The 112,705-nt window shown below is 66.0% G+C and carries 106 protein-coding genes (2 of these 106 only partly in view); 54 read left to right on the top strand and 52 right to left on the bottom strand.

Features of this window, described 5'->3' with window-relative positions; translation table 11 throughout:
• Positions 1–383: the 5' portion of a hypothetical protein gene (locus Herbaro_RS11355; protein ID WP_275013931.1), read on the bottom strand. 112 nt of this gene lie to the left of the window's left edge; the window shows 383 of its 495 coding nt (coding positions 1–383); its start codon is at positions 381–383; its stop codon lies off the left edge, out of view.
• A 313-nt stretch (positions 384–696) separates the two neighbouring features.
• Between Herbaro_RS11355 and Herbaro_RS11350 the strand changes: the two genes are divergently transcribed.
• A complete protein-coding gene (locus Herbaro_RS11350; RefSeq protein ID WP_275013930.1) occupies positions 697–1,359 on the top strand; it encodes a flavin reductase family protein in 663 nt (220 codons plus the stop codon).
• A gap of 27 nt (positions 1,360–1,386) precedes the next feature.
• On the opposite strand, the gene Herbaro_RS11345 is transcribed toward Herbaro_RS11350, so the two are convergent.
• A complete protein-coding gene (locus Herbaro_RS11345) occupies positions 1,387–1,908 on the bottom strand; it encodes a LysE family transporter (protein WP_275013929.1) in 522 nt (173 codons plus the stop codon).
• 225 nt (positions 1,909–2,133) lie between these two features.
• Between Herbaro_RS11345 and Herbaro_RS11340 the strand changes: the two genes are divergently transcribed.
• The 3 genes from Herbaro_RS11340 (at position 2,134) to Herbaro_RS11330 (ending at position 4,049) form a co-directional block, all read left to right on the top strand.
• Positions 2,134–2,517 (top strand): hypothetical protein, encoded by a 384-nt coding sequence (locus Herbaro_RS11340; RefSeq protein WP_275013928.1) that lies wholly within the window; start codon positions 2,134–2,136, stop codon positions 2,515–2,517.
• A gap of 460 nt (positions 2,518–2,977) precedes the next feature.
• Positions 2,978–3,274: a hypothetical protein gene (locus Herbaro_RS11335; RefSeq protein WP_275013927.1), complete on the top strand. Its 297-nt coding sequence runs from the start codon at positions 2,978–2,980 to the stop codon at positions 3,272–3,274.
• A gap of 49 nt (positions 3,275–3,323) precedes the next feature.
• Positions 3,324–4,049, top strand: a complete 726-nt coding sequence (locus Herbaro_RS11330) for a hypothetical protein (RefSeq protein WP_275013926.1) — start codon at positions 3,324–3,326, stop codon at positions 4,047–4,049.
• Between the two features lie 159 nt (positions 4,050–4,208).
• Here Herbaro_RS11330 and Herbaro_RS11325 read toward each other — a convergent pair whose 3' ends face one another.
• From Herbaro_RS11325 to frmR, 5 genes are all read right to left on the bottom strand, one after another.
• Positions 4,209–4,376, bottom strand: a complete 168-nt coding sequence (locus tag Herbaro_RS11325) for a hypothetical protein (RefSeq protein ID WP_275013925.1) — start codon at positions 4,374–4,376, stop codon at positions 4,209–4,211.
• A 199-nt stretch (positions 4,377–4,575) separates the two neighbouring features.
• Complete coding sequence (locus Herbaro_RS11320) at positions 4,576–5,619, bottom strand: ABC transporter substrate-binding protein (RefSeq protein WP_275013924.1); 1,044 nt, start codon at positions 5,617–5,619, stop codon at positions 4,576–4,578.
• Between the two features lie 175 nt (positions 5,620–5,794).
• Positions 5,795–7,162, bottom strand: a complete 1,368-nt coding sequence (yjjJ, locus tag Herbaro_RS11315; RefSeq protein ID WP_275013923.1) for a type II toxin-antitoxin system HipA family toxin YjjJ — start codon at positions 7,160–7,162, stop codon at positions 5,795–5,797.
• 219 nt (positions 7,163–7,381) lie between these two features.
• The gene (locus Herbaro_RS11310) at positions 7,382–8,491 is read right to left on the bottom strand and encodes an S-(hydroxymethyl)glutathione dehydrogenase/class III alcohol dehydrogenase (RefSeq protein WP_275013922.1); all 1,110 of its coding nucleotides are present in this window, start codon (positions 8,489–8,491) and stop codon (positions 7,382–7,384) included.
• A 65-nt stretch (positions 8,492–8,556) separates the two neighbouring features.
• Positions 8,557–8,829, bottom strand: coding sequence for a formaldehyde-responsive transcriptional repressor FrmR (frmR, locus tag Herbaro_RS11305; RefSeq protein WP_275013921.1), 273 nt, complete (start codon positions 8,827–8,829; stop codon positions 8,557–8,559).
• Between the two features lie 236 nt (positions 8,830–9,065).
• On the opposite strand from frmR, the gene Herbaro_RS11300 reads away from it, so the two are divergent.
• The 8 genes from Herbaro_RS11300 to Herbaro_RS11265 all read left to right on the top strand — a co-directional run bounded on the left by Herbaro_RS11300 (position 9,066) and on the right by Herbaro_RS11265 (position 19,699).
• Positions 9,066–9,677, top strand: a complete 612-nt coding sequence (locus Herbaro_RS11300; RefSeq protein ID WP_275013920.1) for a TetR/AcrR family transcriptional regulator — start codon at positions 9,066–9,068, stop codon at positions 9,675–9,677.
• A gap of 34 nt (positions 9,678–9,711) precedes the next feature.
• Positions 9,712–10,182: a hypothetical protein gene (locus Herbaro_RS11295; RefSeq protein ID WP_275013919.1), complete on the top strand. Its 471-nt coding sequence runs from the start codon at positions 9,712–9,714 to the stop codon at positions 10,180–10,182.
• Positions 10,183–11,328: 1,146 nt separating this feature from the next.
• Positions 11,329–13,374 (top strand): autotransporter domain-containing protein, encoded by a 2,046-nt coding sequence (locus Herbaro_RS11290; protein WP_275013918.1) that lies wholly within the window; start codon positions 11,329–11,331, stop codon positions 13,372–13,374.
• A 111-nt stretch (positions 13,375–13,485) separates the two neighbouring features.
• Entirely contained in the window at positions 13,486–15,618 is a 2,133-nt protein-coding gene (locus tag Herbaro_RS11285) for an autotransporter domain-containing protein (RefSeq protein ID WP_275013917.1), read from the top strand.
• A 95-nt stretch (positions 15,619–15,713) separates the two neighbouring features.
• Positions 15,714–17,315, top strand: coding sequence for an EAL domain-containing protein (locus Herbaro_RS11280; protein WP_275013916.1), 1,602 nt, complete (start codon positions 15,714–15,716; stop codon positions 17,313–17,315).
• Between the two features lie 128 nt (positions 17,316–17,443).
• Entirely contained in the window at positions 17,444–17,824 is a 381-nt protein-coding gene (locus tag Herbaro_RS11275; protein WP_275013915.1) for a hypothetical protein, read from the top strand.
• Between the two features lie 134 nt (positions 17,825–17,958).
• Positions 17,959–19,014, top strand: coding sequence for a hypothetical protein (locus tag Herbaro_RS11270; protein WP_275013914.1), 1,056 nt, complete (start codon positions 17,959–17,961; stop codon positions 19,012–19,014).
• A gap of 187 nt (positions 19,015–19,201) precedes the next feature.
• Positions 19,202–19,699 carry a hypothetical protein gene (locus Herbaro_RS11265; RefSeq protein WP_275013913.1) on the top strand — a complete coding sequence of 166 codons (498 nt, stop codon included), beginning with the start codon at positions 19,202–19,204 and terminating at the stop codon, positions 19,697–19,699.
• A gap of 154 nt (positions 19,700–19,853) precedes the next feature.
• Here Herbaro_RS11265 and Herbaro_RS11260 read toward each other — a convergent pair whose 3' ends face one another.
• From Herbaro_RS11260 to Herbaro_RS11245, 4 genes are all read right to left on the bottom strand, one after another.
• Positions 19,854–20,204: a hypothetical protein gene (locus Herbaro_RS11260; protein ID WP_275013912.1), complete on the bottom strand. Its 351-nt coding sequence runs from the start codon at positions 20,202–20,204 to the stop codon at positions 19,854–19,856.
• Positions 20,205–20,375: 171 nt separating this feature from the next.
• A complete protein-coding gene (locus Herbaro_RS11255) occupies positions 20,376–20,600 on the bottom strand; it encodes a hypothetical protein (RefSeq protein WP_275013911.1) in 225 nt (74 codons plus the stop codon).
• A gap of 271 nt (positions 20,601–20,871) precedes the next feature.
• Positions 20,872–21,960 carry a branched-chain amino acid aminotransferase gene (locus Herbaro_RS11250; protein ID WP_275013910.1) on the bottom strand — a complete coding sequence of 363 codons (1,089 nt, stop codon included), beginning with the start codon at positions 21,958–21,960 and terminating at the stop codon, positions 20,872–20,874.
• A 169-nt stretch (positions 21,961–22,129) separates the two neighbouring features.
• Positions 22,130–23,059, bottom strand: coding sequence for a LysR family transcriptional regulator (locus tag Herbaro_RS11245; protein WP_275013909.1), 930 nt, complete (start codon positions 23,057–23,059; stop codon positions 22,130–22,132).
• Positions 23,060–23,160: 101 nt separating this feature from the next.
• Here Herbaro_RS11245 and Herbaro_RS11240 point away from each other — a divergent pair, with 101 nt between their 5' ends.
• The 5 genes from Herbaro_RS11240 to Herbaro_RS11220 all read left to right on the top strand — a co-directional run bounded on the left by Herbaro_RS11240 (position 23,161) and on the right by Herbaro_RS11220 (position 27,135).
• Positions 23,161–24,174 (top strand): aldo/keto reductase, encoded by a 1,014-nt coding sequence (locus Herbaro_RS11240; RefSeq protein WP_275013908.1) that lies wholly within the window; start codon positions 23,161–23,163, stop codon positions 24,172–24,174.
• 16 nt (positions 24,175–24,190) lie between these two features.
• Complete coding sequence (locus Herbaro_RS11235) at positions 24,191–24,616, top strand: SRPBCC family protein (RefSeq protein WP_275013907.1); 426 nt, start codon at positions 24,191–24,193, stop codon at positions 24,614–24,616.
• Positions 24,617–24,650: 34 nt separating this feature from the next.
• A complete protein-coding gene (locus Herbaro_RS11230) occupies positions 24,651–25,055 on the top strand; it encodes a VOC family protein (RefSeq protein WP_275013906.1) in 405 nt (134 codons plus the stop codon).
• A 67-nt stretch (positions 25,056–25,122) separates the two neighbouring features.
• Positions 25,123–26,220: an alkene reductase gene (locus Herbaro_RS11225; protein ID WP_275013905.1), complete on the top strand. Its 1,098-nt coding sequence runs from the start codon at positions 25,123–25,125 to the stop codon at positions 26,218–26,220.
• 171 nt (positions 26,221–26,391) lie between these two features.
• On the top strand, positions 26,392–27,135 hold the full coding sequence (locus tag Herbaro_RS11220; RefSeq protein ID WP_275013904.1) for an SDR family NAD(P)-dependent oxidoreductase: 744 nt from the start codon (positions 26,392–26,394) through the stop codon (positions 27,133–27,135).
• A gap of 32 nt (positions 27,136–27,167) precedes the next feature.
• On the opposite strand, the gene Herbaro_RS11215 is transcribed toward Herbaro_RS11220, so the two are convergent.
• The 5 genes from Herbaro_RS11215 to paoA are packed head-to-tail and all read right to left on the bottom strand — an operon-like array spanning position 27,168 to position 32,584.
• Positions 27,168–28,169, bottom strand: coding sequence for an XdhC family protein (locus Herbaro_RS11215; RefSeq protein WP_275013903.1), 1,002 nt, complete (start codon positions 28,167–28,169; stop codon positions 27,168–27,170).
• Positions 28,156–28,779, bottom strand: coding sequence for a nucleotidyltransferase family protein (locus Herbaro_RS11210; protein ID WP_275013902.1), 624 nt, complete (start codon positions 28,777–28,779; stop codon positions 28,156–28,158). Before Herbaro_RS11210 ends, Herbaro_RS11215 begins: the two co-directional genes overlap by 14 nt.
• Positions 28,769–30,967: an aldehyde oxidoreductase molybdenum-binding subunit PaoC gene (gene paoC, locus Herbaro_RS11205; RefSeq protein ID WP_275013901.1), complete on the bottom strand. Its 2,199-nt coding sequence runs from the start codon at positions 30,965–30,967 to the stop codon at positions 28,769–28,771. The genes Herbaro_RS11210 and paoC overlap by 11 nt, the downstream gene beginning before the upstream one ends.
• Before the next feature lie 4 nt (positions 30,968–30,971).
• The gene (locus tag Herbaro_RS11200) at positions 30,972–31,925 is read right to left on the bottom strand and encodes an FAD binding domain-containing protein (protein ID WP_275013900.1); all 954 of its coding nucleotides are present in this window, start codon (positions 31,923–31,925) and stop codon (positions 30,972–30,974) included.
• On the bottom strand, positions 31,922–32,584 hold the full coding sequence (paoA, locus tag Herbaro_RS11195) for an aldehyde dehydrogenase iron-sulfur subunit PaoA (protein ID WP_275013899.1): 663 nt from the start codon (positions 32,582–32,584) through the stop codon (positions 31,922–31,924). Before paoA ends, Herbaro_RS11200 begins: the two co-directional genes overlap by 4 nt.
• A gap of 317 nt (positions 32,585–32,901) precedes the next feature.
• Here paoA and Herbaro_RS11190 point away from each other — a divergent pair, with 317 nt between their 5' ends.
• Genes Herbaro_RS11190 through arsH form a run of 4 tightly spaced genes read left to right on the top strand, consistent with a single transcriptional unit; the run spans position 32,902 to position 35,689 of the window.
• Complete coding sequence (locus tag Herbaro_RS11190) at positions 32,902–33,237, top strand: ArsR/SmtB family transcription factor (RefSeq protein WP_275013898.1); 336 nt, start codon at positions 32,902–32,904, stop codon at positions 33,235–33,237.
• 13 nt (positions 33,238–33,250) lie between these two features.
• The gene (locus Herbaro_RS11185; RefSeq protein WP_275013897.1) at positions 33,251–34,531 is read left to right on the top strand and encodes an arsenic transporter; all 1,281 of its coding nucleotides are present in this window, start codon (positions 33,251–33,253) and stop codon (positions 34,529–34,531) included.
• 26 nt (positions 34,532–34,557) lie between these two features.
• The gene (gene arsC, locus Herbaro_RS11180) at positions 34,558–34,986 is read left to right on the top strand and encodes an arsenate reductase (glutaredoxin) (RefSeq protein ID WP_275013896.1); all 429 of its coding nucleotides are present in this window, start codon (positions 34,558–34,560) and stop codon (positions 34,984–34,986) included.
• Entirely contained in the window at positions 34,967–35,689 is a 723-nt protein-coding gene (gene arsH, locus Herbaro_RS11175; RefSeq protein WP_275013895.1) for an arsenical resistance protein ArsH, read from the top strand. The genes arsC and arsH overlap by 20 nt, the downstream gene beginning before the upstream one ends.
• A 158-nt stretch (positions 35,690–35,847) precedes the next feature.
• Here arsH and Herbaro_RS11170 read toward each other — a convergent pair whose 3' ends face one another.
• Positions 35,848–37,929, bottom strand: a complete 2,082-nt coding sequence (locus tag Herbaro_RS11170; RefSeq protein WP_446719321.1) for a response regulator — start codon at positions 37,927–37,929, stop codon at positions 35,848–35,850.
• A gap of 155 nt (positions 37,930–38,084) precedes the next feature.
• On the opposite strand from Herbaro_RS11170, the gene Herbaro_RS11165 reads away from it, so the two are divergent.
• A complete protein-coding gene (locus Herbaro_RS11165) occupies positions 38,085–38,891 on the top strand; it encodes a VOC family protein (RefSeq protein ID WP_275013894.1) in 807 nt (268 codons plus the stop codon).
• 120 nt (positions 38,892–39,011) lie between these two features.
• Here Herbaro_RS11165 and Herbaro_RS11160 read toward each other — a convergent pair whose 3' ends face one another.
• The 11 genes from Herbaro_RS11160 to Herbaro_RS11110 form a co-directional block, all read right to left on the bottom strand.
• Positions 39,012–39,188 (bottom strand): hypothetical protein, encoded by a 177-nt coding sequence (locus Herbaro_RS11160; protein ID WP_275013893.1) that lies wholly within the window; start codon positions 39,186–39,188, stop codon positions 39,012–39,014.
• 73 nt (positions 39,189–39,261) lie between these two features.
• Positions 39,262–39,387 (bottom strand): hypothetical protein, encoded by a 126-nt coding sequence (locus tag Herbaro_RS11155; protein ID WP_275013892.1) that lies wholly within the window; start codon positions 39,385–39,387, stop codon positions 39,262–39,264.
• Positions 39,388–39,881: 494 nt separating this feature from the next.
• Positions 39,882–41,066 carry a Na+/H+ antiporter NhaA gene (gene nhaA, locus Herbaro_RS11150; RefSeq protein ID WP_275013891.1) on the bottom strand — a complete coding sequence of 395 codons (1,185 nt, stop codon included), beginning with the start codon at positions 41,064–41,066 and terminating at the stop codon, positions 39,882–39,884.
• A 186-nt stretch (positions 41,067–41,252) separates the two neighbouring features.
• Positions 41,253–41,690, bottom strand: coding sequence for a universal stress protein (locus tag Herbaro_RS11145; protein ID WP_275013890.1), 438 nt, complete (start codon positions 41,688–41,690; stop codon positions 41,253–41,255).
• 205 nt (positions 41,691–41,895) lie between these two features.
• Positions 41,896–42,696: an N-formylglutamate deformylase gene (gene hutG / locus Herbaro_RS11140; protein WP_275013889.1), complete on the bottom strand. Its 801-nt coding sequence runs from the start codon at positions 42,694–42,696 to the stop codon at positions 41,896–41,898.
• 9 nt (positions 42,697–42,705) lie between these two features.
• Positions 42,706–44,136 carry a formimidoylglutamate deiminase gene (locus Herbaro_RS11135; protein ID WP_275013888.1) on the bottom strand — a complete coding sequence of 477 codons (1,431 nt, stop codon included), beginning with the start codon at positions 44,134–44,136 and terminating at the stop codon, positions 42,706–42,708.
• Between the two features lie 78 nt (positions 44,137–44,214).
• Positions 44,215–44,847, bottom strand: a complete 633-nt coding sequence (locus tag Herbaro_RS11130; protein WP_275013887.1) for a HutD/Ves family protein — start codon at positions 44,845–44,847, stop codon at positions 44,215–44,217.
• Positions 44,837–45,610, bottom strand: a complete 774-nt coding sequence (locus Herbaro_RS11125; RefSeq protein WP_275013886.1) for an amino acid ABC transporter ATP-binding protein — start codon at positions 45,608–45,610, stop codon at positions 44,837–44,839. Before Herbaro_RS11125 ends, Herbaro_RS11130 begins: the two co-directional genes overlap by 11 nt.
• Positions 45,610–46,275 carry an amino acid ABC transporter permease gene (locus Herbaro_RS11120; protein ID WP_275013885.1) on the bottom strand — a complete coding sequence of 222 codons (666 nt, stop codon included), beginning with the start codon at positions 46,273–46,275 and terminating at the stop codon, positions 45,610–45,612. Before Herbaro_RS11120 ends, Herbaro_RS11125 begins: the two co-directional genes overlap by 1 nt.
• A gap of 135 nt (positions 46,276–46,410) precedes the next feature.
• Complete coding sequence (locus tag Herbaro_RS11115; RefSeq protein ID WP_275013884.1) at positions 46,411–47,163, bottom strand: glutamine ABC transporter substrate-binding protein; 753 nt, start codon at positions 47,161–47,163, stop codon at positions 46,411–46,413.
• A gap of 127 nt (positions 47,164–47,290) precedes the next feature.
• A complete protein-coding gene (locus Herbaro_RS11110) occupies positions 47,291–48,028 on the bottom strand; it encodes an IclR family transcriptional regulator (protein ID WP_275013883.1) in 738 nt (245 codons plus the stop codon).
• A gap of 251 nt (positions 48,029–48,279) precedes the next feature.
• Here Herbaro_RS11110 and Herbaro_RS11105 point away from each other — a divergent pair, with 251 nt between their 5' ends.
• The 3 genes from Herbaro_RS11105 to prpF all read left to right on the top strand — a co-directional run bounded on the left by Herbaro_RS11105 (position 48,280) and on the right by prpF (position 53,005).
• Entirely contained in the window at positions 48,280–48,999 is a 720-nt protein-coding gene (locus tag Herbaro_RS11105) for a GntR family transcriptional regulator (protein ID WP_275013882.1), read from the top strand.
• A 60-nt stretch (positions 49,000–49,059) separates the two neighbouring features.
• Positions 49,060–51,675 carry a Fe/S-dependent 2-methylisocitrate dehydratase AcnD gene (acnD, locus tag Herbaro_RS11100; protein ID WP_275013881.1) on the top strand — a complete coding sequence of 872 codons (2,616 nt, stop codon included), beginning with the start codon at positions 49,060–49,062 and terminating at the stop codon, positions 51,673–51,675.
• A gap of 139 nt (positions 51,676–51,814) precedes the next feature.
• Entirely contained in the window at positions 51,815–53,005 is a 1,191-nt protein-coding gene (gene prpF / locus Herbaro_RS11095; RefSeq protein ID WP_275013880.1) for a 2-methylaconitate cis-trans isomerase PrpF, read from the top strand.
• A gap of 79 nt (positions 53,006–53,084) precedes the next feature.
• On the opposite strand, the gene Herbaro_RS11090 is transcribed toward prpF, so the two are convergent.
• The 3 genes from Herbaro_RS11090 to Herbaro_RS11080 all read right to left on the bottom strand — a co-directional run bounded on the left by Herbaro_RS11090 (position 53,085) and on the right by Herbaro_RS11080 (position 55,592).
• Entirely contained in the window at positions 53,085–53,291 is a 207-nt protein-coding gene (locus tag Herbaro_RS11090; protein ID WP_275013879.1) for a hypothetical protein, read from the bottom strand.
• Between the two features lie 113 nt (positions 53,292–53,404).
• Positions 53,405–54,151 carry a transporter gene (locus tag Herbaro_RS11085; RefSeq protein ID WP_275013878.1) on the bottom strand — a complete coding sequence of 249 codons (747 nt, stop codon included), beginning with the start codon at positions 54,149–54,151 and terminating at the stop codon, positions 53,405–53,407.
• Positions 54,152–54,659: 508 nt separating this feature from the next.
• Entirely contained in the window at positions 54,660–55,592 is a 933-nt protein-coding gene (locus Herbaro_RS11080) for an HDOD domain-containing protein (RefSeq protein ID WP_275013877.1), read from the bottom strand.
• Between the two features lie 244 nt (positions 55,593–55,836).
• Between Herbaro_RS11080 and Herbaro_RS11075 the strand changes: the two genes are divergently transcribed.
• From Herbaro_RS11075 to Herbaro_RS11055, 5 genes are all read left to right on the top strand, one after another.
• Positions 55,837–56,886, top strand: a complete 1,050-nt coding sequence (locus Herbaro_RS11075) for a ligase-associated DNA damage response exonuclease (protein ID WP_275013876.1) — start codon at positions 55,837–55,839, stop codon at positions 56,884–56,886.
• On the top strand, positions 56,879–58,546 hold the full coding sequence (locus Herbaro_RS11070) for an ATP-dependent DNA ligase (protein WP_275013875.1): 1,668 nt from the start codon (positions 56,879–56,881) through the stop codon (positions 58,544–58,546). The genes Herbaro_RS11075 and Herbaro_RS11070 overlap by 8 nt, the downstream gene beginning before the upstream one ends.
• Positions 58,536–61,058: a ligase-associated DNA damage response DEXH box helicase gene (locus Herbaro_RS11065; protein WP_275013874.1), complete on the top strand. Its 2,523-nt coding sequence runs from the start codon at positions 58,536–58,538 to the stop codon at positions 61,056–61,058. Before Herbaro_RS11070 ends, Herbaro_RS11065 begins: the two co-directional genes overlap by 11 nt.
• A complete protein-coding gene (gene pdeM, locus Herbaro_RS11060; RefSeq protein WP_275013873.1) occupies positions 61,055–61,711 on the top strand; it encodes a ligase-associated DNA damage response endonuclease PdeM in 657 nt (218 codons plus the stop codon). The genes Herbaro_RS11065 and pdeM overlap by 4 nt, the downstream gene beginning before the upstream one ends.
• Before the next feature lie 145 nt (positions 61,712–61,856).
• On the top strand, positions 61,857–62,654 hold the full coding sequence (locus Herbaro_RS11055) for a transporter substrate-binding domain-containing protein (RefSeq protein WP_275013872.1): 798 nt from the start codon (positions 61,857–61,859) through the stop codon (positions 62,652–62,654).
• A gap of 91 nt (positions 62,655–62,745) precedes the next feature.
• Here the strand turns inward: Herbaro_RS11055 and Herbaro_RS11050 are convergent, their stop codons facing one another.
• From Herbaro_RS11050 to ku, 4 genes are all read right to left on the bottom strand, one after another.
• Entirely contained in the window at positions 62,746–64,089 is a 1,344-nt protein-coding gene (locus Herbaro_RS11050) for a hypothetical protein (RefSeq protein WP_275013871.1), read from the bottom strand.
• Between the two features lie 261 nt (positions 64,090–64,350).
• Positions 64,351–65,454: a nucleotide excision repair endonuclease gene (locus Herbaro_RS11045; RefSeq protein WP_275013870.1), complete on the bottom strand. Its 1,104-nt coding sequence runs from the start codon at positions 65,452–65,454 to the stop codon at positions 64,351–64,353.
• 201 nt (positions 65,455–65,655) lie between these two features.
• Positions 65,656–68,229 (bottom strand): DNA ligase D, encoded by a 2,574-nt coding sequence (ligD, locus tag Herbaro_RS11040; RefSeq protein ID WP_275013869.1) that lies wholly within the window; start codon positions 68,227–68,229, stop codon positions 65,656–65,658.
• On the bottom strand, positions 68,226–69,185 hold the full coding sequence (ku, locus tag Herbaro_RS11035) for a non-homologous end joining protein Ku (protein WP_275013868.1): 960 nt from the start codon (positions 69,183–69,185) through the stop codon (positions 68,226–68,228). The genes ligD and ku overlap by 4 nt, the downstream gene beginning before the upstream one ends.
• 236 nt (positions 69,186–69,421) lie before the next feature.
• On the opposite strand from ku, the gene Herbaro_RS11030 reads away from it, so the two are divergent.
• The 4 genes from Herbaro_RS11030 to Herbaro_RS11015 all read left to right on the top strand — a co-directional run bounded on the left by Herbaro_RS11030 (position 69,422) and on the right by Herbaro_RS11015 (position 72,554).
• Positions 69,422–71,116, top strand: a complete 1,695-nt coding sequence (locus tag Herbaro_RS11030; RefSeq protein WP_275013867.1) for a thiamine pyrophosphate-binding protein — start codon at positions 69,422–69,424, stop codon at positions 71,114–71,116.
• Position 71,117: 1 nt separating this feature from the next.
• Entirely contained in the window at positions 71,118–71,405 is a 288-nt protein-coding gene (locus Herbaro_RS11025) for a hypothetical protein (protein WP_275013866.1), read from the top strand.
• 121 nt (positions 71,406–71,526) lie between these two features.
• Positions 71,527–71,736 (top strand): hypothetical protein, encoded by a 210-nt coding sequence (locus tag Herbaro_RS11020; protein WP_275013865.1) that lies wholly within the window; start codon positions 71,527–71,529, stop codon positions 71,734–71,736.
• Between the two features lie 92 nt (positions 71,737–71,828).
• Positions 71,829–72,554, top strand: a complete 726-nt coding sequence (locus tag Herbaro_RS11015; RefSeq protein WP_446719320.1) for a type 1 glutamine amidotransferase domain-containing protein — start codon at positions 71,829–71,831, stop codon at positions 72,552–72,554.
• An 85-nt stretch (positions 72,555–72,639) separates the two neighbouring features.
• Here the strand turns inward: Herbaro_RS11015 and Herbaro_RS11010 are convergent, their stop codons facing one another.
• From Herbaro_RS11010 to Herbaro_RS11000, 3 genes are all read right to left on the bottom strand, one after another.
• Positions 72,640–72,879, bottom strand: a complete 240-nt coding sequence (locus tag Herbaro_RS11010; protein ID WP_275013864.1) for a hypothetical protein — start codon at positions 72,877–72,879, stop codon at positions 72,640–72,642.
• A gap of 174 nt (positions 72,880–73,053) precedes the next feature.
• Entirely contained in the window at positions 73,054–73,635 is a 582-nt protein-coding gene (locus tag Herbaro_RS11005; RefSeq protein ID WP_275013863.1) for a DUF4142 domain-containing protein, read from the bottom strand.
• A gap of 142 nt (positions 73,636–73,777) precedes the next feature.
• A complete protein-coding gene (locus Herbaro_RS11000; protein WP_275013862.1) occupies positions 73,778–74,068 on the bottom strand; it encodes an SWEET family sugar transporter in 291 nt (96 codons plus the stop codon).
• A 233-nt stretch (positions 74,069–74,301) separates the two neighbouring features.
• On the opposite strand from Herbaro_RS11000, the gene Herbaro_RS10995 reads away from it, so the two are divergent.
• Entirely contained in the window at positions 74,302–74,859 is a 558-nt protein-coding gene (locus Herbaro_RS10995; protein ID WP_275013861.1) for a CBS domain-containing protein, read from the top strand.
• Positions 74,860–75,193: 334 nt separating this feature from the next.
• Here the strand turns inward: Herbaro_RS10995 and Herbaro_RS10990 are convergent, their stop codons facing one another.
• Positions 75,194–75,460: a hypothetical protein gene (locus Herbaro_RS10990; protein ID WP_275013860.1), complete on the bottom strand. Its 267-nt coding sequence runs from the start codon at positions 75,458–75,460 to the stop codon at positions 75,194–75,196.
• 181 nt (positions 75,461–75,641) lie between these two features.
• Here Herbaro_RS10990 and Herbaro_RS10985 point away from each other — a divergent pair, with 181 nt between their 5' ends.
• On the top strand, positions 75,642–76,397 hold the full coding sequence (locus Herbaro_RS10985) for a YoaK family protein (protein WP_275013859.1): 756 nt from the start codon (positions 75,642–75,644) through the stop codon (positions 76,395–76,397).
• A gap of 145 nt (positions 76,398–76,542) precedes the next feature.
• Here Herbaro_RS10985 and Herbaro_RS10980 read toward each other — a convergent pair whose 3' ends face one another.
• Positions 76,543–76,875 (bottom strand): KGG domain-containing protein, encoded by a 333-nt coding sequence (locus Herbaro_RS10980; RefSeq protein WP_275013858.1) that lies wholly within the window; start codon positions 76,873–76,875, stop codon positions 76,543–76,545.
• Positions 76,876–77,503: 628 nt separating this feature from the next.
• Between Herbaro_RS10980 and imuA the strand changes: the two genes are divergently transcribed.
• The 3 genes from imuA to Herbaro_RS10965 are packed head-to-tail and all read left to right on the top strand — an operon-like array spanning position 77,504 to position 82,916.
• Positions 77,504–78,238 (top strand): translesion DNA synthesis-associated protein ImuA, encoded by a 735-nt coding sequence (gene imuA / locus Herbaro_RS10975; protein WP_275013857.1) that lies wholly within the window; start codon positions 77,504–77,506, stop codon positions 78,236–78,238.
• Positions 78,168–79,649 (top strand): Y-family DNA polymerase, encoded by a 1,482-nt coding sequence (locus tag Herbaro_RS10970; protein WP_275013856.1) that lies wholly within the window; start codon positions 78,168–78,170, stop codon positions 79,647–79,649. The genes imuA and Herbaro_RS10970 overlap by 71 nt, the downstream gene beginning before the upstream one ends.
• Before the next feature lie 9 nt (positions 79,650–79,658).
• Positions 79,659–82,916, top strand: coding sequence for an error-prone DNA polymerase (locus Herbaro_RS10965; protein WP_275013855.1), 3,258 nt, complete (start codon positions 79,659–79,661; stop codon positions 82,914–82,916).
• An 18-nt stretch (positions 82,917–82,934) separates the two neighbouring features.
• On the opposite strand, the gene Herbaro_RS10960 is transcribed toward Herbaro_RS10965, so the two are convergent.
• Positions 82,935–84,119, bottom strand: coding sequence for a GGDEF domain-containing protein (locus Herbaro_RS10960; RefSeq protein WP_275013854.1), 1,185 nt, complete (start codon positions 84,117–84,119; stop codon positions 82,935–82,937).
• A 583-nt stretch (positions 84,120–84,702) separates the two neighbouring features.
• Between Herbaro_RS10960 and Herbaro_RS10955 the strand changes: the two genes are divergently transcribed.
• The gene (locus tag Herbaro_RS10955) at positions 84,703–85,128 is read left to right on the top strand and encodes a hypothetical protein (RefSeq protein ID WP_275013853.1); all 426 of its coding nucleotides are present in this window, start codon (positions 84,703–84,705) and stop codon (positions 85,126–85,128) included.
• 89 nt (positions 85,129–85,217) lie between these two features.
• On the opposite strand, the gene Herbaro_RS10950 is transcribed toward Herbaro_RS10955, so the two are convergent.
• Positions 85,218–86,159, bottom strand: coding sequence for a LysR substrate-binding domain-containing protein (locus Herbaro_RS10950; protein ID WP_275013852.1), 942 nt, complete (start codon positions 86,157–86,159; stop codon positions 85,218–85,220).
• A 52-nt stretch (positions 86,160–86,211) separates the two neighbouring features.
• A complete protein-coding gene (locus tag Herbaro_RS10945) occupies positions 86,212–87,066 on the bottom strand; it encodes a FadR/GntR family transcriptional regulator (RefSeq protein ID WP_275013851.1) in 855 nt (284 codons plus the stop codon).
• Here Herbaro_RS10945 and Herbaro_RS10940 point away from each other — a divergent pair.
• From Herbaro_RS10940 to Herbaro_RS10925, 4 genes are all read left to right on the top strand, one after another.
• Positions 87,065–87,232, top strand: coding sequence for a hypothetical protein (locus Herbaro_RS10940; protein ID WP_275013850.1), 168 nt, complete (start codon positions 87,065–87,067; stop codon positions 87,230–87,232). The two genes, Herbaro_RS10945 and Herbaro_RS10940, sit on opposite strands and share 2 nt — an antisense overlap.
• 216 nt (positions 87,233–87,448) lie before the next feature.
• Positions 87,449–88,882, top strand: coding sequence for an aldehyde dehydrogenase family protein (locus Herbaro_RS10935; protein ID WP_275013849.1), 1,434 nt, complete (start codon positions 87,449–87,451; stop codon positions 88,880–88,882).
• 44 nt (positions 88,883–88,926) lie between these two features.
• On the top strand, positions 88,927–89,685 hold the full coding sequence (locus Herbaro_RS10930; RefSeq protein ID WP_275013848.1) for an SDR family oxidoreductase: 759 nt from the start codon (positions 88,927–88,929) through the stop codon (positions 89,683–89,685).
• A 180-nt stretch (positions 89,686–89,865) separates the two neighbouring features.
• On the top strand, positions 89,866–91,179 hold the full coding sequence (locus Herbaro_RS10925) for an MFS transporter (RefSeq protein WP_275013847.1): 1,314 nt from the start codon (positions 89,866–89,868) through the stop codon (positions 91,177–91,179).
• 61 nt (positions 91,180–91,240) lie between these two features.
• On the opposite strand, the gene Herbaro_RS10920 is transcribed toward Herbaro_RS10925, so the two are convergent.
• The 5 genes from Herbaro_RS10920 to Herbaro_RS10900 form a co-directional block, all read right to left on the bottom strand.
• Positions 91,241–91,558, bottom strand: coding sequence for a hypothetical protein (locus Herbaro_RS10920; protein WP_275013846.1), 318 nt, complete (start codon positions 91,556–91,558; stop codon positions 91,241–91,243).
• 63 nt (positions 91,559–91,621) lie between these two features.
• Positions 91,622–92,338, bottom strand: a complete 717-nt coding sequence (locus tag Herbaro_RS10915; RefSeq protein ID WP_275013845.1) for an ABC transporter ATP-binding protein — start codon at positions 92,336–92,338, stop codon at positions 91,622–91,624.
• Positions 92,331–93,089, bottom strand: coding sequence for an ABC transporter ATP-binding protein (locus tag Herbaro_RS10910; RefSeq protein ID WP_275013844.1), 759 nt, complete (start codon positions 93,087–93,089; stop codon positions 92,331–92,333). The genes Herbaro_RS10915 and Herbaro_RS10910 overlap by 8 nt, the downstream gene beginning before the upstream one ends.
• Positions 93,086–94,378 carry a branched-chain amino acid ABC transporter permease gene (locus tag Herbaro_RS10905; RefSeq protein ID WP_275013843.1) on the bottom strand — a complete coding sequence of 431 codons (1,293 nt, stop codon included), beginning with the start codon at positions 94,376–94,378 and terminating at the stop codon, positions 93,086–93,088. The genes Herbaro_RS10910 and Herbaro_RS10905 overlap by 4 nt, the downstream gene beginning before the upstream one ends.
• A gap of 4 nt (positions 94,379–94,382) precedes the next feature.
• Positions 94,383–95,330 (bottom strand): branched-chain amino acid ABC transporter permease, encoded by a 948-nt coding sequence (locus Herbaro_RS10900; protein WP_275013842.1) that lies wholly within the window; start codon positions 95,328–95,330, stop codon positions 94,383–94,385.
• Positions 95,331–95,489: 159 nt separating this feature from the next.
• Between Herbaro_RS10900 and Herbaro_RS10895 the strand changes: the two genes are divergently transcribed.
• From Herbaro_RS10895 to Herbaro_RS10870, 6 genes are all read left to right on the top strand, one after another.
• On the top strand, positions 95,490–97,001 hold the full coding sequence (locus Herbaro_RS10895) for a protein adenylyltransferase SelO (RefSeq protein WP_275013841.1): 1,512 nt from the start codon (positions 95,490–95,492) through the stop codon (positions 96,999–97,001).
• Between the two features lie 82 nt (positions 97,002–97,083).
• Complete coding sequence (msrB, locus tag Herbaro_RS10890; RefSeq protein ID WP_275013840.1) at positions 97,084–97,479, top strand: peptide-methionine (R)-S-oxide reductase MsrB; 396 nt, start codon at positions 97,084–97,086, stop codon at positions 97,477–97,479.
• A gap of 73 nt (positions 97,480–97,552) precedes the next feature.
• Positions 97,553–98,173: a septation protein A gene (locus Herbaro_RS10885; protein WP_275013839.1), complete on the top strand. Its 621-nt coding sequence runs from the start codon at positions 97,553–97,555 to the stop codon at positions 98,171–98,173.
• Positions 98,170–98,454: a BolA family protein gene (locus Herbaro_RS10880; protein WP_275013838.1), complete on the top strand. Its 285-nt coding sequence runs from the start codon at positions 98,170–98,172 to the stop codon at positions 98,452–98,454. Before Herbaro_RS10885 ends, Herbaro_RS10880 begins: the two co-directional genes overlap by 4 nt.
• Before the next feature lie 84 nt (positions 98,455–98,538).
• A complete protein-coding gene (locus Herbaro_RS10875) occupies positions 98,539–99,315 on the top strand; it encodes a peptidylprolyl isomerase (RefSeq protein WP_275013837.1) in 777 nt (258 codons plus the stop codon).
• A 450-nt stretch (positions 99,316–99,765) separates the two neighbouring features.
• The gene (locus Herbaro_RS10870) at positions 99,766–100,872 is read left to right on the top strand and encodes a porin (RefSeq protein ID WP_275013836.1); all 1,107 of its coding nucleotides are present in this window, start codon (positions 99,766–99,768) and stop codon (positions 100,870–100,872) included.
• 146 nt (positions 100,873–101,018) lie between these two features.
• Here the strand turns inward: Herbaro_RS10870 and purL are convergent, their stop codons facing one another.
• Positions 101,019–105,044 (bottom strand): phosphoribosylformylglycinamidine synthase, encoded by a 4,026-nt coding sequence (purL, locus tag Herbaro_RS10865; RefSeq protein WP_275013835.1) that lies wholly within the window; start codon positions 105,042–105,044, stop codon positions 101,019–101,021.
• A gap of 493 nt (positions 105,045–105,537) precedes the next feature.
• Here purL and Herbaro_RS10860 point away from each other — a divergent pair, with 493 nt between their 5' ends.
• The 3 genes from Herbaro_RS10860 to Herbaro_RS10850 all read left to right on the top strand — a co-directional run bounded on the left by Herbaro_RS10860 (position 105,538) and on the right by Herbaro_RS10850 (position 109,464).
• Positions 105,538–106,812 (top strand): FAD-dependent oxidoreductase, encoded by a 1,275-nt coding sequence (locus tag Herbaro_RS10860; RefSeq protein ID WP_275013834.1) that lies wholly within the window; start codon positions 105,538–105,540, stop codon positions 106,810–106,812.
• A 176-nt stretch (positions 106,813–106,988) separates the two neighbouring features.
• The gene (locus Herbaro_RS10855) at positions 106,989–108,560 is read left to right on the top strand and encodes an NAD(P)H-hydrate dehydratase (RefSeq protein WP_275013833.1); all 1,572 of its coding nucleotides are present in this window, start codon (positions 106,989–106,991) and stop codon (positions 108,558–108,560) included.
• On the top strand, positions 108,511–109,464 hold the full coding sequence (locus tag Herbaro_RS10850) for a DMT family transporter (protein WP_275013832.1): 954 nt from the start codon (positions 108,511–108,513) through the stop codon (positions 109,462–109,464). Before Herbaro_RS10855 ends, Herbaro_RS10850 begins: the two co-directional genes overlap by 50 nt.
• Positions 109,465–109,471: 7 nt before the next feature.
• Here Herbaro_RS10850 and Herbaro_RS10845 read toward each other — a convergent pair whose 3' ends face one another.
• Positions 109,472–110,206 carry an ABC transporter ATP-binding protein gene (locus tag Herbaro_RS10845; RefSeq protein WP_275013831.1) on the bottom strand — a complete coding sequence of 245 codons (735 nt, stop codon included), beginning with the start codon at positions 110,204–110,206 and terminating at the stop codon, positions 109,472–109,474.
• Between Herbaro_RS10845 and Herbaro_RS10840 the strand changes: the two genes are divergently transcribed.
• Entirely contained in the window at positions 110,205–110,873 is a 669-nt protein-coding gene (locus Herbaro_RS10840) for an arylesterase (protein WP_275013830.1), read from the top strand. The two genes, Herbaro_RS10845 and Herbaro_RS10840, sit on opposite strands and share 2 nt — an antisense overlap.
• Positions 110,874–110,943: 70 nt before the next feature.
• On the opposite strand, the gene Herbaro_RS10835 is transcribed toward Herbaro_RS10840, so the two are convergent.
• Positions 110,944–111,663, bottom strand: coding sequence for a glutamine amidotransferase (locus Herbaro_RS10835; RefSeq protein ID WP_275013829.1), 720 nt, complete (start codon positions 111,661–111,663; stop codon positions 110,944–110,946).
• Between the two features lie 461 nt (positions 111,664–112,124).
• Positions 112,125–112,705 carry the end of a SurA N-terminal domain-containing protein gene (locus tag Herbaro_RS10830; protein ID WP_275013828.1) on the bottom strand. It continues 1,339 nt past the right edge of the window, so only the last 581 of its 1,920 coding nucleotides appear in the window; its start codon lies off the right edge, out of view — the gene reads right to left on this strand; its stop codon occupies positions 112,125–112,127.

Here is a 112,705-nt window from a genome sequence, read left to right as displayed (position 1 = left end):
GCAGGATCCTCGGCATACATGACTCTGTCATTGGAATGGTTATTAATCGTAACCCATCCATTGCCCACGTGATTCAATCCCATCAGATACTCCACATGCGCTGCTTGGAATACTGTTAATTTAATTCCCGCGTCATCGCCAAAGTGGGCCACCAAATTAGTTTTCTGATGCTGTAAGAACAGTCCGGAGAAATTGTCACCTCCTGGCACAGGGGCAACCAGCCAGGTGTTGTCGCCCTGATCATTCGTCGGATCAAACTCAGTTATCTTGCACGTTCCAGACTTCTTGTCAGCTGCGATTTCTGCACCAAGGCAGTACCAGCGCCCTATAACTGATGCGTCTGCATCGTGTCGCACAATAATGATGTATGTCCCAGCGTACATTGTGATCCCCTCACGTAATTTTCACGATTGCTCATAAAGCTATTAGTGCAATATGCGCATCCCCAACGTTTCAAATCAATCCACCCACCGCTGCCAGATTTCTTTGACTAACTCAACAGACTATTCCTCGGATCCTTTTGGCCCCTTAAAAATAATAGTTGAACTTTGCCAACCGGCTTGACCGCGTGTCTCACTTCTTGATTTATTTTTCAGACGTAGCGGGCTTCCGTGCGAATTGACGAGCAAGAAGCGGAGTGCCCCGGGCGTGAGCGGATCGCATACTGCGCTCATTCACTCACGGAGCAAGGAACCCATGAATATCCCCCACGTCGTCGCAGAACCCAGCATCCTGTATCTCGGAACCCCCGTCGCCCTGGTCGGCACCGTCAACGAAGATGGCACGCATAACCTCGCGCCGATATCGTCGGTGTTCTGGCTTGGCTGGAGAGGCGTGCTGGGCATCGCCTCCGCGTCGCAGACTGCGCGCAACTTGCTGCGCACCGGCGAATGCGTGCTCAATCTCCCGTCCGTCAACGAGGTGAGCGCGGTCGACCGCATCGCGCGCACTACCGGTACGTATCCCGTTTCTGAATTCAGGAAGGCGATGGGCTACGTCCATGAGCCCGACAAGTTCGGCCGCGCCGGAATGACAAGGGTGAGCTCCGAGACGGTCGGGGCGGCGCGCGCGCTCGAATGCCCGATCCAGCTCGAAGCGGTCCTGGCGGCGGCGCACGGCATCGCCGACGACAATGAGGCGCTGCGCGGCGCCATCAGCCTGATCGAAGTGCGCATCCAGCGCGTCCACGTCCATCCCGACCTGCTCATGGCCGGTCACGCCAATCGCATCGATCCGGACAAGTGGTCGCCGCTGATCATGAGTTTCCAGAAGTTCTATGGGCTGAGCGGCCAAGTGCATCCGTCCAGGCTGGCCGACATACCGGAAGAGGCGTATCGGGTTCTCGCCGAAATCTCTTGAAAAGCTGGGGCCAGCCGGAGAGGGGAATCAGCGTCCCAGCAGCACCCGCCCGCCCATTGCGATCAGAAAGACGCCCATGGCAGTTTCCACGAACGCCTTCAGCCTGCCATAGACCGAACCCGCCAGCCGGTGTGAAAACAGCAGCGCCAGGCCGCAATACCAGAGGGCCGAAATGAACAGCGCCAGCAGGACGATGGCGGCGTCGAACCAGAGCGGCGCGTCGAGCGGCACCATCACGGAGAAAATGCTGCCGTAGAAGCTGATGGATTTGGGATTGGTCATGCTGACGACAAAGGCCTTCCCGAAAGCCGATGCGCCGCTCGGATGAACGGCCGCAGCCCCGTTTCCAATCGGCCGGCGCGCCGTCGCGATCATCTTCAGGCCAAGCCACAGCAGATAGGCGCCGCCGGCCACTCTCACCACGGTGTGCACGGCCGGCGCATGGCTGATCAGCACGTTGACGCCGCCGATGGCCAGCAGCGCCCATGTCGCCGACGCCAGCGAGAACCCCAGCCCGGTGAGGAGGCCGGCGCGCCTGGAGACGCTCATTGCGGTCGATTGCGTATTTCAGTGGTCTTGGACACCCAGTTCGGCGACGTGGACGCTTGTAGTTCGGACGACTTGGACAGCCCAAAAACCAAAAGGCTACACAACGAAAATGACCTATCGGATCGAGGCAGTTTTTGAGGCCAGGTTTTACACGGTAAGATGTCTGCTACCGGTCGAGGCTGTGTAAAAACAGAGCCTCGGCCCCAAGCGGACACTGGAGGATTCATGAATTTTTCCAATTGTGAGAGACCAACGGATTTGCCAAATTGCAACAATGTCTATGGTCTAGTCGTAATGGATGGACCACTTGCGGAGTTGGGCAATCGCCTGAGTTCTTTCCGTGATGGTATGGAGATTTCTCACAAGAAATCACAGTTTGATGGTGCCGAAAGTTTTCGCATGGGCAACGTCGACTGCGAATTCACATGCTCTCTTTATAGAGGGAACGAGTATCTGCTGAACGGCGGAGTGGCAGGCGACAATGACTATGTGTCATTGTTTGCCAAGCACCTCCAAGAACAGCTTACTCAATGGGGATACGCAAGTACGTTCGATGTGCTCGACACGCATAGAAAGCGGATTGCCTGGTTCGGAAAACCTTTAGATTAGAGCTGACATTGGCCAAGAGCAGACCTCCGACGCTTTGTTCTGTCCAACTGGCCGTCACGCTATCCAGTTGTTTCCGAATTGGGCATCCAGCTCAAACCGAGCTGGGTGTCCACGAGCGTCCGAAATACGCAGTCGATGTCACCAGGGCGAAATTCGGGCCGGGGCTGGCCACGCTGAGCAGGAGCACGCCGGCGATCAGGGACAGTTGGAGGAAGTCGGACATGAGGCGGGGGATGAACGTAAATGAAGCCCTCAATGTATCAGAGCGCGGCATGCATGTTCAGCAGGTCGCTGTTGGCCCATGAAACGATCTTGCATCTTGCGCATGCAAAGAAACCGGGGAAAGTTGCCAATCCAAACATTTCAATCCAGCAAGCTATCTCGTATAACTATGTCCCGTACACGCAGTCGCAGTTAGCCAGGCAGGGACAGCGGCCAGAAAAATAAATTACTTATTTTCATGAAGACAAGTTTGTTATTGATTCATCCCACACTCCCTGAACGCAAGCTTCGCCATGGTTTCAACTGGGGGGCGCTGTTATTGAGCACCTTGTGGGCTTTCTCGGAAGGGCTGATCCCGCAAGCCGGCCGGCTGTTTGCATTGGATATGGGCATCAAGCTGCTTTGCACATTTGATTCGCAGCTCACGTGGGCCCTGGCTTTTCTGTTGACGCTGGGGAAGGCGATCTACTGCGGCAGACGCGGCAATGGATGGCTCTCGAAGAAATGGATGTCGCAGGGATATCATCCGGGCTAACGGGCATTGCACTGGCATGCGCCATCTTCAGCCAACCAGGCATGGATAAATGATCGTCAGCAAGAAAATAATAAATGCAGCATTGGCCCTTTCGCTCACGGCCTTGCTTTGCGGCTGCGGCCGTTATGAGCAGCTTGCGCTCTATCAGCCCAGCATATCGGCGCAGGAGCGTACGGGCCTTGGCAACTACCGTGCGGAAAACCGCTATATGAGCGTGGAGCCCGCGCCCGGTGTTCATATGCAGTTTGCCGCCGAGGGTGGGGTAACCCAGGCGCCCAGATTGCAACTGACGATATACCTGGATCAGGGATCATCATTGCGTTGGACCTCGGACCAAGCCTCGATCTCGGATCTTCAGGGTGAGCGCCGCTACAACGTGGATCTCGGAAAGTGGAGATTCTTCAATGTTTGCGACTTGGTTCCCCAGCGCACCTGTTCGTTCCCCGACGCCGGACTGGTGGATGGCCCCGTCGAGACGGCAACTTTCGAGTCCGACGGAGACGGAAAACGACGAACAGTGCGGATCCGGTTATTGGCGGAGCCGACCATTCGCATTCGCGGCGCCCGTCGTATGGACACCACCGGAATCACTTTCGGGAAGGAGCGCTGGCTGTCCGTGAATGTGCCGCTCACCATCAGCGAGCCTCACGAGGAGCTAAGGGAAAGCATCCTGACGCTCCCGCCGCTAGAAATCAACCAGCAGGCTGTGGCGATCCCCTCCATTTTCATACGGCAAGAGCGGCAGTCGGTCTATTCGCCGCTGCTGTTCTTCTGAAGTTGAAGATTCCGCGCCGACGACGCCCTGAATGAAAAAGCCCGCATCGGCGGGCTTTTTGCATGTCCTTGTGGCAATCCTCATTTTTGTCGGCGGCGGCAAATCCGCTCGCGGCCGGAGAACCTGGTGCTGCCGATATCGATGCCGGCGCCGTAACGTTCAGAGCGTCTCCTCGCTGCGCTGCCTGGCTTCTTCCCGCGCATCCTCCATCAGGCGCCGGGTATCCACTTTCTCCCGGAGATATGCCGCGTGCGCCTTGGCGCTGAGGGGGGCGGTGGTCATCAAGTCCTTCAGGTCTGCCGTGTTTTCGTCATGTCGCTGGTGCATAACTACTCCTGATTCGAAAGGGGTATCGCTTTGTACCACGGATCAGCCTGCGGGGTGGTGATTCGTTCCGGCCAAGGCCAGGCCGGGAGGCGCTGTTGGCAAGATGTCATCGCCGGCCGGCGTCGCGCGGCGCGATGAAAAACAGCCCGGTGATCCGGGCTGTTTTCGATCCTGCATGCCGGCATCACGGTCGCCGCAATCAGCTGCCGCCGCCGGCATGCGCCTCTTCAAAGAAGTAATCCTTCCACGAAGCGGGGCGGTGCTTGATCGCGCCCACGTCGGCCAGGAAGGAGGCCAGCTTGAAGGTGTTCTGCGGCTGCAGCGTGTATTGCACGTCCGGCAGCGAGATGATCTCCTGCACGAAGGCCACCGGCAGCTTGGAGTTCTCCAGCCTCACGTAGGCCGCCGCGGCTTCGGCCTTGTGGCCCTGCACGTAGCTCAGCGCCTCGGCCAGCGCGCGGCGCAGGGCGGTGAAGGTCTTGGGGTTTTCCTTCTGCCAGCGCTCCGGCGCCCACAGGATGTTGAGCGTGGCCGGACCGCCCAGGATCTCGTAGGACGTGGTGATCTTGCGGATAGCAGGATCCTTCAGCTCCTGGAACTGGAACGGCGGGCTGGCGAAGTGCGAGTTCACTTCGGTCTTGCCGGAGAGCAGGGCGGCCGCAGCCTCGCTGTGCGGCAGGCTCACGGTCAGCTCGTCGAAGTGGGTGAACTTGTCGCGGCCGTACTTGGCCGCCGCCGCGATCTGCAACAGGCGGGCGTGCAGCGAGATGGTGGTGGCGGGCAGGGCGATGCGGTCGCCCGGGCCGAAGTCGGCCAGCGTCTTCACCGCCGGGTTGCGGGTGAGCAGGTAGGTCGGCAGCGAGCCCAGCGCGGCGATGGCCTTGATGTTCTGCTTGCCGTAGGTGCGGTCCCACACGGTGAGCAGCGGGGGCAGGCCGGTCGAGGCCACGTCCAGCGTGTTGGAGAGGATGGCGTCGTTGATCGCCGCGCCGCCCGAGAGCTGCTTCCATTCCACGTTGGCCTGCACGCCTTCCTGGGCGGCGTATTTCTCGATCAGCTTCTGGTCGCGCACCACGTGCAGCAGGATGTCGCCCACGTCGTATTGGTAGGCGATGCGCAGCTGCCCCTCGGCATGGGCCACGCCGCTGACCAGCAGTGCGGCAGCCGCGGCCAGGCCGGCGAGCCTGGCGGTCCAGCCTCGGGATTTCTTTTTCTGATGATGGAACCGGACTTTCGCCTGCATGGATGAACCCTCCCGTATTGAAATGAGGGGCTATCGTAGGTGGCCGGGGAGGGAATACCAAAGAATGATTTCACACTTGCTTAGTCGGTTTGGACGTAACGACGCGACCGGCGGTGCCTTGTGGCGGAAAGCCGCTGCCGCTCCCCGACAAACGCCCACGCATGCGGGCGTTTTTTCACGCGCCAATTCCGTCGGCCAGGCGCGCGATGCGTTCGCCGGCCGTTGCCACGCGCGCCGACAGGATCTCCAGGCAAGCGGCAAAACCGGCGCTCAGCGCGGCGCAGCGCCGCATCCTGTCGATGAAATCCTGCGCCATCGGCAAGGCTTGCCGCCAGGCGGCGGCCGATACCTCGTTGCCGATGGTCAGGGGCAGCTCGCGCAGCGGCAGGTCGCCTCCGGAGGTGGGCGCGAAAGCCATGCAGGTCATGTCATAGGCCGGGGCGACCTGGCACGGCAGGCCGTGTTCCGCGATGAACGACAGGTTGCCGCCGTGCATGTCGGTGTTGGCGATCAGCGTGCCGAAGGCCCACAACAGCTCCATCTGCGCCACCGCCTGGCGTTCGACCACGCCTTCGCGGGCCAGCGCGCGCACCACCTGGGGCCAGTTGCCGGCATTGCCGGCGAACTCGGCATCCAGCGCGTGCAGCGAGAACAGGGCGCGGCGCCCCAGCGCGCCTTCGCGGTCGAAGCGCGACACCTCCAGGAACCGCTGGGCGCCGTGGTCCAGCACGGAGGAACGGGCCGCGGCCACTCCGTGCGCATGCAGCACCTCCAGGGCCAGGTGCTCGGCCATCAGCAGATCGCGCCAGCGCTGGCTGACGGAACTGTCGTTGAATGCCGTGAACTTGACGATGACGTGGCGCGCTCCGGCTTCGCCTTGCGCATAGGCCGTGAACTTGGGTTGCTCGCCGCCGGCCGAGGAGCCGTGATGCTCACCGCGGGCCGCCGCGGCCGCCAGCGCCGCATACGACTGGGCCCGGCCGTCGCGGGCAATGGCCCGCGGGGACGGGGCGTTGACGAAGCGGTCCCTGGCGGCGTCGCCCAGCAGCAGATTGCCGGGCAAGTCCTCACCCTGCAGCAGCAGCGCGCGCAGCACATGGCTGTCGCTCCAGTCGTCCAGCCGCGCGGGCAGGCCCAGGCCTGCGCCGTATTGCAGGTTGTAGGCGCGGCCGAGGTAGCCTTGCGGCCGCATGTCGAACAGCCACCAGGGCAGGCCGTCGCTATGCAGGCGCGCGCCATCCGTGCGCGCCAACACGAAGCCCTCCGGATGCACCGGGACGAGCGAACCCAGCGGTTCCAGCCGGCCTGCGGCCGAGACCCGGTATACCGTCGCCTGCAACTCCTGGCGACGGGCATCGCGCAGGGCATATTGAATAGATCTTGCGGCGCCGATGGCCAGCAGGTCGGCGCCGAGCGTGCGCAGCGCGCGCGACAGGGTCGGCTGGCTCACCTCCAGCTCCACCATGAGTTCGCGCGCGGTGGTTACCCCCCGTCTCAGGCAGGTTCGGGCGCGTTCTCCAAGTTCGGCGGCGGCGGTTGCCATGATTGATGGATTAAAAATGAATAGATAATTGAATGAATAATTTCATCCTATCACATCCGGATACGGCGCTCCGGGAAGGCTCCGGGTCGCCGGCTTGCCGGGGCGAACCAGCCTTTCCCGTATTCCCTGCGCCAGGATGCTGAATGCAAAAACGCTGCCGCGCGGCCATCCCGGCCGGCGCGGCAGCGCCCGTGCAAAGCTGCGGAACCTGCCCGGTGCTTAGTAGTGGATCACGGTCCGGATCGACTTGCCCTCGTGCATCAGGTCGAAGGCCTCGTTGATCGCATCCAGGTCGCGGGTGTGGGTGACGAAGGGCTTGAGCTTGATGTCGCCCTTCATCGCGTCTTCCACCATGCCCGGCAGCTGCGAGCGACCCTTCACCCCGCCGAAGGCGGTGCCCAGCCAGCGGCGGCCGGTGACCAGCTGGAACGGGCGGGTCGATATCTCCTGGCCGGCGCCGGCCACGCCGATGATCACCGACTGGCCCCAGCCGCGGTGGGCCGATTCCAGCGCCGCGCGCATCACGTTGACGTTGCCGATGCACTCGAAGGAGTGATCCACGCCCCAGCCGGTCATCTCGACGATGACTTGCTGGATCGGCTTCTCATGATCCTTGGGGTTGATGCAGTCGGTGGCGCCGAACTCGCGCGCCAGGTCGAACTTGGAGGGGTTGGTGTCCACCGCGATGATGCGGCCGGCCTTGGCCTGGCGCGCGCCCTGGATCACTGCCAGGCCGATGCCGCCCAAGCCGAACACGGCGACCGAGTCGCCTTCCTGCACCTTGGCCGTGTTGTGCACGGCGCCGATGCCGGTGGTCACGCCGCAGCCCAGCAGGCAGACGTGCTCATGGTTGGCCTCGGGATTGATCTTGGCCAGCGAGACCTCCGCCACCACGGTGTACTCGCTGAAGGTGGAACAGCCCATGTAGTGGTAGATCGGCTGGCCGTTGTAAGAAAAGCGGGTGGTGCCGTCCGGCATCACGCCTTTGCCCTGGGTGGCGCGCACCGAGGTGCACAGGTTGGTCTTGCCGGATTTGCAGAACAGGCATTCGCCGCACTCGGCGGTGTAGAGCGGGATCACGTGGTCGCCCGGCGCCACGCTGGTCACGCCTTCGCCCACTTCCACCACCACGCCGGCGCCTTCATGGCCCAGCACCACCGGGAACAGGCCTTCCGGATCGTCGCCCGAGAGGGTGAAGGCATCGGTATGGCACACGCCCGTATGGGTGATCTTGACCAGCACTTCGCCCTTCTTGGGCGGGGCGACGTCGATCTCGACGATCTGGAGGGGTTGGCCGGCGGCGAAGGCTACGGCTGCGCGAGATTTCATGGGGACTCCTTGAGGTGAAGGGGGAAGCGCCGCCGCCATGGCGGGGCGGCGCGGTGCAGTTGGTCTTATTTCAGGTACGAGCGCACCAGGCCCAGCAGGTCCTGGACGCGCGCGTCGTGTTCGTCGGCGTTGGCGGGCTGGCTGAAGTCTTCGCGGATGTGCGACTCCAGCACCTCCGACATCAGCCCGTTGATCGCCCCGCGGATGGCCGCGATCTGCTGCAGCACCGGGCCGCAGTCGGCGCCGGCCTCCAGCGCGCGCTCCAGCGCATCGCACTGGCCGCGCACCCGGCGCACCCGCGCCAGCACACGCTTCTTTTCTTCCGGTGAATGCGGCATAGCCGGGCTCCTTGCGTTCGAGGCCAGGCGCCGGGCTGGTGCCGGGCGCGAATTTCTGAAACCGATAATATACTAGGGTGGAGTATCTGGGTAAAGCCCTGGCTCGCTTCTGAAAACCAATAGAACATCACAATTCATTGTTTAAAAATCATAGTCTGACGCTATTTTGCAACGCAAATAAATGGAGGTAACGCATTTATTTGACAGCATTACCCTCAAATGAGAGTATCACTCTCATGAAATTGACTGGCAATCCCGGCGATGCCCATGGCCTGCGCGATAAACACAAGTCCCGTACTCGTGAAAACATCCTGCAGGCCGTAGCAAGCCGCCTGGAGAGCAGCGGTTTGGCGCAGTTGAGCTTCGCCGAGATCGCTCGCGAAGCCGATATCGGCGAAAGCACGATCTACCGCTATTTCGCCAACAAGGAAGCGCTGTTGGAGGCATTCTGGGCTTGGGCGCCCACTGCCATCAAGCGCGACCGTTTCCCTGAAAGCTTTGCCGAGCTGGCCGGCCGGCTGGTCGACGACTTCAAGTCCTTCGACAGCCGCGAACCGCTCATCCGCGGCATGCTTGCCTCGCCCGTCGGGCGAACTTCACGTATCAATGCCAGCGCCGAACGCCAGGGGGCCTTCCGCGCGCTGGTCACGCACGAAGTAGGGGAACTGCCCGAAGCCGAGTTGCTGCGCCTTGCAGCAGTGATCCAGCAACTGTACTCGGCGACCACCTGGGCCAATTTCAAAGACTACTGGGATATGGATGGTGAAGCCGCCGCGCGTGCAGCCATTGCGTCCATCGGTGCGCTCCTTGAGGAGGCGCGCCGAAAATCAAGCCCGCGCGGCACGTAGCCATCGCAGCCATGTCGGGCTGCAGGAGCAGCACATGATTTTCCACGCATCAATCCCGGCGCGCGACCCGCGCCATGTGGCCAGGGTTCTGGCCGAACTCTGGGGCGGTTTCGCCGCTCCCTTCCCATCGTTTCCCGGCGCATGGATGGCCGTTTCCGGCGACGACCGCGGCACCATCATCGAATGCTATCCGGGCGATCGCGTCATCGCTCCCGGCTTTGGCCAGGGCGCGTTCGACCTGATCGACGCCGATCACGCGCAATACAGCGGCTTCCACCTCGCCGTGGGCAGCTCGCTCGACGCCGAGCAGGTGCTGGCCCTCGGCCATCGCGAAGGCTGGCGCGCCGTGCGCGGCACCCGCGGGCAAAACTTCTTCGACGTCATCGAAGTGTGGATCGAAAACACCACGCTCATCGAGGTGCTGACGCAAGACATGCAGGCCCAATACCGGAGCTTCGCCACACCCGCGAACTTCCGGGCCTTGGGCGCCGCCGCCGCGGGCTGAGGATCCTTTTCCTTTTTCCGCCATCGCCGTTTTCAACTGCATCAACTCGTTTCACGCCCGCCGATGGCCCTGACCGGCCATCGCTCCCACCCGGAGCGCTCATGCCGTCCCCACACGGCCAGCGGCGGCGCGCGCGGCACCCCCACCGCGCCCAATCCGCTGCACAGGCCGTTGTTGGCCCAATAGCGCGTCGCTGCCCAGGCTGTTCTCGCCTGGCCCGGAGACCGATCCCGGTTGCTCCCACGCGACGCGCTCCGATGCCGCCCAGGCATCTTGTCCAGGCGTTTGCTCCACCACGGAAGAACGTCGCAGCGGGCAAGCCGAGCAACCCGGCGAAGCACTTGCTACCGGTAACGCAGCATGTCGTATCCCTCACGGGAGGACGGATATCGTCCACCGGCGCCGGGAGATTGCTTCTGCCGTCGCGCTGGCTCATCACGCGTACGACTTGCTGACTTTCTTGCGGCGCGGCGGTCTTCGTCGCCGTCGCACTGCCATGCGCGGCTTTCCGCTCACCGCTGGCAGCTTGCCGCCGTTCGCAACCCAAGATCCGGCCGCCACGGGTGCTGTCGCCAATGCGATTGCGCAGGGCGTTGTTCGTCCCGTCGCTTGAGGAGCGCTTCGAAGTCGGGGAGGGAAAGCTCGACATATCGCCAGCTCTCATCCCTTTTTCTGCCTTTGCAGGCACTCGGTAAGGTTCGTCGTACTACGTTTCGCCCCGCCATGTATTGCAGTGCACACAACCAGCACTGCCGGCTGCAGGAAATCACTTCAGCAGTTCTCAACGCGACGCGCAGATCGCAGTCGCTGTCATCTCCCACGACGACGCAATCACATGGCCACCCCGCATATCCGCGTGGATCCGTGCCCAAGGCAAGCCGCTTTTTCATCAATCATTTTCAGGAATCGACCAAGTTCACCATGAATGCTTCCGCACTCACTCCCATGCCTTCTCCTTTGAAGGAGGCAGCCGCCACCGGCCCGCGCGCCGGGGCACACAGCTCCTTCCTCGCTCTCCAGCTCAGTCCCTTCCACATGCATGCACCAACACGTTCACCCAATCTGCCCGCCGCACGGGCTGGCGCGAGACGGAGTACGTTCAAGCCGGGTGTGCTCTACGCCGCAATCGCTTGCGCATTCGCGCCGATGCTCGCGCAGGCTGAGGTGCTTTCGATGGGCGCCTTGCCGGGCAATGTAGTTCAGGTCCTCTCCTCGGCCTCGGTGGCGGGTCTCTCGGCCGACGGCAGCATTGCCGTTGGCAGCGTCAGGGACTCGACGGCCGGCAATGCCTATCGCGCATTCCGCTGGACCCAGTCGAGCGGCCTCGTGGCCATCGGCGCGCTCAACGGCGGCTTGTTCTCTTACGCCGAGGGTGTCTCGGCCAATGGCGCTGTCATCGCCGGCACCGCAGGCGATGGTGCGCTTGGCAATGCGAGTCGCGCGTATCGATGGACACAAGCCACCGGCATGCGGAGCCTCGGCGTGCTTAACGGCGGCAACGAATCCGCAGCCTATGACATCTCCGGGGACGGTGATGTCATCGTGGGCGTCGCCGATGACGGTGCGGAGTCCAATGCATTCCGCGCCTTCCGCTGGACGCAGGCCACGGGCATGCAGAGCCTGGGCACGATGAATAACGGCCTGTCCTCCTATGCGCGAGCCGTATCGCGGGATGGCACCACGGTCGTGGGCTTTGCCCACAATGGCACCAGCGGTAACGCAACGCGCGCGTTCCGCTGGACGCAGGCCGATGGCATGGAGAGCCTGGGGACCTTCGCCGGCGGCGCCTACTCCTACGCCAATGGCGTGTCGGGCGATGGCAGCGCGGTCGTAGGCTATTCCGCCTCGGCCGCCGGTGACCGGGCCTTCCGCTGGACGCAGGCAGGCGGCCTGAAGGACCTCGGCACCCTCAATAATGGCTCGAGCTCCACCGCCTACGGCATATCGACCGACGGCCTGGTGGTCGTCGGTTCCTCCAACGATGGCGCCGCCGGCAACGCCAATCGCGGCTTCCGCTGGACGCAAGCCACCGGCATGCAGAGCATCGCGCAATGGCTGGCGGAGGCGGGCGTCACCGTGGCCGCCGATTTCAAGCCGCAGATTGCCCATGCCACCAACGCCGACGGCTCCGTCGTCGCCGGCACCATGACCGACGGCGGCCCCTTCCTGGCCCGCTCATGGACGCCGGGCCCGGCAGCAGGCCCGGCGCCAAGCCCTGGCGCATCATTTGGCCAGAGCTCGGGTTCCGGCATCATCCGCCTGAATGACTACGTGCAAACACTGGGCCAACCGGCCGCCGCACGATCGCAAATGCTGGCCGACGCCAGCGTCATCATGCACGGCCTGCATGGCATCCCCATGCGCATGCAACTGCGCGAAGGCCAGCAGGGCGCCTGGGTGGCAGGCGAGTGGGGCCAGTTCACCAGGTCGGGCGCCAATGGCGACATCGGCGCGGGCGAGATCGGTTTTTCCCACGGCTTCTCTGACAACGTCACCATCCGCGCGGCCCTCGGCCGCACCCATACCCACCAGAACCTGCTGTATGGCGGCCGCGCCAGCATCCAGGGCACCTACCTCGCCCCGGAGATCATCGTCAAGGTGGCCAGCGCGCCCGACCTGCGCCTGAGCGCCAGCGGCTACTACAACTGGGGCAACGCCGACATCAAGCGCAACTACGTCAATGCCGGCAACGTCGTCGGTTCCAGCGGCACACCCGGCGCCAGCACCGCGGCCCTGCGCTTGCGAGTGGACTGGATCGACGCACTGGCGCAAGGCGGCCTGTCGCTCTCGCCCTATACCTCGCTGACCCACTACCGCACCAGCCTCAAGGCCTACACGGAGAGCGGCGGCGGCTTCCCCGTCGCCTGGAACGCCCGCGCCGAAAACGCCACCGAAGCTCGCCTCGGCGCAGACGCCACCTGGCGCGCCAACGACGGCCTGACCCTGCTCGGCCGCCTGGAAGGCGTGCGTCGCCTGAACCGTCAGGGCGGCGGCGTCTCCGGCACCTTGATCGGCCCCGGCGGCTTCAGCTTCGAGAACGCCGGCCAGGCCGGCAAGCAGAACTGGCTGCGCACCGGTCTGGGCCTCGACGCCAAGTTGGGCGCCGGCACCGCCTCGGCCATGTTGAACCTCTCCACCGACAGCGAAGGCCCCAAGCGCTGGGCCAGCGCCAGCTACCGCATCGAGTGGTGATGCGAGCCGGGCCGACCGACTGAACCGCGCCGCATGCAACGGCAGTCTCCCGCGGGAGCACCCAGAGTTCGGCGGCCGGTCCGGTCATTGATCGATTAAGGATTTTCAGGGATGAATCGAATGAATATGTACGAGAAAAAGGTTTCCCCACAGACGCATGCTTCGAAAGATGCTCTGTTGCTGACCTTCCGTAGCCAAGAGGGAAGTAAATTGCGCCCTGTGCGTAAATTGTTCTGGATGTGCATGGCCATTGCCTGCACGTGGGCGCCCATGGCGGTGCGAGCAGAGGTGGTCTCATTGGGGATTCTGCCCAATGGTATTACCTCCGTCGCACGTTCCGTGTCATCCAATGGCAATGTGATCGTGGGTTATGTGACCGGTTCGGCCGGCAGCGGAAACTCTGCCTTCTACTGGACGCCAGCCGGAGGCATGGTTGATTTGGGAAGGCTCCGTGGTGGAAGTTACGCGCTGGCTACTGCTGTTTCCGCTGATGGCAGCGTAGTGGCGGGCGACGCATACGATGGCGCAGCAGGCAACAACAACCGGGCCTTTCGTTGGACGTCTGCCGGTGGCATGGTCAGCCTTGGAACACTCAATGGTGGTGTTTACTCGAGAGCTGCCGCTATATCCGCCGATGGCAACGTAATCGTGGGTCTCTCGGCAGATGGCAGCGCGGGCAATGTAGAGCGCGCCTTCCGCTGGACGCAGGTCGGCGGCATGGTCAGTTTGGGAACGCTGGGCGGCTTGTCCTCCAATGCATTTGCGGCTTCATCTGACGGCCGCGTGGTGGTGGGGCACTCTGCCGACAGTTCCGCTGGCGGCGCATCTCGCGCGTTCCGCTGGACGCAGGCAACCGGCATGCTCAGTTTGGGAACGCTCAATGCCGGGAATCTCTCGTATGCCCGGGGAGTTTCTGCCGATGGCAGCGTGGTCGTCGGCTATGCCAACGACGGTGCCGCAAGCAACGCGCAACGCGCCTTTCGTTGGACGCAAGCCGGCGGCATGGTCAGTCTGGGGGCCATCAATGGCGGCAACGCTTCGAGTGCGCGTGGCGTTTCAGCCGATGGCCGGGTAGTCGTCGGCGATACCAACGATGGCGCCGCAGGCAATGCTTCACGCGCGTTCCGTTGGACGCAGGCCGGAGGCATGCAGACGATCAGCCAATGGCTAGCGGCAGCGGGAACGACGGTTGCCCCCAGCTTCATTGCAAGTTCGGGCAACGCCGTGAGTTCCGACGGTTCAGTCGTAGTGGGCACCACGACTGACAAAGTCGCTTATCTGGCGCGCGTATCCCCACAAGGCTCCGGCGCCATCATCATCCCCGCCTACATCCGAACCCTGCCAATTCTCCCGCAGGTGCAACAGATCGCCGATGCCGATCTCGTCCTCCACGGCCTGCACGGCAGCCCCATGCGCCATCTGTTGCAGGCTGGCGGGCAGAGCGCGTGGGTCGCGGGCGACGTCGGCCGCTTCAGCAAGGGTGACAACCAGGGCGGCATCGGCGCAGGCGAGGTCGGCTTTGCCTACGGCCTGAGCGACGACGTCATGCTCAAGCTGGCCATCGGCCGCACCTATTCGCGCCAGGATCTGGTCGACAGCGGCCGCATCGGCAACCAGGGCAGCTTCATCGTGCCCGAGGTGATCGTCAGGCTGCCGACCGCGCCCGACGTGCGCCTGAGCGCCTCCGGCTACTACAACTGGGGCAGCGCCGACATCCGGCGCAACTACCTCAACGCCGGCACGATGGTCGGCACCTCCGGCTCACCCGCCACCCGCACCGCCGCCTTGCGCCTGCGCGCAGACTGGATCGATGCCCTGGCGTGGCAAGGCGTGTCGCTCTCGCCCTATGTCTCGCTGACCCACTACCGCGGCCGTGTGGCCGCCTACACCGAGGCCGGCGGCGGCTTCCCCGTGGCCTGGAACAGCCGCGCCGAACACGCCACCCAGGCCCGCCTGGGCGCAGACGCCGCCTGGCGCGCCAGCGACGACCTCACGCTGACCGCCCGCCTCGAAGGCGTGCGCCGCCTGAACCGCGAAGGCGGCGGCGCCTCCGGCACGCTGATCGGCCCGGGCGGCTTCGCCTTCGACCTGCCGGGCCAGACCTACAAGCAAAACTGGCTGCGCGCCGGCATCGGCCTGGAAGCCCAGGCCGGCCCCGGCGTGGCCTCGGCCATGCTGAACGTTTCAACCCGGGACGATGGCCCCAAGCGCTGGGCCTATGCCGGCTATCGCATCAACTGGTAACCCGACGGGCCAGCGGAGGGACAACCGGGACAAGACGATTCCCGGCTCCGCGCGGCCTGAAGGGATGACACATCAAGGAAAGGGGAAGTAACGGGATGATGGACAAAATCAAGGTAATTACCGTGGCCGTGCTTTGCGGCCTCATCGGAGGCGCGATCCCGATCGCCCTCATGGCCTGGCTCTCATGGAACTCCGCGGTCGAGATCGAGCAGGCGCGCCTGCGCAACTTCGCGCAAAGCGTGCTGGAGCGCTCCAAGATATCGCTCAATCAGTCCTACGACGCGCTCTACGAGCTCAACGCCTCCACGCTGGCGCTGTGTTCTCCGGAGCACATCGCGCTCATGCGCAAGCTGACGGTCAACACCCGCTCGGTCGACGAGATCGGCTATTCCCAATCCGGGGTGCTGAAGTGCACCTCCTGGGGCCTGGTTGATCCCAAGGTCGAGTCGCGCCACATGGACAATTTCGACGCGGCCAGGCTGAAGGTCAAGCTCAGCATGCAGCCGGGGTTCGCCGTCGGCGACAAGATGCTGTCGGTGCAGATGGCGGAGTACAACGCCCTGATCAACGCCGGCCGCTTCGGCGACATCGTGGTCGATGAAGGCGTGCAGCTCGCCCTGGCCAGGGACGACGGCATGACCGTCATCGGCGACGCCGGCAGCAACGCCGGCCTCATGCAAAGCATCCTGCGCAACGAAGTGCGCAGCGCCGAGAAAGACTTCCTCTTCGCCAAGGCCTTCAAGAACGGCTGGACCGCCGTCGCCGCCACGCCCGTGGCCGCCTTGCAGGCCAGCCTGAAGAAGCAGCAGCAATGGATGATGCCGCTGGGCGCCTTCATCAGCCTGTTCATCGTGGTGGTCACCTTCGTGCTGGCCCGCAAGCGTCTCTCGCCGGAAGCCGAGTTGAAGAGGGCGGTCGCGCGCGGCGAGTTCGAGGTTCACTACCAGCCCATCATGGACCTGCACTCCGGCCGCTGTGTCGGCGCAGAGGCGCTGGTGAGGTGGCGCAAGCGCAACGGCGCGATGGTCAACCCAGACCTCTTCATTCCGCTGGCCGAAAAGACCGGCCTGATCAAGCCCATCACCGACCAGGTCATCCACGGCATCGTCCGCGACCTCGGCGAAACCCTGGCCAAGGACCGCTCGATGCACGTCTCCCTGAACCTCTGCGCCGACGACATCCGCACCGGCCGCGTCCTCCCCGTGATCGACGCCGCGCTCGCCGGCACCGACATCCGCCACGAGCAGATCTGGCTGGAAGCCACCGAGCGCAGCTACATGGACATCGACTCCGCCAAGGAAACCCTGAACAAGGCCCGCCGCTCAGGCCACTCCACCGCCATCGACGACTTCGGCACCGGCTACTCCAGCCTGCAATACCTGCAAGGCCTGCCCATGGACGCCATCAAGATCGACAAATCCTTCGTCGCCACCATCGGCACCGGCTCCGCCGCCAGCTCGGTGATCGGCCACATCATCGACATCGCCAAGAGCCTGAAGATGTTCATCATCGCCGAAGGCGTCGAAACCCAGGAGCAAGCCGACTACCTTGCCAAGCGCCAGGTCGAACTGGTACAGGGATGGCTCTTCTCCAAGGCGCTCCCGGCGCAGGACTTCCTGATCTTCTACGCCCGGGCAGTGGCATTCCACGGCCCTGGCCCGTATGTCATCCAGCGGTCGCGGAGGAATCGGATTTGAGAGTGGTTGGGCGGGAGCCGTGGTCGGAGCGGCTCGTTCTTCAGTCTCCCGATCCGCCCCCGTTTGCGCATTTTCTCGACACCGGCCAGAAATGAACTCGCCAACTAAAATCTGTTCACGATGACAACATGAAAAACCAGATACATTCCAAGCGATTTGCAGTTTTCTTTGCCATTTTTCTTGTAACGGCATGGCCGTTATTATTTAGCATGGTGTTCATTGCCGCAGTGCTCGCAGGATGGATCGAGAAGGGACTGCGGTTGGATAATCTTGAATGGCCGATACTATTTCCCGCTATCGCCTGGTTCTTCTGGATCAGGTTTTCAGTGAAGTGGATATACAACCGCTATGTCCATCCCGGCGCTCTGCTGGTCGGATTTGTGTTCGGAATTATCTCGGTAGTCCTCTTCAGCCACGGGGCCCTGACAGTGCTGCCCGCAATAATTTTTGCCTGTTATCTGTGCTACTGGAATTTAATACCCTCCGATAGTGAACCGACCGATAGATAGCAATCGGAGATTCGCTAATTATTAAATGTATTGGTACAGCGGCTGCACTTAGGAGACGTCCGCAATCGGCCAAGAACGGAGATGTTCACTGGGCTACTTCCAAGGAAATGTTTCTAAGATATGGGAAAACACACTTGAATCTCGACAGGAAATATTCGCTTATCGAAGAGGAGTTGCGGATTGGAGTCAAAACTCTCGCCACGTCGTCAAACCTGGCTAACGAGCGAGCCACCGCCATGGCCGAACTCGTTCGCCTGACATCTCTCTTGCCGCCATCAAACATGACTCGATGGGAGTACGTAATTCGTCGCGAACTCTCATCCTCAATACATACCCTTGCCGCTATTAAAAAGAACAAGTGGTGGTCGCTTTTCTCACTTTCTGCAGAGCGCGTAGAGCGTACTCGAATTCTGAGTTGGATTGATTTGGCCGATGCTAATGGTTATGTCCGGGAACGCACTTTGCGCACGCTGGCAGGAGCCGCACCCAATAGCTTCTTCTTTGCCTTGGCTGCACGGCGTCTCAATGACTGGGTTCCGCAAGTCCGAAGTGCCGCCAGAGAGGCTGTTCCAGAAATTGCGAGGGTAACCGCCCCTGAACATGTAGCTGATGCAATATGTGCATTGCTCCCCGCCTGGTCTTCCTGGGGGCGTATGGATGAGCCTGACAGTCAAACAGTCTTGAACCTCATCGCCATCAAAGACGTCGCTCCAGAGCTCATAGATCGATTGATTTCGTCCCCAATGGGGCCAATGCCTCAAGCGCTTACTCAAATTTTAAGAACATCCATCTTGGACGAACACTTGATGGCAATTGCCATGCGCGCAGTTCAGCCTGCCGTGCGTGCGAAAGCCTATAGAACGCTACTTCTCCAGGAGGCAACATGGGGCGAGGGGGCTCGTTGGAGATGGACGGATGTGAGGTACTGCAAAGGTCGAGTGGAAAAAATACGTGGAATAAGGCCGCTGACGATTGCGCCTGTACTGGTGGACGTTTTGAAGGCAGCGGCATCAGACCGTTCTTCAATCGTGAGAGGTGTTGCCTCCGAGGCCCTCGTCAGGGAAATGAACACTGTCGGAATTCCGACCTTAGATTTGGCTCGCCGCTTCGCCGAAGATGTCTCATCGCCAGTGGCTGAACGGGGAAAATTCGTATTGAAGAAGCTGGGAGAGAATCCTATTTCTACTTAATTTTTCAATCATTGCCATTTGATGCTCTGATAGCCTGCACGTCCGCAATCGGCCGTCGGCAATCCTGCTAATGTTACAAGTCCAATTAATACACGGGGGAAAAATGAATTTGCGTAGGTTCCTGGTACTAGGTTCGCTTATCGTACTCGCCGGCTGCACTGCGACGGCCGACAAGTCGCAGAAATTCGTGCAACCGGATGAAGCCATTGATACCGTCACGCTGAGACTGCTTTTGGGTGACATCGGACAGGCGAGTTTTGCAGCGGCCAAAGATGTGGATGCGTATCGCAATAGATATGTCCCGGCGATGTTGGTTCGTGTTCCCAGCACGTTCCAGACCAACGGCATCAAGATTGAGAAGGTTGAGACTAACAACGCTCGCAGAACCAATACCAGGTACGAGGTTCGCATTGAGGCCAGCCAGTTTTCTCAGTCGAAAACAGGGAGCTGTTGGGTGCAGTACGATTTGACGTTATTTGACTTCCAAAAACACACCAAGATTTGGGGAGGACGTACGCAAGTGAATATCAATACCGACCAACCGCTATTGCGCTCGGAGAAACTTGCCGGCGATATCCTCAACAGCTTGTATCGTGAAGGAATTATCAAGCTCACACCGGGTTATGCTGTTACTCCTACAGGCGAACGCATTACCGATGTATCCATATACTCCACGGATAAATAGAGGTATCGACAGAGGACTGCTTCTAGCCAGAAGCTGCCCTAACGGATAGCGAGATACTAAGAAAATTTAGAAAAGGTGAGGAACGGTTGGGAAATCGGACGAGGATATTCGAAAGGGGGCAAGGCGTGAGCCTGGCCCCCTTATAAATCGTCGCCTAGACGCTGATGAGATCCCAGGTCAGCTCTACGCGGCCTCCCAGCTGCTGGCCAATCCAGACACCTAAGCCCGCAGGGACTTCAATTTCGTAGGGGACGATGATGCCGTTGGTGGTATTTCCCAGCGCATTGACTTGGGCAATCAAGCGCTTGCTCGCGTCGCCGGCGACACTCGGCGCAGACGTGTCTGCGTAAAGAAATGCCGCAGCAAGTCCTGTTGATGGCCCTGCAAACATGAAAATCGTGCGAAGAATTGCGCCCTGTGTATTCGTCGCTGGGGCAATCACTTGCACGACCGGATTTACGCCATCTGAATTCAGGAAGTATTTTCCAACCTTTACTCTGCTCATGCTCGTTCCTTTTATATTGATCAGGTTTATAAGTACTCCTCGGATCCTCTGATTCACGACCCGAGTTAAGAGCATAGTCTATGAACTAGCTAGTGCAATATCGCTAGTTCAGCCGCTGCGGCTCGCCAACTGGCGCAACAAGAACACACCGCGCAGCAAACAATCCAAAACTCACTCCAGCCCCGTCGTCTCTTCCATGATCGCAATGTGCGAAGTCAGCACCCCCACGCATCTCAAGCTGGCAAAGTCCCGGAACACACGCCCCGTATCGCGCATGACCTGAACCCGGTTGCCTCGTTTCAGTTCGACGGCCATACGCCATCCTTCGGGGATTTCGTACCCGACGATGGTGATCTCGAAATCACGGTAGGTGGCGCGGAAGGTGGATGAAGCCATGGCGATCTCCGGGAGTTGGGCGATGCGCCAAGATGGCATTGCTTTTTGATGACGATTGCCGCGGCCTCGCATAAACGGTGGCCATCAACGACTTGTTCGACGAAGCGTTCCCAAGAGTTCTGTATCTGCCCTCGGCAGATTGGGGATTTCCGTATTGAAGCAGAGGGGAGGGAAGGCAAGGCCGAGCTGGCGGCGGCGCCGCGCGATGGAGGAGGGAGGGCAGCCTGATCCGTCACCGGCAGCGCAAGGCGCTGTCGGTGACGATGGCGGATCAGGCCAGGCGCTTGACCCAGCCGAAGGGGTCTTCGGCGCGGCCTTGCTGGATGTCCAGCAGGGCGTTCTTCAGTTGCAGGGTGATGGCGCCGGCCTTGGCGTCGCCGATGGCGAACTCGGAGGTGGCGCGCTTGACCTGGCGGATCGGCGTGATGACGGCCGCGGTGCCGCAGGCGAAGGCTTCGACCAGCTTGCCGCTGCGGGCGTCGGCTTCCCATTGCTCGATGGAGTAGGGTTCCTCGCGGGCTTCGATGCCCAGGCGCGCGGCCAGCTTGAGCAGCGAGTCGCGGGTCACGCCCGGCAGGATCGTGCCGCCCAGCGGCGGGGTCTGGATCGAGCCGTCCTTGAAGACGAAGAAGATGTTCATGCCGCCCAGTTCTTCCACCCAGGTCTTTTCACGGCTGTCCAGGAACACCACCTGGTCGCAACCTTGGCGCTGAGCTTCGGCCTGCGCGGCCAGGCTGGCAGCGTAGTTGCCGCCGCACTTGGCTTCGCCGGTGCCGCCGATGCCGGCGCGCGAGTAGTTCTCCGAGACCCACAGCGAGATGCCGGAGTTGCCGTCCTTGAAGTAGTCGCCGACCGGGCAGGCCAGCACGTAGTAGGAGTATTCGTTGGCGGGCTTCACGCCCAGCGCGGCTTGCGAGGCGAACATCACCGGGCGCAGGTAGAGCGAGGAGCCGCGTTGCTTGGGGATCCAGTCGCGGTCGGTCAGGGCCAGCTTCTCGACGGACTCGAGGAACAGTTCAACCGGCAGCGGCGCCATGGCCAGGCGCTCGGCCGACTTGACGAAGCGGCGCGCGTTGGCGTCGGGGCGGAACAGGGAAATGCTGCCGTCTTCCTGGCTGTACACCTTCAGGCCTTCGAAGATCTCTTGGGCATAGTGGAACACCAGGGCGCTGGGGGCGATCGCCAGCGGGGCGTAGGGCGCGATCTGGCCGTCATGCCAGCCATCGGCGGCGGTGTAGCGGGCCGAAGCCATGTTGGCGGAAAAGACGCTGCCGAAACCGGGATTCTGCATCGCCGCTTCACGCTTGTCGGTGGCGACTTGAATGGATTTCTGCGTGGAAAAGAATTGTTGGGTAGTCATTGCCAAGAATCAAGTTAAGAGGAACACCGGAGGGTATAACCCTCCCACAACCCGACTAGGATACCCGATTGCGCAACTTTGAAAGAAACCATCGCTGCTGCGGCGCCCGACAGGCCGGGGAGAGGCGGTGCAAACGCCCGCATGCGCGGGCGTTTTTGCGCCAGCCGGATCAGGCGGCCAGCGCGCGCGCCTTCCTGATCGGCACGATCAGGCGCGAGCTTTGCAGCAGCTCGCGGAAGTGCGTCACCAGCGGGCGCAGCGCCACCCGGTGCCACGCCACCCACAGCGAGGTGCGGTAGTTCAGCCAGGGCACCTCGTGCAGCACCACGCCTTCGGGCGCCTGCTGGCGCAGGCTGCGCTGCACCATGGTCACGCCCAGGCCGGCGGCGACCAGGCCCAGCGCCGCCAGCGGCTCGCTGGCCTCGACCGAGATGGCCGGCGCGAAGCCGGCTTCCGCGCAGGCGGCGATGAAGTTGTCGTGCCGGCGCACGCCTTCCTTGTGCACCACGCCTATCCATTTCTGCTCGGCCAGGTCCTTGGGCGTGAATTTCTTCGCGTTGGCCAAGGGGTGACTGACGGGCAGCGCCAGCAGCATCGGGTCGCTCAGCACCTGGTAGGAGACCAGCTCGGGATCGTCCTCGGGGATGGGCGCGCAGATCAGCCCCACATCCAGGCTGCGCTGGCGCAGGCCTTCGATCTGCGCGGCGTTGGACTGGTTGTAGAGCGCGATGTGGATGGCCGGGCGCTCGGTCAGCAGTTCGCGCAGCGCCTGGTGCAGCACGCCCGAGTGCATGGCGTTCTCCAGGTAGCCGATGCACAGGCCGCCTTCGTCGCCGCGCCCCAGGCGCCGCGCCATCGATTCCAGCCGCTTGGCGTGCGTCAGGAAGGCTTGCGCCTCGCCCAGGAACACGCGGCCGTCGGCGGTCAGCTTGATGCGCTGCTGGCTGCGCTCGAAGAGGATCAGGCCGAGCTTTTCTTCCAGCTGCGCGATCTGCCGGCTCAGCGGCGACTGCGAGATGTAGAGCCGCTCGGCGGCCCGACCGACGTGCTCTTCCTCGGCCACGGTGACGAAATAATGCAGTTGCTTGATGTCCAACATTTAAGACCTCCAATAGCTCAACTTGGTCATATTATGTCTTGGACAGACTCAATTCGCCACCCTAAACTCGCTTCACCTCAACAAATTTTCAGGAGTTGGCGATGAGCATCAAGGACAAGATCAAGGGCAGCGTGCTGGGCTTCGGCACCGCCCCTCTGGGCAACATGTTTCGCGATATCCCCGAGGCGGAAGCCGCCGCCACGGTACATGCCGCATGGGAGCACGGCATCCGTTACTTCGACACCGCGCCTTTCTACGGCGCCGGCCTGGCCGAGATCCGCCTGGGCCAGGCGTTGGCCCAATACAAGCGCGACGACTACGTGATCAGCACCAAGGTCGGTCGCCTGGTGCTGGACGAAGTCATCAGCGGCCCGCAGGAGTTCGGCGAGAAGGGCACGCTGTTCCAGCATGGCCGCAAGAACAAGGTGATCAACGATTACTCGGCCGACGCCACCCTGCGCTCCATCGACGACAGCCTGAAGCGCCTCGGCACCGACCGCCTGGACATCGTCTGGATCCACGACATCGCCCAGGACTTCTACGGCGACGAATGGCTGGCGCGCTTCGAGCAAGCCCGCACCGGCGCCTTCCGCGCACTGACCCGCCTGCGCGACGAGGGTGTGATCAAGGCCTGGGGCCTGGGAGTGAACCGCGTCGAGCCGCTGGAACTGACCATGGACCTGGAAGAAGCCAAGCCCGACGGCTTCCTGCTGGCCGGCCGCTACAGCATGCTGGACCACGAGCGCGCATTGCAGCGTGTGATGCCGACCGCCCTGGCGCAGGGCGTGGAGATCGTCGTCGGCGGCCCGTACAGCTCCGGCATCCTGGCCGGCGGCACGCACTTCGAATACCAGCCGGCCTCGGAAGAGATCAAGGCCAAGGTGGCGCGCATGAAGGCGGTCGCGGCACGGCATGGCGTGAGCATCAAGGCCGCCGCGCTGCAGTTCGCCCTGGCCAATCCGGCAGTGGCCGCGGTCATCCCCGGCGCCAGCAAGCCCGAGCGCATCGCCGAAGACAAGCTGGCCCTGGCGGAGACGATTCCCCAGGACTTCTGGCGCGAGCTGCGCGAACAAGGCCTGGTCAGCGCCGTCGCGCCGCTGCCCGGCGTGCGTTGATCGCCAGGAGAACGAGATGGCGACAGCACAAGCAAGACTGGAACTGCCGGTAGATGCCGGCCGGGTCTGGGCGCTCATCGGCGGCTTCGGTTCGCTGCCGGATTGGCTGCCCTACATTCCCAAGTCGGAACTCTCCGAAGGCGGCCGCCTGCGCAGCCTGGCCACGCCGTCGGGCGAGCGCATCGTCGAACGCCTGCTGGACTACAGCGACGCCGGGCGCAGCTACAGCTACGCGATCCTGGAGGCGCCGTTCCCGGTGACGGGGTATCGGTCAACGCTGCGGGTCAGGCCCGGCGGCGAGCAGGGCGGATCGGTGGTCGAGTGGTCCGGCGAATTCACGCCCCGTGGCGTGAGCGACGAGCAAGCCTCGGCGCTGTTTCGCGGCATCTATGAAGACGGCCTCAAGGCGCTGGCGCTGAGCCTGGCCGGGCAGGGCGCCTGAAGCAGGCGCGCCGGCCGGTCATGGGAGATATGCGATGAAGAAGCCGCAATTGCATGTGAAGGAGGCCGGCGCATCGCCGGCGCAGCAGGCCGCCATGTTCTACCGGCGGGCGCTGGGCGTGCAGGTGATCCGCCACGTCGAACTGGCGCAGGGGTTGTGCGCCATGAACGATCTGGCGCCGCCGGGAGCGCGGGAGCAGCCGCCGCTGGTCGAGATGATCAGGGGCGATCCCAGGAACGGCTGCCACCTGGCCTACGTGGTGCCCGATGTCGGCGCGGCCTGCCGCCGGCTGCTGGCTAACGGCGCCGAACTCTGCGGGCGGCCGCCTGAAGGCGGCGTGACGCGCATCTGCTCGCCGGCGGGCATCCCGGCGGAGTTGATACAGGGCAGCGCATTCGTTTCATCCGTTTCAACCGATTCGCAGGCGGCGCGCAGTTGAAGCCGTTGTTCGGATCAAGGCAACAACACACTCAACCGAGCAGTCTTTTCAAACAGGAGCCAATATCGTGTCAAGCACCGGATCTGATCTTTTCTCGCCCACCCACATCGGCGCCATCGGCGTCGCCAACCGCGTCGCCATGGCGCCGCTGACGCGCTCGCGCGCCGACATGAACGGCGTGCACAGCGAGCTGGCCATCGAGTACTACCGCCAGCGCGCCGCCGCCGGCCTGATCATCAGCGAAGCCACCAACATCTCGCGCGAAGGGCGCGGCTATGCCTTCACGCCCGGCATCTATACCGACGAACACGTCGCCGCCTGGCGCAAGATCACCGACGCCGTGCACCAGGCCGGCGGCAAGATCGTCAACCAGCTCTGGCACGTGGGCCGCATCTCGCACGACTCGCTGCAGGAGAACGGCCAGCCGCCGGTGGCGCCGTCGGCGATCCAGGCCGGCGAGCTGGTATTCCTGGAGTCGCGCACCCAGGCCCGCCCCTCGATGCCGCGCGCATTGGAGACCGCGGAAATCCCGCGCATCCTGGAGGACTACCGCAACGCCGCCCGTCGCGCCAAGGAAGCCGGCTTCGACGGCGTGGAAGTGCACTCGGCCAACGGCTACCTGCTGGAGCAGTTCGTGCGCGACAGCACCAACCGGCGCACCGACCAATACGGCGGCTCGCTGGAAAACCGCGTGCGCTTCCCGGTGGAAGTGGTCAGCGCGGTGGCCGAGATCTGGGGCGCCGACCGCGTCGGCGTGCGCCTGTCGCCGCTGACCCGCTCGGCCGGCGACACGCCGCTGGACAGCGATCCCGAGCGCACCTACTTCTACTACGCCGAGCAGCTGGGCAAGCTGGGCCTGGCCTACCTGCATTGCGTGGAAGGCCAGACCCGCGGCGACAACGCCGCCTCCGCCTTCGATTTCAAGAAGCTGCACGCGGCCTTCGGCGGCAAGTACATCGCCAACAACAGCTACCAGCGCCAGATGGCGATGGACGCAATCGCTTCCGGCCACGCCGACATGGTGGCCTTCGGCCGTCCGTTCATCTCCAACCCGGACCTGGTGGAACGCCTGAAGCTGGACGCGCCCTGGGCCGAACCCGACCGCGCCACGCTGTACGGCGGCGGGGCCGAAGGCTATACCGACTACCCGGTGCTGGCTCGCTGAACCGCTGAACCACTGAACCGCACTTCGTTGCGCCATGCATGAAAAACGCCCGCTGATGCGGGCGTTTCCGTTTGCGGGAGCGGGCAGGGGAAGGGGGGCGCAAAAAAACACCAGGCCGATTGCGCGCATCGATGTTATTTTTAGCGCCTGTTCTCCTTACTGGCGGCGTCCATGACATCAACCCTCCCCGTGGCCTTGGTCACCGGTTCGACCTCCGGCATCGGCAAGGCCGTGGCGGCACGGCTCTCGCGGGACGGCTACGCGGTAGTCGTCCACTCCCGGTCGTCGGCGAAGGCCGGCCAACAGTTCGCCGCGCAGCTTCCTGCCGCGATCTACGTGCAGGCTGATCTTGCGCTGGAGTCCGACCGCCGGCGGCTGATCGAGACGACGCTCGGCCACTACGGGCGCCTGGACGTGCTGGTCAACAACGCGGGGATCAGCCGCGTCATCCCGCATGGCGATCTGGGTGCCGCGACCTCGGAGGTCTGGCATGAGTTGAACGAGGTGAACGTGGTGGCGCCGTTCCGCCTGGTCGCGCTGGCCGAGGCCGCGCTGCGGGAGTCGGCGCGCCCGGAGCGCCCGGCCTGCGTGGTGAACATCAGCTCCCACGCCGGCGTGCGCCCGAAGGGCGCCTCCATCCCCTACGCCGCGACCAAGGCCGCGCTGAACCACGTGACCCGGCTGCTGGCGCTGACGCTGGCTCCCGCGATCCGCGTCAACGCCATCGCCCCCGGCCTGGTGGACACGCCGCTCACCGCCGACTGGTGCGCCGCGCAAGAGACCTGGCGCACCAAGGCGCCCATGCGCCGGGCCGCGCAACCTGACGACATCGCCGACCTGGTCGCGATGCTGGTCAAGGGGAATTACCTGACCGGCGAGATCCTGGTGGCCGATGGGGGCTTGAACCTGACCTGAGGCCGGGGCGCTTGAAGGATGCCGTGCGGTGCTCAGGCCGCCTGCAGGTTGTCCTTGGCATGTTCGATCTGCATGGCGGCGGGCAGCAGCACGCCGTTCTTGGTGGCCAGGATCTCGGCCATTACGCTGACGGCGATTTCAGGTGGCGTCTTGCTGCCGATGTAGATGCCTACCGGGCCGTGCAGGCGCGCCAGCGAGGCGCGCGTCTCGCCGAAGTGCTTGGCGAGGCGTTCGCGGCGGCTGTCGCTGTTGCGGCGCGAGCCGATGGCGCCGACGTAGAAGGCCGGGCTGTGCAGCGCCTCCAGCAACGCCAGGTCGTCCAGCTTGGGATCGTGCGTCAGCGCCACGATGCAACTGCGGCGGTCGGCCTGGAATGCGACCACGGCGTCGTCGGGCATCTCGGTGGTGGTCTTGACGCCGGCCACGGCCCAGGTGTCGAGATGCTCGCGCCGCGGGTCGCAGAGCGTGACGTCGAAGCCGTTGAACAGCGCCATCGTGGCCAGGTATTGCGACAGCGCACCGGCGCCGATGAGCAGCATGCGGTAGCCCGGCCCCAGGGTGAGCTCCAGATGTCGGCCGTCGAATTGCACTGCGGCCGGCGCGGCGGTCTTCTCCAGCGTGACCGCGCCGTCGCTGCGGCGCAGGCGGCGACGCACCAGTGCGCCGGCATCGAGCAGGCTCACCAGCTCGCCGAGCTGCGCTGCGTCCGGATCGAATTCCAGCATCAGTTCCAGCGTGCCGCCGCAAGGCAATCCGAAGCGGTGCGCCTCATCCGCATCGACGCCGTACCTCACCAACTGCGGGATGTCCGCCGTCGCCATCCCCGTCCCGCCATAGCGGCTGGCCAGGTCGTCTTCGATACAGCCGCCCGAGACTGAGCCGACGATGCGGCCGTCTTCGCACAGCGCCATCATCGCGCCGGGCGGGCGCGGCGACGAGCCCCAGGTATGCACGACGGTGGCCAGCATGGCGCGCCGGTCGCTTTGGCGCCAGGCGAGCAGGTGCCTGAGGACGCTGATGTCAATGCCTTCCATGCGAGTCTCCTGCAGTATCGGCCATGGCGGCCATGCCGGGCATTTTCATGCGGGCTTCGATGATGAGGTTTTCAATGCGCGCCAGGTCGTCGACGGTGTCGATATCCATGACGATGCCGTCGTCCTCCAGCGCCTCGTCGTGGACCGCGCCGCGCGCGCGATAGCGCTCCACCACCGACCTGGCGCCGGCATCGCCGCGCAATTGCAGCAACTGCGCCAGGCATTGGCGAGCAAAGCCCACCGGATGACCCGGCGCCGATCCGCGCCGCGGCACTACCACGGCATGCTCGTCGAGCAGGGCGGCGACGCGCCTCAGGCTGCCCGGCAGGATCAGCGGCAGGTCGGCCGGCAAGACCAGCCAGCCGGCGGCGCCCTGCGTGGCGGCGACGCCGGCCGCAATCGAGGCGCCCATGCCGCCGTCGATGCCGCGCACCACATGGCTGGGCAGGCCGCTGGCGGCCACCTTTTCCATGACATGCTCGATGAGCGGACGGCCCGCCAGCGGCGCCGCGAGCTTGTGCTCCCGGCCGCCGGAGGCCAGGAAGCGCCGGCCGGCGCCCGAGGCCAGCACCAGCACCACGGGCGATTGGACGAGCGGATCAGGCGGCATCGGGCAGTCCCTTGAGCAGTTTGTCCAGCGTCACCGGGTAATCGCGCACGCGCACCCCGGTGGCGTTGTAGACCGCGTTGGCGATCGCCGCGCCGACGCCGCACAGGCCGAGCTCGCCCACGCCCTTGGCCTTCATCGGCGAGGAGACAGGGTCGGTTTCCTCGATGAACACCACCTCCTGATGCGGGATGTCTGCGTGCACCGGCACCTCGTAACCGGCCAGGTCGTGGTTGACGAAGAAGCCGCGGCGCTTGTCCACCACCAGCTCTTCCATCAGGGCCGAACCCACGCCCATGGTCATGGCGCCGATCACCTGGCTGCGCGCCGACTTGGGATTGAGGATGCGTCCCGCCGCGCACACGGCCAGCATGCGCCGGATGCGGATCTCGCCGGTATTGCTGTCCACGCCGACCTCGACGAAATGCGCGCCGAAGGTCGATTGCTGGTAGCGCTTGCTGAGGTCGCCGTATTCCATGGTGTCTTCCACCACCAGCTCACCCTGCATCGCGGCCTGCGCCAGCGGGATGGCCTTGCCGGCGCCGCGCACCATGCCATCGGCGAACTCGGCCGAGGCGGGGTCCAGGCCCAGGCGTTGCGCCACGGCTTCGCGCAGCTTGACGGCGGCGGCATAGACGCCGGCCGTGGAGCTGTTGGCGCCCCATTGGCCGCCGGAGCCGGCGGAAATGGGGAAGTCGGAATCGCCCAGTTTGACCGTCACCCTGTCCAATCCGACGCCCATCATTTCGGCGGCGGTCTGGGCGATGATGGTGTAGCTGCCGGTGCCGATATCGGTCATGTCGGTTTCCACCGTGACCACACCCGCCGGCGACAGGCGCAGGCGCGCACCCGAGCGCATCACCAGGTTGTTGCGGAAGGCCGCGGCCACGCCCATGCCGATCATCCATTGACCCTCGCGCCGGGAAGCCGGCGCCGGATTGCGCTCCTTCCAGCCGAAACGCTCGGCGCCGGTGCGCAGGCATTCGATCAGCCGGCGTTGCGAGAAGGGCCGCGCAGGATTCTCCGGATCGACCTTGGTCTCGTTCTTGATGCGGAACATGATGGGGTCCATCTTCAGTTTTTCCGCCATCTCATCCATGGCGATTTCCAGCGCCATCAGCCCGGACGCCTCGCCGGGCGCGCGCATGGCGTTGCCCTCCGGCAGGTCCAGCTGCGCCAGGCGCGTACCGGTCATGCGGTTGGCGCCGGCGTACAGCAGACGGGTCTGCTGGATGGCGTCCTCGGGCTTGCCGCCGGCGAGGTCGCCCGACCAGCTCTCATGGGCGATGGCGCTGATCCTGCCGTCGCGCGCGGCGCCGATGCGGATGCGCTGGATGGTCGCCGGCCGGTGGGTGGTGTTGTTGAAGATCATGGGGCGGGGAAGGGCGACCTTCACCGGCCGCCGCACCAGCCGCGCGCCCAGCGCCGCCAGCACCGCATCGGCGCGCAGGAATAGCTTGCCGCCGAAGCCGCCGCCGATGTAGGGCGACACCAGGCGGATCTTGTTCTTGGGCACGCCCAGGGTCCTGGCCAGATCGCCGCGGCCCCAGTCGACCATCTGGTTGGAGGTCCACACGGTCAGCTGGTCGCCGTTCCATGCCGCAATCGACGCATGCGGCTCCATCATGGCGTGCGAATGATCCGGCGTGGTGTAGGTGGCATCCAGCCTGACCGCCGCGCCGGCATAGGCGCCTTCGAAATCGCCGATGCGCTTGTCGCCCTTCTGCGGCCCGGACAGCGCCGGTTCGCCCTTGGCCGCGGCCAGGTCGAAGGCGCCGGCGGCCTCGTCGTAGCTGACCTCTATCAGCTGCGCCGCCGCCCGCGCCTGCTCGAAGGTCTCGGCAATCACCAGCGCGATGGCCTGGTGGTAGTGCTGGATCTCGGGGCCGCCGAGCAGGCTCGCGGTGTTCTTGCTTCCCCGGCCAAGCCGGCCGGCGTTGTCGGCGGTGACGACCTCCAGCACGCCGGCCGCATGCCGCGCCGCCGAGGTGTTCATGGAGCGGATGCGCCCCTTGGCGATGGCGGCGCCGACGATATAGCCATAGGCGGCGTCGGGCGCGGCCTCGTTCTGCTCGTAGGCGTAAGGCGCGGCGCCGGTGGTCTTGAGGCGGCCGTCGACGCGGTCGACCGCCTTGCCGACGATCTTCAGCTGGTCGATAGGGTTGTTGGTCGCGGGCGTATCGAATCGCATGGCATCAGCCTTTCTTCGCTTCGGCCAGCACCGCGGCGAGCGTGCGCTTGGCGAGAGTGATCTTGAATTCGTTCTCGTGCGTGGGCGCGGCGCCGGCCAGCAGGCGCGCCGAAACGGCGGCGGCTCCTTGCGGCAATGCCGCTTCCGCGGCTTCGACCCGCCACGGCTTGTGCGCCACGCCGCCCAATGCCACCCGCCCGCGGCCGTCGGGCTGGATCACGGCGGCCACCGAGACCAGCGCGAAGGCATAGGAAGTGCGGTCGCGCACCTTGCGGTACAGGTGCGTGCCGCCCAGCGGGCGGGGCAAGGTGACGGCCGTGATCAGCTCGCCGGCCACCAGTGCGTTTTCGATATGCGGGGTATTGCCGGGAAGGTGGTGGAAGTCGGCGATGGGAATGACGCGCGTGCTGCCGTCGGGGCGCACGGTCTCGACACTGGCGTCGAGCAGGCGCATGGCCACGGCCATGTCGCTGGGGAAGGTCGCGATGCAGGCGGCGCTGGCGCCGATGATGGCATGCTGGCGACTGAAGCCACCGACAGCCGAGCAGCCGCTGCCTGGCCGGCGCTTGTTGCACGCCTGGTTGGTGTCGTAGAAATAGGGACAACGCGTGCGCTGCAGCAGGTTGCCGGCAGTGGTGGCCTTGTTGCGCAGCTGCGCCGAGGCGCCGGCCAGCAGGGCGCGCGACAGCACCGCGTAATCGCGCCGCACGCGCATGTCGGACGCCAGGTCGGTATTGCGCGCCAGCGCGCCGATGCGCAAGCCGCCGTCCGGGGTGCCCTCGATCTTGTCCAGGCCGAGGCCGTTGACGTCGACCAGATGCACCGGCGTCTCGATCTCCAGTTTCATCAGGTCGAGCAGGTTGGTGCCGCCGGCGATGAACTTGGCGCCGGGGGCCCGCGCCACGGCCGCTGCGGCTTCGGCGGCAGAGCTTGCGCGCTGGTAGGTGAAGGCCCTCATGCCTGCCTCCCGGCGACTTCGTTGATCGCATCCAGGATGTTGGAGTAGGCGCCGCAGCGGCAGATGTTGCCGCTCATGCGCTCGCGGATCTCGGCATCGCTCAGCTTGGGCGGCTCGGCCAGGTCGGGACTGACCAGGCTGGGGACGCCGTCCCTGATTTCCTTGAGCACCGATACGGCAGAGCAGATCTGGCCCGGCGTGCAGTACCCGCACTGGTAACCGTCGTGCTTGATGAAGGCCGCCTGCATGGGATGCAGCCTGTCCTTGTCGCCCAGGCCCTCGATGGTGGTGACCTCGGCGCCCTCGTGCATCACTGCCAGGCTCAGGCATGAATTGATCCGCCGGCCGTCGACGATCACCGTACAGGCGCCGCACTGGCCGTGATCGCAGCCCTTCTTGGTGCCGGCCAGGTGCAGGTTCTCGCGCAGGAGGTCGAGCAGCGTGGTGCGCGTGTCCACATCGAGACTGTGCTTGTTGCCGTTGATGGTGAGCGACACGCCGGCCCTGGCGGGCCCGGGGCCGCCCGCCGGCGCGGAAGAAGGAGAGGGGGAGCCGGCCTGGGCGCCGGCAGAGCTTGGCAGGCCGGCGGCCGTGGCCGAGAGGGCGCCTGCAATAAGCAGGTTGCGCCGCGAGATCGTCACATCGCGAAAAGCGTCCATAGGACCTCCTGATGGCTGGTTGGCTGGGAATGTCCGTTTCTTCTGGTGCGAGAAAACCGGTTGGGATTGCTGGCGAAGTGATGCTCGCCAGGATAGGAGAACGTTTATTTGGGATTTAGTGCCTGAAGGTGGGCAGACCCATGGATTTTTTTGCATTCAGGCAGCGCTACGCGGCATGCCATTCTTGCAATCCCTGCAGGCGCAACGCCTCATCGCAGATACGCCTGACTGCCGGCAAAGAGGACGCGCCAAAATTTCGCCTTGTTATAAAACTATATTTCAATAATAATTGAAATATTGAATTAACGAGGCTAACCATGGAAACACAGGCCGTCATCACAGCCCTGGGCGCGCTGGCCCAGGAGTCCCGCCTGGGCATCTTTCGCCATTTGGTGCAGGTCGGCCCCGAAGGTTGCGCCGCCAGCAAGATCGGCGAGGCGTTGGACATTGCACCGTCATCGTTGTCCTTCCATATGAAGGAGCTGTCGCACGCGGGTCTGGTGACGTCGCGGCAGGAAGGGCGTTTCGTCATCTATTCGGCCGATTTTGAGGTCATGAACGGCGTGCTCGGTTTTCTCACCGAGAACTGCTGCGCCGGCAACGTGTGCTCGCCCGTCAATGCATGCCGTCCCCCGGCTGCTTCGGCGACATAAGGCAAGAGCGATCATGCTGGCCGCGCTGGTCATCTTCCTGCTTACCCTTGCACTGGTCATCTGGCAGCCCGGAGGCCTGGGCATCGGCTGGAGCGCATGCGGCGGCGCCGCCGTGGCATTGGCATGCGGCGTGATCCATTGGGCCGATATTCCAACGGTGTGGCACATCGTCTGGAATGCCACCACCACCTTCATTGCCGTCATCATCATCAGCCTGTTGCTGGACAAGGCCGGCTTTTTCGAATGGGCTGCGCTCCATGTGGCGCGCTGGGGAAGGGGGGACGGGCGGCGGTTGTTCTTACTGCTGGTATTGCTCGGGGCCGCCGTCTCGGCGATCTTCGCCAACGACGGCGCCGCCTTGATCCTGACGCCGATCGTCATCGCCATGCTGCAGGCGCTGCGCTTCTCGCCGCAGTCGACCCTGGCCTTCGTCATGGCGGCCGGCTTCATCGCCGACACGGCCAGCCTGCCGCTGGTGGTGTCGAACCTGGTCAACATCGTTACGGCCGATTACTTCAAGATCGGTTTCGCTCGCTACGCCAGCATCATGGCGCCGGTCGACCTGGTGGCCGTAGCCGCGACACTCCTGGCGCTCTGCGTTTTCTTCCGGAAAGACATTCCGGCGACCTATGACGCGACACAGCTGGATGCTCCAGCCGAGGCCATCCGCGACCGGGCGACGTTCATCGTCGGATGGTGGGTGCTGGGCTTGCTCTTGCTGGGGTTCTTCTGGCTGGAAGGACTGGGCGTTCCGATCAGCCTGGTGGCCGTTGCCGGAGCAGCCATCTTGCTGGCGGCAGCAGCCGCAGGGCAGGTGATCCCAACTCGCGAGATCATCAAAGGCGCGCCATGGCAGATCGTCTTTTTCTCCCTCGGCATGTACCTGACCGTCTATGGCTTGCGCAATGCCGGCCTGACCGGACACCTGACGCAGCTGCTCAACAGTCTGGCAGGACACGGCGTATGGGCCATTGTTCTGGGAACCGGTTTCCTGACGGCCGTCCTGTCCTCGGTCATGAACAACATGCCGACGGTGCTGGCAGGCGCGCTGTCCATCGACGCCACGACAGCGCATGGCGTGGCCCGCGAAGCCATGATCTATGCCAACGTGATCGGCTGCGACCTCGGGCCCAAGATCACGCCGATCGGCAGCCTGGCGACGCTGCTGTGGCTGCATGTGCTGGATCGGAAGGGACTCCACATCTCGTGGGGGTACTACTTCCGCGTCGGCGCCGTGCTTACGATTCCGGTACTGCTGGCCACCCTTGCGGCGCTGGCCATCCGACTTCAATAGCGACCTCTCACCATCCCGCGAACATCATGATCACCATCTATCACAACCCGGCCTGCGGCACATCGCGCAATGCATTGGCCATGATCCGCAACAGCGGAGAAGAACCGATCGTCATCGAATACCTGCAGCACCCACCGAGCCGGCAGCGGCTGACCAGCCTGATCCGCGACGCCGGCCTGAGCGTACGCGATGCGCTTCGTCAAAAAGGCACGCCTTACGCGGAGCTGGGCCTGGATAACGCCGCGCTGACGGAGGACCAGTTGCTCGATGCCATGCTGCAACATCCCATCCTGATCAACCGACCGTTTGTCGTAACCGCCAGAGGCACGCGTCTGTGCCGCCCATCCGAACTGGTGCTGGACATCCTGGACAATCCGCAGCAAGGCGCATTTGCCAAGGAAGATGGCGAAGCCGTTATCAACGGGGAGGGCCAGCGTGTCGCATCCGACCGGTGACCTGCCCAATATCGAGCCAAACCTGTTCTGGCTTCCCGCTGCTGCGGATTTCGCGAAAATCGGCTCCTCCAGCCATCGGCCGCGCTTCCTGCTGCTGTACGGTTCCATTCGAGAGCGCTCATACAGCCGGCTGCTGACGATGGAGGCGGCGCGTCTACTTGAGGCATTCGGCGGTGAAGTCAGGATCTTCGACCCGCGCGGCTTGCCGCTGCCGGACAGCGAGCCCGACACGCATCCCAAGGTCGCGCAATTGCGGGACCTGGCGAACTGGTGCGAAGGGATGGTCTGGAGTTCACCCGAGCGTCATGGCGCCATGACGGGCATCATGAAAGCGCAGATCGACTGGATTCCATTATCGCAAGGAGCAATTCGGCCAACCCAGGGCAAGACGCTTGCCGTGATGGAGGTGTCGGGCGGCTCGCAGTCGTTCAACGCCGTCAATCAGATGCGTGTACTGGGACGTTGGATGCGGATGCTGACGATTCCGAACCAGTCGTCGGTCGCCAAGGCGCACCAGGAATTCGATGACGCCGGCAGGATGAAACCGTCCCCATACTACGACCGTGTCGTGGACGTGATGGAGGAGCTATTCAAATTCACGCTGCTGACCAGGGACGTTTCAACGTTCCTGACCGATCGATACAGTGAGCGGCGTGAAACTGCCGCGGACTTGTCGAAGCGGACGATGCAGGCGGATATATGAAGGGCTGCATATGCCGAATGGATCTTCTTATATTCGCATAATTTGTATTATGTAAAATGTCGTATTGAGTTAGGCCAAGATGCCCGGGCGAACCCCGGGGCCTGCCAATCAGAGGCATCGCCAGCCATCAAACGCCAATAGACGTCGTCCGCCAAGCCTCACCCACCAGCCTGCCCATCTTCACCAATCAAATCCCGCACCCGCCGCCCCAGCGCATCGGCAGAGAACGGCTTGGTCAGCACCTGCATGCCCCGTTCCAGGTGGCCGTGGTTCAGCACTGCGTTCTCGGCGTAGCCCGTCACGAACAGCACCGGCAGTTCCGGCCGCCGCTCGCGGATGGCGTCGGCCAGTTGGCGGCCGTTCATGCCATTGGGCAGGCCGACGTCGGTGACCAGCAAGTCGATGACGGGATGCGCGGCCAGGGCCTTGAGCGCGGCCGGGCCGTCTTCGGCTTCGACCACGAAATAGCCCAGGTCTTCCAGCACCTCGACGGCTACCATGCGCACCAGCGGTTCGTCGTCGACCAGCAAAATGGTCTTGCGGCCGGCCGCGACCGGGGATGGTTCCTCGATTGGCCAGGCGTCTTCCGCGGCGCCTTCGCCGAGGTGGCGCGGGAGGTAGATGCAGATCATGGTACCGCGCCCCAGCTCGGAATAGATGCGCGCGGTGCCGCCGGACTGGCCGGCGAAGCCGTACACCATGGACAGGCCCAGCCCGGTGCCCTGCCCGGTCGGCTTGGTGGTGAAGAAGGGATCGAAGGCGCGCGCCACCACGTCCGGCGACATGCCGGTGCCGGTGTCGCTGACGCACAGTGACAAGTATTGCCCGGCCGGCAGGCCGCGCTGGGCGGCGGCCAGATCGTCCATCCAGCGGTTGGCGGTTTCGATGGTGAGCTTGCCGCCGTTGGGCATGGCGTCGCGCGCGTTGAGGCACAGGTTGAGCAGCGCGTTCTCCAGCTGGCCGACGTCGACGAAGGCGCTCCAAAGACCGCCGGCGGCCACGGTTTCGACGGCGATCGACGGTCCCATGCTGCGTCCGATCAGTTCGTGCATGCCGGCGACGATCTGGTTCAGGTTGGATGGCTTGGGGTCGAGCGTCTGGCGCCGCGAGAAGGCCAGCAGGCGCTGCGTCAGGGCGGCTGCGCGCTTGACGGCGGCCTGGGCGCCGTTGAGGTGGCGGTCGATGTCGCCGATGCGGCCCTGGGCCAGGCGTATCTTCATCAGCTCCAGGCTGCCGCCGATGCCGGCCAGGATATTGTTGAAGTCATGTGCCAGGCCGCCGGTCAGCTGGCCGACGGCTTCCATCTTCTGCGACTGGCGCAATGCTTCCTCGGCGGTCAGCAGCGCGGCGGTGCGCTCTTCCACGCGCTGCTCCAGCGTTTCGTTGAGGGTGCGCAGGGCGGCCAGCGCGCGGTCGCGTTCGGCTTCCACGGCGCGCCGCCCATCGATGTCGATCAGCACGCCGGGAAACTGGCTGGGCGTGCCGTCCGCATTGAGATCGACGCGGCCGTTGGCTTCCAGCCAGTAGTAATTGCCGTCCTGGCGCCGGGTGCGGTATTGGTGGGCGTAGGCGCCGCCGCGCGTGAAGGCTTCTTCGATGGCGGCGATGAGGCCGGCGCGGTCGTCGGGATGGACGGTCTCGATGACCTGTTCGAGACTGAGGCCGCTGCGGCCCATGGAGGAGTCGAAGCCGAATGCCTGGGCGAAGCCATCGTCGACGCTGAAACGGTCGGCCGGCACATCCCACAGCCAGGTGCCGATGATGGCGCCGGCCGCCAGCGCCAGTTGCACACGCTGCACGTTGTCGCGCAGCGCGGCCTCGGTTTTCTTGCGGGCCGTCACGTCGCGGAACAGCACCGACACCTGCCCCATTTCCTCGGGGCCGACGCGAGTGGCGGACACTTCGATATAGCGACCGGCGGCAACGAATTCCTGCTCGAAGCGCACGGCTTCGCCGGTGCGCAGCACCCTGCCGTAGATCTCGATCCAGGTATCGGCGTGCTCGGGTTCAATCTCGCGTAGCCGCTTGCCGACGATGTCGCGGATGCCGGTATGGCGCTCGTAGCCGGAGTTGGCCTCGATGTGGATGTAATCGCTCAAGGGGCCATGCGGCCCGTCGATGAAGCGGATGATGCAGAAGCCGTCGTCGATCGCTTCGAACAGCGCCTGGCGCCGCAACCTGCTCAGTGCGACTTCCTGCTCCAGCGAAGCGCGGCTCGCCGATGCCAGTTCCTTGTCCAAGTTGGGCCTTTCCACGTCAGGTTGCGAGCTTGCGCCGGGAGTGGCGAGAATAACATCGAAGCCGCCCGGCTTCATCCTCCGACGACCCGTCTCGGGCGAATGTTCCCGATGTCGGTTATGCTGCCGCCTTGCCGCTTTCACTCGCCCGCGCCGCCATGACCGCCAACACGCCCCCTGCCCGCCTCGACCACCTGGTCCTCAACACCCACTACGACATCGACGCCGCCCACGCGCTGCTGGAGGGACTGGGCTTCATCGTCACTCCGCGCGGCCATCACACGCTGGGTTCGGTCAACCATCTGGTGGTACTGGCCGGCGGTTACCTGGAACTGATCGGCCAGCCGCGCGACAGCGAGAAGGTGCGCCAGGAGATTCTGGACAGCCCACTCGGCATCGACGGCCTGGTCTACGCGGTGGACGACGTGCCGGCCTGCCATGACCGCTGGATCGCGCTGGGGCTGGACGCGCAGCCGGTGCAGCATTTCTCGCGCCCGGTGGAAGTGGATGGGCGCGCCGTCGATGCGCGCTTTTCGACGGTGCGCCTGGCGCCTGGCCAATTCGCCGCCGGTCGCGTCTACGCCTGCCGCCACCTGACGCCGGAGCTGGTGTGGCGCGCGCAATGGATGTCCCACCCCAATGGCGTCACCGGCATCTCCAGCCTGCTGGTGATCGATGCCGACCCCGCCCGGGCCGCCGCGGACTATGCCCGCCTGGGGCAGTGGGATCCGGGCTTCGGCCTGGAGTTCAGCGATGCCGCCGGCCTGGCGGCGCGTTTCGGCGCCCTGGCCGCGCACCTGCCGGCACGCCCTGCCTTCTTCGCCGCCATTCGCCTGCGCGGCGGCGATCGGGCCGGCATCGCCGCCCGCGCCCGCGCACTCGGCCTGCCGCTGCAGGAGGAGCCGGGCCGGTTGACGCTGGCCTTGCCGGCCTTCCAGGCGCTGCTGGAGTTCAGCGACGCATAGCGTGGCCGCCGGTAAACAAAAAAAGAGCAACCGCATGGTTGCTCTTTTTGTTTTCGGCCTCGCGGACAAACGCGCGTCGCCGTCGGGAATGAAGTCGTTGCGAAAGAAACGGTCCGGGGTTCAGTCCACGCGGCGATGTTGCGACGCCTGCCGGCCGTGCCGCGCCTTGGCGGCGTCCTGCAGCCATACGCGATAGACCAGCCACGCCGCGAACGCGCCGCCGGCCACCAGCACGTAGACCACGTACCAGCTCAGAAAAGTCATGCCCCACGACATGAGCTTATCCCAGATATGCATGAACCCTTCCCCTGCTGAAATCGGTCGGGGCGACGTCCGGCACCCCTGCCGCACGCGTCGCCGCTCTAGCGCATCATTGGCTCAAGCCGGTGCGGCGCCACACGTAGGCGCCGAAGGCACAGCTGCCAACGAAAACGTACAGAGCGTACCACAGCAGGGCTTGGACGCCATATCCCATGAACAGGTCGATGATTCTCATTGGGGGTCTCCTCCTCGTCTATTGTCACCGCGCAATATTCACCGCGCTTATCGCTCAAGCCATCAAAATGCGGCGAACTTGCCTTGCATCATCTTGTTGCGCGCCGCTGTTGCCATTTGCACCAGTTGCCTATGGGCAGATGCCATATGGGCCTTGAGGTTCCAGCCCATCTTGCTCCTGCCAAAACTGCATGTAAACAAAGGCTTGTTTCGCGCAGCAGCAATTTCCGCATGTCATAAATCAAAGACAGGGTGACAACATTTGCCGCGCCGCAGCTATTGCGCCCGGGAATGCGGGCATGCGAAGAGGGATGGGATTGCGGCCATTGCCACAATGACATCCTGCGTCGCAATACGGAAAGTTCCATGGCAGTCGCCAATCGGCGACTTTCGGCGCGTCGATGCCGAAAACGATATAAAAGATTAACGGTGACCGCGCCCTCGCCCGCCGGAGTTGACGGCCGATGGCCGTCATTCAGCATGCTTATGTCTGCCTCATGCCTTGCGCCACAGGATGGCGGTCCCCAGCATGCCGGCCAGGATGGAGCCGCACAGCACGCCCAGCTTGAGCCTGGCCTCGAAGTCGGGGCTCAGGCCCTGGAAGGCCAGGCCGCCGATGAACAAGCTCATCGTGAAGCCGATCCCGCACAGCGCGCACACGCCCACGAACTGGCGCGTGCTGGCGCCGGCCGGCGCGCTGGCTGCGCCGCTCCTGATCATCAGCCAGGAAGCGCCGAACACCCCCACCGTCTTGCCCAGCACCAGCCCGGCCGCGATGCCCAGCGGGATCGGATCGAACAGGCTACCCAGCGACATGCCCTGCAGCGACACCCCGGCATTGGCGAAGGCGAACATCGGCAACACCAGGAAGGCAACCCAGGGATGCAGACCGTGCTCCAGCGCCCCGGCCAGCGGCCGGTCCTCGCCATCCCTCATGGGAATCGCCAGCGCCGTCACCACGCCGGCCAGCGTGGCATGGATGCCGGACTTGAGCACGCATACCCAGATCGCCAGGCCGACCACCAGGTACACGTCGGCGCGCCGCACGCCGCTGCGGTTGAGCAAGAGCAGCAGCAAGCTGCCCACGCCGGCGCCGGCCAGCATCGGCAGCGACAGCTGCTCGGTATAGAACAGCGCGATGACGACGATGGCGCCGAGATCGTCGATGATCGCCACCGCGGTCAGGAAGACCTTCAGCGAGGTCGGCACGCGCGACCCCAGCAGCATGACGATGCCGATCGCGAAGGCGATGTCGGTGGCGGCGGGAATGGCCCAGCCGCGCAGCGCGACCGGATCGGAAAGATTGATCAGGGCGTAGATACCGGCCGGCACGACCATGCCGCCCAGGGCGGCCACCGCCGGCAGGATGGCCTGGCTGCGAGAGGCCAGCTCGCCCTCGACGAATTCGCGCTTGATCTCCAGCCCCACCAGGAAGAAGAAGACCGCCATCCACAAGTCGTTCACCCACAGCAGCAAGGGCTTGGATAAAACGATCAGGCCGCCGATGTCGACCGTGCCGGGCGCCTTGGTGAAGGCCTCGTAGCTATCGCGCCAGCCGGAGTTGCTGACCACCAGCGCCAGCACCGCGGCAATGGCCAGCACGATACCGCCGGCGGCCTCGTGCGCGAAGAAGCGGGTAAAGGCGTTGCCGCCGTCGTTGTAATCCTGTGTCTTGGCCAATGCGCGCTCCTTGTCTTGCCTAAGATGTTGCTCGTCGTCAAACAAGGGGAGACTGTACCAACTGTAGAGCGATTTTCCAAATCGCCCGGATGCGAGCGGCGCCATGGGATAAAAAAGGGCCGCTCTTCTCCACAAAGAGCGGCCCTACCCTCCACACCACAACTCGTTGTTCGAACCACCCCGCGATCAGCGGAACACCAGCACCGGCACCTTGCTGCGCGCCAGCACCTTCTGCGTCTGGCTGCCCAGCAGCATGCGGCCCAGGGTGGAGCGCGCCTTGGAAGCCATGAAGATGGCGTCGCAGTGCTCGCGCTCGGCCACGCGCATGATCTCTTCATACGGACGGCCGCCCTGCGCCATCTGCACCGTGCAATCCACACCCTGCTCGCGCGCCATGTCGGAAATCATGGCGATGCTGGCCAGCGCCTTGGCGCGGCCGGCCTCGTCGGCCTGCTGCACGTCGACGCCCACGCTCACTTCGGGGATCGACAGCGCGCGCAGGTTGCCCGCCACCGAGAGCCCGACCAGCTTGCTGCCGCAGCTCTTGGCCAGCGCGATGGCGGCCTTGACCGACTCGTTGCACAGCCGGGATCCGTCGGTTGCCAAAAGGATGTTCTTGAACATGATGACCTCGCCAGGTGGACACAAATCGTATGACTGCATCCTAGGCCTGCGCGTCCCCGCCCGGCTTGACGTGCATCAAGCGCGCGCGGCCCTGCGCGCCGATGCGCCGCGGGCTTGCGCTGGATCAAATGACGGGCGCCCGCAACGGAAAACGGCTGCGCCGCGAGATGCGGGGCAGCCGTTTTCCGTTGCGGGCCGGAGGCGTTCAGGCCGGCCTGAACGCCAGGTAGCGCTGGATGAATTGCGCCAGCACCGGCTTGAGCGTGCCGGCCAGGCCTGCGTCCAGCGCGTACGGCGCCTGCTCCTGCATGTAGGCGCGCTGCGCCAGTTCCAGCTGCACCGCGTGCACGCGCTGCGCCGGCTGGCCGTAGTTGCGGGTGATGTAACCGCCCTTGAAGCGGCCGTTGAGCACTGCCGGATAATGCGGCGCGTGCTGCTGCGCCAGGCGCAGCATCTCTTCGCCCACGCCGGGCGCGCAGGAGGCGCCGCTGGCGGTGCCGAAGTTGAACACCGGCAGCTCGCCCTCGAACAGGTGCGGGATCACCGAGCGGATCGAGTGCGCATCCCACAGCAAGGCATAGCCATGGATGGACTTGATGCGCTCCAGTTCGGCCTGCAGGGCGTCGTGATACGGTTGCCAGTAGATCGGCAGTCGGCGCGCGATCTCGGCCTCGTCGGGCTCCATGCCGGGCTTGTAGAGCGGCACGTTGTCGAAGGTCGTGAGCGGGCACAGGCCGGTGGTGTTCTGGCCCGGATACAGGCTCTGGCCGTCGGCGGGACGGTTCAGGTCGATGGTGTAGCGCGAATAGGCCGGACGGATGACGGACACGCCCAGTTCCGGCGCGAAGTCGTACAGCTCGCCGATGTGCCAGTCGGTGTCGTCCACCTGCAGGCCAACCTCGCTGAAGGCCGGCTTGAGGTCGTCGGGCAGTTGCGTGCCCACGTGCGGCATGGAAATCAGCAACGGCGAGGCGCCTTGCGTGAGCTTGAATACATCGTGCGTCATGACTCTTCCTTAATCTTTCAACAGCTCGGATACCGCGGCGCGATAGCCTGCGCGCGCGCCCTCTTCCAGCGCATGGCGGCCGTCGGCCACCACCTTGCACCCGCCGACGTGGACGTCGCGCACCGGGTTGCCGCCATGCTGGCAGAACACCAGCGCAGAGAGCAGTTGCTCCGGATCGCGGTCGGCCAGGTTGACGTCGTCGGGATCAAGCACCACGAAATCGGCGCGCTGGCCCGCGGCCAGTCCCGCCACGTTGCGCCCGGTGGCCAGCGCGCCGCCGGCCACGGCCTGCGTGAACAGGCGGTCGGCCACGGCCGGCGCCGCCTCGCTGGCGAGCATGTTGCGGCGGCGATGATGCAGGCGCTGCCCGTATTCGAGCAGGCGCAGTTCCGAGCGCAGGTCGACGGCGACGTTGCTGTCCGAACCGATGCCCCAGTGGGCGCCGTCGTCCAGCAGGCGCGGCGCATCGATGATGCCGTCGCCGAGATTGGCCTCGGTGCTCGGGCACAGGCCGACCACGGCGCCGCTCTGCGCCACGGCGGCGTATTCGTCGTCGGACATGTGGGTGGCGTGCACCAGGCACCAGCGGGCGTCGAGTTCCTGCAGGGAAAGCAGCAACTGCACCGGGCGCTTGCCGCACCAGGCCAGGCAATCGTCGACCTCGCGCGTCTGCTCGGCGATGTGGATGTGGATGGGCGCATCGGCGCCGCCGGCCTGGGCGCGCAGCCCCGACACCAGTTGCGCCAGGCCTTCGCCCGAGACCGCGCGCAGCGAGTGCGGCGCCACTCCGTAGCGGCGCATGCCGTTTTCCGGCAAGGCCTGCTGCAGGCGTGCGCGCAGCTCCAGCAGCCACTGCGGCGAGGAGATGAAGCGCGCCTGGTGCTCCAGCGGCGCGGCGCTGCCGAAGCCGCCGTACTGGTACAGCACCGGCAGCAGCGTCATGCCGATGCCGGCCTCTTGCGCCGCCTGCATCACGCGCAGCGAGAGCTCGGCCGGGTCGTCATAGGCTTGGCCGCCGGGGCCGTGGTGCAGGTAATGGAATTCGCATACCGAGGTGTAGCCGGCCTTGAGCATCTCGATGTAGAGATGGCGGGCGATCGCCTCCAGGTGCTGCGGCTGCAGGCGCTGCGCGAAGCGGTACATCAGCGTGCGCCAGCTCCAGAAGGAGTCGGTCGGGCTGCCCATGGTCTCGGTCAGCCCGGCCATCGCGCGCTGGAAGGCGTGCGAGTGCAGGTTGGGCATGCCGGGGATCACCGGTCCGGCGGCCAGGGGCGCGTCGCCGCGCGCGCTGCCGGGCGTGGCTTCGGTCAGTTCGCCTGCCGCGTTCCAGCGCAGCAGCACGTCGCTGCGCCAGCCCTCGGGCAACAAGGCGGCGCGGCAAAACAGCTGGCCGCCTGGAACGGTTGAATCTTGCGGGTCTTGCCCGGTGTGAGTTGTCATGTGCTCACCCTTTGTTGGTTTTATGGAACTGCTGATGCAAATGCGTGCGCACCGCCCATGGCGGCACGTACGGTGGATTCATTTCTTGTGCCGGATGTGCACCGCCAGCACCACTGCGCCTGCCGCGCACAGCAGGTCGGGCGGCACGGCGCCCTGTCGCAGCCGCACGAACTCGCCGGTGCGCAGCTGCAATTGCAGGCCGGCCGCATCGGTCAGGCAGGCCGCGCCCTGGGCGACGTAAAGCAGCGCCGTATCGGCCGACAGCCGGCGCGAATTCTGCGCGGTCAGCGCCACCACTTCGCCCTCGGCCAGCTCGCGCCGGATCATCAGGTTGAAGTCCAGCGTCGGCGCGCCGTGCAAGCGCACCGAGACCTGCAGTTCGCCGTCGAAGGCGAACGGCGCAAAGCACTCGCGCAGGTCGTGCAATTGCCGCTCGCCGGCGTGGATGGTGAAGCCCCCGCCTTCCAGCAGCACGATGGTGCGGGCGATGCCGTCGAAGGTCGAGAACGCGCCGTCGCGGCCGACGTCGGCCACGCTGGCGCGCCAGACGAAGTCGCCGAAACCGGCCTCGGGCGGCTCCACGCACAGTTCGCGCGTCTGCCCGCCTTCGTTCTTCCAGGGTACGGCGGCGATGCGTCCCAGGTTGCCGGTGGACGCGATGGCGCCGCCGGCCACGCCGGACTGCTGCTCGACCGTCTCGTTAGCCGCCATGGACCGCCTCACGCGAGAGCAAGGTCTGCAGGAAGCTGCGGGTGCGCGCCTCCTTGGGCGCGGTGAAGATCTCGGCCGGCGCGCCGGCTTCGACGATGCTGCCGTGGTCCATCACCACCACCACGTCGGCCACCTCGCGGGCGAAGCCCATCTCGTGGGTCACGATCAGCATGGTCATGCCTTCGGCGGCCAGGTCCTTCATCACCTGCAGCACTTCGCCCACCAGTTCGGGGTCGAGCGCCGAGGTCGGCTCGTCGAACAGCATCACTTTCGGCTCCATCGCCAGCGCGCGGGCGATCGCCACGCGCTGCTTCTGGCCGCCCGACAGGGTGCCAGGATAGACCTTGGCCTTGTGATCCAGGCCGACCTTCTTCAACAGCCGCATGCCCTGTTCCTCGGCCTGCTTGCGCGGCACGTTGCGCAGGCAGGTCGGCGCCAGCGTGATGTTGTCCAGCACGGTCAGGTGCGGGAACAGGTTGAACGACTGGAACACCATGCCCACCTCGGCGCGCAGCGCGTCGAGCTTGGTCTCGGGCATCATGCGGCCGTTCTCCACCACCGGATGGCCGGACACCAGCACGGTGCCGCCCTCGGCGGTCTCCAATCCGTTCAGGCAGCGCAGGAAGGTGCTCTTGCCCGAACCGCTGGGGCCGATCACCACCACCACCTGGCGCGGCTGGACGGCGAAATCGATGTCCTTCAACACCACATGGTCGCCGAAGGATTTCTTCAGGCCCTTGACGTCGACGATTGCCTGCGCCATCACACTCTCCCTTCCGAGCGCAGCACCTTCTCGATGCGGCGCAGCGCCAGCGTCGTGACGCTGGTCAATGCCAGATAGATCGCGGCGATCACCAGGTAGACCTCCAGCGAGCGGTAGGTCACGCTGATGATCTTCTCGCCCTCGTGCATCAGGTCGGCGATGGTCAAGAGCGAGACCAGGGCCGAGTTCTTGATCAGCGCGATGAATTCATTGCCCAGCGGCGGGATCATGCGCACGAAGGCCTGCGGCAGCACCACGCGGCGCATCGCCATCTTGTAAGGCAGGCCCAGCGAGCGGGCCGCTTCCATCTGGCCGCGTTCGATCGACTGGATGGCGCCGCGCACGATTTCCGAGACGTAGGCGCCGCTGTAAATGCCCAGCCCCAGGATGCCGCACACATAGGCCGGCAACAGGATGCCGAAATGCGGCAGGCCGAAGAACCAGATGAACAGCTGCACCAGGAGCGGCGTGCCGCGCACCAGGGTCAGGTAGAAGGTGCAGATGCCGTAGATGATGCGGCGCTGCGGCGACAGGCGGCCCAGCCCGACCAGCAGGCCCAGCACGCAACCCAGCACCAGCGCGGCGGCGGTGATTTCCACCGTGACGGCTACGCCGCTGGCGAGCGAGCGCCAGCTTTCCCAGACCGGGGAAAAGTCAAAATCCATCGGGAACTCCGGAAAGTGGATCGTGCAGCCGTTGCCGGGAAATCCGGCAACGGCGATCCGTATGAAGAGAATAGCTTTATCTTGCGCCGGGCGCCGCCGCGCTGGCTGCGCGACGGATGCCGGCCGGCAAGATGATTACTCGGCCTTGCCGAACCACTTGTCGGTCAGCGCGGTGTAGGTGCCGTTCACGCGCAGCGTCTGCAGCGCCTTGTTGAGCTGTTCGGCCAGCTCGGTGTCGCCCTTGCGCATGGCGTAGCCATACAGCTCGGTGGTCAGGCCCTTGTCGAGCACGCGCACCAGCGGCTGGGTGCGGGCGTATTCGACCGCGGCCGGACGGCCGGTGACGGCGGCGTTCACGCGGCCGGTGGCCAGCAGGTCGAACATGGCCTGGTTCTTCTCGACCTCGACGCGCTCCACACCCGGGTAGTTGTCCTTCAGGTAACCCACCGACTTGGTGCCGACCTGCACCGAGACCTTCTTGCCCTTGTTCAGGTCGTCCGGCACCTTGATGCTCTGGTCGTCACGGCGCACCAGCACGGCCAGGCCGCCGCGGTAGTAGGGATCGCTGAAGTTGACCACCTTGCGGCGGTCGTCGGTCATGTAGATGGCCGAGGCGGCGATGTCGAAGCGGTTGGAGATCAGGCCGGGGATCAGGCCCTTGAAGTCGATGTCGATCCACTGCACCTTCTTGCCCATGGTCTTGGCCAGCGCTTCGATGAGCTCGATGTCGAAGCCGGTGCGCTTGCCGTCCTTGACGAACTCCATCGGCGGGAAGGTGGCGTCGGTGCCGACCCGGATCACGTTGTCGGCGGCATTGGCCGCGGGAGCGGCGGCGGTGAGCATGGCAAACACGGCCGTGAAGGCGCAGAGCAGCTTGGAAATTTTCATCTTGGATCCTCTGTTAGAAGCAACGGGCCGGGGAGCCGACTCCCCGGGCTGATTTCCTGGCGAACGACAACAACAAGGCAGATCGCCCGGGGTCATGCCATTGCGGCATGACCCCGGCGGGACGATCTTAAAAACGATTACATATGCGCTGCGCCGCTTCCACGGTCATGCGCACCAGTTCCTGTTCGCGCGGGCCGACGCGCAGCGCCGGCGCCATCAGCGTGATGGTGCCCTCCAGGCGGCCGTTGGAGGCCAGGATGGGAACCGAAACGCCCCACACGCCCAGGTCGACCTCGCTCTCGCTGATGGAGTAGCCGCGGCGGCGGATCTCTTCGAGCTGCGCTTCCAGCGCGGCGGCTTCATCCGGCTTGTCGGCCAGTTGGTCGGCCACCAGCTTCTGTTGCAGCTTGCGCGGCATGAAGGCCAGCAGGCTCTTGGCCGAGGCGCCCTTGAGCAGCGAATGCGAGCGGCCCTTGGTGAAGGAGCAGCGCAACGGCTGGGTGCTCTCCTCCATGGCGATGCACACCATCTCGCCGTTGATGTAGACCAGCAGGCCCACGCTCTCGCCGCTGCGCTCCACCAGCGAACTGATCTCTTCGCGGCTCTGGCTGATGAGGTTGGAGTTCTGGTCGAAGCCCCAGGCCAGCTGCACGCCGGTCGGGCCGGGCTCGAAGGTGCCGGAATTCATGTGTTCCTGCAGCAGCCCCCATTTCTTGAGGGAAGCCAGGTGGCGGTACACCGTGCTGACCGGCTGCTGCACCATGGCAGCGATCTGTTTGGCGCTGACGGGCTTGCCCGCGCGGGCGACGCCAGCTAGAACATGAAGTACGCGGTCGACGATGGTAGAGGTCTGAGGAGAGTCCATGGATCGCAATATAAAGTTAAATTCTCAGTTTTGGTGATCGATTCTCTTACTGCGAGAAATATTTTTAAAAAACTTTTATCTTTGCCCAAATATTTCTCAAAGATGTCGCGGATTTTCTCATCAGAGACGAAAAACTCCTCATGCTATTTTTTAACCGATTGGATCCACTATTATTTGAGTGTCGACACTTTTCACATTTTTTTCCTAAAGTGCTATAGTTGATCGATCAAAACAAACGGATTGTCGACACCATGAGTGAGCTGATCACGCTACCAGGCTCAGAACGCGACGCAGAGACGCTGTCGGAACACGTGTTCCGGAAAATCCAGACCGCGATCGTCCAGGGCGAGATCGCCCCGGGCAGCAAGATTTCCGAGCCCGAGCTGGCGCGCACCTACGGCATCAGCCGCGGCCCGTTGCGCGAGGCCATCCATCGCCTGGAAGGCCAGAACCTGCTGGTGCGGGTGCCGCACGTGGGCGCCCGCGTGGTGTCGCTGACGCTGGAGGGCCTGGTCGAACTGTTCCAGATCCGCGAATCGCTGGAAGGCATGGCGTGCCGCCTGGCCGCCGAACGCATGAGCCGCGCCGAGCTGGACGAGTTGCGCCGCGTGCTCGACACCCACGAGAAAGACAAAGCCTTCCAGGCCGGCCGCGGCTACTACCAGCAGGACGGCGACGACGACTTCCATTACAAGATCATCCAGGCCAGCGGCAACCAGATCCTCACCCGCATCCTGTGCGGCGAGCTGTACCAGCTGGCGCGCATGTACCGCATCCAGTATTCCGCCAATGCCTCCACCCCCAACCGGCCGCGCCAGGCCTTCGCCGAGCACCACCGCATCCTCGATGCGCTGGCCGACGGCGACGGCGAACTGGCCGACCTCCTGATGCGCCGGCACATCGGCGCATCACGCCGCAACATCGAACACCAGATCGCGCAGCAGGCCACGGGCAAGCGCGACCAGGCCTGATCCCGATCCGCCCTCACACCACACCAATTATTCAACCGAGACAACCACGAGCCAACCGCCATGAATACTCAATACCGCAAGCAACTGCCGGGCACCAAGCTGGATTATTTCGACGCCCGCGCCGCCGTCGACGCCATCAAGCCCGGCGCCTGGGACGGCCTGCCCTACACCTCCCGCGTGCTGGCCGAGAACCTGGTGCGCCGCTGCGACCCGGCCACCCTCACCGACTCGCTGCGCCAGCTGATCGAGCGCAAGCGCGAGCTGGACTTCCCCTGGTTCCCGGCCCGCGTGGTGTGCCATGACATCCTGGGCCAGACCGCGCTGGTCGACCTGGCCGGCCTGCGCGACGCCATCGCCGACATGGGCGGCGACCCCGCCAAGGTCAACCCTGTGGTGCCGGTGCAGCTGATCGTGGACCACTCGCTGGCGGTAGAATGCGGCGGCGACGATCCCCAGGCCTTCGAGAAGAACCGCGCCATCGAGGATCGCCGCAACGAAGACCGCTTCCACTTCATCGACTGGACCAAGCTGGCCTTCGAGAACGTGGACGTAATCCCCCCCGGCAACGGCATCATGCACCAGATCAACCTGGAGAAGATGTCGCCGGTGATCTACACCAAGGACGGCGTGGCCTTCCCCGATACCCTGGTCGGCACCGACAGCCACACCCCGCACGTGGACGCGTTGGGCGTGATCGCCATCGGCGTGGGCGGGCTGGAAGCCGAGAACGTCATGCTGGGCCGCGCCTCCTGGATGCGCCTGCCCGACATCGTCGGCGTCGAGCTGACCGGCCGCCGCCAGCCCGGCATCACCGCCACCGACATCGTGCTCACGCTGACCGAGTTCCTGCGCCGCCAGAAGGTGGTCGGCGCCTACCTGGAGTTCTACGGCGACGGCGCCTCCAGCCTGACCTTGGGCGACCGCGCCACGATTTCCAACATGGCCCCTGAATACGGCGCCACCGCCGCCATGTTCTCGATCGACCAGCAGACCATCGATTACCTCAAGCTGACCGGCCGCGAGGACGAGCAGGTCAAGCTGGTGGAGACCTATGCCAAGGAGACCGGCCTGTGGTCGGACGCGCTGGCCAAGGTCGAGTACGAGCGCGTGCTGCACTTCGATCTCTCAAGCGTGGTGCGCACGCTGGCCGGCCCCAGCAATCCGCACAAGCGCCTGCCGGTGTCCGAGCTGGCCGCGCAAGGCATTGCCGGCAAGGTCGAGAACGAAGCCGGCAAGATGCCCGACGGCGCCGTCATCATCGCCGCCATCACCAGCTGCACCAACACCAGCAACCCGCGCAACGTGATCGCCGCCGCCTTGCTGGCGCGCAACGCCAACCGCCTGGGGCTGGCGCGCAAGCCCTGGGTGAAGAGCTCGCTGGCGCCGGGCTCCAAGGCGGTCGAACTCTATCTGGAGGAAGCCGGCCTCACCGCCGACCTGGAAAAGCTCGGCTTCGGCATCGTGGCCTTCGCCTGCACCACCTGCAACGGCATGTCGGGCGCGCTCGATCCCAAGATCCAGCAGGAGATCATCGAACGCGACCTGTACGCCACCGCGGTGCTGTCGGGCAACCGCAACTTCGACGGTCGCATCCACCCCTACGCCAAGCAGGCGTTCCTGGCCTCGCCGCCGCTGGTGGTGGCCTACGCGATTGCCGGCACCATCCGCTTCGACATCGAGCAGGACGTGCTGGGCACCGGCCCGGACGGCCGCGAGATCCGCCTGAAGGACATCTGGCCCAGCGACGAGGAGATCGACGCCGTGGTCAAGGCGGCCGTCAAGCCGCAGCAGTTCCGCAACGTCTATACGCCGATGTTCTCGGCCCGCGTCGACCGCAGCCAGGCCGTCAGCCCGCTCTACGACTGGCGCGCGCAGAGCACCTACATCCGCCGTCCGCCCTACTGGGAAGGCGCGCTGGCCGGAGAGCGCACGCTCTCGGGCATGCGTCCGCTGGCGGTGCTGGGCGACAACATCACCACCGACCACCTGTCGCCCTCCAACGCCATCCTGATGGACAGCGCGGCCGGCGAATACCTGCACAAGATGGGCCTGCCGGAGGAAGACTTCAACTCTTACGCCACCCACCGCGGCGACCACCTGACGGCGCAGCGCGCCACCTTCGCCAATCCCAAGCTGTTCAATGAAATGGTGAAGAAGGAAGACGGCAGCGTGCGGCAAGGTTCGCTGGCCCGCCTGGAGCCGGAGGGCCGTGTCATGCGCATGTGGGAGACCATCGAGGCCTACATGGCGCGCCGCCAGCCCTTGATCATCATCGCCGGCGCCGACTACGGCCAGGGTTCCTCGCGCGACTGGGCCGCCAAGGGCGTGCGCCTGGCCGGTGTGGAAGCGATCGCGGCCGAGGGCTTCGAGCGCATCCACCGCACCAACCTGATCGGCATGGGCGTGCTGCCGCTGGAGTTCAAGCCCGGCGAGAACCGCAACACCTATGGCATCGACGGCACCGAGACCTACGACGTGATCGGCCAGCGCCGCCCGCGCGCCGAGCTGACGCTGGTAATCCACCGCAAGAACGGCGAGCGCGTGGAAGTGCCGGTGACCTGCCGCCTGGACACGGCCGAGGAAGTCTCGATCTATGAAGCCGGCGGCGTGCTGCAGCGGTTTGCGCAGGATTTCCTGGAAGAGTCGGCCAGCAAGGGAGAGCGTAAGGCGGTTTGACCGATGATGAAACCCGTATGACTCCGTTCGCCCTGAGTAGCGCGCAGCGCGTATCGAAGGGCAGCCTCGGTGCGCCAGCTTCGATACGCCGCTAAAGCGGCGACTCAGCCCGAACGGGCAAAAAGAAAAGGAATATGAAATGAGCCAAGTCCCCCAAATCCGCATCCCCGCCACCTACCTGCGCGGCGGCACCAGCAAGGGCGTTTTCTTCAGGCTGGATGACCTGCCCGAGGCCGCGCGCGTGCCCGGCCGCGCGCGCGACAAGCTGCTGCAGCGCGTGATCGGCAGCCCCGACCCCTATGGCAAGCAGATCGACGGCATGGGCGGCGCCACCTCCAGCACCAGCAAGACCGTGATCATCTCCAAGAGCAGCCGGGCCGGCCACGATGTCGACTACCTGTTCGGCCAGGTCTCGATCGACAAGGACTTCGTCGACTGGAGCGGCAACTGCGGCAACCTCTCGGCCGCGGTCGGCCCGTTCGCCATCGCCGCCGGCCTGGTGGCTGCCGACAAGGTGCCCAGGAACGGCATCGCGGTGGTGCGCATCTGGCAAGCCAACATCGGCAAGACCATCGTCGCCCATGTGCCCGTCACCGACGGCCAGGTGCAGGAGACCGGCGACTTCGAACTGGATGGCGTGACCTTCCCGGCGGCCGAGGTGCAGCTGGAATTCATGGATCCGGCGGCCGAGGAAGACGGCGCCGGCGGCGCCATGTTCCCCACCGGGAACGTGGTCGATACGCTGGAGGTGCCGGGCGTGGGCAGTTTCCAGGCCACCATGATCAATGCCGGCATCCCCACCATCTTCCTCAACGCGGAAGACATCGGCTACACCGGCGCCGAGCTGCAGGACGCCATCAACGGCGACCCGGCCGCGCTGGCCCGTTTCGAGACCATCCGCGCCCACGGCGCCATCCGCATGGGCCTGATCGGCCGCGTGGAGGAAGCCGCCACCCGCCAGCACACGCCCAAGGTCGCCTTCGTGGCGCCGGCCAGGGAGTATGTGTCGTCCAGCGGCAAGACGGTCACCACGGCCGACGCCGACGTGCTGGTGCGCGCCATGTCCATGGGCAAGCTGCACCACGCGATGATGGGCACGGCGGCGGTGGCCATCGGCACGGCCGCGGCCATTCCCGGCACGCTGGTCAACCTGGCCGCCGGCGGCGGCGAACGCAACAGCGTGCGCTTCGGCCACCCCTCGGGCACGCTGCGCGTGGGCGCCGAGGCGAAGCTGGAGGGCAAGCAGTGGGTGGTCACCAAGGCCATCATGAGCCGCAGCGCGCGGGTCTTGATGGAAGGTTGGGTGCGGGTGCCGGGCGACGCGTTCTGAATGCCCTGCCCGGCTTGGCCGGGCCAAAGAAAAAGCCGGCCACCTTGCGGTGCCGGCTTTTTCAATTTCCCGGGAAAGGTCAGACCCGGTAGATTTTCTCTCCGGTCTGGACGATCCTGAATTTCTCGTTCGTCAAGGGATCGAGTGCGCGCCCGTCGGCCAGCTTGTAGGTGCGGCTGAACGCCCGCGCTGCGGCGTCGGCTTCATCCTGCTGCGTCTGATACACCTCTACGTGGTAAGGTGCGCCGGTCTTGCCTTTGGCATCGAATTTTTCCACCAGATCCATGTGTAGTCTCCTTTGTCGTGGCCTTGCGCCAAGGTCAAAGATAGCAGATTTGGCCGAGGTTTCCAGCGCATCGCATGCTGCACCGCACAGCGGAGCCGACGGGCGAGCGGCGATCAGTAATGCAGGGTGACGCCGACGCCGAACTGCCGCGTGACCTCAGCCTTGTTCAAGCCGAACTTGGCGCCGAAGTCGAGATCCACGGTCTGGTTGGGCGACCAGATCACACCCAGCAAGGCATAGGCCGGCCAGGTTCGGTTGCCCCGCTCCTGGTTCTGCGCCACGCCGGTATCGGCCACCAGCTTCCATTGTTCGCTCAACTCATACCAGCTGGCTGCGGAAGCCCGCCATATCAGCTTGCGCTTGGCCTCGTCATCGCTGCCGAGCTTGTAGCGGTTGTAGTTGAGCCCGGCGTTGCCGTGCAGGGTCCAGGGGCCGGCCTCATAGGAGGCGATCGCGGTCAGGCCGAGGCTGTTGCGCCCGTTGCCCAAGCCTTTTTCCTCGTCGCCGCTGGGCATGAAGAGCTCCGGCTTGAAGGCCAGCGACAGGCCGTCCTGGTCGTAGTAACGCCACTTGGCGCCCAGCGAATAATCGCCCACGCCCGCGCCGTCGCGGGACTGGAAAGTCAGCGGCAGGTTGGCAAACAAATCGAGCTTGTCGGTGACGCCATAGGTATAGGTAAAGGCGCCGACGTGGCCGGCCTGGCCGGATTGCCGGCTCCAGTCGGTGTTGACCTCGATCTGGTGATGGCCGTCCCCCTGCACGCCGCTGTCGTCGGTGACCAGCGGGTGGGCGGCGTAGGCCTGGTTCATCGTTGCATAGAGGATGCAGGTCATCCAGGATGCATACAGGATTTTTTTCATTAAACCACCTGTTCATAAAGCGATGAATGCAGCGAGAAGCTCAGCGGCAAGACGGCCCGATCACCGACTCCCCCGCACCTCGCATATGAGGCGCAGCCGGCGATGCAGGCACAGCGACTGAGCAACTGGGGGAACAGCCCCGCTACGTTTTTCTGATTGTGAATGGCGGCAAGATGCCGCTGCTTGGTGGCCGGGACAACGACGCCGGAGACGTCGGACTGGCCGCGTGCCTGGCCGAAAGCTGAACGGTGTGATGCCGCGCCGCGCCACCGCAGGAAGCGGTCGCGCAATGCGAGCAATGAGATCAATTCTCGATGGGATTGCGCCGTGGGCCCGCTGCTTGCGGATCGGCCGCTGGGTGTTCGCTTTCAACCGGGCGCCATACTAGCATTCAAGCCTGACACGACAAATACAAAGCCGGCATTTGTGCCATTTACCAACGGATCGCGAGCAGCATGCCGAAACATGCCGCATTTTGCGAGCAGGCGCTCGCCATGACGGCAGATTCTCAGGCGGCCTGGTTGGCCGCCTCGGCCAGTTCGGCGCCGATTTCCGGCAGCACCTGGGTCGACACGTGCAGCAAGGCGCCCCAGTCGCTCCAATCCCAGGAGACGCGACCGCAGACGTACTCGACGCTGGACAACGGCAGCGAGAACCGCTCCGCCAGCTTCAACAGGCGCGGCAGCAATTGCTGCCGCGTGCGGGCGTCGGCCACGCACACGTCGGCCACGCAGCCGGCCAGTTCCAGCATGCGCACCAGCTGCTGCTGTCGGTCGCCGTCGTCCAGGCCGGAGGCTTCCGGATTCTCGTGATGCAGCACCGCGGTGCAGAAGAGCTTGGGGAAATGCCAGTCTTCCATCATGGCGGCGGCCAGGCTGAGGTGGTCGAAACCGAAGGCCTCTTTCTCCTTGTCGCGCAGCGCCTGTCCTTCGGCGCCGCCGGCCAGCACCTCGCCGTAGCGCTTGGGACGGGCCGACGCCAGGCCGAGGCGGCCGATGCCGGCCAGCAGGCCGTTGGTGAACATCTCCGCCGGCGGCGCCAGCTGCAGCATCTCGCCCAGCGCCTGGCCGGCGCAGGCCATCGCGGTGGCGCGCGCCCAGAAGGCGTCGTAGTTGAATTCCTTGCAGTCGCCGCGGCGCGCCGACTCGGTCAGCGAAATCGCCAGCGCCATCTGGCGCACGGCATGCAGGCCCACCATCAGCAGCAGCTCGACGTTGACCGAGGCCACCATGCGGCCCTTGTTGATGTTGGGAATGTTGGCGATCTGGATCAGGCGGCCGGCCAGCACCGGGTCTCCCTGCACCTGCGACACCAGGTCGGGCAGCGAGAGGTCTTCCTGCTGGCACATCTGCATGATGTTGAGACGGACGCCGGAGGGGGCTGGCAAGACTTCCGAATCCTGCAGTTCACGAAATGTTTTTGTTTCGATGTAGGTCGACATGGATCGCCCTCGTAGATTGTCAGGATGCAAAGTTCTGGTAAGGCAAGAACGATAGCCGCTAGGATACAGAATCCCTCCGCATTTTGCGATGCGCCATTGAAAAATTAGCGGGGTCATGGCTGCCCGTATTTCGACTGCATCGCCCTTTCCACTGACAACAAGATGCGCCCTGCGCCGACGGCATGGCAGAGCCGGCGCGGCTAAGCTGAAGCCTGGACAAGCACCCGGCAAGGAGGCCCCGCGCATGGAAGACATGGTGGTGGTGCGCAAGGAGGGCCTGTATTGCCCTCCCGGCGATTTTTATATCGACCCGTGGCGGCCGGTGGCGCGCGCGGTGATCACCCACGCGCACGCCGACCATGCCCGCAGCGGCCATGGCAGTTACCTGGCCGCCGCCCCCGGCGCCGGCATCCTGCGCGCCCGCCTGGGGGCGGACATCGCGCTCGACGTGCTGCCCTATGGGCGGCACGTGACCCACAACGGCGTGCGCCTGTCGCTGCATCCGGCCGGCCATGTGCTGGGTTCGGCGCAATTGCGCATGGAGCACGGCGGGCGGGTCTGGGTGGCCTCGGGCGACTACAAGCTCGAAGCCGACGGCACCTGCGCCCCGTTCGAGGCGGTGCGCTGCGACGTCTTCATCACCGAATCCACCTTCGGCATGCCGATCTACCGCTGGCAGCCGCAAGCCGAGATCTTCGACGACATCAACCGCTGGTGGCGCGCCAACGCCGCCGCAGGCCGCGCCAGCGTGCTGTTCTGCTACTCCTTCGGCAAGGCCCAGCGCATCCTGCACGGCATCGATCCCGGCATCGGCCCTATCGTCTGCCACGGCGCGGTGGAACCCTTGAACCGCCTGTACCGCGAAGCCGGCATCGCGCTGCCGCCGACCCTTACCGTGGGCGAGGCCGAAGCCGCCGGCGGGCGCGGGAAACAGGCTTACGCCGGCGCGCTGGTGCTGGCGCCGCCTTCAGCCGCCGGTTCGCCCTGGATGCGCCGCTTCGGCGACTACAGCGACGCCTTCGCCAGCGGCTGGATGCGCCTGCGCGGCACGCGTCGGCGGCGCGGCGTGGATCGCGGTTTCGTGCTGTCCGACCATGCCGACTGGCCGGCCCTGCTGCAGGCCATCGCCGGCACCGGCGCCCAGCGCGTGATCGTGACCCACGGCCAGGTCGCCACGCTGGTGCGCTGGCTGCGTCAGAACGGCCTGGACGCCGGCGCCTTCGATACCGAATACGGCGAGGAAGATGCCGGGGAGGACGCTGCAAAGCCCCAGGCGGAGTCCTCCCATGCGTGAGTTCTCGCGGCTCTACGCCGAGCTCGACGCCACCACCTCGACCACCCGCAAGCTGGCCGCGCTGCAGGATTACTTCACCCGCGCCGATGCCGCCGACGCCGCCTGGGCCGTCTATTTCCTGGCCGGCGGCAAGCCGCGCCAGGCGGTGCCGACCAAACTGCTGAAGCACTGCGCGATGCAATACGCGCAGATCGACGAATGGCTGTTCGAAGAGTGCTACCACGCCGTCGGCGACCTGGCCGAGACCATCGCCCATATCCTCCCGCCGGCCCGGCATGCCGGCGATCTCGGCCTGGCGCGCTGGATGGAGGAACGCATCGCCCCCTTGCGCGGCGCCGGGCCGGAAGCGATCCGCGCGGCGCTGTTCGCAGCCTGGGATGAGCTGGACTGGCAAGGCCGCTTCCTGCTCACCAAGCTGATCGGCGGCAGCTTTCGCGTGGGTGTGTCGCGCTTGCTGGTCACCCGCGCGCTGGCGGCCGTGGCGCAGCTCGACGCCAAGCTGCTGGCGCAGCGCCTGGTCGGCTGGACCGACGGTCGCGCGCGGCCTGACGCCGACCGTTTCGCGCAGCTGATCGCGCCCGACGACGGCCGCGACCATCGTCTCGACGGTGGCCAGCCCTATCCATTCTTCCTCGCCCATCCGCTGCCGGACGACCCGCGCACGCTGGGAACGCTGGAACGCTGGCAGGTGGAATGGAAGTACGACGGCATTCGCGCACAGCTGGTGCGCCGCCGCGGGGTCGGCTGGCTGTGGTCGCGCGGCGAGGAGCTGATCGGCGAACGCTTCCCCGAGCTGGCGGCGCTGGCGCTGCCCGACGGCACCGTGCTGGACGGCGAGATCGTGATCGTGCGCCCCGGCGAACCCGGCGACGCCTCGCGCATCGCCTCGTTTGCCGAGCTGCAAAGGCGCATCGGCCGCAAGAACCTGACGCCGCGCCTGCTGGCCGAGCTGCCGGCGGCGCTGATCGCCTACGACCTGCTGGAACGGGACGGCCACGACCTGCGCGGCCTGCCGCAAGGCGAGCGGCGCGCCAGGCTGGAGGCCCTGCTCGCCCTGCATGCCGGACCCTCCCTGATGCTGGCGCCGCGCATCGAAGCAGCCGACTGGGATGCGCTGGCCGAACTGCGCAAGAGCTCCCGCGAGCGCGGCGTGGAAGGCATGATGCTCAAGGAGATCGGCGGGCATTACGGCATCGGCCGTACCCGCAACGCCGGCGCCTGGTGGAAGTGGAAGATCGATCCCTATAGCGTCGATGCCGTGCTGATCTACGCCCAGGCCGGCCACGGCCGCCGCGCCTCGCTCTACACCGACTACACCTTCGCGGTCTGGGACGCGCCCGCCGCCCCAGGCGCCGAACGCAGCCTGGTGCCCTTCGCCAAGGCCTACTCCGGCCTGACCGACGCCGAGATCGCCGAGGTCGACCAGGCCATCCGCAAGAGCACCATCGAAAAGTTCGGTCCGGTGCGCAGCGTGCGTCCGAGCATGGTGTTCGAGATCGGTTTCGAGGGCATCGCCGCTTCTGCTCGCCACAAGGCCGGCATCGCGGTGCGCTTCCCGCGCATCCTGCGCCGGCGCGACGACAAGACGGTCGAGCAGGCCGATACCCTGGCCACGCTGCGCGCCCTGCTGCCGGTCAACGGAGACGGTCGTGGCGCGTAGCGGCGGCAGGCCGGCTCCCGTCCAGGACGGGCGCGCCAGCGTCGAGCGCTGGTTCCAGGCGCGCGGCTGGACGGTCTTCGATTTCCAGCGCGAAGTATGGCAGGCCGCCGGCGCCGGCCGCTCGGGCGTGCTGCATGCCGGCACCGGCTCCGGCAAGACCTACGCCGTCTGGTTCGGCGCGCTGCTGCACGCGGAACCGGCGCTGGGATCGCCCCAGGCCGCGGCGGCCGGCGCATCGGGGCTGCGGGTGCTGTGGATCACGCCGATGCGCGCGCTCGCGGCCGATACCTTGCGCGCCCTCCAGGCGCCGCTGGCCGACCTGCTGCCGCACTGGCAGGCCGGCATGCGCACCGGCGACACCGGCTCGGGCGAACGGGCGCGCCAGATGAAGTCGCTGCCGCAGGCGCTGGTGACCACGCCGGAGAGCCTGTCGCTGCTGTTGTCCCAGGCCGACGCGCGGCAGCGCTTCGGCCGGCTCGACGCCATCGTGATCGACGAATGGCACGAGCTGATGGGCAACAAGCGCGGGGTGCAGGTGCAGCTGGCGCTGGCGCGGCTCAAACGCTGGCGCCCCGGGCTGGCGGTCTGGGGCCTGTCGGCGACGCTGGGCAATCTGGAGCAATCCATGCAGGCGCTGCTGGGCGAGGATGGCGCGCGGCACGGCGTATTGGTGCGCGGCGAACAGCGCAAGCGCATCGTCATCGACACCTTGCTGCCGCCGCATCCCTCGCGCTTCGCCTGGGCCGGCCACCTCGGCATCCAGATGCTGCCGGCGGTGGCGGCCGAGATCGAAGCCGGCGGCAGCACGCTGGTGTTCACCAATACCCGCTCCCAGGCCGAGCTGTGGTACCAGCAACTGCTGGCGGCGCGTCCCGACTGGGCCGGGCTGATCGCCCTGCACCACGGCTCGCTCGACCGCGAAGTGCGCGACTGGGTCGAACAAGGCCTGCGCGAGGGCAAGCTCAAGGCCGTGGTCTGCACCTCCAGCCTGGATCTCGGCGTGGACTTCACCCCGGTGGAGCGGGTGCTGCAAATCGGCAGCCCGCGCGGCGTGGCCCGGCTGCTGCAGCGCGCCGGACGCTCCGGCCACTCGCCCGGCCGGCTCTCGCGCGCCACGCTGGTGCCCACCAACAGCCTGGAGCTGGTGGAGTTCGCCGCCGCGCGGCAAGCGATCGCCGACGGCCAGGTCGAACGGCGGCCGGTGCCGGCGGCTCCGCTGGACGTGCTGGTGCAGCACCTGGTCACCATCGCCCTGGGCGGCGGCTTCACGCCCGGGGAATTGCTGGACGAGGTGCGCACGGCCTGGTCGTACCGCGACCTGCGCGAGGACCAGTGGCAATGGGCGCTGGACTTCGTGGTGCGCGGCGGCCAGAGCCTGGTCGCCTATCCCGAATACCATCGCGTCCGCGTCGGCGCCGACGGCGTCTACCGGGTCGAGCTGCCGGCCATTGCGCGACGCCACCGCATGAACATCGGCACCATCGTCTCCGACGCCAGCATGCACGTTCAATACCTGCGGGGCGGGCGCATCGGCGCCATCGAGGAAGGTTTCATCGCCCGCCTGCGGCCGGGCGACCGCTTCCTGTTCGGCGGACGCATGCTGGAGTTCGTGCGGGTGCACGAGATGACCGCCTGGGTGCGTCGCGCCGTCTCCGGCAGCGGCGCCGTACCGCGCTGGCAAGGCGGCCGCCTGCCCTTGTCCTCGACGCTGGCGCACGCGGTGCTCGACCGGCTGGAGCAAGCCGCCCTCGGCCGCTACGAAGGTCCCGAGATGCAGGCCGTGCGCCCGCTGCTGGAACTGCAGCGCGAATGGTCGGCGCTGCCGACCGCGCAAAAGCTGGTGGTCGAGGCCATCAAGAGCCGCGAAGGCCATCACCTGTTCTTCTATCCCTTCGCCGGCCGGCTGGTGCACGTGGGCCTGGCGTCGCTGCTGGCCTGGCGCCTGGCGCGCGATAGGCCGGCGACTTTCTCGATCGCCGTCAACGACTACGGCTTCGAGCTGCTGGCCGCGCACGAGGCCGACCTTTCGCTGCTGGCGCCCGACCAGCCCGGCACGCTCTTCAGCGAGGACGGCCTGCTCGACGATGTGCTCTCCAGCCTCAACGCCACCGAGCTCTCGCAGCGGCGCTTCCGTGAAATCGCGCGCATTGCCGGCCTGGTGTCGCAGGGCTATCCCGGCCAGCCCAAGAGCGCACGCCAGCTGCAGGCCTCGTCGGCGCTGTTCTTCGAGGTGTTTCGCAAGCATGACGCCGGCAACCTGCTGCTGACCCAGGCCCAGGCCGAAGTGCTGGAGCAGGAACTGGAACTGCAGCGCCTGCGCGCCACCCTGGCGGAACTGCGCGGCCGCGCGCTGGCGTTGATGCGTCCGGCGCGGCCCACGCCGTTCGCGCTGCCGCTGATGGTGGAGCGCTTCCGTGAAAAGCTCTCCACCGAGAAGCTGGCCGATCGCGTGGCGCGCATGCTGGATGGGCTGGAGCGCGCCGCCGACAAATCCATGAAAGGAAAACCATGAGCACCCCGCTCGAATTCGACGCCGCCGGCGAGCGCCTGGCCATGCTGCCCGAGCGCGCGCTGTGGTGGCCCGAACGCGCCATGCTGGTGGTGGCCGACGTCCACTTCGGCAAGGCCGCGGCCTTTCGCGCCGGCGGCATCCCGGTTCCGCGCGGCACCACCGGCGCCAACCTGGCCTTGCTGGACCGGCTGGTCGAACGCCATGCGGCGCGGCACATCGTCTTCCTGGGCGACTTCCTGCACGCCCGCGCGGCGCGGGCCGACGCCACGCTGGCGGCGCTGGCGCAATGGCGCGACCGCCGCCGCGAGCTGGCGCTGACGCTGGTGCGCGGCAACCACGACCGCCACGCTGGCGACCCCCCCGCCGGCCTGGGCATCGAAGTGGTGGACGAGCCCTGGCGCGTGGGCTCGCTGGCCTTTTGCCATCATCCGCAGACGGTGGAAGGCGCCTTCGCCATCGTCGGCCACCTGCACCCGGTGTACCGCCTGGCCTCGGCCGGCGATGCGCTGCGCCTGCCCTGCTTCGTGGTCGACGGGGAATGGGCCATGCTGCCCGCCTTCGGCGCCTTCACGGGCGGTTACCAGATCGCGCAGCAGCCCGGCCAGCGCGTTTTCCTGGTGGCCGAGGACAGTATCCTGGAACTGCGCGGCTGAGCTGGCGTGCAAGACGATTGCGCGCAATTTGGCGTATCATCGTCGGCGGTTCCGCAGCAAGGGAACCCAGGGCGCGCAGACGCCCTCGCCTCGCGCCGCGACAGACGGCGCGGCATCGACACAATCGCTAAGGGAGAAGACACCAATGAAGTCAATCAAACCAATGCTGGCCATGGCGCTCGGGCTGCTGTCGGCGGCCTCGTTCCAAGCCCGCGCCGATGCCCTGGCCGACATCCAGAAGGCCGGCGTGGTCCGCATCGGCGTGCCGCAGGATTTCGCCCCCTTCGGCTCGGTCAACACCGACCTGCAGCTGCAGGGCCTGGACATCGACGTCGCCAAGCTGATCGCCAAGAACATGGGCGTGAAGGTCCAACTGGTGCCGGTGGCCAGCGCCAACCGCATCGCGTACCTGCAGACGCACAAGGCCGACCTGGTGATCTCCACGCTGGGCAAGAGCGCCGAGCGTGAAAAGGTGATCGACTTCTCGCAAGCCTACGCCCCGTACAACAACAGCGTGTTCGGCGTGGCCGCGGTCAAGGTCGGCAACGCCGCCGACCTGGCAGGCAAGACCGTGGGCGTGGCGCGTGGCACCTTCCAGGACATCCAGCTCACCGACACCGCGCCCAAGAGCGCCACCATCAAGCGCTACGAAGACAACAACGCCATGATCTCGGCCTATGTCTCCGGCCAGGTGCAGCTGGTGGGCACCGGCGACTTCGTCGCCTACGCGCTGGCGGAAAAGGCCCCCAACAACAAGCCGGTGCTGAAGTACATCATCCATGAGTCGAGCTGCAGCGTGGGCCTGAACAAGAACGAGGCGGCCCTGCTGGCCAAGGTCAACGACGCCATCACGCAGGCCAAGAAGAGCGGCGAGCTCAATGCCATCGTCAAGAAGTGGCTCAACGTGCCGCTGCCGGAGAAGATGGCGACGACCTATCAGTAAAGCCGCATTGATGCCATATATAAAAAAACGGCGGACTTAACATCCGCCGTTTTTTTATGCGCGCTTTTGGCGGGGACGACCTGCCGAGGCGTCAGAACTTCGACGAAATCCCCAGCCCCCACTTGCGTTCCGGATCCGCCGTTTCCGGCAGCACGCCGTTGGAGTAGTCCAGGCTCAGGCCCACGTTCTGGTTGAAGTTGTAAGTCAGCACCGACTTCCAGTAGTGGATGCCGCGCGAACCCTCGATGGCCTTCAGGCCGGTGAAGGTGGTGGTGAAATCGAACGGCAGCGACGGATTGGTGGAGGCCAGCGTGAAACCGGCCTGCGCACCCAGGCGGATGAAATCCTGGTGCTGGTCGTAGACGTCGGGGTCGCCGCGGTCGAGATAGGTACCGTTGCGGCTCTGGCCGATCAGGATGGGCTTGAAGGCCAGGCCGTTGTTCCAGCGGATGAAGTCGTTGAGGATGCCGGGGCGCACCGGCGTGAGCGTGAAGTTCACCGTCAGCAGGCGGCTGCCGTCGGTATTGTTGATCAGGTAGTCCGGCCGCGCGGTCAGGTCTTCGGTGTTGGGCGAGCCGGGATGCGCGAAGTGGAAGGCCGACAGCATGCCGACCTGGCTGGTGCGGGTGGTGGTCACCGATGGGCCGCCGTTGTTGTAGACCGTCACCCGGTTCTGCTTGACGCCCACATACGGCACGGCCTCATAGGTGCTGCCGGCCTGGCCGATGGCGCGCTTCTCGAAGGAGTAACCGGCGTAGGCCACGATGTCGTTGGTGCGCGAGGCCGCCACGTCGTCGTTGGCCAGGGTCACGCGGGCCCGCTCCACCGAAGCGTAGGCAGCCTTGTTATTGTGGTCGATGGAGAGCTGGTCGGGGTTGCCGCGCACGCGCGCGTGGTCCAGCCAGGTCGGCTGCGGCGCCGGCGGCGCCGGCGGCGCGGCGGCGGGGACGGCCGCGACGGTGGGCTGGCCGGCGGTGCCGGTGGGCGCGGCGGCAGTCATGATCGCGGCAGACGACGCGTGCGGCAGCGCCGGACTGGCGCCGGCCACCACGCATGACAATCCGCTCTGGCTGCCGTTGCTGAAGAAAGCCTGCGCATCCACGCGCCCGGCCGGCTTGAACTGGCCATCCTTGCCATCCAGCAGGCCCTGCAGATCCTCGGCCATGTGGTCGACGTTGCTGCCGTCGCCGCTGGCGGGGCCGCCGGCGGCCTTCTCGGCCGCGCGCTTCTTCAGCAACCACGCTGCCAGGGCGCTGGGCGAATTGAGCGGCGCGGCATTGTCGCCAACCGACAGGTAGCCGGTGCTGACGGGATAGGTCTTGATCAGGTAGGCGGCCAGCTTGTCCTTGTCGACCTTGAGGTCGGGGGAGCACAAGCCGCTGTTGGCATCGGCGGCCCAGGCCATGGTGGCGGCGCCGGGAACGGTGAACAGCATCACCGCTGCAAGCGATTGGAATCGGCCTCGCATTGACAATCCTCGTTGTTGTTTGTTGTAAGACATCGGTGCGGGGCGGCTTGAGCGCGCCGCCCTGCCCGGGCGAAACGTCGTCGGCAAGGACGACCAAATCGCTGGTATGAAGCGCTGCGCCGCAAAATGTTCAATCGAGGTGCGGGGATTTACATCGATGGACGAGAGCTGCGGACGAACGCAAGCGCGACGCCGCCAAAACGGCGCCGCGCAGGGGTGGAAAACCGATCAGGCCCGGTCGGGCAGGGTCAGTCCGGGCAGCGCACGCAGCTCCAGCTGTTGCAGCAAGAACGGCTTGATGACCAGCTTGTAGCTGTCCAGGTCGAAACCCTTCAGGCTGGCCGCCGGGCGCGCCTGCAGTTGTTGGTGCTGCTCGTCCAGCGTGCCCAGGTAGCGCCAGTGGTCGATCACGTGCACCTGGCTCCAGCCGTCGCGCTCCTCGATCACTCCCATCGCGCCCTCATACGGCCAGGGCAGGATGCGCAAGTCTTCCAGCGCCAGCATCAGGCGTTCCCGGTGCGATTCATGCGACTCTTCGCCGGTGCAGCAGCCGCGGCAGCGGCGGATCTGGCGGGCGAAGCAGGCCATGCCCTCGCCCGCGCTTTCTTCCAGCCCGGCGGCGATGGAGCACAGCTCATGCTGCTCCACCAGTTTCTGCAAGGCTTCCTGCGCGGCGCGCTCGGAGGCGAAGATGCCGAACAGGTTCTCGGCGCGGCTGAAGTCGCGCTCGGCCACCTGGGCCACCTGCGGCTGGCCGGCCGGGCTCAGGCGCAAGGTGAACAGGCAGCGCTTCTGGCGCGGCTTCTTGTTGTGCAGCGGCTGCAGGTCGCGCACCAGGCTGTTCTCCAGCAGGGCCGCGCCCAGCTCGCCGACGGTGCGGCGAAACTCGATGCGGCGCGTCTGGCGCACCAGCAGCTCCTCTTCATGGTTGTGCAGATGGGCCAGCACGCGGCTGCGCAGGTTGACGCTGCGGCCGACGTACAGCGGGATGCCATTGGCGCCGCGGAAGACGTACACGCCTGCCGATGCCGGCAAGGCGTCGATGTCGGCGCGCTCGATGTGGATCGGGTAGCTGTAGGTGGCGGCGCGATGGGCGGCCGGCTGCGGCGCGCTGAAGGTAGCGATCGGGGCCGTGATCGATGCGCCGTGGCCGCGCAGGCGGCGCTGCTCTTCCTGTTGCAGCAGCCGCTCGACCAGCGCCGCCGGCAGCTTGCCGGGCGACTGCGCGCGCGGCGCGGCGGGCGCTGCCGGCATCAGGCCGGGCATGGCGGCGTGCATCAGGTGGCGGGAGAGAATCTGCGTCAGGGAGTGGCGATAGCTGGTGGTGTTCATGGCGTTTGCCATTTCCTCGTTGTTGTTCATCTCACGTTTTGGACGTGCTCTGTCGGTCGATCGGGCGGGAACGGATGGCGGCTGGCGCCGTGCGCATCCGTCCCGAAAAAGTTAAAGTGGATTATGAAGTTGCCCTATGCAAGGCACAGTCGGCAGGAGGATGAAGCTCGTGTAGGACATTGCCTGCTGCGGCGCCGGCGTTCAGGCCGGGTCGAAGGCGGCCAGCATCCGCGAAGTCAGGCGCTGGCGCGATGTTGCAAAATCTTTCCAGGGATCAAGCCCTTGCAGATGGCCGATCCGCTGCGCCATGTTCGCCACCTTGAAAGCATCGGGCTTGAGCGTGTCGTCCAGCTCCTCCCAGGCGATCGGCGCCGACACCGGCGCGCCGTCGCGCGAGCGCGGCGAATAGGCGACCACCGTGGTCGCGCCCGGCGCGTTGCGCAGGTAGTCGACGAAGATCTTGCCGCCGCGCGCGGCCTTGGTCATGCGGGCGATGAAGCGATCCGGCAGGTGCCGCGCCAGGTGCGCCGCCACCCGATGGGCCCAGTCCTTGACGGTCTCCCAGTCGTGCTCGGGCCGGATCGGCACCATCAGGTGCAGGCCCTTGCCGCCGGATGTCTTGAGAAAGCATTCCAGCCCCACCTCCTGCAGCAGCCCGCGCAGCAGCTGCGCGCCTTCCACCACGGTCGGCCAGGGTACGTCGGGCGCCGGGTCGAGATCGAAGACGATGCGGTCCGGATGCAGCAGGTCGCGTCCGGTCGAGCCCCAGGCGTGCAGCTCCAGCACGCCCATCTGCACCGTGGCCACCAGCCCGGCGACATCGTTGACCATCATGTACTGCGCCGTGCCCTCGCCCTCGGGCACCTCGATGGGTTCGATGGCGTCCGGCATGCCCTGGCCGGCGTGTTTCTGGAAGAAGCATTTGCCGGCATGGCCGTCCGGGCAGCGCACCAGCGACAGCGGCCGCCGGCGCAGCTCCGGCAGGATCCAGCGGGCCACGCTCTGGTAGTAGCGCGCCAGTTCAAGCTTGGTCAGCCCGGTGTCGGGAAACAGGATCTTGCCGGGATGGGTCAGCCGGACGCCGGCGACGGTGACCGGCGCCGACGGGTCGGCGCCTTTGGCCGCAGCCCGGCTGGGCTTTTCCGGCGCGGCGGCTGGCCCGGTTTCGCCTACTGCCTCGCGCACAATGTGGCGCGGCTTCTTGTCCTCGCGCAGCGCCACGAAGGCGCCGTGCCGCAGGATGCCGGCCCGGGTCCACTGCGCGAACTTCACCTCCGCCACCAGCTCGGGTGCGATCCAGTGCACCCCGCGCAGCTGCTGGCCGGTCGGCGGCCTGGCAAAGGCCGGCTTGCCCTGCTCCAGCGCCTTGAACTTCTTGAGCAGGGAGCCGAGCAGGCGCTCGTCGAATCCGGTGCCGACGCGTCCCGCGTAATGCAGGTCGCCGTTGTCGCCGTACACCCCGACCAGGATCGCGCCGAAGCCGCTGCGCTGCCCCGCCGGGTCGGTGTAGCCGCCGATCACGAACTCCTGGCGCCGTTCGCACTTGATCTTGAGCCAGTTGCGGTCGCGCCGGCCGGTATAGGGCGCATCCGCGCGTTTAGCGACGATGCCCTCCATGCCATGCCGGCAGGCATGCTTGAACACCTCGTCCGCCTGGCCGACGATGTGCTCGCTGTAGAGCAACAGGCCCTCCTCGTCCGCGCCCGGGATCAGTTCGCGCAGCAGTTGCTTGCGCTGGATCAGCGGCAGGCCGCGCAGGTCGTGGCCGTTGAGATACGGCAGGTCGAAGGCGTACAGCGCCAGGCGCACGCCGTCGGCCTGCTGCTGTTCGCCGTGCGTGTAGTGTTGCAGCGCCTCGAAGCTGATGCCGCCTTCCGCGTCCAGCGCCACCACCTCGCCGTCTATCCAGGCGTCGTCCACCGGCAGCTTCTGCAGCGCCTGCACCAGCACCGGCCAGCGCGCGTTCCAGTCCAGCCCCTCGCGCGTGTGGATCGCGGCCCGGCCTTTGGCAATGCGGCACAGGCCGCGGTAGCCGTCGAACTTCATTTCGGACAGCCATTCCTCGCCCTGCGGCGCCTGCGCCACCAGCGTGGCCAATTGGGCGGCGATGCGGGCCGGCATGCGCGACGGCTTGAGCCCGGCAACCTGCACCGGCGCGTCCTTGGCGCCGGCGGCCTTGCGGACCTTCCTCGGCGCCGGGTCGCCCTGGCCGGCTACGCTCTCCGGCCGTAGTTCGGTGACGGCGGCCTCCTTGCCGCGCGCGGCAGCCTCGTCCGCCTCCTTGATCAGCAGCCAGTTTTCCTTGCCGCGGGCGTCGGCGTGGCCCATGCGCACCAGCGCCCAGCGACCTGCCAGCTTTTCGCCGCGCAGCGCGAACGCCAGGTGGCCTTTTTCCAGCCCGGCCGCGGGATCGCCCTCCGGCTGCCATTGGCCGCGGTCCCACAGCACCACGTGGCCGGCGCCGTACTGGTGCTCCGGGATGTCGCCCTCGAAGCTGCCGTAGTCCAGCGGATGGTCTTCCACGCGCACGGCCAGGCGCTTGTCGTGCGGATCCAGGCTCGGTCCCTTGGGCACGGCCCAGCTCTTGAGCACGCCGTCGAGCTCCAGGCGGAAGTCGTAATGCAAGCGGCGCGCATGGTGGCGCTGGATGAAGAACTGCAGCGCCTGCGGCGCGGCGCGCTTGCCGGTCTTGCGCCGTGTGGTCTCGCCGGAAGGCTCGGGCGTGATGCTGAAGTTACGCTTGGCGCGGTAGCGCTCGAGGTGGCCGGAACTCATGCCTGCGCCCTCCCGGTGCCGGCCTTGCCCTTGGTGGCAGAGGCTTTCTTGGGCGAAGGCTTGCGCGCCGGGAGCTTGTGAACGCGTGCGCCCTTCGCGGCGCGCGGCTTGGATGCTTCGTCATCGACGGCCTGGCGCGACGGCTTGGCAGGCTTGCCACGCCCCTCCAGGCTGCTCTTGAGCAAGGCCATCAGGTCCACCACCTTGCCAGCCCCGGCTGGCGCGGCCGCATGTTCGTCAGGCTCGGCCACTTCATGCGTCTGGCGGCTCTTGATCTTCTTCTTGATCAGCGCCAGCACGTCGTCGCGATACGTGTCGCGGAATTGCCCGGGCGCCCAGTCGGCCGACATATGCTCGACCAGTGCGCGCGCCATCTCGACCTCCTGCTTCGACACGGCCGACTTTCTGGCGCTGCGCGACGGCACCCCGATGTCATCGGGCGCACGCAGCTCGGTCGGATAGCGCAGGGTGATCAGGTTCAGCATCCCGCCCTGCGGGAGCAGCGCCGCCAGGTGCTGGCGGGTGCGGATCACGATCTGGGCAATCGCCATCTTGCCGCTGGCCAGCAGGGTCTCGCGCAGCAGCGCATAGGCCTTGTCGCCGCCCTTGGACGGGGCCAGGTAATAGGGCTGCTCGTAGTAGAGGACGGGCACTTGATCGATCTCGACGAAGCTTTGGATGTCGATGCTTTGCGTGGCCTCGACGTTGGCGCGGCGCAGGTCTTCGTCGGACATCAGGACGTACTTGCCGTCCTCGTACTCATAGCCCTTGATGATGTTTTCCCAGGGCACCTCGCGCCCGGACTTCTTGTTCACCCGCTTGTAGCCCACCGGCGCAAGGTCGCGCCGGTCGAGCATGTGGAAGTCCAGCTCATCGTTCTTTTCGGCGGTGTAGAGCTCGACCGGGATGTTGATCAGGCCGAAGCTGATCGCTCCCTTCCACAGTGCGCGACGCATGGCTGCCTCCGTTGTGCGTTGTACTCCGGCTTGAATTATCCGGGCGCAGCCGCCGGCGCGCAGTCGGCCGGCGTAGGAATGCGACGTAGGAATGCGGCTCCTTGCCGCACATCAATGCGATGCGCGCCGCGAAAGATCACTCTCTCCTACAGGGATTTACCGCTCGCGCCGATACAGGCGCGGCGCGGTCGGGCTTAGTCTCGATCCACCGCCCTATCTACCGTCCTGGAGTCGCCATGTCCGCCACCGTCGCAGAAGTCTTGATCGATACCCTCTACCAGATCGGCGTGCGCCAGATCTTCGGCGTCGTCGGCGATGCCCTCAACCCGCTCACCGAAGCGATCCGCCGCGACAAGCGCATCGAGTGGATAGGCGTGCGCCACGAGGAAGGCGCCGCGCTGGCGGCGGCCGGCCAGGCCAAGCTGACCGGTCGCCTGGCGGTGTGCTGCGGCACCACCGGCCCCGGCGCCAACCACCTGGTGGCCGGCCTGTACGAGGCGCGCAAGGATCATGCGCCGGTGCTGGCCATTTCCGGCGGCGTGCCGGCTGCGCGGCGCGGCACCGATTACCTGCAGGAGAACACGCCCGACATCCTGTTTCGCGACGTCGCCTGCTATACCCAGACCGTGACCAGCGCCGAGCAGGCGCCCGGCGTGTTCCACCAGGCCATCGCCCAGGCTTATGCGCAGCGCGGCGTGGCGCACCTGAACATCCCGGCCGACATCATCGGCGCCAAGGCTGCGCAACCCGTGCCCAGCATCGCCACGCTGCGCCGGCGCGCCGAGCTGGCGCCGGCCGAGGCTGAGATCGACGCCGCGGCCAAGCTGATCAACGAAGCCGGGACGGTCGCCATCTTCGCCGGCAACGGCTGCCGCGAGGCCATCGACGACGTGCTGGCATTGGCCGCCAAGCTGCAGGCGCCGGTAATGCACACCTTCAAGGCCAAGGACATGGTGGACTACAGCCATCCGCACTGGATCGGCGGCGTCGGCCTGATCGGCGGCGCCCCGGGCACCGATGCCCTGCACGATGCAGAGGTGATGCTGATGCTGGGTTCCGACTATCCCTATTCCGAATTCCTGCCGACCAAGAACCGCGTGATCCAGATCGATGAGCGCGGCTTCGTGCTGGGCCGCCGCGCTCCGGTGGCGCTGGGCATCACCGGCTCGGTGGCGCCGGCCGTGAAGCAGTTGCTGGCCGCCGTCGACGGCAAGACCGACGGCGCCTTCCTCGACAAGGTCAACGCCGACCGTGAAAAGTGGAACGCCTCGCTGGACCGCAACGCCGAAGAAAAGCGCCACCACAAGAAGATCAAGCCGCAGCGCCTGGCGCGCCGCCTGGGCGACCTGGCCCAAGACGACGCCGTGTTCGTGGTCGATACCGGCGTGGTGACGCTGTGGTGCGGCAACTGGATACGCCAGAGCGGCCGCCAGCGCATCCTGGCCTCGTTCAACAATGCCGCGGTCGGCACCTCGCTGGGCCAGGCCAACGGCATCCAGGCGCTGGAACGCGGGCGCCAGGTGGTGGTGGCCGTGGGCGACGGCGGCTTCACCATGCTGCTGGGCGAATTCATGACCAGCGTCGAGCACAAGCTGCCCGTGAAGGTAGTGGTATTCAACAACCAGGAGTGGGGCCTGGTGCACCTGGAGATGGAAGAAGCCGGCCTGCCCGCCTTCGAGGGCTCCGAATTCCCCAATCCCGATTTCGCCGCCTTCGCCCAGGCCTGCGGCGCGCAGGGCTTCACCGCGCGCACGCCGGACCAGCTCGACAGCGGCATCGCGCAACTGCTGGCCGCGCCCGGCCCGGCGGTGTTGAACGTGTTCATCGACGCCTCCGAGCTGCCCACCATGCCGCACATCAAGATGGAGCAGATCTGGCGCTTCGGCATGGCCAAGGTGCGCGAAAGCCTGATTTCCATGAAGGGAGGCTGACATGAACCCGCCAAACACCCCCAACAAACCCGACCAGACGCTGGAACGCCAGCGCGAGCAGTACGCCCAGGAATTGCGGGCCCGCTTTGCCGACTACAAGCGCTGGGCGCTGGCCAACTGGCCGGTGAAGGAACAGGCGCTGGGCGACGCCGCCTTCGTCGCCGCCGAGCGCGAGTTGGCCCTGATGACCGGCGCCATGCTGCATCCCGGTCGCCAGCCCGGCGCGGTGCCTGCCGGCGGCAAGCTGCAGGCGCAATTCGAGGATGTGACGCCGGCCCCGTGGCCGTAGCGAGGCAATGGGCGACGCCACGCTTCCGGCTTTCTGACATGCGCTTGAGCGGCCCGCTTATATCGGCGAGGGCGGCCCGGCAGTAAGCTGAATTGACACGCACGACTTAAAGGAGATATCCATGTCCGCGACCAAACACCCCAAGCAGGAACGCGCCAAAGACTACGACACCCCGTCGGAAGTCGCATTGGACGACGCCAACGAGATGAGCTTCCCCAACAGCGATCCGGTGGCGACCTCCAACATCACCCGCATCAAGAAGGCGCCGGACATGGCTCACGCCAAGGGCGACCACCAGAACCGTCATCAGGTGAAGTCGGGCAAGCACTGAATTTCCGGGTATCGACACCTGCGGGCTCCACCCGATTGCGGGCGGCCCGGCCTTGCGCCGCGGCCGCCTTTTCATTTTCAAGGGAGATCAACATGGCAAACCGATTCAACAACCTCAAGGTCGCAATCCTCGTGACCGACGGCTTCGAGCAAGCCGAGCTGCTGGAGCCGAAGAAGGCGCTGGAAGCGGCCGGCGCGACGGTGCATGTCCTGTCGGACAAGAAATCCAGCGTGCAAGGCTTCAAGCACGTGGACAAGGGCGAAGTGGTGTCGGTCGACATGAGCATCGACGAGGCGCGCGCCGACGACTATTCGGCGGTGCTGCTGCCAGGCGGCGTGGTCAACGGCGACGCCATGCGACTGCTGCCGCAGGCGCGCAGCTTCGTGCGCGCGGCCAACGATGCCGAGAAACCGATCGCCTCGATCTGCCACGGCGGCTGGCTGCTGATCTCCGCCGGTGTGGCCAAGGGCCGCACCGTCACCAGTTGGCCCAGCCTGCAGGACGATTTCAAGAATGCCGGCAGCCAGTGGCTGGACCAGGAGGTGGTGCGCGACGAGAACTTCCTCTCCTCGCGCAAGCCGGCCGACATCCCGGCCTTCAACAACGAATTCATGAAGATGCTGGACCAGCAGCAGAAACGCGAACGCAGCCAGCCGGCCCCGGCGGCGGCCGGCGACGAAGCCGTCGCCGCGGCAGACGCCGCGCCGGCCGGCAAGAAGAAGCTCTCCGGCCGAGGCACTGCGCCGGCGGCCCCGCGCGACCACGAAAACGAAGCGTTTGCCGTGGCCCATGGCCAGGCGCACCAGAGCGACGGCTGAAGGCGGCGGTTGCCGCGATGAAAAATACGGGAATGGGGAAATGACGAGGGCGGGAGAGATACCGCCCTTTTTTTTGCCGGAGGACTCAGGCGCCCTGCTGCTGCCGCGCCTGCCGCCTGGCCTCGGCCACCAGCGCCAGCGCGGCTTTCTCGGCATTCTTGCGCTTGCGGCAGATGCGTACCGGCGAGCCTTGCAAGGCCATTTCCCACAGCGGCCCGATGTGCATGTCGACGTAGGCCGCGTACTTGTGCTTTTCCAGCTTGGCCACGCGCGGCGCGAATTGACCGGCGGCGGATTTGGCGGCGGATTTCGCGAGACGTTTCATGAGCGCACTCCTTTGCGATGACGCATGAAGGCAGGACGGAACAGCGAAAACGACAATGCGGCAGGCCGCCGCGGGCAAATGGAAGACATCAGGCAGGAGCAGGCGAACCCGGCCTCCCCCGCGGATGATGCGCCGCGCGGGCTGCGCTGTCCAGCCCGGACATCAAGCGCCAGCTCACTCCTTGGCGGCGTCGACCTTGCTCTTGAGCTCGGTCGCCATCTGCAGGTGCTCCTGCAAACCCGGCAAGGTCTTGGCCGCGAAATTCTTCACGTCCGGGTCCTGCGCCGAGGTGGATGCCTTCTGGAACAGCTTGACCGCGTCCTGGTGCGCCGACACGCCGATCATGCTGGCATAGCGCTTGTCGAAGGTATGGCCGGAGAGCTTGTCGAGCACGGCGATCTTGGCGCGCTGGGCCACCGTGGGTTCGGACGGCAGGCTCACGTCCTTGCTGGAGGCCAGTTGCTTGAGCTCATCGCCGACCTGGGTGTGCTGCGCGATCATCTTCTGGGCGAAATCCTTCACGGCCGGATTGGTGCTTTTCTCCAGCGCCGCCTTGCTGGCGGCGACCTCGGCGTTGCCGGCTTCGGCCGCCTTGATCATGAAACTCTTGTCCTTGCCCGGCACGGTGTCGGCGTGCACGTTCACGGCCAGCGCGACGCCGGCCACGCACAGCGCGGTCGCGCCCATCACGCGGCGCAGCTTGCCCCAGGCGCGTGGGCCGTGGAGACCGGCGTGGGGATGAAGTGTGAAAGTCATGGCGCTCTCCTTGTTCTGGTGGCGGATCGCCTCCCGGCGATCATCGATGTCTCGACTGTAGCCACCGTCGGGCTCGCTGTGCATCGGACAGCGCCGACGATGGCTGTAAGACACAAGGAATTCCCGGCGCTTTACGGACGCTTTATTCCTCGCCCCGTTCTTCTGTCGGGTGGCGCTTGTTGCGCAGGTAGAGCCATTGCCCCAGCAGCGCGGTCAGCAGCAAGAACACATTCGACACCACGAACACCCAGTCGCCCTGCAAGGCGCTGTAGGTGACGAAGCCGGTCGAGGCCAGCAGTTGCCCGGCGAACAGCCAGGGCGAGACGCCCTTGGTGGAGCGCGTGCGCCATTGCTGGTAGACCTGGGATGAGATCGTCAGCAGCAGCACCAGGGTGGCGCTCCAGCCGATCATGTCGGTCACGCCGTCAGGCATGACCGTATCCTGGCTGTGCAATGGGCGATGGATGGGGGAACGGGTTCATGCAAGGATGATGCGGCCAGGCGCTTGCGCGCAGCAGTGGGCAAGCGCCGCAACCGGCTGTAGGAGGACGGGCGCGGTCGGCGCTTTCCGGCAATGCTGCGCGAATCTGCCGACGCCGCAAAGGGGCGATGCGGCATTGCGGCAAAGCGCCCCGTTGCCTAGGCTGTCATGACAAGCGGACAACCATGATCACCCATCATCAGGAAGGAGGCACCATGCACGCCACCCGCACCATCGCCGACGTCATGACGCGCGGCGCCCATACGCTCAAGCCCGACGACTCCGTGATCCAGGCCGCGCAGGCCATGGATGAGCTGGATGTCGGCGCCCTGCCGGTCTGCGACGGCGACCAACTGGTCGGCCTGGTCACCGACCGCGACATCGTGCTGCGCGCGGTGGCGAAGAACCGCCTGCACGATTCCGTGCGCCTCAAGGACGTGATGAGCCACGAAGTGCTGTGGTGCTACGAGGACGAGCCGGTCGACGACGTGCTGGACGACATGGTCCAGCGCCAGATCCGCCGCCTGCCGGTGATGGATCGGCACAAGAAGCTGGTGGGCATGGTCAGCCTGGGCGATGTCGCGGCCAAGACCCAGAACAGCGGCGTGGCCGGCGCCCTGGGCGAGATCTCGCTGCCGGCGGCCCCGGCCCGGCGCCGCCCCAACCCGCCGCGCTCGGGCCAATACGCGCTGCCGGAGACGGTCAATGCCGACCTGGCGGAAGTCCCGCTGGGACGTCGCTGAAGCGCGGCCGTCTGGCCAGGCCCATCCGTGCGATTCTGTTGTAGGGGTTTTTCTGACACACGGATGGGGTAGTGTCCGATCTTCTTTTTTGCAGCGCATGGCTACTATGCACTCCAACGAACTCGAAACCGAGGACAGCAAATTTCCGGCGCGAACGTCCCCCTCCGTCGCGCCATGAAACATGTCCACCCCCCAATCGGTTTATCCCCACGGGTCGTTTCATAAGCAGAAATTCATCGGAGATTCCCCCGATCTCCGGCGTCTTATATCCCTCCCCCTCCGGCCGCCTCCCCAGGCGGCTTTTTTTTTGCCGCCTGCCTTGGCTCGCTCACGCTCAGAGGTGCTCGCTGACGTCGTCGCGCCTGAGCGCTGCGCCCGGTGTGTGCTGCGCCACATACTGCAGCGCATCGCCATAGGCCGTGTCGCGCAGATCGCGGATCGGCTCACACACATGGGTGGCCGGCTCGCCGCCGTCGGCGCGGCCGATCAGCACGACCCCGCGAAAGCCGCCGCCGGCGATCTGTTCCACGCCGGCTTGCATGTTGGGAGACGGCCATTCGTGCATCTTCTGGCCGCCGGGCAGATCCACCGGTATCGACATGTTCTCCTCCTGTCCTGGGTTGACTATATTCCCCAGCATATAAAGCGACGCCGGCCGATGACAGCAGGAACATGCCGCCTGTGCGCGTAAGCGTCCATGAAGATGAACTGCGCCGCCGGCGGCGATGGCATGGGATATGCTCCATTGTTGCCCCGTTCCTCCTCCCGACCCTGGATACGCCATGCCCATCAACTACCTGCGCCGCCTCACCAGCCCGGCCCGCTCCGACACCGCCAACCGCCAGCTGGGAGGCTCGCTGGCCTTCGTGGCCGGGGCGGTCAATGCCGGCGGCTTCCTGGCGGTGGGGCAATACACCTCGCACATGTCGGGCGTGGTGTCGGCGCTGGCCGATGACCTGGCGCTGGGACAGACCATGCTGCTGGCCGCCGGCGCCGGCTCGCTGCTGGCCTTCATGGCCGGCGCGGCAGGCTCGGCGGTGATGATCAACTGGGCGCGGCGGCGGCGCCTGCACAGCGAATACGCCATGCCGCTGATGGCCGAAGCCGGGCTGCTGCTGTGCTTCGGCATCCTGGGCAGCAACCTGGACGGCCATCGATTGTTGTTTGCGCCGGTCACGGTGATGCTGCTGTGCTTCGTCATGGGGCTGCAGAACGCCATGATCAGCAAGATCTCGCGCTCGGAGATCCGCACCACCCACGTCACCGGCCTGGTCACCGACATCGGCATCGAGCTGGGCCGGATATGCTACTGGAAGCTGGCCCCCAAGGCGCCCGGGGAAATGCCGGCCGACGACCCGGTGCCGCCGGCGCGGCGCAAGTTCGCACTGCTGGCATCGCTGCTGATGATGTTCTTCCTGGGCGGCGTGGCCGGCGCGCTGGGCTTCAAGGCGCTGGGTTTCATCGCCATCGTGCCGCTCGCCGCCTTGCTGTTCCTGCTGGCGCTGGTGCCGCTGCTGGACGACCTGTCGCGGCATTGAAAGGCCGCCGCCGGACACAAAAAAAGGCGCTGCGGGCGCCTTTTCGTTTTCTTGTTATCGGTATTGCACATGCTCATGCATGCCGGTCTTCCCGGCTGCCGCGCCGTCGTCGGCTACGCGGCCTGCGATCGCCTGCCGGCGTCGCTCAACCCTGCTGCAAGGGGTTGCGATCGGACTGTTGCGGTTGCTGCTGGGGCTGCTGCGGCTGTTGGACCTGCTGCACCTGCGGCGCGCTCTGGGTCATCTGTGGAGCGGCTACGGCCACACTACCGGCGTCGCCGGCATTGGCGTTCTTGCGGCCATGGCTGTTCAGTCCGCCCTTGCGGCCAGCTTCGCGCGCTTCGGCAGAGGTGAACTCGTGGGCAGCGCCCTTGGCATGGGCTGCCTTGCCTCCCATGCTGGCGATCTGGCGCTGCTTTTGCGGGTCCATCGCTGCGAAGCCGCGGTTGCTGCTGCCCGGGTTTTGTGCATTTGCCATGTCTGACTCCTTTGTCTGATCGGAAAAGTTGGAGGACAGCCGGTGGGCAAGACCCATGCCTTACCCTTGTCTTGCCATGGCGCCGGGTTCATCTCCCGGCATCACGTCGAAAGCGCAAGCCTTCTGTCCACGCCTGCAGTTTAGGAAGCATCCCCGGCAGTAACTATCAGAAGAGTCCATCAGCCCTTGTAGGCGTTGTCTGTAGGAAATGAAGGAATCCGTGAAGATGAGCTTACGAATTCTTATCGTTGAGCTCGAAATCCGTCAAAAGAGGTATGGCTCATCAGCAGGCCGCCGCGCCTCATCGGTGTTTTCCGCTCATCAAGACTTGCCGACAGGAGCGGCGACATCGGCTGACCGCAGCATGCGGCATGCGCCGATAACGCAAGACGGGACGCGCGGCTAACATCGGCCCTGACATCCTCCTCACGCCTCCAGCAAGGCGCAAGGATCAACGCTAGTCTCCGGAGGTTACCTCCAGCCTCCTATTGGGCCGCCCTTGAGCGGCCCTTTTTTTGCCCCTCTGCTTTGTAACTTTTCTCGCCCGGCGCGCCATATACTGTATATTTATACAGTTATCGGATTTTTTCGAACAGCCTCGCTTGCGGCTGTTCCGTACCGCCACTCCATGTTGACGCCTTCCTCACCGGCCCCTGCGCCGGAAGCGATCCATCCTTCGCTCTGGCTGGCGTCCCAGCTGGCGCGGGGCGGCGCGCGCGGCGTGGCCAGCGGATTCCAGGCGCTGGATGCGGAACTGCCGGAAGGCGGCTGGCCGGCCGGCGTGTTGATCGAGCTGCTGCTGCCGCAGGCCGGCATCGGCGAATTGCGGCTGCTGCGTCCCCTGCTGGCCCGGCCGCCGCAACAGCGCGAGCGCCCCGGCGCCGGGCGCATCGCCCTGCTGCAGGCGCCGCATGCGGCCAATGCGCCGGGCTGGACGCACATGGGCGTGGCGGCCTCGCGCCTGCTGCGCTTGCAGGCCGGCAGCCAGGCCGACGCCTGCTGGGCCGCCGAGCAGGTGCTGCGCGCCGACAGCTGCCAGGCCCTGCTGCTGTGGCAAGCCAGGATACGCGCCGACAGCCTGCGCCGGTTGCATGTGGCGGCCCAGGGCGGCAGCACCCTGTTCTTCCTGTTCCGTCCGCTGGCCTGCGCGCGCGAGGCTTCGCCGGCGCCCTTGCGGCTGTCGCTGCGGCCGGCGCCCGACGGCCTGGAAATCGGTTTTCTCAAGCGACGCGGACCGCTGCGCGAGCGCCCCTTGTTCATTCCCCTGACGCCTTCACCGAATTTGCAACGCCATGCCCCTGTGGATCGCCGTACACCTGCCGCTGCTGCAACTGGAAGCCTTTCGCCCGAACTGGCTGGCTGAGGAAGCGGCCGTGGTCTTCGAGCACGACCGCGTCAGCGCCATCTCTGCCCCGGCGCGCGCCGACGGCGTGCGCGATGGCATGCGCCGCGGCGGCGCCCAGCTGCTATCGCCCGCGGCCCACTGGCACGAGCGCGACCCGTTGCGCGAGGCTGCCTTGCTGGGCGAGGCCGCGCTGGCCCTGTTGCAATACACGCCGCAGGTGACGCTGGCCGAAGAGGATTGCGTGCTGCTGGAAGTCGGGGCCAGCCTGCGCCTGTTCGGCGGCATCCGCGCGCTGTGCCGCAAGGTGCGCGTCACCATCGCGCGGCTGGGATTGTCGGCCACGCTGAGTTGCGCGGTGAGCGCCGCCGGCGCCTGGCTGCTGGCGCGTTCCGGCTACGTGCGCACGCTGCGCCCGGCCTCGATGCGGCGCCGGTTGGAACGCCTGCCGGTGGCGCTGTTGCCGCCCGCGCGGCCGCACCTGGAGTGGCTGCACGGCCTGGGCGTGCGCCGCCTGGGCGAACTGCGCCGCTTGCCGCGCGCCGGCCTGCAGCGACGCTGCGGCAAGGCCGTGCTGGAGATGATGGACCGCGCCTACGGCGAGGCGGCCGAGCTGCACCGCTGGGTCGAGGCGCCGCCCGCCTTCCATGCCCGCATCGAGCTGCCCGACCGGATCGACCACGCCGACATCCTCGGCGCCTACGCGCAGCGCCTGCTGGCGCAGCTGGCCGGCTGGCTGGGCGCGCGCCAGCTGGCCGTCAAGCAGCTGCGGTTGTCGCTGGAGCACGAACGCGGCCGCCAGGCGGCGCCGCCCACCGAACTCACGCTGGCCTTGTCGGTCGCCGCCTGGCAGGAAGAACACTTGCATGCGCTGGTCAAGGAAAAGCTGGCCCGCTGCGCCTTGCCGGCGCCGGCCATCGCCCTCTCGCTGGCCGCCGACGAGCTCGACGCCATGCAGGCCGGCAGCGGGCTGCTGTTTCCCGAACCCGGCGGCAGCGCGGAAGACCATCACCGCCTCATCGAGCTGCTGGTGGCGCGGCTGGGGCCGGAGCAGGTATTGCAGGCGGCGCCGCAGGCCGATCATCGGCCCGAGGTGGCCAACCGCTGGTGCGGCGTGATGCAGGACGCCGCCGCCCTGCCCTCGCCGCTGCCGGGCGATGCCGCGCGCCTGCCGCCGCGTCCGCTGTGGCTGCTCGATGCGCCGCAGCCGCTGCGCCTGCACCGGCACAAGCCCTTCCACCGCACGCCGCTGGAATTCGCCTCGCCGCCCGAACGCATCGAGACCGGCTGGTGGGAAGGCCGGCCCGTGACGCGCGACTACTTCTGCGCGCATGACGCGCAGTATGTCTATTACTGGATCTTCCGCCAATGGATCGGCGGCGAACAGCCGGACCAGGAACCGCAGTGGTTCCTGCACGGCCTGTTCGGCTGAGGCGCCGCCATGGACGACGACTTCCCCGCATCCTCGCCGCCGGCCATCGGCCTGCCCGATTACGCCGAGCTGTACTGCCGCACCAACTTCAGCTTCCTGCACGGCGCCTCGCATGCCAACGAACTGGTGGAACGCGCCATGGCGCTGGGCTACAAGGCGCTGGCCATCACCGACGAATGCACGCTGGCCGGCGTGGTGCGGGCGCATGCGGCCTGCCTGGAACAGCTTTCGCTGGAGCAGAACAAAGGCCGCGATTTCAAACTGATCATCGGCAGCTGCTTCCGCCTTACCTGCGCCGCGTCGGATGGGCAGGCTTCGCCCCTGTCCGCCATGACCCTGGTGGCGCTGGCCAGGAACCGCGAAGGCTACGGCAACCTCTCCGAGCTGATCACGCGCGCCCGCACCCGCGCCGACAAGGGCAGTTACCTGCTCGAGCCCGAGGATTTCAGCGCGCCGCCGCCGGCGCTCTCGCACCTGCGCGCGCTGCCCGATTGCCAACTGATCCTGGTGCCGGACTACCCGGCCGACGACGCGCAGGTCGACGCCCAGTTGCGCTGGTTCAAGGCCTTGTTCCGGGAGCGCGGCTGGCTTGGGCTGACGCGGCTTTACCGCCCTCTCGACGACCTGCACCGCGATACGCTGGAACAGGCATCGCGCCGCCACGGCGTGCCGCTGGCAGCGGTCGGCGACGTGCAGATGCATATGCGCTCGCGCAAATACCTGCTGGACGTGGTGGCGGCGATCCGCCTGGGCAAGCCGGTGCAGGAATGCGGCTACGCGCTGGCGCCCAACGCCGAGCAGCACCTGCGGCCGCGCGTGCGGCTCTCGCTGGTGCACCAGGGGCAGGCCCAGCTGCTGGCCGAAACGCTGAAGATCGCCGCCGGCTGCCGCTTCAGCCTGGCTGAGCTGAATTACGAATATCCCGACGAACTGGTGCCGCTGGGCATGACGCCGGCCGCCTACCTGCGGCAGGAAACCCTGGCGGGCGCGCAAAAGCGCTACCCGCAAGGCGTGCCGGGTGGCGTGCGGGAGCAGATCGAGATGGAGCTGAAGCTGATTTCGGGAAAGGAATACGAAGCCTATTTCCTCACCGTCTACGACCTGGTGAAGTTCGCCCGCGACAAGGGCATCCTGTGCCAGGGGCGCGGCTCGGCCGCCAACTCGGCGGTCTGCTACTGCCTTCACGTGACCGAGGTCAATCCGGCCGACACGCGCCTGCTGTTCGCCCGCTTCATCAGCAAGGAGCGCAACGAGCCGCCCGACATCGACGTCGACTTCGAGCACCAGCGGCGCGAGGAAGTGATCCAGCACATCTACCGCAAGTACGGCCGCCGCCGCGCCGCTCTGGCGGCGGCCGTGCACAGCTACCGCCCGCGCGGCGCCTTGCGCGAGGTGGGCAAGGCCCTGGGCGTGGATGCGGCCGTGATCGATACGGTGGCCAAGTCCCAGCACTGGTTCGACAGCCGCGAGCAATTGCTGGAACGCTTCGCCGAGGCCGGGCTGGATCCCAACCTGCCGCAGATCGGCTTGTGGGCCGACATCACCGGCAAGCTGCTCAAGTTCCCGCGCCACCTGTCGCAGCACACCGGCGGCTTCGTCATCGCGCGCGGCCAGCTCTCGCGGCTGGTGCCGATCCAGAACGCGGCCATGCCGGACCGCTCGGTGATCGAGTGGGACAAGGACGACCTGGAATCGCTGAACCTGCTCAAGGTCGACGTGCTGGCGCTGGGCATGCTGACCGCGCTGCGCCGCACGCTGGAACTGGTCAGCCTGCGCCGGGGCCTGCCCGAGGTCATGCGGATGCAGGACATCCCGCGAGACGACAAGGCCACCTACGACATGATCTGCGAGGCCGACACCATCGGCGTGTTCCAGATCGAGAGCCGCGCGCAGATGAGCATGCTGCCGCGCATGCAGCCGCGCAGCCACTACGACCTGGTGGTGCAGGTGGCCATCGTGCGCCCGGGGCCGATCCAGGGCGGCATGGTGCATCCCTACCTGGAGCGGCGCGAGCTGGTGCGCGAAGGCCGCACGTTCGAGTATCCCGACAACACGAAGAAAAGCGGCAAGATCAAGCAGGTGCTGGAGCGCACGCTGGGCATCCCGATCTTCCAGGAGCAGGTGATGGAAGTGGCCATCGAGGCCGCCGGCTATTCGCCCGGCGAAGCCGACAACCTGCGCCGCTCGATGGCGGCCTGGAAACGCAAGGGCGGCATGGGGCCGCATTACGAACGGCTGGTGCTGGGCATGACCGACAACGGCTACTCGCGCGAATTCGCCGAGAGCATCTTCAACCAGATCGAGGGTTTCGGCGAATACGGCTTCCCCGAAAGCCACGCCGCCAGCTTCGCCCAGCTCACCTACTTCAGCAGCTGGCTCAAATGCCATGAGCCGGAGGCCTTCCTGTGCGGCCTGCTCAACAGCCAGCCGATGGGCTTCTACTCGCCCTCGCAGCTGGTGCAGGATGCGCGCCGCCATGGCGTCGTCGTGCTGCCGGCCAACGTCATGCGCAGCCATTGGGAGTCCACGCTGTACCGGCCTGCCGGCCAGGAGCATGCCCGCCCGGCGGTGCGGCTGGGCCTTTCCCTGCTGCGCGGCATGCCGGCCGAGGCGGCGCTGCGCATCGAACAGGCGCGCGCCGAACGCCCCTTCGCCGACGTCTCCGACATGGCCCGGCGCGCCGAGCTGGATCGTCAAGCGCTCGAAGCGCTGGCCGCCGGCGACGCCCTGCGCGAGCTGGCCGGCCATCGCCGCCAGGCCTTGTGGCATGCGGTCGGCGCGGCGCCCGACCGCGACCTCCTGCGCCCGGCGGCGCGGCGCGACGAAGCGGTGCAACTGGATGCCCCCGGCGAGGGCGACCGGATCCTGCACGACTACCGCGCCATGAACCTCACCCTGCGGCGCCATCCGCTGGCCTTGCTGCGCCCGGCGCTGGCGCGGCGGCGCTTCATGAGCGTGGCCGACCTCAACCTGCTGCAGGATCGCCAGTTCGCCAGCTGCTGCGGCATCGTCACGGTGCGCCAGCGGCCGGGCACGGCCAAGGGCGTGATCTTCATGACGCTGGAGGATGAAACCGGCTCGGTCAACGTGGTGATCTGGCCGGCGGTGCTGGAGCGCCAGCGCCGCGAGGTGCTCAATGCCAGCCTGCTGGGCGTCTACGGCACCTGGCAGGCCAAGGGCAAGGTACGCCACCTGCTGGCGGGACGGCTGGAGGACTGGACCCACCTGCTGGGCGAGCTGGAACCCCGCAGCCGCGATTTCTTCTAGGAAGTTGCGCCGGAGACGCTACGCGGCCTGGGCCATGCGGAAGGCATCGCGCCCTTCAGCCTTGGCGCGGTAGAGGGCGATATCGGCCTGGTGCACCAGCGCGTCCCAGGTCTGGTTCTGTCCCGGCTGCAGCACCACCAGGCCCACGCTGATGGTGACCGGCTGGCCATGATCGAAGCTGCGCCCGCGCACGGCCTGCACCAGGCGCTCGCCGATGCGGTTGGCCTCGACCTGGCTCAGCCCGGGAAACACCGCGCAGAACTCTTCGCCGCCGTAGCGCCCCAGGATGTCGTCCTCGCGGCAGTTCTCGCGCAGCGCGCCGGCGATGCCGGCCAGCACGCGGTCGCCCGCCAGATGGCCGAAATTGTCGTTGATGCGCTTGAAATGATCGACGTCGATGAAGGCCAGCGTCAGGCTGCCCCGGTGGTCGACCGCCTGGCGCAGCATGCGCTCCCCGCAGCGCACCAGCTCGCGCCGGTTCAGCGTGCGGGTCAGCTCATCCTCGGTGGCCAGGCGCTGCCGGTCGGCCACCATGCGTTCGAAATACACCATCAGCAGCGAGGCCGACAACAGCAGGCTGCCGCCCAGCGGCACCAGGTAGATCAGCGCCACGCCCAGGCTGCTCATCAGCGGCGGCTCGAACAGCTGCGGGTGGATGCTTGAAATAAGCAGGCGGGCGATATAGCTGGCGCTCAGGATCAGCATCGCCGCCAGCCCGATCCAGCGGCCGAAGGTCCAGCGCGCGTAACGGCGCGCCTGCGGGCCCGAGAGGCCCCTCCAGAATTCGATGAGCAACAGGAAGAACACCAGTTGCATGGCGCCCACGGCGAAATAGCTGCGCTGCGTGAAATCGGCGCCCAGCGCCAGCAGCACGCCGAACAGCACTCCATAGGCCGCCACGAACACCCAGGGCCACCACGCCGCGGCGCGCTGGTAGAAACTGCGCAGGCCGCTCCAGCCGGCCACGCTGGAGGCGAACAGCAGGGTATTGCCGATCAGCAGGCCGGCCCCGCGCAGCACCCCGGCGCCGGCGCCGCCATGCACGGCCACGATGACGCAGATGCCGAACGCGGCCATGGCGCCCGACAGCGCCCAATAGCGCGTGCAGCGCTCGGTCGGCGTGCTCAGGAACACCCCGGCCATGATCAGGCCGCTGCACAGCTGCACGATGGCCAAGGCGATACTGGCGGTGAAAGGATTCATTCGGATACGGCGCCCGCGAACGGGCCGGTGAAAGATTGCGAAAACCATTCCAGTCTCATCTGCACCTGCGCGCCTGTCCGCGCACGACACAGGCCGGCGCAGGCTGCGCATATCAGCAAGGGCGACACGGATGAGCTGCCGCGGCAGCCTGATCGAGCGCCTGGCCGGTCATGCCGTTGTGGGTAGACCGACCGGCCTGCAACAAATCCATTGGCGAACCCCTTCGCGCAATGAGGCATGCCTGGCGGCACATGGATGCAGATGTCGATGGAATGAATCGCAGTGTAACCGATTGGTATGACATCTTCGTTTTTTTCCATCGGCGGCCGGAAAAAAAGAGGCGATGAAGAGGCCATTTTGCAACCCTGCCGATGAGCTTTCCCCTACGGTATTTGGATCCAAAATCTTCATTCCGCCTGCGCCGCAAAATCACGACGTAATTTCCTGTTAAGCCAATTCAACGAAACCGGCAAACATGACGGCATTCGCTTGCACTTCCTTTACAAGGGTAAAAACCGGCAGTGGGCGCAACTTCGCTGCGCCGAGCCAGGTCTCTCGGCTACGTCAATCATGAAAGAGGCCCATGCGCACACGCATCAAGAACATCCTGAAAACCTCTGCCCTCGCCTTCACCGCGGCATCCTCGCTGGGCTTGGCGCCGCTGTCGCAGGCGCAGCAGCCCGGACCGCCGCCCGGCCCCGGCATGGAGCATCGCGACCGGCGCGGCCCCGAAGGCCACTATGAATTCCGCGACGCCGACCGCGAGAAGCTGCGCCGGCATTACGACGGCGAGCTCAAGCGCGTGGACCGCGGCCATCGCCCCGACTTCCGCGAAGGCCAGCCGGTGCCGGCTGAATTCCGCAGCCGCATCAGGCCGGTGCCGCAGAACGTGCGGCGCGACCTGCCGCCCCCGCCGCGCGGCTACCGGATGGGTTACTACGACGGCTACACCGTGGTCTACGACCCGGTCAGCTTCACCATCCTGCAGGTGCTGGACATCCTGCGCTGACCGGCCGACAGCCGGCAGCCGGCGAAAAAAAACGGCATGTCCGAAGCATGCCGTTTTTTATGGTTGCGCCGCGCGCGATCACTCCCGCATCACTCCCGCGCCAGCAACTCCGTATGCCCCCACTTGCCCGAGCGGCACAATTCATCGGTGACATCCAGCACCAGCCGCTCGACCGCCGCCGCCGCGGTAGTCAGGGGAATATTCTTGGACGCGCACAGCACCAGCGTGCGCGAAATCCGCTCGCCGGCGATCGGCTGCGCCACCATCTCGCCGCGCTCGATGTCGGCCAGGAGCGGCGCCACCGGCAGGATGGTCGCGCCGATATCGGCCAGGATGGCGGACTTGAGGATCGCCACCGAATTGATCTCGATCACGTTCTCCAGCGCCATGCCCTGCGAGCGCACCAGGTTCTCGATGCGCGGCCGCACGCCGTGCGCCAGGCCCGGCAGGATCAGCGGCGCCTGGATGGCCTTGGCCAGCGGCACGCCGCGGCGGCCCGTTACGCCGTAGCGCGACTTGGCGCGGGTGATGTACATCATCTCCTCCTCGATCATCGGCGTGGCCGCGAAGGACGACAGCTGGCCGTCGTCGAACAGCACCGCCAGGTTGATGCGGCCGGATTTGAGCTGCGTGATCAGGTTGCCGGTCAGCTCCTCGGTCAGCTGCAGCGTGATCTCGGGATAGGTGGAGCGCACCGCGTTCAACAGCGGCAGCGCCAGCGCGTTGGAGACGCTCTGCGGGATGCCCAGCGCCACCGTGCCCGAGGGCTTGCCGTTGGACTGCGCCACCGCTTGCTTGGCGTCCTGCACCTGCTTCAAGATGGCCAGGGCGTGTTCATAGAACACCTTGCCGGCGTCGGTGGCGATCACGCCCTGGGCCGAGCGATGCAGCAGTTGCGCCTCCATCTCGTCTTCCAGCTGGCGGATCTGCTGGGTCAGCGCCGGCTGCGCGATGTGCAGCACGCGCGCCGCGCGCGACAGCGAGCCGTGGTCGACGATGGCGACGAAGTAGCGCAGTTGGCGTAATTCCATGGAGCGTTTTCAGTCCCTACTTGTTAATTCGATTGACAGCAGATCGCAACCTTCACAGGCCCGGCCTGCTGTTGAACATGCGCGTGCGCGCGTTCTCGATGTGGCCGTGCATGGCGCGCCGCGCGCCTTCGGCATCCTGGACGCGGATCAGCTCGAAGATCTTGCGGTGCTCGTCCATCGCATCCTGCGAACGCTTCCACGGCGGGATGTGCATCAGGTGGCGCAGCATGTTGACCGCGTGGCTGACGTCGTACTCCAGCGTCTTCATCACCTGCACAAAGCGCATGTTGGCGGTGGCCGTGGCGATCGCCTCGTGGAACGCGAAGTCGAAATGGTGGGCGATGCCGCCCACCGCGTTGGCTTCCTCGAAGCCCTGCAGCAGGCGCTCCATCTTCTCCAGGTCGTCGGCATTGCGGCGCAGCGCCGCCATGTAGGCGCACTCCGGCTCGATCACCAGGCGCAGCTCCAGGCCGTTCATGATGTGGCCGATGCGGGTCTCCGGCTCGGCGCCCTGCGCCGCGGTCGCGGCCAGGCCCGGCTTCTCCTTCACATAGGTGCCGGAACCGCGCACCGATTCCACCATCTGGTCCTCGCGCAGCCGGTCCAGCGCCTGGCGCACCACCGGGCGCGAGACGTCGAACAGCGTGGCAAGGTCGTTCTCCGAGGGCAGCTTGCCGCCCACCGCGATGCGGCCTTCGACGATGGCGTGGAACAGCGTCTCGTAGACCCGTTCGGCGAAGCGTTCGGGACGCACCGGCCCCAGGCCGGCCGCGGCCAGCGTCAGGATCTCGGGCGAGCCCGCCGGCCGGCCTGCGCTCTTCAAGTTGACAACTTTGGCCGACGGCGCGCGCCGTGCTGCATCCGCCGCATCGGCGCCGGGATCGCGCGGCTGGCTGGATCTGGGCATGTGGTCTCCGCTGGTGATGGATTTTTTTAGGCGTCTTTCGCTGCAATGCCGCATGGTCGCGCAGCCTCGGACGCCCTTGGTGATGATGCGCATGGTAGCGGATTTGCTGCGCGCGCAGAACGATTTCGGCGAAGAATGCGGCCGAGAAATTAGTAAAATAAATTGACAGCTTTCCGGCGCTGCCTTAGATTGGGCACCCATAACAGCGCCGCCGTCGCCACGAACCACGGTGCGCGCCACAACGACAGGAGACCACCCCCACAAGGCGCGCCCACGCGAACGCCGCCCTGCCGTTGCGCTCTTCGTTTTGCCTTGCCGTCGGATCGCCCGCAGCGGCCGCACGCATTTCCGTTCCCGACATCTTCGAAAGGACGCACCGCCCATGAAACAGCACTTCATCGACAACCGCTGGGTCGAACCCTCTTCCGGCGAAAGCATTCCCGTGGTCGACCCTTCCGACGGCCAGGTCTTCGAATCCATCGCCCGCGGCAACGAGGCCGACATCGACCGCGCCGTGAAGGCCGCCCGCCGCGCCTACGAAGGCGCCTGGGGCAAGCTCTCGGCGGCCGAGCGCGGGCGCCTGATGATGAAGCTCTCGCTGAAGCTGCAGGATCACCAGGAAGAGCTGGCTCAGCTCGAAGGCCGCGACTGCGGCAAGCCGATGAAGCAGGCGCGCGCCGACGCCGCCGCCATCGTGCGCTACTTCGAGTTCTACGCCGGCGCCGCCGACAAGCTGCACGGCGAGACCATTCCCTACCAGTCCGGCTACACCGTGCTGACGCTGCGCGAACCGCATGGCGTGACCGGCCACATCGTGCCATGGAACTATCCGATGCAGATCTTCGGCCGCTGCGTCGGCGGCGCGCTGGCCGCCGGCAACACCTGCGTGGTCAAGCCGGCCGAGGACGCCTGCCTGTCCATCCTGCGGGTGGCAGAGCTGGCCGCCGAGGTGGGCTTCCCGGAGGGCGCATTGAACATCGTCACCGGCTACGGCCACGAGGCCGGCGATATGCTGGTCCGGCATCCCGACGTCGATCACGTCTCCTTCACCGGCTCGCCCAACATCGGCAAGGTGGTGGTGCGCGGCGCCGCCGAGCACCATACCCCGGTCACGCTGGAGCTCGGCGGCAAGTCGCCGCAGGTGGTGTTCGACGACGCCGACTTCGACGCCATGCTGCCGGTGATCGTCAACGCCATCGTGCAGAACGCCGGCCAGACCTGCTCGGCCGGCAGCCGCCTGCTGGTGCAGCGCGGCGCCTACGAGAAGGTGCTGGATCGCCTGGGCGACCTGTTCTCCAGGCTGCGCGTGGGCTCCTCGCAGATGGACCTGGACTGCGGCCCGCTGATCCGCAAGACGCAGCAGGAGCGCGTGGCGGGCTTCCTCTCCGACGCCCGCAACGACAGGATCGCCATCGCCGGCCAGGGCGCGGTCGACGCCAAGGCCCCCGCCTCCGGCTTCTACCAGGCGCCCGTGCTGCTGCGCGACGTGCCGCCGCAACACCGCCTGGCGCAGGAAGAAGTGTTCGGCCCGGTGCTGGCGGCCATGCCCTTCGAGGACGAGGACGAGGCCGTGCGCCTGGCCAACGGCACCGACTACGGCCTGGTGGCCAGCGTCTGGACCCGCGACGGCGGCCGCCAGATGCGCATGGCGCGGGCGATCCGCAGCGGTCAGGTGTTCATCAACAACTACGGCGCCGGCGGCGGCGTCGAGCTGCCTTTCGGCGGCGTCAAGGCCAGCGGCCACGGCCGCGAGAAAGGCTTCGAGGCGCTTTACGGCTTCACCGTGCTCAAGACCATCGCGATCCGCCACGGCTGATCCGCGTCCCCATTACCCGATCGTATTTACCAAGGAGACATAGCATGCGTTTGAAAGACAAAGTAGCCATCGTGACCGGCGGCGGATCCGGCTTCGGCGAAGGCATCGCCAAGACCTATGCGCGCGAGGGTGCGGCGGTGGTGGTGGCCGATATCGGCGAGGCCGGCGGCCTGCGCGTGGTGGAAGAGATCAAGCAAGCCGGCGGCCGCGCGGTCTTCGCCAAGGCCGACGTTTCCAAGCGCGCCGACATGGATCGCCTGCTGGCTACCGCCCTGGAGAGCTTCGGTTCGCTCGACATCGTGGTCAACAACGCCGGCACCACGCACCGCAACCGTCCCATGCTGGAAGTGGAAGAAGACGAGTTCGACCGCGTCTACGCCGTCAACGTCAAGAGCATCTTCCTCTCGGCCAAGACCTTCGTGCCGCACTTCCGCAAGGTCGGCGGCGGCGCCTTCGTCAACATCGCCTCCACCGCCGGCATCCGCCCGCGTCCGGGCCTGACCTGGTACAACGGCAGCAAGGGCGCGGTCATCACCACCAGCAAGTCGATGGCGGCCGAGCTGGGTCCGGACAAGATCCGCGTGAACTGCGTCAACCCGGTGATCTCGGCCACCGGCCTGCTGGCGGAGTTCATGGGGGTGCCCGACACCCCGGAAAACCGCAAGAAGTTCGTCGCCACCATCCCCATGGGCCGCTTCTCCACCCCGGAGGACATCGCCAACGCCTGCCTCTACCTGGGTTCCGACGAAGCCCAGTTCGTCACCGGCGTGTGCATCGAAGTGGACGGCGGGCGCTGCGTGTAAGCGCGACGTCAGCACAATGCGGGCTTGACCGGCGGCGGCGATATTGCATTGACAATAGCGCCGCCGTCACTACAATGAGGCTCCGCCGCCGGATGCGACAACAACAAGCAACGCACCGGAACAGGCGAAACCGCGCACGCGGATCACAATAAGAAATCCAAACGAAATCAGGAGAGAGACATGAGCTACAACGCAGGCGCCACCGCCTCGCCCGGCGCAAGCCAGGCATCCTTTGAAGACGCCACCTACGCCAAGGTGACCTGGCGGCTGCTGCCGCTGCTGTTCCTGTGCTACGTGGCGTCCTACCTCGACCGCGTCAACGTCGGTTTCGCCAAGCTGCAGATGCTCTCCGACCTGAAGTTCAGCGAAACCATCTACGGCCTGGGCGCCGGCATCTTCTTCATCGGCTACTTCGTCTTCGAGATCCCCAGCAACATGATCCTGCACAAGGTGGGCGCGCGCATGTGGATCGCCCGCATCATGATCACCTGGGGCATCATCTCCGGCGCCATGGCCTACGTCACCACGCCGGAAATGTTCTACATCATGCGCTTCCTGCTGGGCGTGGCCGAGGCCGGCTTCTTCCCGGGCGTGATCCTGTACCTGACCTACTGGTACCCGGCCGCGCGCCGCGGCAAGATCACCGCGCTGTTCATGACCGGCATCGCGCTCTCGGGCGTGATCGGCGGCCCGCTGTCGGGCTGGATCATGCACGCCATGCCGGGCGTCTGGGGGCACACCGGCTGGCAGTGGATGTTCCTGCTGGAAGCCGTGCCCTCGCTGATCCTGGGCGTGCTGGTGATCCTGTACATGAAGGACCGCATCCGCGACGCCCACTGGCTCAGCGAAGATGAAAAGAAGCTGCTGGAAGCCAACATCAGCCAGGAAGAAAGCCAGAAGGAGCACCTGTCGCTGTCGGCCATGTTCTCCAACGGCAAGGTATGGCTGGGCGCGCTGATCTACTTCTGCTTCGTGATGGGCCTGTACGGCGTGAGCTTCTGGCTGCCGACCATCATCAAGACCACCGGCGTGACCGATCCCCTGAACGTGGGCCTGCTGACGGCGATCCCCTACGCCTTCGCCGCGGTGGCGATGGTGCTGATCGGCCGCAGCGCCGACGCCCGCCGCGAGCGCCGCTGGCACGTCGCCATCCCGGCCTTCTTCGGTTGCGTGGGCCTGCTGGCCTCGACCGTGTACGACCACAACACCGTCATGGCGATGGCCTCGCTGACGCTGGCCAGCATGGGCATCCTGACCACGCTGCCGCTGTTCTGGAGCCTGCCGACGGCCTTCCTGTCGGGCACTGCGGCGGCCGCCGGCATCGCGCTGATCAACTCGCTGGGCAACCTGGCCGGTTTCGTCAGCCCGTTCCTGGTGGGCTGGCTGAAAGACGCCACCCAGAGCACCAACGCCGGCATGTACGTACTGGCGGTGTCGCTGGTGCTGGGCGGCCTGCTGACGTTGACGCTGCCGGCCCGGCTGGTGAACAAGTAAGCAAGCGCCCCCCGCGCTGCTTTGCGAAACAAAAACGGCGGCTCCCCGGAGCCGCCGTTTTTTATTCCCGTTCCTCTCGTCCCGCGGCCTCGGGATCCAGCAGCCGCCGCATCGCCAGCCGCACCGCCTCGGCATGCGTAGCCTGCGGGTGAAGGCGCTTCTGCTCTCCGATCAGCAGATCCACCCGCGCGCGGTCGCCATGGCACAGCTCGGTCATGCGCGCGGTCAGTTCCAGATAGCCATCCGGATCGTGCAGCCGCCGGCCGGCGCGCGCAACGTGCGCCAGCCAGGCGCGGTCGGCGGCGTAGACGGCCAGTACGGCCAGGGCGAGCAGGAGCAGCCAGTTCAGCATGGGTGGCGGCGCAATGGTGATGGACAACCACGATTGTCGGCGCTCGCCCCGGCCGCCGCCATCGGCATCCGGCGAAAAACGCCGCTCTTTCTACAGCGCCAGCCAGTCGCGCTGCACGCCGTCGTCGGCCAGCAACTCGGCCGGCGTGCCGTGGAACACGATGCGGCCGCGCCCCATCACGTAGACGCGCTGCGCCAGGTCCAGCGCGATGGCCTGCTTCTGTTCGATCAGCAGCACCGCAACCCCGCGCTCGCGCAGCCGTTCCAGGCAGCCCGCCACCTGCTCCACCATCTGCGGCGCCAGGCCCTCGGTGGGTTCATCGATCAACAGCAGCGAGGGATTGCCCATCAGCGCGCGCGCCAGCGCCAGCATCTGCTGCTCGCCGCCGGAGAGCGCGCCGCCGGCCACACCGCGCCGCCTGTACAGCGACGGGAACATGGCGTACATGTCGTCGAAGCGCCAGCCGCCGGCAGGCGGGCGGCCGCCCTTCTGGCCCAGCAGCAGGTTTTGCTCCACCGTCAGCGCCGGAAACACGTCGCGGCTCTCCGGCACGTAGGCGATGCCCTTGTGGGCGATCTCATAGCTTGGCAAGCCGAGGATGGCAACACCGCCCAAGCGCGCCGAGCCCTCGCTCCTGAGCTGCCCGACCAGGGCCTTGAGCAGCGTGGAGCGGCCGGCGCCATTACGCCCCAGCACGCTGACGATCTCGCCCGCGCCGACCCGCAGGTCCACGCCCTGCAGCACGTGGCTCTGGCCATGCCAGGCATGCAGCCCGGCCACTTCCAACAAGGCTTGGCGCTCAGCCATGGCCGCTCCGGTCCAGGTACAGGCGCTGCACCTGCGGATTGGCGCGGATGCCGGCGGCGCTGTCGCAGGCGATCACGCGACCGTTGTCCATGACCGCGATGCGGTCGGCCAGGTCGAACACCACCTGCATGTCGTGCTCCACCATCAGCAGCGTCTTGCCGGCCGTGACCTCGCGGATCAGCGCCACCATGGCCTCGGCCTCGGTGCGGTTCATGCCGGCGGTGGGCTCGTCGAGCAGGATCACCGAGGCATCGGCGGCGATCGTCACCGCCACTTCCAGCGCGCGCTGATCGGCGTAGCTCAACTGGCCGGCCGGCAAGTGCGCCCGCGCCTGCAGGCCGACCCGCTCCAGCACCGCGTGCGCGCGCTCGGCCGCATCCCGCAGGCGGCCGATGCGGCGCCAGAAGGCGTAGCGGTAGCCGAGTTTCCAGAGCACCGCGCAGCGCACGTTCTCGAATGCCGTCAGGCGCGGGAACAGGCTGGAAATCTGGAAGCTGCGCGCCAGCCCCAGGCGATTGATGGCCTGCGGCGTGCCGCGCGTGATGTCCGCGCCATGCAGCAGGACGCTGCCGGCGTCGGCGCGGTGGCGGCCGGAGACCAGGTTGAACAGGCTGGACTTGCCGGCGCCATTGGGGCCGATCAGCGCGCAGCGTTCGCCCGCGCGCAGTTGCAGCTCGACGCCGCGAATGATCTCGGCGCGCCCGAAACTCTTGCGCAGGCCGCGCAGCTCCAGCGAGAAGGTCTCGTTCATGGCGCCCCGCTTTCGCGGCCGGCCTGCTCGGCGGCTTCCACGCGTTTCCAGGCGCGGCTCCAGGCCGCCGACCAGGGCGCGCGCCAGCGCGCGATGGCGGCGACGCCGGCCGCGCACAAGGCAGCCGACAGTCCCCACGCCGCGACCGAATGGACATCGAAATCCAGGCCGAACAGGCGCACCGGCGCCATGCCCTCGCCGCTGTCGGCCAGGCTGCCCAGGCTGAGCTGGTAAGCCATCTCGGTGGCCAGTACGACGCCGCCCAGCAGCAGCGTGCCGGCCGCCGCCCGTCCCGCCAGCAGGCGCGCCAGGCCGGCATCCATCGCCCGCGCGCGCAGCACGCGCGCCAGGTCGTCGACCAGTTTGGCCAGCCCGCCGGGCAGGCACATCACGATCAGGATGAAGAAGGCGCCGAGGTAGAACTGCCATGCCTGGGTATAGGCCGACAGCAGCGAGGCGAACAGCACGCCGACCACGCCGCCGATGATGGGGCCGTAGAAATAGGCGGCGCCGCCGATGAAGGTGAACAGCAGGATGGCGCCCGAGCGCAGCGCGCCCACGTACTCGGCGCTGACGATCTCGAAATTGATGGCCGACAGCCCGCCCGAGACGCCGGCGAAGAAGGCCGACAGGATCAGCGCCAGGTAGCGCACGCGCTGCGGGTCGTAGCCAATGAAGGCGGCGCGCTCCGGGTTGTCGCGCACGGCATTGAGGATGCGCCCCAGCGGCGTATGCCGGATGGCGTGGATAGCGATGGCGCACACCAGCAGCCAGGCGGCGATCAGGTAGTAGACCTGCAGCTGCGGCCCGTAGCTGATGCCCAGCACCGGCTCGCCCACCACCCGGTTGCCGGAAATCCCGCCCTCGCCGCCGAACAGCTCCGGGAACATCAGCGCGCAGGCCGAGACCAGCTCGACCAGCCCCAGCGTGATCATCGAGAAGGTGGTGCCGGCCCGGCGCGTGGTCAGGTAACCGAACGCCACGCCGCACAACGCGCCGACCACGCCGCCGGCCAGCGGCACCAGGGTGATCGGGAAGGCGAACGGCAGGCTGCCGTCGCCGATGCGGTTCATCAGGTGGATGGCGCCGAACGCGCCCAGGCCGGAATACACAGCGTGACCGAAGGACAGCATGCCGCCCTCGCCCAGCAGCATGTTGTACGAGAGGCAAAGCAGCACCATCGTGCCCATCTGCGACAGCAGCGACAGCGAGCCGCTCTGTGGGAACACCAGCGGCGCGGCCAGCAGAGCCAGCGCAAAGCACAGCCAGGGCAGCAGGGATCTCTTCATCGCCTCATCCCTCCCGCTTGCCCATCAGGCCCTTGGGCCGCACGATCAGCATCGCCACCAGCAGCAGGTAAGGCAGGACCGGCGCGACCTGCGCCAGGGTCAGGCGCAACACCGGCGCCAGCGGGCCGGCGGCGGGCGCGGCGATGCCCAGCGCGGCCAGCAGGCCGGCGGCCGAATAATCCAGCGCCACCGCGAAGGTCTGCATCAGGCCGATCAGGATGGAGGTGATGAAGGCGCCGGCCAGCGAGCCCAGGCCGCCGACCACCACCACCACGAAGATGATGCTGCCCACCGAGGCCGCCATGCCCGGCTCGGTGACGAAGGCGTTGCCGCCGATCACGCCGGCCAGCGCCGCCAGCGCGCAGCCGCCGCCGAACACCAGCATGAATACGCGCGGCACGTTGTGGCCGAGCGCCTCGGCCATCTGCGGATGCGTCAGCGCGGCCTGGATGGTCAGGCCGATGCGGGTATGGCGCAGCAGCAGCCAGATCGCCGCCAGCATCGATGTCGCCACCAGCAGCATGAAACCGCGATAGACCGGGAACGCGGTCGAATAAAGGGTAAACAGCGTCCCGTCCAGGCTGGGCGGAATGCGGTAAGGCACCGGCGAGCGGCCCCAGACCAGCTGTACCAGCTCCACCACCAGGTAGGACAGGCCGAAGGTGAACAGCAGCTCGGGCACGTGGCCGTAGCGGTGCACGATGCGCAGGCCGTAGTGCTCGACCAGCGCGCCGGCGACGCCGACCACCACCGGCGCAATCAGCAGCGCCGGCCAGAAGCCCAGCACGCCGGCGATCGAATAGGCGACATAGGCGCCCAGCATGTAGAAGCTGGCATGGGCGAAGTTCGGCACGCCCATCATGCTGTAGATCAGCGTCAGTCCGGAGGACAGCATGAACAGCAGGAAGCCGTAGCCCAGGCCGTTCAGAAATGTGATGAGTGCGAACTCCACGGATGCCTGCGTCGGAAAGTTGCCCGGCCGCAATCGGGCGGGCTGAAAAGTAGCGCGATCCTATGGGATTCGCGCTTCTCTGTCAAAATGGCGGATTGCGCCGCAAGGCCGCCGCGCCCGCCCCTTGCAAGCGCGGCGTCCAGGCATCATCTGCCAGCCATGACCATCAACATATCCGATACCGCCGCTGCGCCCGCGCAGCAAACCGGCGCCCTGCCCAGCTTCGGCAACCGTTTCGCCGAGCTGCCGCCGGCCTTCTATACGCGCCTGCAGCCCACGCCGCTGCCCGCCCCCTACCTGGTCGGCTTCAGCGAGGACGCGGCCGCGACCATCGGCCTGACGGCCGCCGCACTCCAGGATCCGGACTTCCTCGACCTCTTCACCGGCAACCGCATCGGCGCGGGCTCGCAGCCGCTGGCGGCGGTGTATTCCGGCCACCAGTTCGGCGTCTGGGCCGGCCAGCTGGGCGACGGCCGGGCGATTTCGCTGGGCGACGTCGCCGCCGCCGACGGCCGCGGCCGCATCGAGCTGCAACTCAAGGGATCGGGCAAGACGCCCTACTCGCGCATGGGCGACGGCCGCGCCGTGCTGCGCTCCTCGATCCGCGAGTTCCTGTGTTCGGAGGCGATGGCCGCGCTGGGCATCCCGACCACGCGCGCGCTGGCCGTCACCGGTTCCGACCAGCGCGTGCAGCGCGAGACGGCCGAGAGCGCTGCGGTCGTCACGCGCATGGCGCCCAGCTTCGTCCGCTTCGGCTCCTTCGAGCACTGGTACTACAACCAGCGTTTCGATGAGCTCAAGGTCCTGGCCGACGCCGTATTGGCGCAGTTCTATCCCGAGCTGCTGGCGCAGGCCAATCCGTACAAGGCGCTGCTCACCGAGGTCACGCGCCGCACCGCCGAACTGATGGCGCAATGGCAGGCGGTGGGCTTCATGCACGGCGTGATGAACACCGACAACATGTCCATCCTCGGCCTGACGCTGGACTACGGCCCCTTCGGTTTCATGGAAGCCTTCGACCCGCGCCACATCTGCAACCACACCGACCAGCAGGGCCGCTACTCCTACCAGATGCAGCCGCGCATCGGCCAGTGGAACTGCTTCGCGCTGGGCCAGGCGATGCTGCCGCTGGTGGGCAGCGTGGAAGACACCGAGGCCGCCCTGGCCGGCTATGAGGCCGTGTTCGAGGCCAGGCAGGAACAACTGCTGCACGCCAAGCTCGGCCTGGCGACGGTGCGCCCGGAAGACGAACAGCTGATCGACGCCATGTTCGCCATCCTGCGCGAGAACCGGGTCGACTTCACCCTGTTCTTCCGCCGCCTGGGCGAGCTGCGGGTCGGCGAGCCGCAGGCCGACGAGCCGATCCGCGACCTCATCATCGACCGGCCCGCCTTCGACGCCTGGGCCGTGCAATACCGCGCCCGGCTGCAGGCCGAGGGCAGCGACGACGGCCGGCGCCGGCTTGCAATGCACGCCGTCAACCCCAAATACGTGCTACGCAACTACCTGGCCCAGGTCGCCATCGAGAAGGCCCAGCAAAGGGATTTCTCGGAAGTGGCGAAACTGCAGGCCATCCTGCGCCGCCCCTACGACGAGCAACCCGAGCATGAGCAATACGCCGAGCTGCCGCCGGGCTGGGCCAGCCACCTGGAAGTGAGCTGCTCGTCCTGACCGGGCGCGCGTCCCCATAAAGCATTACACTTGCCGTCCGGCAAACGCGACCAGCGCCGCCGCCGGCACAACAGGAGCCCATATGACCAAGCGCGTAGAAAAAACCGAAGCCCAGTGGCGCGAGCAGCTCGAGCCCATCGAATACCAGGTCGCCCGCGAAGCCGCCACCGAGCGCGCCTTCACCGGCCGCTACTGGGATCACCATGAGGCCGGCACCTACACCTGCGTGTGCTGCGACACCCCGCTGTTCACCTCCGACGCCAAGTTCGACTCGGGCTGCGGCTGGCCCAGCTACTTCGAACCCATCGATGCGGCCAACGTGCGTGAAAAAGTGGACCGCAGTTATGGCATGATTCGCACCGAGATCATCTGCAACGTCTGCGACGCCCACCTGGGCCACGTCTTCCCCGACGGCCCGCCGCCGACCGGACTGCGCTATTGCATCAATTCGGCTTCGCTGCGCTTCGATCCCGCCTGAGGACGCAGCCCGAGCTGTTTCGATGTGTAACGGATGAACACCGATCAACCCGATTCATGAAAAAATCCGTCCGATGAAGTTTCTGTTCGACCTGTTCCCCGTCATCCTGTTTTTCGGCGTCTTCAAGTGGGCCGAAGGCCATCCCGCGGCCGCGCAGGATCTTGTCATGCAATACCTGGGCGGCGCCATGTCGGCCGGCGCCGTCACCGCCGCGCAGGCGCCCATCCTGCTCTCGACCGCGGTGGCCATCGTCGCCTCGCTGGGGCAGATCGGCTGGCTGCTGCTGCGCCGGCGCAAGGTGGACGCCATGCTGTGGGTCTCGCTGGCCATCATCGTGGTCTTCGGCGGCGCCACCATCTACTTCCGCGACGACACCTTCATCAAGTGGAAGCCGACCATCCTCTACTGGTGCTTCGGCGCGGCGCTGCTGTTCTCGCAGCTGTTCATGAAGAAGAACCTGATCCGCGTCATGATGGAAAAGCAGGTCAGCCTGCCCGAGCCGCTGTGGCCGCGCCTGAACCTGGCCTGGATCGTGTTCTTCTCGGCCATGGGCCTGCTTAACCTGTACGTCGCCTTCAACTATCCGCTCGACACCTGGGTCAACTTCAAGATGTTCGGCAGCATGGGGCTGATGTTCGCCTTCATCGTCGCCCAGAGCCTGTTCCTCTCGAAGTACATGAAGGATGCCGAATGAGCGGCCCGGATACCCGCCCCGAGCGCATCCGCGAGCGGCTTCTTGCAACTTTCTCGCCCGAGGCATGTCTGGTCGAGGACGAGTCCGCCCTGCACGCCGGTCATGCGGGCGCGGCCTCGGGCGGAGGGCATTACAGGGTGCGCCTGGTATCGGAGTTGTTTGAGGGTAAAAATCGGGTGAACCGGCATCGGCTGGTGTATGATTGCCTGTCCGATCTGATGCAGCATGAGATTCACGCGCTGGCCATCGTGGCGCTCACCCCATCAGAGGCAAAGAACTGAGACCAAGAACAACGAACGACGCCATCCCTCCTGTTTTCCAATCTCCGTTTTTGATTCATTCCTTTCTTTTCTAGGATTTCAACAATGACATTCAAACCCGCTCGCCTGCTGGTTCTGCTGTTTGCAATCGCTTCCATCCCCGCTTTCGCGCAAAACCTGGCCGTGGTCAACGGCAAGAACATCCCTTCCTCGCGCGCCGACCTGATGGTCAAGCAAATGACCTCGCAAGGACAGCCGGACACCCCGCAGCTGCGCGGCGCCATCAAGGAAGAACTGATCAACCGTGAAATCCTGATGCAGGAAGCGGACAAGCAAGGCCTGTCCAGCAGCTCGGACGTGAAGAACCAGCTGGAACTGGCCCGCCAGTCGATCGTGATCCGCGCGCTGATCGCCGACTACCTGAAAAAGAACCCGGTGTCGGACGCCGACATCAAGGCTGAATACGACAAGTTCAAGGCCCAGGCCGGCGACAAGGAATACCACGCCCGCCACATCCTGGTGGACAAGAAGGAAGACGCCGACGCCATCATCGCCAAGCTGAAGGCCGGCACCAAGTTCGAAGACCTGGCCAAGCAGTCGAAGGACACCGGTTCGGCAGCCAACGGCGGCGACCTGGACTGGGCCACCCCGGCCTCGTTCGTCAAGCCGTTCTCCGACGCCATGGTGGCCCTGAAGAAGGGTGAAGTCACCCCGACTCCGGTGCAGACCCAGTTCGGCTGGCACGTGATCAAGCTGGAAGACGTCCGCGCGGCCAAGGTGCCGACCCTGGACGAAGTCAAGCCGCAGATCGCCGAAGCCCTGCAACAGAAGAAGCTGCAGGCTTACCAGGAAGAACTGCGCAAGAAGGCCAAGGTGCAGTAAGGCCCCCTCGGCGCAGCCCTGCCTGCGCCGCTGTTCAAAGCCCGGCCCGGTTTTCCCGGCCGGGCTTTTTGCTGGCGCAAGCGCCCCGCCTGCGGCGTCGGCCGCCTGCGCCACCCGGCTCGAAACCGCCGTTGCCCGGCGTCATCGGAGGCCATCATCCCGCACGATGCGAATCGCTGCATTTTGAAAAAAAATATAAATACTTTTTCAAAATACGTAAAATATTCTATTAATAATTAAAAAAATAAATTTTTTTGGCCTCAATTCAAACATTTCACCAATAAGCCTTCTGCTATCCTTCGATCCTGCCTTTATTAAGGCTGGGCCGTACGTTCACCAAGCATCCGCACAGCAGAAAGAACGACGGCACGACAGGCGTTCCGGGGGAGGCACATGAAGTCGCTCCGCGGCGCCACTTAAACAACATCGTGGTATCAGGAGAGACTACCTATGAAGAAGAGTTCCATGCTGCTGCTCGCGGCTGGTTTGACCACCGGCGGCGCCGCGTTTGCCCAATCGACCGTGACCATCTACGGCATCGTCGACACCAGCATCCGCTATCTGAGCAACGACAACGCCCAAGGCAACAGCAACTTCCGCGTTGACAACGGCGCCATCGCCAACAGCCGTATCGGCTTCAAGGGCACCGAAGACCTGGGCGGCGGCCTGAAAGCCATGTTCCAACTGGAAAACGGTTTCTCCAGCGACAACGGCAACATGAGCGCCGCCAACACCTTGTTCAGCCGCCAATCGTGGGTCGGCCTGCAAGGCGGCTTCGGCAAGGTCCGCGTCGGTCGCCAGAACACTCCGCTGTTCGACCTGCTGGCCGATCACTTCGACCCGCTGACCGTGGGCAACTACGAAACCAATTCCTGGCTGCCGGCCGCCGCCAGCCTGGTTCGTACGCCCAACATGCTGCGCTATGACAACGACTTCGGCCCGGTGTCGGTCGGCGTCAGCTATGCCTTCGGTGAAACCGCCGGCTCGAATCGCAGCAACAGCCAGTTCAGCAGCGCGCTGCGCTACACCGCCGGCGCCTTCGCTATCGGCGGCGGCTTCCAGCAGACCAACGACAACGCCAGGAACAAGGACACCGCCTACAACCTGTCGGCGTCCTATGACTTCGGCGTCGTCAAGCTGTACGGCGGCTACTTCAACATCAAGGACTCCACCGGCAAGACCGCGCAATACATGGCCACCACCGGTTACTCGACCGCGGCCACGACTGCGACAGGCGGCCTGCCCGGCGTCCAGCGCAAGGACACCGGCCTGTTCTTCGGCACCAGCTACAAGGCCACCAGCGCCCTGACCCTGACCGGCGCGTTCTACTACGACAAGAGCAAGAACGTGGCCTACAGCACCGTGGGCAACGTCGGCGACGGCAAGCGCTACACGGTGGCTGGCTGGGCTGAATATGCCCTGTCCAAGCGCACCCAGGTCTACACCACGGTCGACTACAACAAGGCCAAGGATGCGTCCATCTATGAGCTGACCAACTCGGCCACCGGCAAGACCAACCTGACCACCGTCGGCGTCGGCATCCGCCACATCTTCTGATCCAGTCCTGTCGTGCGCCGCCGCATGGCGGCGCACGACAGGCAGCGTCGGAAAACAAAAAGCGCAGTTCCTTTCGGAACTGCGCTTTTTTTATTGCCTTGCGTATCGGGCGGCCCGCCGCGGCGGGCCTGCCATAGCCAGGCCGGTCAGCCCACCCACTTGCGGGCGTTGCGGAACATGCGCATCCACGGCGAATCCTCGCCCCAGCCTTCCGGGTGCCAGGATTGCGTCACTGTGCGGAACACGCGCTCGGCGTGCGGCATCAGCACCGTGAAGCGTCCGTCCGGGGTGGTGACCGAGGTGATGCCTTGCGGCGAGCCGTTCGGGTTGTACGGATAGCCCTCGGTCACGGCGCCGGTGTTGTCGACGTAGCGCATGGCGACGATGGCCTTGGCGATGTCGCCGGTCTGCGAGAAGTCGGCGAAGCCTTCACCGTGGGCGGTGGCGATCGGCGCCTGGGTGCCGGCCATGCCCTGCATGAAGATCGACGGCGAATCCGCCACTTCCACGTTGACGAAACGCGCCTCGAACTGCTCGGACTTGTTGCGCGTGAACTTGGGCCAGGCCTCGGCGCCGGGGATCATGGACTTCAGGTTGCTCATCATCTGGCAGCCGTTGCAGATGCCCAGCGAGAAGGTGTCGTCGCGGCCGAAGAAGCGCGAGAACTGCTCGGCCAGCTGCGCGTTGAACAGGATGGTCTTGGCCCAGCCCTCGCCGGCGCCCAGCACGTCGCCGTAGGAGAAGCCGCCGACGGCGATGAAGCCCTTGAAGTCGTCCAGCTTGGCGCGGTTGGCGATCAGGTCGCTCATGTGCACGTCGACCGCGGTGAAGCCGGCCTTGTGCATGGCGAACGCGGTCTCGATGTGCGAGTTCACACCCTGCTCGCGCAGGATCGCCACCTTCGGACGCGCGGCGGCGCCGATGTTCAGGAAGGGAGCGGCGATGTCTTGCTGCGGGTCGAAGCTCAGCTTGGGCGTGATGCCGGGGTCGGCGGCGTCCAGGATGCGATCGTATTCGGCGTCGGCGCAGGCCGGGTTGTCGCGCAGGCGGGCGATGCGCCAGCTGGTCTCGCTCCAGGCGCGCCGCAGCTCGATGCGGGTCTGGCTGTAGATGTTCTTGGCGTCGCGCATGAACTCGACCACGTCGCGGTCGTTCGGCTTGCCGATGATGTGGCTGCAGGCGCCCAGGTTGAAGCTGCGCAGCACGTTCATGACCTCCGACTTCTGGTCGGCGACGACCTGGATCACCGCGCCCAGCTCCTCGTTGAACAGCGCGCGCAGGGTCTGCTCGTTGCGGCGTTCGGCGACCTGGGTGGTCCAGTTCTTGGAATCGCCCCAGTCGTCGCCGTGGCCGCCTTCCATGGTCAGGATGTCGAGGTTGACCGAGATGCCGGTGCGGCCGGCAAAGGCCATTTCGGTCAGCGTGGCGAACAGGCCGCCGTCGGAACGGTCGTGGTAGGCCAGCAGCTGGCCCTGTTCGTTGAGTTGCTGGATGGCGTTGAAGAATCCCTTCAGGTCTTCCGCGCTGTCGACGTCCGGCGTCTCATTGCCGATCTGCTGCATCACCTGCGTGAGCGCCGAGGCGCCCATGCGGTTCTTGCCGCGACCCAGGTCGATGGCGATGAGCACCGTTTCGCCCTTGTCACGGCGCAGTTGCGGCGTCAGCACGCGGCGGATGTCGGTCACCGGCGCGAACGAAGACACGATCAGCGAGACCGGCGAGGTCACCGACTTGGCGCCCTCGTCGTCCGACCAGGTGCTGCGCATGGACAGCGAGTCCTTGCCCACCGGGATCGACACGCCCAGCGCCGGACACAGCTCCATGCCCACCGCCTTGACGGTGTCGAACAGCGCGGCGTCCTGGCCCGGCTGGCCGCAGGCCGCCATCCAGTTGGCCGACAGCTTGATGTCGCCGATCTCGGCGATCGGCGCGGCGGCGATGTTGGTGATCGCCTCGCCCACGGCCATGCGGCCGGAGGCGGCGGCGTCGATCACCGCCAGCGGGGTGCGCTCGCCCATGGCCATGGCTTCGCCGCGATAGCCTTCCAGGCCCATCGCGGTCACCGCCACGTCGGCCACCGGCACCTGCCACGGGCCGACCATCTGGTCGCGCACGGTCATGGCGCCGACGCTGCGGTCGCCGATGGTGATCAGGAAGGACTTGTCGGCCACGGCCGGCAGGCGCAGCACGCGGTGCGACACTTCCACCAGATCCATGCCGGTCAGGTCCACCGGCGGCAGTTGCTGCGCGACGTGCTTCACATCGCGATGCATCTTGGGCGGCTTGCCCAGGAGCACGTCCATCGGCATGTCGACCGGGCTGTTGCCCTGCTCCGGATCGATCACCTTGAGCTGGCGCTCTTCAGTCGCGGTGCCCACCACGGCGAACGGCGAACGCTCACGCTCGCACAGGTAACGGAACAGTTCCAGGTGCTCCGGCGCGATGGCCAGCACGTAGCGCTCCTGCGATTCGTTGCTCCAGATTTCCTTGGGCGCCAGGCCGGATTCTTCCAGCGGCACCTTGCGCAGGTCGAACAGCGCGCCGCGCTTGGCGTCGTTGGTGATTTCCGGGAAGGCGTTGGACAGGCCGCCGGCGCCGACGTCGTGGATCGACAGGATGGGGTTCTCGTCGCCCAGCGCCCAGCAGGCGTTGATGACTTCCTGGGCGCGGCGCTCCATCTCCGGGTTGCCGCGCTGCACGGAATCAAAGTCCAGGTCGGCGGTGTTGACGCCCGTGGCCATCGACGAGGCGGCGCTGCCGCCCATGCCGATGCGCATGCCGCGGCCGCCCAGCTGGATCAGCAGGCTGCCCACCGGCAGCTCGCTCTTGCGGGTGTGCTTGGCCGAGATGTTGCCCATGCCGCCGGCGATCATGATGGGCTTGTGGTAGCCCATCACGTTGCCGCCCACGTTCTGCTCGTAGGTGCGGAAGTAGCCGCCCAGGTTGGGCCGGCCGAATTCGTTGTTGAAGGCGGCGCCGCCCAGCGGGCCGTCGATCATGATCTGCAGCGGCGAGGCGATGCGCTCGGGCTTGCCGTAGATACCGCCCTGGGCGTGCGCGTCGCGCTGGGCCACCGGCTGCGCCACGTCGCGCGCGGACTCCCAAGGCTGCACGGCGTGCGTGACCATCAAGTTGGAGACGGTGAAGCCGGTCAGGCCGGCCTTGGGCTTGGAACCGCGGCCGGTCGCGCCCTCGTCGCGGATTTCGCCGCCGGCGCCGGTGGAGGCGCCCGGGAACGGCGAGATCGCGGTCGGGTGGTTGTGGGTCTCGACCTTCATCAGGATGTGGGTCAGCTCTTCCGACGCCTCATACACATTGCCCTTGACCGCGCCGCGCTGGTAGAAGCGCGGCACGCTGGCGCCCTCGATGATGGAGGAGTTGTCGCTGTAGGCGACCACGGTGCCCTTGGGGTTCAGCTGGTGGGTGTTCTTGATCATGCCGAACAGCGACTTGTCCTGCGCCACGCCGTCGATGGTCCAGTCGGCGTTGAAGATCTTGTGGCGGCAGTGCTCGCTGTTGGCCTGGGCGAACATCATCAGTTCGACGTCGGTCGGGTTGCGCTGCGCCTTGGTGAAGGCATCCACAAGGTAATCGATCTCGTCGTCCGACAGCGCCAGGCCCAGTTCGGTGTTGGCGCGCTCCAGCGCCACCTTGCCGCCGCCGATCACGTCCACCGACTCCAGCGGCTTGGCCTGCAGTTCGGTGAACAGGCCGGCCGCTTCGGTCGGATGGCGCAGCACGGTTTCGGTCATGCGGTCGTGCAACAGCGCGGCCACGGCCGGGATGCTGGCCTCAGCCAGCTTCTTGGCGCCGCCCAGGAGGCCGCTCTTGACCTGCACGTGGTAGATCACGCCGCGCTCGACGCGGCGGATATGCGCCATGCCGCAGTTGTGCACGATGTCGGTAGCCTTGCTGGCCCAGGGCGAGATGGTGCCGAAACGCGGGATCACCACGAAGGCGTCGCCCTCGTCGCTGCCGTTGAACGGATCGCCGTAGGTCAGCAGGCCGTTCAGGCGCGCCTCGTCTTCCCGGGTCAAGGCCTGGGCGGCGTCGACGAAGTGCAGGTGGCGGCCCGACACGCCGGTGATGGCGGGATCGATGGCTTGCAGTTGGGTCAGGAGGCGTTGGGTACGGAAAGCGGAAAGGGCATTGGAGCCCGGCAGGATCAGCATGGCGAGGTCGAGGTCGAGGCAGTTGGCTTGAATCGGGAAACTGTCGCAGCAGCGCGCAGGGAGCGGTCCGCCGGGGGCCGGCGCATCCTCGCTGTCGCATTGCAGCGGACTGGGATGCGGCGCCGCGCGGGGAGATCGTGCACGCGTTTGCTGCGTTTGCTGGCAAAGCCGGAATTATACAGTGGACGGGGGTATTCGGCCCACAGAAAGCGAGCATCGCCGCCCCTCTCCGGCGCATGCCTTGCCGCCCCTGTCATCGGCGCGCGCCCGCGGCGCGTTGTTCATGCAAGGCATGGCGCCGCCGCGGGCGCGCGACGCCGAACGGATTGCATTCGAGCAATATCCGGATAACAAGGAAAATCCGATGTATCATTCCGGCCGCATCGGAAGACCGGCCCGCCGGAGGGCCAGCTTGCCATCCTGACCACGAAGATCGGCCGACAACACCGGTGACGACGACCAAAGCGGCCTGAACCGCATCAAGACGAACAGAGTGAACAGCACACATCGACAGATCGCCGTCATCGGCGGGGGACTTTCCGGAATCTGCACCGCCTATTTCCTGGCGGCCAAGGGCTATGAGGTGGCCGTCATCGAGCGGCGCGCCCATGTCGCCGAGGAAGCCACCTTCGGCAACTCCGGGCTGCTGGCGCCCGGCGCGGCCATGCCCTTGACGCTGCCCGGCGCCTTCGCCACCTTCGCCTGCCGCTTCAAGGAAGAGCCGCGCGTGCTGCTGGCCTCCGGCGCCGACTTCCTGCGCAACCGCTGGATGCGCCAGACGCGCGCCGCCCAGCAGCAGCGCTTCGCCGCCAACAAGCTGCGCCTGACGCGGCTCTCGGCCTACGGCCAGGAGCTGACGCTGCAGCTGCAGGCCCACTACGGCATGGAACACGAGAACAGCAACGGCCTGCTGCACCTGTTCCGCCTGCCCGCCGAAGCCGCCCGCATGCCACAGATGCAGGAAGCCGCGCAGCAATCCGAACGCAAGCACCGGCAGCTCGACGCCGCCGCCATCCGCCAGTTGGAGCCGGCCTTCTCGTCCGAAGCCGCGCTCGCCGGCGCCCTGCACTATCCCGACGACATCGCCGGCAACGCGGTGCTGTTCGCCAAGCAGATGCGCAACGCGGCGCAGGAGCTGGGCGTGTCCTTCCATTTCGGCGCGACGGTCAAATCCATCCAGGCCGAGTTCGGCGGCCGCGTGGCGCTGGAGATCGACTCGCCGCACCTGGCCTCGGGCATGGCGGTGGACGGCGTGGTGCTGGCCGCAGGCATGCAGAGCGCCGAGCTGCTGCGTCCGCTCGATACGCCGCTGCCGCTGCGCGCGCTGCAAAGCTGGTCGGCCCTGGTGCCGATCAAGAATCCGGACGACGCGCCCAACATGGCGCTGTTCGACGACAGCTACAAGGTCGCCATGACGCGCCTGGGCCATCGCCTGCGCATCACCGGCCTGCTGGGCTTCGTGCCGCCGTCCAAGGCCATCCCGGCCAAGGCGCTGCGCAACCTGCTCAAGATCGCCGGTGACTACTACCCGAATGCCGCCAACTACAACCAGGCGCATTTTTGGGCCAACACCATCCCCATCCTGCCCAGCGGCCTGCCGGTGTTCGGCCCGACCCGCCATGGCAACGTCTTCGTCAACACCGGCCACGGCGTCACAGGCTGGGCCGCGACGGTGGCCTCGGCGCGCATCCTGGCCGACATGATGGCCGGCGAAGAGCCGGCGATCGAACCCGACGGCTTCCTGCCGCGCGACCTGGCGACCGGCTGAAGCCCGCCGCCGCTGCTCGGCATGTGCACAAGATCGGCGCGGATTCATCCGTGCCGATTTTTTTCATCCGGACGCGGCCAGCGCTGCGCGCCCAATTGCCTTAGAATAATTTCCAGGCGCGCACCGCCGCCGCCATCCCCGTCCACCGCAGCACCAACTCATCAGCGATCACAGCCATGAGCGCGCTCTATTCCGTTGCCGAAATCCGCGAAGTCGAACACAAGGCGCTCTCCGGACTGGCGCCTTACGCGCTGATGCAGCGCGCCGGCGCCGCCGTTGCCGAACATGCCCAGGCGCTGTTGTGCTCGACCACCGAATCCTCGCCGTCGGTGCTGATCCTGGCCGGCCCCGGCAACAACGGCGGCGACGCGCTGGAGGCCGCCTGCCTGCTGGAGGAAGCCGGCATCGAAGTGGCCGTGCAGTTGCATGCCGACGAGAGCCGGCAACCCGCCGACGCCCGCCGCGCCCTGGCGCGCGCCCGCGAAGCGGAGATCCAGTTCATCGAAGACCTGACGCCGGCCGGCCTGCGCGGCCAGTCCTGGGCGCTGGTGATCGACGGCCTGTTCGGCATCGGCCTGGCGCGCGCGCCCAACGGCAAGCTGCGCGCCATCATCGACTACGTCAACGGCCTGAGTTGCCCGGTGCTGTCGATCGATGTGCCCAGCGGCCTGAACGCCGACAGCGGCAGCATCGTCGGCGGCAAGGACGGCGCGGCGGTCAACGCCACCCACACCATCACCTTCATCGGCGACAAGACCGGCCTGCACACCTGCGACGGCAAGGACCACAGCGGCCATATCACCGCGCACCCGCTGGAGATCGAGCACGCTTGCTACAAGCCGACCCGCGCCTTCCTGAACGGGCCGCAATACTTCGCCGCCTCGCTCAAGCCGCGCGCCAACAACTCGCACAAGGGCAGCTATGGCGACGTCATCGTCGTGGGAGGCGCCCGCGGCATGGCCGGCGCGCCGGTGCTGGCGGCGCGCACCGCGGCCTTCGGCGGCGCCGGGCGCGTCTATGTGGCCTTCGTGGACGACGGCCCGGCCTACGACGGCGTGCATCCGGAGCTGATGTTCCGCGTCGCCGACCGCGTCGAGTTCGGCGCCAGCGCGGCGCTGGTGGTCGGCCCCGGCATGGGTACCTCGCGCCATGCCCATGACATCCTGGCGCGCGCGCTGGACAGCGAGGCCGACATCGTGATCGACGCCGACGCGCTCAACCTGATCTCGGCCGAGCCGACGCTGCAGCACAAGCTGCACGACCGCAGCCGGCCCAATGGCGAGGTGGTCAGCATCATCACCCCCCACCCGCTGGAAGCCGCGCGCCTGCTCGACATCACCACCCAGCAGGTGCAGGCCGACCGGCCGCAGGCGGCGCGCATGCTGGCCCGTCATTTCAACGCCATCACCGTGCTCAAGGGCGCAGGCACCGTGATCGCCTTCCCCGACGGCGAGATGGCGGTCAACCCGACCGGCAATCCGGCCCTCTCCACCGCCGGCACCGGCGACGTGCTGTCCGGCCTGTGCGGGGCGTTGCTGGCGCAGGGTTGGCCTACGCGCGCAGCCGCGCTGGCGGCCACCTGGATCCACGGCGCCGCCGCCGACCGCCTGGTGGCCGAAGGCCTGGGTCCGGTGGGACTGACCGCCAGCGAATTCATACCGGCCATCCGAGCCGTGTTCAATAACATCATCCGAGACCATGTCCACCACCGCCCTGCCGCAGTCACGACCCTTCGCACCCACGCCTAAGCTCTGGCTGGGCATCATCTTCCTGGTCACGGGGCTGTGGACGCTGTCGCTGCTGGACGCGGCCGGCAAGCTGCTGGCCATCTCCGGCTATCACGTGGTGATGATTGCGTGGATGCGCTACAGCATCAACGTGCTGTTCATGGCGCTCACGCTGGCGCCGCTGTACCGGCGCCGCACCGGCCGCAGCATCTTCCGCTCCAACCGCCCCCGGCTGCAGCTGGGGCGCGGCGCGCTGCTGCTGGCCTCGACGCTGATCTTCTTCTCGGTATTGCGGATCGTGCCGCTGGCCGAGGGCACGGCGATGAATTTCTGCGCGCCGCTGATCGTGCTGGCGATGTCGCCCTGGCTGCTGGGCGAGCGCAGCTACGTCTCGCGCTGGATCGCGGTGCTGGTAGGTTTCACGGGAATGCTGATCGTCATCCGGCCCGGCGGCGACATCCCGCCGCACGGCGTGGCGCTGGGCCTGCTGTCGGCGTTCACGATGGCGATGATGTCCATCCTCAACCGCAAGGCGAACCAGGCCGACGATCCGATGGTGACGCTGTTCTACGGCGCCCTGGTGGGCAGCGTGCTATCGACGCTGGCGGTGCCCTTCTTCTGGAGCGCGCACACGCCCACGCCGGTGGAGTGGGCGATCCTGATTTCCACCGGCATCACCGGCACCATCGGCCACTTCCTGCAGAACAGCGCCTATCGCCATGCCGAGGCATCGGTGCTCACACCCTTCTTCTACGCCCAGATCATCTCGGCCACGGGCATGGGCTGGCTGGTGTTCGGCCAGTTCCCGGACGCCGTCACGGTATTGGGCATCGGCGTCATCTGCGCCAGCGGCATGGGCATCGCGCTGATCGAACGCAAGCGCCATCACCGCCTGCCGGCGGCCGACCCGATGGAGTCGGTCTGATCCCTGCCTAGGCCAGGCGGCCCGCGGCGATCGTGATGGTGCGCGCGCAGCGCGCGGCGATGGAACTGTCGTGGGTGACCAGCACCAGCGTGGAGCCGCGCTCCTGGTTCAACTCGAACATCAGCCTGATCACCGCCTCGCCGGTGGCCGCGTCGAGGCTGCCGGTAGGCTCATCGGCGAACAGCAGCGGCGGCTCGGTGACGAAGGCGCGCGCCAGCGCCACGCGCTGCTGCTCCCCGCCCGAGAGGTACTTGGGATAGTGCTTCAGGCGCGCGCCCAGGCCGACCCGTTCCAGCATCTTGCCGGCCCTCTCTCGCGCCTGCGCGTCGCCGCGCAGCTCCAGCGGCAGCATCACGTTCTCCAGCGCGTTCAGGTGACCGAGCAGCTGGAAGGACTGGAACACGAAGCCCAGCTTGCGCTTGCGCAGCATGGCGCGGCCGTCTTCATCGAGCCGGTAGATGTCTTCGCCGTCGAGCCGCACGGAACCTTCGCTGGGCGTATCCAGTCCAGCCAACAGGCCCAGCAGCGTGGACTTGCCGGAGCCGGAGGCGCCGACGATGGCCACCGTGGTGCCGGCGGCCACGGTAAAATCGATGCCGGAAAGAATGGTGAGCTGGCCGGATTCGGCTGAGGCATCGGCAACGCGTTTGGATAACTGAAGGACTTCGATGGCAGGCACGGCGGAAGCGGCGGGATTGACAGGATCGGCAGGATTGGCGAAATCGGAAATGGCGGCGGGCATGCAGGGCATTCGGGCAAGAAAGTCCACAACGGTGGCAGCGCTTTGGCGCACAGGCGCGCGGCTGCTGGCGGGCGTCGCCCTGGCGCTGGCGGCGACGAGCGCTTATTCTGCCCCAAAAACCCTGCTCGTGCTCGGCGACAGCCTCTCCGCCGAATACGGCCTGGAGCGCGGCCGCGGCTGGACCCAGCTGCTGCAGCAACGCCTGAAGGAAAACAAGGTCGACGCCGTGGTGATGAACTCCAGCATCAGCGGCGACACCACCATCGGCGGCAAGAACCGCCTGCCGGCCCTGCTGGAAAAGAACAAGCCCGACGTGGTCGTGATCGAACTGGGCAGCAACGACGCGCTGCGCGGGCTGCAGTTGAAGACCACCCAGGACAACCTGCAGGCGATGATAGACGCGGCGCGCCGGAACAAGGCCAAGGTGCTGCTGGTGGGCATGCAGATCCCGCCCAATTACGGCCCGGATTACACGCGCCGCTTCTCCGACATGTTCCAGGCCCTGGCCAAGCAGAACAAGGCGCCTCTGGTGCCCTTCTTCATGGATGGCATCGCCGCCAACATGGAGCTGTTCCAGGCCGACCGCATCCACCCCAACGAACAAGCCCAGCCGATGCTGCTGGACAACGTCTGGCCGCACCTGAAGCCGCTGGTCGGCCTGAAATAAACCCCATCAACAAAAAGCCCCTGTCGCCTGGATCCGGGACAGGGGCTTTTTCATTATGGCCGGCCGCGCCTCAGTGCCGCGCGTACAGCTCCAGGAACCGCCGCAGCAGCCCGGTCGATTGCGGCGTCTCGCTGACCTTGTCGCACAGCGCGCGGGCATCGATGCCGCAGCCGCGATAGACCTCCGCGTAGTAGTTCAGGTGGGCCCGCACGAAGGCCGGCGAGAACTCGGGATGAAACTGGGTCGAGTAGACGTTGTGCTTGTGCTTGATCACGTGGTGCGGATCCATGGGCGAGCGCGCCATGACGATCGCATCCTTGGGCGGACGCAGCACCGACTGCATGTGCAGCATGTGGGCCGGGAACTGCTCCGGCAGCACGCCCAGCAATTCATCCTTGCGGCAGCAGTCGAAGGTTTCCACGTGCATGGTGCCGGCGGCCCGGCCGGCCGGGTTGTAGCCGACCTCGCCGCCGAAGGCGTAGGTCAGCAGCTGGTGGCCGTAGCAGATGCCGAACATCGGCGTATCTTGCCTGGCGGCGTCGCGTATCCATTCGGCGGTGCGCTCGCTCCAGTCCTCCTTGTCGGTGACCATGGCCGGCGAGCCGGTGATGAAGACGGCGCGGTAGGACTCGGGAGAACCCAGCTCCTCGCCTTCGTACACGGTAATGGTCTGGATGTCGCTGTCGCACAAGCCGGCAGCGCATCGGATCTGCTGCGCATAGCCGCCGTAGCTGCTTCTGAGGGTTTGGTTGGAATCGCCGGTTTGGATGATCAGGACTGGGGCAGGCATAAAAGCGTGGTCGATATTCAATGGCAGAACATTGCATCGGAAAATTTCCCCGGGGAATTTTCATGCGATGCCTTTCGAATGCGACTGGAGGCAGCGACAACTCTACGGCAGCCGGACAATTCTGAAACGACGCAAACCATCTCCAGGATGACAAGGAAGTGCACGCCGGGAACAAAAATGCCGGCGCCCCGGTGGCTGATGCGGCAGAAAATTAATCGTCCGGCAACAATGCCCGGGCGCTGGGACAGCCCTGGATTGTCGCCGGCGCTCCCTCCCCGGCTCCCTCGCGCCTCCCGCGGGAATGCGTCGCAGGTTCCCATGATGAAACAAAAAAGGCCGCTGGAAAAGCGGCCTTTCTATATTTTTTAGCAAATTGTCGCGCCCATGCCTACAGCTCACCGGCATGGGGCGGCGCGGGCGCATCGCTCACGAATACGGTGCGCCCATTGCCCGGCGATGCATCACTTTGCCGCGTCGTCGGCGCTGACCGAAGCGGCGCCCTTCAACAGCTTGGTCTTGGCCTTCTCGCGCAGGTAGCCCAGGTAGGCCAGCGCTTCCTGTTGCGACAGGGCGTTGGCGATCTGGTCCTGCTCGGTCTTGCGGCGGGCGGCGTCGACCGCCTTGGGCTGCTCGACCTTGGTCACGCGGTAGATCTGGTAACCCAGGCCCGGGGTCTCGGCGCCGGTGTAGGCCGGCAGCTTGGCGGTGTCGACCTTCATCACGGCGTTGAAGGCTTCCTCGGTCCAGCCTTCGGCCTTCACGCGCGAGACCACCTTGGCGTCGCTGAAGCCGGCGCCGTCATCCTTGCCCTGCAGCTCGGCCAGGCGCGCCTTGCCGGCCTTGGTCGCCAGCGCCTGCTCTTCCTGCAGCAGTACGGACTTCTGCACGTCGGCCTTGACCTCGTCGAACGGACGCTTGGCCACCGGCTTGTACTCGGTGATGCGGCCGGCGATCAGGGTATTGGGCGCAGGCTGCACGGCTTCGGTGTTGTGCTTGCCCTTGATCACGTCGTCGGTGAACAGCGCGGCCAGGAACTTGGCGT

It is taken from the genome of Herbaspirillum sp. WKF16 (assembly GCF_028993615.1).
Lineage (GTDB): Bacteria > Pseudomonadota > Gammaproteobacteria > Burkholderiales > Burkholderiaceae_D > Herbaspirillum.
Note: the sequence above shows the minus strand (reverse complement) of the source record. Positions and strands in the feature narration are given on the sequence as shown.

Coding starts and splice junctions, on each gene's coding strand:
- Herbaro_RS11350 (WP_275013930.1), top strand. CDS start 697: ATGAATATCCCCCACGTCGTCGCAGAACCCAGCATCCTGTATCTCGGA.
- Herbaro_RS11345 (WP_275013929.1), bottom strand. CDS start 1,908: ATGAGCGTCTCCAGGCGCGCCGGCCTCCTCACCGGGCTGGGGTTCTCG.
- Herbaro_RS11340 (WP_275013928.1), top strand. CDS start 2,134: ATGAATTTTTCCAATTGTGAGAGACCAACGGATTTGCCAAATTGCAAC.
- Herbaro_RS11335 (WP_275013927.1), top strand. CDS start 2,978: ATGAAGACAAGTTTGTTATTGATTCATCCCACACTCCCTGAACGCAAG.
- Herbaro_RS11330 (WP_275013926.1), top strand. CDS start 3,324: ATGATCGTCAGCAAGAAAATAATAAATGCAGCATTGGCCCTTTCGCTC.
- Herbaro_RS11325 (WP_275013925.1), bottom strand. CDS start 4,376: ATGCACCAGCGACATGACGAAAACACGGCAGACCTGAAGGACTTGATG.
- Herbaro_RS11320 (WP_275013924.1), bottom strand. CDS start 5,619: ATGCAGGCGAAAGTCCGGTTCCATCATCAGAAAAAGAAATCCCGAGGC.
- yjjJ (WP_275013923.1), bottom strand. CDS start 7,162: ATGGCAACCGCCGCCGCCGAACTTGGAGAACGCGCCCGAACCTGCCTG.
- Herbaro_RS11310 (WP_275013922.1), bottom strand. CDS start 8,491: ATGAAATCTCGCGCAGCCGTAGCCTTCGCCGCCGGCCAACCCCTCCAG.
- frmR (WP_275013921.1), bottom strand. CDS start 8,829: ATGCCGCATTCACCGGAAGAAAAGAAGCGTGTGCTGGCGCGGGTGCGC.
- Herbaro_RS11300 (WP_275013920.1), top strand. CDS start 9,066: ATGAAATTGACTGGCAATCCCGGCGATGCCCATGGCCTGCGCGATAAA.
- Herbaro_RS11295 (WP_275013919.1), top strand. CDS start 9,712: ATGATTTTCCACGCATCAATCCCGGCGCGCGACCCGCGCCATGTGGCC.
- Herbaro_RS11290 (WP_275013918.1), top strand. CDS start 11,329: ATGCTCGCGCAGGCTGAGGTGCTTTCGATGGGCGCCTTGCCGGGCAAT.
- Herbaro_RS11285 (WP_275013917.1), top strand. CDS start 13,486: ATGAATCGAATGAATATGTACGAGAAAAAGGTTTCCCCACAGACGCAT.
- Herbaro_RS11280 (WP_275013916.1), top strand. CDS start 15,714: ATGATGGACAAAATCAAGGTAATTACCGTGGCCGTGCTTTGCGGCCTC.
- Herbaro_RS11275 (WP_275013915.1), top strand. CDS start 17,444: ATGAAAAACCAGATACATTCCAAGCGATTTGCAGTTTTCTTTGCCATT.
- Herbaro_RS11260 (WP_275013912.1), bottom strand. CDS start 20,204: ATGAGCAGAGTAAAGGTTGGAAAATACTTCCTGAATTCAGATGGCGTA.
- Herbaro_RS11255 (WP_275013911.1), bottom strand. CDS start 20,600: ATGGCTTCATCCACCTTCCGCGCCACCTACCGTGATTTCGAGATCACC.
- Herbaro_RS11250 (WP_275013910.1), bottom strand. CDS start 21,960: ATGACTACCCAACAATTCTTTTCCACGCAGAAATCCATTCAAGTCGCC.
- Herbaro_RS11245 (WP_275013909.1), bottom strand. CDS start 23,059: ATGTTGGACATCAAGCAACTGCATTATTTCGTCACCGTGGCCGAGGAA.
- Herbaro_RS11240 (WP_275013908.1), top strand. CDS start 23,161: ATGAGCATCAAGGACAAGATCAAGGGCAGCGTGCTGGGCTTCGGCACC.
- Herbaro_RS11235 (WP_275013907.1), top strand. CDS start 24,191: ATGGCGACAGCACAAGCAAGACTGGAACTGCCGGTAGATGCCGGCCGG.
- Herbaro_RS11230 (WP_275013906.1), top strand. CDS start 24,651: ATGAAGAAGCCGCAATTGCATGTGAAGGAGGCCGGCGCATCGCCGGCG.
- Herbaro_RS11220 (WP_275013904.1), top strand. CDS start 26,392: ATGACATCAACCCTCCCCGTGGCCTTGGTCACCGGTTCGACCTCCGGC.
- Herbaro_RS11215 (WP_275013903.1), bottom strand. CDS start 28,169: ATGGAAGGCATTGACATCAGCGTCCTCAGGCACCTGCTCGCCTGGCGC.
- Herbaro_RS11210 (WP_275013902.1), bottom strand. CDS start 28,779: ATGCCGCCTGATCCGCTCGTCCAATCGCCCGTGGTGCTGGTGCTGGCC.
- paoC (WP_275013901.1), bottom strand. CDS start 30,967: ATGCGATTCGATACGCCCGCGACCAACAACCCTATCGACCAGCTGAAG.
- Herbaro_RS11200 (WP_275013900.1), bottom strand. CDS start 31,925: ATGAGGGCCTTCACCTACCAGCGCGCAAGCTCTGCCGCCGAAGCCGCA.
- paoA (WP_275013899.1), bottom strand. CDS start 32,584: ATGGACGCTTTTCGCGATGTGACGATCTCGCGGCGCAACCTGCTTATT.
- Herbaro_RS11190 (WP_275013898.1), top strand. CDS start 32,902: ATGGAAACACAGGCCGTCATCACAGCCCTGGGCGCGCTGGCCCAGGAG.
- Herbaro_RS11185 (WP_275013897.1), top strand. CDS start 33,251: ATGCTGGCCGCGCTGGTCATCTTCCTGCTTACCCTTGCACTGGTCATC.
- arsC (WP_275013896.1), top strand. CDS start 34,558: ATGATCACCATCTATCACAACCCGGCCTGCGGCACATCGCGCAATGCA.
- Herbaro_RS11165 (WP_275013894.1), top strand. CDS start 38,085: ATGACCGCCAACACGCCCCCTGCCCGCCTCGACCACCTGGTCCTCAAC.
- Herbaro_RS11160 (WP_275013893.1), bottom strand. CDS start 39,188: ATGCATATCTGGGATAAGCTCATGTCGTGGGGCATGACTTTTCTGAGC.
- Herbaro_RS11155 (WP_275013892.1), bottom strand. CDS start 39,387: ATGAGAATCATCGACCTGTTCATGGGATATGGCGTCCAAGCCCTGCTG.
- Herbaro_RS11145 (WP_275013890.1), bottom strand. CDS start 41,690: ATGTTCAAGAACATCCTTTTGGCAACCGACGGATCCCGGCTGTGCAAC.
- hutG (WP_275013889.1), bottom strand. CDS start 42,696: ATGACGCACGATGTATTCAAGCTCACGCAAGGCGCCTCGCCGTTGCTG.
- Herbaro_RS11135 (WP_275013888.1), bottom strand. CDS start 44,136: ATGACAACTCACACCGGGCAAGACCCGCAAGATTCAACCGTTCCAGGC.
- Herbaro_RS11130 (WP_275013887.1), bottom strand. CDS start 44,847: ATGGCGGCTAACGAGACGGTCGAGCAGCAGTCCGGCGTGGCCGGCGGC.
- Herbaro_RS11125 (WP_275013886.1), bottom strand. CDS start 45,610: ATGGCGCAGGCAATCGTCGACGTCAAGGGCCTGAAGAAATCCTTCGGC.
- Herbaro_RS11120 (WP_275013885.1), bottom strand. CDS start 46,275: ATGGATTTTGACTTTTCCCCGGTCTGGGAAAGCTGGCGCTCGCTCGCC.
- Herbaro_RS11115 (WP_275013884.1), bottom strand. CDS start 47,163: ATGAAAATTTCCAAGCTGCTCTGCGCCTTCACGGCCGTGTTTGCCATG.
- Herbaro_RS11110 (WP_275013883.1), bottom strand. CDS start 48,028: ATGGACTCTCCTCAGACCTCTACCATCGTCGACCGCGTACTTCATGTT.
- Herbaro_RS11105 (WP_275013882.1), top strand. CDS start 48,280: ATGAGTGAGCTGATCACGCTACCAGGCTCAGAACGCGACGCAGAGACG.
- acnD (WP_275013881.1), top strand. CDS start 49,060: ATGAATACTCAATACCGCAAGCAACTGCCGGGCACCAAGCTGGATTAT.
- prpF (WP_275013880.1), top strand. CDS start 51,815: ATGAGCCAAGTCCCCCAAATCCGCATCCCCGCCACCTACCTGCGCGGC.
- Herbaro_RS11090 (WP_275013879.1), bottom strand. CDS start 53,291: ATGGATCTGGTGGAAAAATTCGATGCCAAAGGCAAGACCGGCGCACCT.
- Herbaro_RS11085 (WP_275013878.1), bottom strand. CDS start 54,151: ATGAAAAAAATCCTGTATGCATCCTGGATGACCTGCATCCTCTATGCA.
- Herbaro_RS11080 (WP_275013877.1), bottom strand. CDS start 55,592: ATGTCGACCTACATCGAAACAAAAACATTTCGTGAACTGCAGGATTCG.
- Herbaro_RS11075 (WP_275013876.1), top strand. CDS start 55,837: ATGGAAGACATGGTGGTGGTGCGCAAGGAGGGCCTGTATTGCCCTCCC.
- Herbaro_RS11070 (WP_275013875.1), top strand. CDS start 56,879: ATGCGTGAGTTCTCGCGGCTCTACGCCGAGCTCGACGCCACCACCTCG.
- pdeM (WP_275013873.1), top strand. CDS start 61,055: ATGAGCACCCCGCTCGAATTCGACGCCGCCGGCGAGCGCCTGGCCATG.
- Herbaro_RS11055 (WP_275013872.1), top strand. CDS start 61,857: ATGAAGTCAATCAAACCAATGCTGGCCATGGCGCTCGGGCTGCTGTCG.
- Herbaro_RS11050 (WP_275013871.1), bottom strand. CDS start 64,089: ATGCTGTTCACCGTTCCCGGCGCCGCCACCATGGCCTGGGCCGCCGAT.
- Herbaro_RS11045 (WP_275013870.1), bottom strand. CDS start 65,454: ATGAACACCACCAGCTATCGCCACTCCCTGACGCAGATTCTCTCCCGC.
- ligD (WP_275013869.1), bottom strand. CDS start 68,229: ATGAGTTCCGGCCACCTCGAGCGCTACCGCGCCAAGCGTAACTTCAGC.
- ku (WP_275013868.1), bottom strand. CDS start 69,185: ATGCGTCGCGCACTGTGGAAGGGAGCGATCAGCTTCGGCCTGATCAAC.
- Herbaro_RS11030 (WP_275013867.1), top strand. CDS start 69,422: ATGTCCGCCACCGTCGCAGAAGTCTTGATCGATACCCTCTACCAGATC.
- Herbaro_RS11025 (WP_275013866.1), top strand. CDS start 71,118: ATGAACCCGCCAAACACCCCCAACAAACCCGACCAGACGCTGGAACGC.
- Herbaro_RS11020 (WP_275013865.1), top strand. CDS start 71,527: ATGTCCGCGACCAAACACCCCAAGCAGGAACGCGCCAAAGACTACGAC.
- Herbaro_RS11015 (WP_446719320.1), top strand. CDS start 71,829: ATGGCAAACCGATTCAACAACCTCAAGGTCGCAATCCTCGTGACCGAC.
- Herbaro_RS11010 (WP_275013864.1), bottom strand. CDS start 72,879: ATGAAACGTCTCGCGAAATCCGCCGCCAAATCCGCCGCCGGTCAATTC.
- Herbaro_RS11005 (WP_275013863.1), bottom strand. CDS start 73,635: ATGACTTTCACACTTCATCCCCACGCCGGTCTCCACGGCCCACGCGCC.
- Herbaro_RS11000 (WP_275013862.1), bottom strand. CDS start 74,068: ATGCCTGACGGCGTGACCGACATGATCGGCTGGAGCGCCACCCTGGTG.
- Herbaro_RS10995 (WP_275013861.1), top strand. CDS start 74,302: ATGATCACCCATCATCAGGAAGGAGGCACCATGCACGCCACCCGCACC.
- Herbaro_RS10990 (WP_275013860.1), bottom strand. CDS start 75,460: ATGTCGATACCGGTGGATCTGCCCGGCGGCCAGAAGATGCACGAATGG.
- Herbaro_RS10985 (WP_275013859.1), top strand. CDS start 75,642: ATGCCCATCAACTACCTGCGCCGCCTCACCAGCCCGGCCCGCTCCGAC.
- Herbaro_RS10980 (WP_275013858.1), bottom strand. CDS start 76,875: ATGGCAAATGCACAAAACCCGGGCAGCAGCAACCGCGGCTTCGCAGCG.
- imuA (WP_275013857.1), top strand. CDS start 77,504: ATGTTGACGCCTTCCTCACCGGCCCCTGCGCCGGAAGCGATCCATCCT.
- Herbaro_RS10970 (WP_275013856.1), top strand. CDS start 78,168: ATGCCCCTGTGGATCGCCGTACACCTGCCGCTGCTGCAACTGGAAGCC.
- Herbaro_RS10965 (WP_275013855.1), top strand. CDS start 79,659: ATGGACGACGACTTCCCCGCATCCTCGCCGCCGGCCATCGGCCTGCCC.
- Herbaro_RS10960 (WP_275013854.1), bottom strand. CDS start 84,119: ATGAATCCTTTCACCGCCAGTATCGCCTTGGCCATCGTGCAGCTGTGC.
- Herbaro_RS10955 (WP_275013853.1), top strand. CDS start 84,703: ATGCGCACACGCATCAAGAACATCCTGAAAACCTCTGCCCTCGCCTTC.
- Herbaro_RS10950 (WP_275013852.1), bottom strand. CDS start 86,159: ATGGAATTACGCCAACTGCGCTACTTCGTCGCCATCGTCGACCACGGC.
- Herbaro_RS10940 (WP_275013850.1), top strand. CDS start 87,065: ATGTGGTCTCCGCTGGTGATGGATTTTTTTAGGCGTCTTTCGCTGCAA.
- Herbaro_RS10945 (WP_275013851.1), bottom strand. CDS start 87,066: ATGCCCAGATCCAGCCAGCCGCGCGATCCCGGCGCCGATGCGGCGGAT.
- Herbaro_RS10935 (WP_275013849.1), top strand. CDS start 87,449: ATGAAACAGCACTTCATCGACAACCGCTGGGTCGAACCCTCTTCCGGC.
- Herbaro_RS10930 (WP_275013848.1), top strand. CDS start 88,927: ATGCGTTTGAAAGACAAAGTAGCCATCGTGACCGGCGGCGGATCCGGC.
- Herbaro_RS10925 (WP_275013847.1), top strand. CDS start 89,866: ATGAGCTACAACGCAGGCGCCACCGCCTCGCCCGGCGCAAGCCAGGCA.
- Herbaro_RS10915 (WP_275013845.1), bottom strand. CDS start 92,338: ATGGCTGAGCGCCAAGCCTTGTTGGAAGTGGCCGGGCTGCATGCCTGG.
- Herbaro_RS10910 (WP_275013844.1), bottom strand. CDS start 93,089: ATGAACGAGACCTTCTCGCTGGAGCTGCGCGGCCTGCGCAAGAGTTTC.
- Herbaro_RS10905 (WP_275013843.1), bottom strand. CDS start 94,378: ATGAAGAGATCCCTGCTGCCCTGGCTGTGCTTTGCGCTGGCTCTGCTG.
- Herbaro_RS10895 (WP_275013841.1), top strand. CDS start 95,490: ATGACCATCAACATATCCGATACCGCCGCTGCGCCCGCGCAGCAAACC.
- msrB (WP_275013840.1), top strand. CDS start 97,084: ATGACCAAGCGCGTAGAAAAAACCGAAGCCCAGTGGCGCGAGCAGCTC.
- Herbaro_RS10885 (WP_275013839.1), top strand. CDS start 97,553: ATGAAGTTTCTGTTCGACCTGTTCCCCGTCATCCTGTTTTTCGGCGTC.
- Herbaro_RS10880 (WP_275013838.1), top strand. CDS start 98,170: ATGAGCGGCCCGGATACCCGCCCCGAGCGCATCCGCGAGCGGCTTCTT.
- Herbaro_RS10875 (WP_275013837.1), top strand. CDS start 98,539: ATGACATTCAAACCCGCTCGCCTGCTGGTTCTGCTGTTTGCAATCGCT.
- Herbaro_RS10870 (WP_275013836.1), top strand. CDS start 99,766: ATGAAGAAGAGTTCCATGCTGCTGCTCGCGGCTGGTTTGACCACCGGC.
- purL (WP_275013835.1), bottom strand. CDS start 105,044: ATGCTGATCCTGCCGGGCTCCAATGCCCTTTCCGCTTTCCGTACCCAA.
- Herbaro_RS10855 (WP_275013833.1), top strand. CDS start 106,989: ATGAGCGCGCTCTATTCCGTTGCCGAAATCCGCGAAGTCGAACACAAG.
- Herbaro_RS10850 (WP_275013832.1), top strand. CDS start 108,511: ATGTCCACCACCGCCCTGCCGCAGTCACGACCCTTCGCACCCACGCCT.
- Herbaro_RS10840 (WP_275013830.1), top strand. CDS start 110,205: ATGCAGGGCATTCGGGCAAGAAAGTCCACAACGGTGGCAGCGCTTTGG.
- Herbaro_RS10845 (WP_275013831.1), bottom strand. CDS start 110,206: ATGCCCGCCGCCATTTCCGATTTCGCCAATCCTGCCGATCCTGTCAAT.
- Herbaro_RS10835 (WP_275013829.1), bottom strand. CDS start 111,663: ATGCCTGCCCCAGTCCTGATCATCCAAACCGGCGATTCCAACCAAACC.